Raw genomic sequence first — 115,343 nt, forward strand, 5'->3', positions numbered from 1 at the left:
TTTCTTCTTCAGAATTGGTAAAACTAGTTTTATTGTTATCAATAACTTCTTTTTTATTTAAAACTGATAAATTTTCTGCTTGATTATTGTAGCTTTTAATATTATTTTTTGCTCTAACCTCTATTGCATTCTTCAATTCTATGCCAACAATATATCCTAATATCCTTTTTGCACCATTTTCCATAATAAATTCTTCATACTTTTGACTTGGAAATAACCCCAATTTTAATTGATTTGAATATTTTGCATTATAAATAAGTTGCTTAGGAATTAATATGCTACCACCTGGTGTAATTGGACTAATTATATTTCTACAAGTTAACGTATAAAATTCAATTGATCTAATATAATTTTTGTTTAAATATACATAAACCAATTTTTCTTTATAAATATTAACACCACCAATCTAACAGTTTTGCCCTGAACAAGGTGCTAAACCTGTTAAACAACTAGTTATTTAACCAATTATTTAACTTATTACTTAACGTGTTAATAAACTAGTTAATTAACTTGTTGTTATTAATTAAAATTGCACAATGAAAAACATTTGTTGCATTTTTATTACCACAACAAATTAATATTTAGTTATTAACAAGCTTGCAATTTAACAAATAAAAAAGATTTACTTTTTCAGTAAATCCGTATCTTTGTTACTCACCCGCAAAAAGAAGGTATAAAAAATATGCAAAACGATATTCGTTATATATATGATGAAATGTGCGATAAGTGTAAAGTAACTTTTAAAAAAATTATTTTAGCAATTCGAAATGATCGCACAAAAGATGTTAATAATTTAGCACTATTTTTTTGCGAAGTAAATCCAAATACTGAAATCCAAGATGATCATGGTGTAATGCCAATTGCCTTAATTAATTGTGTTAATAATAAATATGCTTTTTTTTGAAAAACTAATTTATTAGATCATAAAGGAAACCCAAAGATTCCAATTATTGATCATACTGTTGAATTATCACAAGAGACAATTAATAAAATCCCTTTACGTAGTCGCCCTTCAACAACAAGCCTTCCTAGTGAGAACCCTGTAGTTCCTAATGAAGAACCAGTTAATGCTCCAGCACCGGTTGCCTCATCATTTATTCCATTTGAACAACAGAACAATATCCCAAATAATGGATTAGAGTACAACGAAACAGAACAATCATTTTCAGCTGAAATTGAAACACCAAATGATGATAATGGTAATGATAATAAAGATCGTAATAATTTAATTGTTGCAACTGAACCAGCAGGGGGTGAAACTGTTGCTTTAGTTAAACAAATGCAAAAAAATCAAATGATGACAATGCGAAAAATGGTTCATGTAATTAATCAAAAATTCCAATGAAAAATTTGAACATTAATTATTGTGTTAGTGCTTTCATTAACAGGATTTGGTATTGGGGCTTGACAACTATATCGTCATTTCAGAAACGGAGCAACAAGTACTGGTGATGGTAATATTGGTAATCGCGTTAATATTACCTTATTAGGTGGGGATTTAAGCCGCCAAGTTATTACAATTGAGGATCGCAATAGTCCTGGTGATTTGTATAGTGCTTTATTAACATTAGAAGTTGGTTCAAAAAATGATGGTAAGTTAGAACCGCAATTATTAGAAGCAATTAAAGATCCTAACACAACAATAAGTTTTAATTATGATCGTTTTCAAGAAGACTGAGAAGCTTATGCAGCCACAATTGTTATTAATGCTGATAAAGCATCAGGCTTTTATGGAATTACTAATATTGATGTGCAAGCAAAATCAAAACGAATTGATATTAATCGTTTATCAAAAAATTTAAGAGGAACAGAAATCGCAATTAATAGTAATAATTCACGAGAAATTTTAAGAGCCGTTTTAGCAAATGCTACCATTACTGGACAATTATCTGCAGCACAGAACAAATTATTAAAAGATGCTCAAGATTTAGCAAATCGTTTGCTATTACGAATTGATGGCAGTGTTAGTAAGGGTGGACCAGCAACAGATATTGATTTAATAGTTACAAGTAATGGTTCTAAGGATTATAAAAATACAGCAATCTTTAACTTAACAGTAAAATGATCATAACTAACAAAATATTAAAACTCATTTATTATGAGTTTTTTTATTTTAAGAAAGGATTTTTCTTATTAATAAAGTTAATTTAACATAGGAGATTATAATATTTATGATTTTATCTGTGGCACTATTTATCAATTTAATGATAATGTCCTTTGCTTAGAACAAAATAATTATGGATATGAAATTTATTTAGTTACAAACAAAAGAATTAGTTTTAAAAAGGCTGGTCAAATTAAAATGTATACTTTTTTAAAATATGATAATGATGCTTGTTTTCAGTGATTTGGGTTTTTAGATTTAGCAACGAAGAAAATTTTTGGTGATTTATTAACGATTCCAACAATTGGTGTCAAAACGGCAGTTAAAGTATTACAACAAATTAGTGTTGAAAATTTATTAATGTTTGTGCAACAAAATAATATTGCTGAAATCGAGAAATTACAAGGATTAAAAACCCATAGTGTTCGGCTATTATTACAAACTTTACAAAAGATTTATTTTAAAAAAAATTATAATAATCTTCAAAATAAAGTAATTAGTTGTTTAAAAGAATTGGGTTATTCGTTGGTGGTTATTTATTCTGCAATTAATAGTGTTAACCCAGTTCCGACTAAACTTGATCAATATTTAAAAATAGTTTTATTTAAAATTAGTCAGAATGACACCGTTTAATTTTCGTCCGGTTGATTTTGAAAGTTATATTGGTCAAGCAAATATAAAATGAATTTAAAAATCATGTTAGCAGCTAGTCAAAAGCAGCAACAACCATTAAAACATATGTTATTTGTTGGTAATAGTGGAATTGGAAAAACTAGTTTAGCCCATTTAATTAAAACTTTGTTACAGCAAAAACTATTACTTTTACATGGCCCAAATTTACAAAAAACAAGTGATTTAATTAGTTGCCTAATGCAAGTAAAAGCATTTAATTTAGTTTTCATTGATGAAATTCATGCAATTAGTCGTGAAGTTGGAGAAATTTTATATCCTGTTTTAGATGATAATTGTTTAAATTTACTGTTGGGAAAAAACTATAATACAAAACATGTTGTTTTACCGTTGCCATCTTTTACCTTGTTAGCAGCAACGACATTACTATATCAAGTACCACAGCCATTATTAAATCGTTTTTCAACAGTTTTTCATTTTAATTAATACACTAATGATGATATGCAACAAATTTTAAATAACTTGTTCTTAAAAGTAGAAATAAAATTATCATTAAAAGAATTAACTTTTTTAGCCAGCTATAGTAGTAATAATCCGCGCACAGCGGTAAAATTATTTCATCGAATTTATGACTATTTCTTAGCTACGCCACAACCAGTAAGTTTAAATTTTTTACAAGAAATTTTAACTAATTTGCAGATTTATCAAGATGGTTTAGAATGAGGGGAGGTAAATTACTTAAAACAAATTTATCTTCTCTTTCAAACCCAACCAGTTTGGTTAAATACCTTAAGCCAAGTTTTATCTGAACCATTATTAACAGTCACAAATAATTTTGAACCATTTTTGTTAAAAAAAGGTTACTTATTAAAAACATCTCGTGGTCGAGTTTTGACAAATAAAGCAGTAGAATTTTTAAAAAATATTACATAATTCTTTAATTTTGTCGAAAACTCTTGATATTTATAAAATATACCTAAAATTAGGTATATTTTTAATATATGGAGGTAAATAAATGATGAAAAAAATAATTACAGAATTAATAAATAGCTTAACAGATGATCAATTTTTAGAATTTTATGAAAAAATAAAACAACAAGCAGACTTAATTAAAAAACAAAAACGTTTAAATGAAATTGATCAAAAATTTAGAGATAAAGGCATTATATGTCCTAATTGCAAATCTTTTCATTGTGTTAAAAATGGTCATAATTCCGAAGGAAAACAAAAATATTTATGTAAAAAATGTCGTGCTAGTTTTGATGCATTTCGTCATCATTTTACTTATTGAAGTCATTTAAATTATGAACAGTGAAATTTATTAATTCAAATTTCATTGTTAGGACAATCTAGTAAAATAATTTCTCGTTTTATTAAAACAACCCCAAAAACCGCTTGATATAATCGACAAAAATTAATGCAATCAAAACAATTAGAAAATACACAGTTAAAATTTAAAAAATTAAATGGTCAAATCCAAATGGATGAAACATTTATTAAAGAAATTCATAAAGGCAATTTTAAAGATAAATTTGATAAACGAAAAAATCATCTCGATCCATTTTCAACTGATACCAAATGCTGTATTCAAATGGCAGTTGATAGCAATAATAATATTTTTGTTCAATCCACCAATACCAAAAGATTACAAAAACAATGGATTATTGAAAATATGAATAAGCAACTAATTAAAGAAAAATCAATAATTATTTCTGATATGCAACCACTATATTTATTAGTAGCAAAACAAACAAATTCTACTCTATATTCCACCAAAACTAGTACAAACCCTGATACTAGTTATCAAAAGTTAAATAAGATTAGTAAATTACAATCCAGTCTTAAAGAAGCCTTAATTCATTATCATGGTTTGGGTTTCACTAATATTCAAAATTATTTAAAGCTCTGAAAATGAAAATACCAACACAAAGGTTTAACACCAAACCAACAATCAACGGTATTATATTTTAACGTTTAAAAAATTTAAAGCAAAATCATAATCTTACACAAAATTAGTTTTCAAATTGTCATATTGATGATTTTTTTTATTTCATCAAGAGTTTTCGACAAAATTAAAGACATAATTTACTTAATTTTTTTGAGAAGTCGGTTATAATAATAATTGGAACTAAGGTAAGGTGTAAAAATGAGCCACAATCATAAAAAGGAACAAGAACAAATTATCAATTATGCCTGGAAAATGATTAGTTTAAAAGCGGTTGATTTAAAATTATCTAATCCAAATATTACAGAACAAGATGTTGCCGATTATTTAATAAAAATAATTTTAGTCGATAAGGCAATTGTTGATGTTAGTGAAATAGCTTATTATATTTTTAATATCAAGATTAATCGGATGATTGAATTTATGAATAATCAAAAAATTACTGCGACTGATTTATCCTTAGAAGATTTTAAAGATATGTTTATTAAATAATAAAATTAAACAATGAATAGTGTACAATTTATAGAGAAAAGTTTTAAAATAGAACAGTGGTGTAAAACGTGAAGAAAAACGAACAAGTGAAAACAATTAAAGAACCAAAAAACAAAAAGGCAATTAGTAAGTTAATTATTCGAATTGGAACTTTGTTAGTTTTAATTGTCGCAATGATTATTGGTGCTTATTTTTCAGCTGATAGTTTTCGTTATTCATATAAGACTGGAATTGCTTATTCGGGTGGATATCAAGTTCAAGTTAATGTATTAGATAAAAGTGACCCTAATTTTTCACAAGATACTCCAAATGGGGATAGTAAAAAAGGATTAGATTTATTACGTAATAAATTAGATCCATTATCAAATCAAAATTTGTATTTACAAACATTAGGTCGTAATGCTGTTGAAGTTGTTGTTGGAAAAAATATGTTTAAATCTTATAATGCCTTGAGTAAAACAATTCAACGTTTAGGAGCAATTTACTTAACAAATGGTAAAGGACAAGACTTACTAGTTAGTGATAATAATGGCACAAAAGAGCGAACACCGTTAAGTGATGTTATTTTAGGTTCAACAACAGGGGTTGACCAAAATCGTCGTCCAAGTATTACATTAAAAATTAAAGATCAAACAAAATGAGATAGTATTATTAATGGTTTAAAACCATCACAAGGTGGGGGTCAATCAGAACCGTTTTATATTTGAACGGATATTGGTCAATTTATTGATGATTTACGACATGATACTGATAATATTCAAACAATTGCAACTGTTTTTAATGCTGAAATTCGTAGTAAAGTGTCAGCGGGTGATTGAAGTAATATTTATCAAATTTTTAATGTTGAATATTATGATGCCGGAACCTCACAACTTCGTACTGGTAATTTATTAGATTTAGCATTAAGTTACCCAATTTCACAAGTTCGTACTTGAATGGAAGATTTGCGTTTTCGTTTTACCTCTGTCCCAACGGATAGATTATTAATTGATCCAAATGATAAAACAGCAACAACAAATCAATTTATTGATCCGTTACGCCCATATTTACAAACAATTATTGAGTATAATACTGCGTTAACAGATTTATATAAAGAACATATTATTAATTGAAATTCAATTAAACTGGGAACAGGTGCTGCTGAGAATTCAAATCAAATTACAATTTCAACGGAAACAGAAGCTCGCCAAATTAGTAATTTAATTAATGGGGGATTAAGTGGTTTAGAATTTGTTATTCGTGGTTATCGCGAAATTCCGCCTGTTGTTTCAGCTAATGTTTTTAAAATTTCGTTAATCATTTTAGGAGTATTAGTATTAGCAATTTTCATTGTTCTATTAGTTTATTATCGTTTATTTGGTTTTATCGCAATTTTAACATTATTATTTACAATAATTGCAACATTATATTTTTCTTCACTCTTGAAAGTACAAATTTCGCCAGAAAGTATTGCGGCATTATTGATTGCTTTTGGTTTAGCACTTGAAGGAAACTTGTTATTCTTTTCACGATATAAACGTGAGCGGTATGAAAATCAAATTCCCTTTGAACCAGCAATGAAAATTGCCAATAAACAAACAATAGCAGTCTTCATTGACGCATTAGTTGTTTTAATTATTTTGGGATTATCACTGTTCTGACAAGGAACAAATAATATTAAATCATTTGCTACAATTTTATTGGTGGGATTAATTATTTCCGTAGTAATGGTGTTTGCTGTTGCGCGTTTAATGTATTGAATTGTTATTAAGTTACGTTGACAAGAAAAACACCCTTGATTAGATGTTTCGCGTTTTTCAATAGGAAAACTATTTACGAAAAAAAGAGTTGTAACAACAACAGCATCAGAAGCATTAGCAGCTAGCGCTCAGTTACAAACAATAACAAAGAATGAACCTGCGATGGCAGACGGTGATAATGGCGGGATTGCACCAGCCAAAAAAGGAAAACAACATAAAATCGGAAAATGAACATTTTATAATATTACAAAATGAACCCCAATCGTTGGAATTATTTTGTTAATCGTTGCATTAGCAATTGCTTTTGCTGGAAAAGCAAATGTTGCTAATTCAATTAAGTCAGGGATTAATTTTACGATTAATCAAGATTTATGAGGAACTGATGACGATGAAACAGCAATTACAAAGTTATCAACGCAATTAGAAAGTATTCGTAATACAGCCCGTTATAACTTTAGTTATAATATTTATGTTCTTAAGCAACAAGAAAGTGGTGCTAATAACCGCATCTTAGTTGTTGGTACAAATATTACAAAAGGAACTTTTGAGCGAGAATTATTAACAGCCATTGCATCATTTTATAATGCAACCCCCGATGATCCTTCATTAGCATTGCAAAAAACTGATCCTGTTATGGAAGGATATATTTTAAAAATTGCGGCAATTAGTATTGGAATTGGATTAGTATGTATCTTTGTTTATACTTTATTCCGGTTAGATTGATCGCAATTTGTGGGAATGGTTTTAGCTAGTTTATTTACGCTAGTTACAACTATTGCGATTGCAATTATTACCCAATTATTAATTACATTTGAAATGTCAATCGCATTATTAGCAATTTTTGGTTTTGCGATTGCCTTTACAACAATGGTAATGGTTCGTGTAAAACAAAATAAAAAGGCGATTAATATTCGTGAATATGAAACATTCTTTACATATATGTCAGAGCATCGTTTCCAAATTAAGCGTTTACGTCGCGCACATAAAGTTTATTATCAAGAAGAATTAAAGAAATTAGCAATAAAACACCCGGAACTAAAATTACGAGAAATTAAAAAACAATATCATGACCAGTTAAAACGAACACAATTAGTGGCAAAAGATATTAAAAGCAAAAATCATAAAGTGATTCGTGAAGTTCGGAAAGACTTTAGAGTTTATAATTATGAACATAACTTTTTGCAAAAAGTTGCTAATATTACAATTAAACAAATGTTACAACATTGTTTAACATTGGGAATTATGTTTACAATTTTATTAATTACCTTAGCTGCTTTTTCGGGATTATGGTTTGGCTTTAATATTGTGATTTTAATTGGGTTAATTGTTGGAATGTTTGCAACCCTATTTGTTGGAATTCCAATTTGAGTGGTGTTAGAAAAATATCGGGCTTTAAATAAAATCCGTGTTAAAAATTATTTAGATTCACAACGAGTTGAAATTGATGAACAAATCGTAATTGGTATTAATGATTAATCATTAGCCAAGAAAGGGATTTTGCAAAAACGGAACTAAAAAACTTTATTGTTGATATTCCTAATTATCCAGAACCAGGAGTTATTTTTCGCGATATTACCCCAATTTTAAATAATTCATCTGCTTTTAAAATGGTTGTTGATCAGTTAGCAGCGTATGCAATTGCTCAACAAGCAAAGGTGATTATTGCCCCAGAAGCACGAGGATTCTTATTTGTACCAGCAGTTAGTTATGTGACGAACCTTCGTTTTGTTCCGGTTCGAAAACCAGGAAAATTACCACGGCAAGTTATTAGTGCAAAGTATAGTTATGAATATGCAACTAATCAGTTAGAAATGCATGTCGAAGATTTAAAACCACATGATCGTGTTTTAATTGTTGATGATGTTTTAGCAACGGGCGGAACAGCACAAGCAATTTGTGAACTTGTTAAAAAACAACAAGCAACGATTGTTGGTTTAGCATTCGTGGTGGACTTAACATATTTAAATGGTAAAAAGGATTTAACCGCATATCCAATTAAAACCCTGATTGAATATTCGGCATAATCGGTATATAATTAATAAATAGTACAAATAAAAGGGGTTGTTTATAATGGATCGGGATATTAAATACGAAGAGGTCTTAGCCCAAATTAAGTTGTACATCAAAGATGTGACAACGTTAAAAGAAATTTACAAAGCATATGAATATGCAGAAGAAAAACATCAAGGCCAAGTTCGTAATAGTGGAATTCCCTATATTAATCATCCATTATGAACAACCTTTTTTTTAGCCCAATGACGAATGGGACCTAAAACATTAATTGCCGGTTTACTGCATGATGTGTTAGAAGATACGCCCGCTACGTTTGAAGAATTACAAGAACGGTTTGGGATTGAAATCGCTAATTTAGTTGAAGGTGTAACAAAAGTTAGTTATTTTGCGAAAGAAAATCGAACTCAACTTAAAGCACAATATTTACGGAAATTATATTTATCAATGGCGAAAGATATTCGTGTTATTATTATTAAATTAGCCGATCGGTTACATAATTTAAAAACAATTGGTTATTTAAAACCAGAACGCCAACAAATTATTGCCCGAGAAAGTTTAGAAATTTATTCGGCAATTGCTCATCGGTTAGGTATGAAGGCGGTTAAACAAGAAATTGAAGATATTAGTTTTAAAATTATTAATCCTGTTCAATATAATAAAATTGTTTCGTTGTTAGAATCAAGTAATAAAGAACGCGAAAATGCAATTAATCAAAAAATTGAAGAATTAAAACAAGTCTTAATTATTGAAAAAGAAATGGCGGTCAAAGTATATGGCCGTAGTAAATCAATTTATTCAATTTATCGAAAAATGAATCAATTTGGTAAAAACTTTGATGATATTCATGATATTCTAGCAGTCCGCATTATTACAAATAGTGTTGATGAATGTTATAAAGTATTAGGCTTTGTGCACCAACATTATACGCCACTCAATAATCGTTTTAAAGATTATATTGCAACACCAAAACATAATTTATACCAATCATTACATACCACAATTGCAGCTGATGACGGTGTTATTTTTGAAGTGCAAATTCGAACTGAAGAAATGGATGAGTTAGCAGAACAAGGAGTTGCAGCGCACTGACGCTATAAAGAAGGCGAAAATTATGATATTGCTAAAAAACAAAAAGATATTGATGATCGCTTAGATATTTTTAAACGAATTTTAGACTTAGAAAATATTTCAGTGCAAGAACGAGATGAAATTCAACAAGAAGTTTATAAACCTGATCATTTAATGGAAGAGAGTATTCAAAATGATATTTTTTCGTCGTTAATTTATGTTTTAACGCCAAACGGAAAAGTAGTAACCTTGCCATTTGGTTCAACCGTCCTTGATTTTGCCTATAAAATTCATTCTGAAATTGGCGAAAAAACAATTGGGGCAAAAATCAATGGTTTATTTTCACCAATTTCAACAGTTTTAAAATCGGGTGATGTTATTGATATTAAAACAGCAGCAACGCAAAAACCAAATCATTCGTGGTTAGTGGTTGCTAAAACATCATCAGCATTACAAAAAATTAAAAAATATTTAAAAAAAGAATTAGCAGAAGCAACTAATGATACAAAATCAATTAATCTGGAAAAAATCAAGCAAACAAAAGGACAAATTGAAGAGTATATTGCAAAAAAAGATTTAAAATGAAAATTAGTTGATTCAGAAACACAACTAGAACGATTACATGCAATTAACTATAATAATATTGAAGATTTTTTATTAGATGTTGCTAATGATGAATACACCGTAGTAGAAGCAATTAATTTAATTTACTTAGATCGCGAAACAAGTCAGAATGAAAAAATTCTGAAAAAATTACAAGATAAACAATATAAAAAAGCACAATTAAAAGATGATATTATTGTGCAAGGAATTTCAAGTATTAAAGTTGTGATTTCACAATGTTGTTTACCATTACCATATGAAGAAATTACCGGATATGTTTCAAAAGCAGAAGGAATTAAAGTTCATTTGAAAACTTGCCGTAATTTACAAAGTAGTGATAAACAAGAACGTCAAGTGGAAGTTAGTTGAAATGAAGCGGTTTGTAAAAATAAGCAGTATGATTGTGCAATTCGAATTGAAGCAATTGACCGTCCCGCTTTGTTAGTTGATGTCACAAAAGTATTAAGTCATTTAAACGCTTCAGTGCAAATGATGACAGCTAATATTTCAAGTGATTTAATGAATATTACTATTAAAACAATTATTAAAATTAGTAACGCTGATCGGTTCCAACAAATTCTCTCGTCATTATTGGCAATTCCCGATATTAAAATTGTTGAGCGAGTTATGATGTAACAATAAGATTAGAAAATAAATTAATATATATTGTTATTGGTTTTCTTGGTATAATAAAAGTACTTAAGAAAATAGAAAATGGAGGCAGCTATGACAATAAAGTCTTGACTAAAATTTAGTAGCATATGATTTTTAGCAGGAATTGTAATTATTATGGCCGGAGCAGTTGTTCCAACTTTAAACCAACAAGTAGATGCGTTAAAAGAAGAAATTATTAAATCATTAAGTGTTAATGGTTTGACACCCAATCCGTTAGAAAGTTTACAAGGTGATAGTGCTTATAATATTTTAAATTTTTTATTATCATATGGATCATTTCAAGCAATTTTTAGTTTAAATGGTTTTAGTCTTTTTAAATTTTGAGTAATTGATTTATATATTTTTGTTCCTATTTTAAGTTTGTTTGCTGTTGGGATAGCAATTTTTGTTGTTGTTTTACTAACAAACGCAACCGCTGCGCATTGAAGATGAAATATTCGCTTATTAGTTGGAAAGATTTTATCAACAGGGGGCGGTATTCTGTTATATCTTGCCTTATTTTTGGGGTTATTTTTAGTTGCAATTATGGACAGTTCAAATTTTGTTAATGGCCAAGAAAAATATTGATATAATTTAACGAACGGTGGTTTAGTGACATGAACTAATAATGTTCAGTACCAACCAAATGTTTTTTCCGTGTTAGGGATAAATATTAATCAAACTGGTTTAGATAACTTTTTTGGCCAAGCACCAGGAGTTTTACAAGTTGGCGCAGTTTTTCTTATCTTTATTGCCCCAATTGCGGTTGCAATTTTAACGGTTGGATTAGGAATTCGAATTGCAATTGAATTATTGTTACCATCATCATCGGGTCATCGTGGTGGCATTGGTGCAAGTTTTAGCACTTGGTTAGGATATATAAATATTTCTTCTCGTCACGAATTACGCCAACGGTTAGGAAGCAACATTGGGATGATTTTATTAATGATTGGTTTTCTAATCGTAATGATTTTCCCAGCCTTTACTTCAACAACTCGCTATGTAACAGCCAATTGAGTTATTTTAGCAATTGCGACTGTGTTAATGATTGTTAGTTTTATTCCCCTTTATTTTATGTTCTTTTGTTTAGCGCGGTTGCAAGAATTTTCTTATAACTTATTAATGTTTGTGCAAATGTTGACATGATTAGTAATTGGTTTAATTTGACAAATTTTTATGTGAACTGAATTTAAACAATATTTCCAATATCCAGCGGTCGTACCAGTTATTATGATTCTCTTCTTTATTAACATCTTATTAAGTTCATTTTATTTACTACTTCGTGGTTATCGAAAATAGGAATTGGCTTTTAACTTCTTTGAAATAAAGAAGTTTTTTTGTTTTGGTATGCTATAATTCTATTGATTAATTATTAAAAAGAAGGGAAAGTTAGGATGACAAAACTTACAGCAAATGCAATTCGAAAAATGTGGTTAGATTTTTTTCGAAGTAAAAATCATTACGAATTGCCATCAGTATCGTTAATTCCCGTTGATGATCCATCATTATTATGAATTAATTCGGGGGTGGCAACATTAAAACCATATTTTGATGGTCGCAAAACACCACCAGCCCCACGGTTAACAAATTCCCAAAAATCAATTCGCACAAACGATATTGAGAATGTGGGACATACAGCTCGTCACCATACTTTATTTGAAATGTTAGGTAATTTTTCAATTGGTGATTATTTTAAAAAGGAAGCAATTGTTTATGCTTGAGAATTTTTAACTGATAAAAAATGAATTGGATTTGATCCCGCCAAATTATATGTTACTGTTTATAAAGATGACCAGGAGGCATATGATGTTTGACATAATGTGATTGGGTTAAGTCCCGAACGAATTATTAAGGGGGGTAAAGATACTAACTTCTGAGAAATTGGGGAAGGACCATGTGGACCAAATACCGAAATCTTTTATGATCGTGGTGAAAAATATGATTCTGAACATATGGGAATCAAGTTATTACAAGACGACTTAGAAAATGATCGCTATTTAGAGGTTTGAAATATTGTTTTTTCTCAATACAATAATAATGGGGATGGAACTTATACCGATTTACCACGTAAAAACATTGATACTGGTGCTGGGTTGGAACGAATTACTTCTATTATTCAAGAAACACCAACTAATTTTGAAACCGATTTATTTATGCCAATTATTAAAGCAGTTGAAAAATTAGTGCAGGGGAAATATCATTATGATCAAACGGCATTGTTTACCAATGATGCACAGCAAATTAAAATTAATACTGCTTTTAAAGTAATTGCTGATCATTTACGAGCAGTAACATTTGCGATTGCAGATGGGGCGTTTCCAGGAAACAAGGATCGTGGGTATGTTATTCGTCGGTTAATTCGTCGCGCTAGTTTATATGGTAAAAAATTAGGGTTAGAACAACCATTTTTATCCCAATTAGTGCAAACCGTAATTCAGATTATGAGTGAATATTATATTTATTTAATTGAAAAACAATCAATTATTGAACAAGCGGTATTAGATGAAGAAAATAAATTTTTAAAAACATTAGAACAAGGAAACAAATTATTTAATGAAGTTAAAGCAAAGTATGGCCTAATTTCCAAAGAACATGCTTTTCGCTTATTTGAAAGTTATGGTTTTCCAATTGAATTAATTGAAGAAGAAGCACGCGAAGCGGGAATAAAAGTTGATCGAATTGGTTTTGAAGAATTATTAGCAAATGCCAAAGAAATTTCACGAACTAATCGGAAAGATATTAAAGCAATTCAGTTGCAAAGTGAACTTTTTACGCAATTAGATGTTGTTAGCAAATTTGTTGGTTATGAACATGAACAAGTTAATAATACAGCAATTGTTTTTATGTTCGCAAATGATCACACAGTTTCTGAATTAACAAATACAACGGGATATCTTATTTTAGCAGAAACACCTTTTTATGCTGAAAAGGGTGGGCAAGCTGCTGATCATGGTTTAATCTTAAAGGATAATAATACAGCTTATGTTTTAGATGTTCAACAAGGACCAAATAAACAACACTTACATTATGTTAAAGTGGAAGGAACATTAAAAAAAGAGGATTTAGTAAATGCTTCAATTGATAGTGACCGTCGATTTTATACTCGTAAAAATCATTCCGGAACACATTTAATTCATGCAGCATTACGAGAAGTTTTAGGAACGCATGTTATGCAAACGGGGTCTTATAATGATGATGAACGATTACGAATTGATATTACACATAATCAGCCAATTACTACTGCCGAAATTATGGCTGTTGAAGCATCAGTTGTAAAAGCGATTCGCGCAGCAATTCCTTGTGAAGTAATTTATACTGATATGCAAACAGCACTAGACGTTCATCAAGCACTAGCTTTTTTTACTGAAAAGTATGATGAAGAAGTGCGAATTATTAAATTTGGAACTTATTCATGTGAACTTTGTGGGGGAACCCATGTTGCTAATTCACAAGATGTCGAAGATTTATTAGTAACGGGAATTGAATCAAAAGGAGCAGGAACATTTCGGATTCATGCTATTACATCAAATAAAACAATTGCTAGTTATTTAAATGAGCAGTTTCTAAAAGAAAAAACTGAAGCAGTTAATTACTTTGAGAAATATAATCAAGGGAAATTGGTTTTAACTGATCAACAGTTAGAACAAATTTGAGACCAAATTAGTAATTTAACTGTTTCAAAACAGAATTGAAAATTATTAAAACAATTAGTAAATCAATTTAAAGAGTGTTTTAAGCATTGACAAAAACAATATGATAATGCTATTATTCGGGATTTTGTGAAACAATATCATGCCTTACCAGTACAAGAAAACAACGGGATTCAAGTTTTAACTTATCAATTTTCAACAAAGGTTGATGTTAATGCTTTAAAAGTATTAATTGATGATTATAAAACACGGTATTCTAATATTTTAATTTTCTTTGTTGATATGACTGATTCAACCCAACAAAAATTAGTTATTGGGGTTAGTGATGCTTTACATAATCGTTATCAAGCTAATCGTATTATTCAACAATTAAACCCCTTACTTGATGGTAAAGGGGGCGGAAACAATAGTGTTGCTCAAACTGGATTTAAAAATAAAACTATTATTACAAAATTACTAGCAGACCCCCTTGCGTTTTTACAAAAACATGGCTAAATATTATTTAGGAGTTGATCTCGGAACTAAAACGTTGGGGCTTGCGACAAGTCACTGGATGATTGCGACAAGTTATGGGGTTTATCAGTTTCCTGATCACAATTTTTTAAATGCAGCACAATATTTAGCAACATTAATTGCAAATGAAAAGGTTAGTGATCTTGTTATTGGTTATCCCAAAAATATGAATAATACGATTGGACCACGGGCAATGATGGTTGATGATTTTATTGCATTATTAAAACCAATGCTAAGTCCTGTAATTGTAATTCACTTAGTTGATGAACGGTTGACAACCAGACAAGCACACCAAATTATGTTAGAAGCTAATTTATCGCGACAAAAACGGAAAAGTAAAAAAGATAGTTTAGCAGCACAATTAATTTTAGAAACATTTCTTCAACAAAAATAAAAGAGCAACCCTCTTTTATTTTTTTTAATTAATTATTATACAAGTATCGATAGGAAAAGCAAGAAAAAAATGATATAATTTTATGGAAAGCATTTTACTTAGGGATATGAATAAAATTGAGGTTAAGATGATGACTAAGAAAAAATTAAATGAAACAAAACAACTACAAGAAGTTAATAACAATTTAAAAATGAATGTTAACGAAGCGACTGTTATTAAAGCTTTAACAAAAGCTTGAAAAAAATCAGAACCATATTTAAAATTAATGACCGAATATCAAACATTAAATGCAACTGGTACAGTTGATTGAGATGAACGTTATGAAAAAGAGTACGAAAAATTTATTAAAGCAGTTCTTGGAGAAAATGTTAACTTTAAAAAAACAATAACTAAAAAATTATCAAAGTCAAAAACAAAAACTACAGCAAGTAAAAAAAGTAATATGGGAATGGGAATAAATCCCGGACAATTAGATCTGCTAGCAAAACGAAAATTATATCGTTCCGAAGATTTGTTTCCAGCACGCGTGGTGAGAGGATATCAAGAATCACAAGCAGAAATTGAATCAGAATTAGCTGCCCCACGCGAAAGTTTTTTAAATAATAATATTAATGTATTAGCAACTGATCAAAAACACAAACAAGTAGGACCAAATGAAACAATGAGTACTACTTTTGAAACAGATACGGACAATTTAACGGTTGAAACGAAACCAGAGGAATCATCACCAAAGGAAGTTGAAGATTTAATTAGCAAATTAAATCCAAATCAACAACGTTTAATTCGCCAACGGAATGAACAATATGGTCGTTTTCAAAGTAAGCGCGAGGAAATGATTAGGGTAAATGCTGATGAAGATGCAAGTGAAACCTTAAAAACTTTTAATAACCAAGTTAAAGAACATGCAAAAAGTTGAGGTTTAAATTCAAATCAAATTGAATTATTAGCCCGCCGTGATGTTACAAATCGCGATGTGCATCCGTACTTGAATCGAGCACGTGGTGTCTATCATCCTGAAGAAGATTATTCGCGCGTAAATAGTGACCTTAAACCACGCTCTCTTGATGAAATTAAGGACCAAATGAATTTAAATAAAAATCAATTAGAATTATTATCTCGTCGTGATTCTCATCCGTCAGAATGAAAACAATATATGAAAGAAATTACTTCGCCAAAAGATGACGAGAATGAAGAAAAAGTTATGATTGATCCAGAAAATGTTATTAAAAAACGAAATCAAATGGTTCAAGAAAGTTTAGCGCGTAGTTTAGGAAAAACAAAGAAACAAATTGGTGGTAAATATATTCGAAATTTCATTACTGAAGATCCGAAACGAAAACCAATTTTTAAAACAGATCTTTATTTAGATACAGCAATTACTAATCAAATTAGACCATTGTTTGTTAAATCAATTGCTAAACCAAAACCAAAGGTTTCACCAAAATTTGCTGCTGCGAAAGTAATGCCAAATTCGGTGATTGCTTCATTTTCAGCGCCAAGTAATCGAAACTGAGCAGAACCACAAATGAATGGAGTAGCAAAGGAAAGTACTGCAAGTAAGATAACACCTGTTTCTTCAGGACCAGTTGAATATAAATATGTTTCAACAGTTGACCATAAAAAACGACCTAATTTAAAAAAACTAAAATTTGGTAATAGTTATGAAGAAAAAAGAATCAAAAAATTAGATGTTACAATAATAAAACCAGAAGAAACGTTAGATAATGCTAAAATAAAAAAAGGGATAATTGAAAAGCAAGCTTGATTGATTTAACATTATATACTCAAAAAGAATGGTCGAATAAATTATTTTGGGGTCTTAAATTAATTATGCTGATCCAACTAAAACACCTGATTTAACAATAAATTTAGCAGAAAACCAATATACTTATGCCGGTTATCATCCACGAGAAATTCGTGAAATTGAACGACGACAAGTAGAACACAATCATGAACGATTAATAAAAGAAAAGTTAATTCAAAAAAATATTCGCAAAGAAACACGGTATCAAAAAAAACTACGTCAGCGAAAAAGTTAAACCAAAACCAATACCACAGATTTTAATTAATAAATATCTGGCAGAAGGAAAAAAGGTTATTAATGGTTTTTTAGTTGACTCAGGAGAAAACAAAACTGGTAAGGAACAGCAAAAGAAATAAACAAGTGGGGAATAACAATGAAAGCAACATTATCAACAGCAGACTTAATTCGAAAATATTTTGATGAAGTTGTTACTTCAAGTGGGATTGATCCTAAAAAACGACCAGATGTTGCGCTGCAATGAGCGCAAGAAAAAGAACTTTGAGCGCAAGAAGCGGATGCTGAAATACAACAACAATTATTACAAGTATTAAAAGTTAATCAAAACGTTCAAACCCAACAGTTGCACCACCAACAAGAATTAATTTTGCGTGACTTACAACAAGCACGGTTAATTGAACTACGAAAACGAGAAGAATATTTAGCAACATTAGCAAAACCAGTTAAGTTACCAAAAGTAAATAAAAAAATGCTTAATAGTGATGTTGAAACAAAGCATTCTTTTCCAAAATCCTTTTTTAAGAAAGATAACAAAATAGGACCTTCTTATGAAGAGGATAATTATGGCACAATCCTAATGCGTGAAATTGGACAAGCATTAGCTAATGAATATGAAATATATCATCCTGTCCAAATTGAAAAACCAATTAAGCAAGTAGTTGCTATGAAAAAACCAAAAAAGTACCGTTTAATTTACAAAAAAGGGCCAAAATCACGGTGATAGGGTCTAAAAAATAATAAAATAATATTATAAATATTTTTATAAAAAAAGCAAGGTTTTTTACGAAAACTATTTAAAAAACTGCAAAAATTTTATATAATATATGTATGTATTAAAATAATTAGAAAGTAAATAAAGAGGACTAGAAAAAATGGCAAAAGAAAAAGACACAGATACTGTTGTCGTTACTCGTGCTGATTATGGTAGCATTATTGATTCAGAACGAGATGCAACAGAACTAATGGATAAAAAACTAACTCCAGCAACAATTAAAATTTTATTAAGACAGTTAGATGAAAATAGCCCAGAGTATCAAGCATTAAAACAAAAATATTTAACCGAGGTAGTTGGGACTAAAAAGAAAGGTGTTATTCGTTTAAAAGATAAAGATAATGCTTGAGAAGAACAAAAAAATAAAAGTAAATTTATTGATTATAGTTATCGTGTTGACAAAGAAATTCCAGTTTTTGCAAGATTAAACAATCACAAAGCAAAACAAGCAGCTAGTAAAAAATCAGCAGCAAAAGTGAAACCGCCAGTTCAGGAAGACATTCTAATCTCAACACTATTAAATCAACCAAGAACTAATAAAACTATGAATGGAACAAAAAAGTCTGCTAAAAATGCCCCTCTGAAAACAACTAATTTAATTAAACCACCGTTAAAAGACAGTGAATTAATTAATGATGAGTTTAATACTTTCTCAAATTGGAATAGTTTAGATGTTGATCGTGTTAAAACAAAATTAGGGTCAACAGGATCAGAACCAGATGAAACTAGAACAATTATCCGTCGGAACGAAACAGAAGAAATAACAACAATTAGTCGTGATTTACGTCCGATTTTAGCCCAACAAATTTCGCAAATTAAACGAAATGGGTTATCAGTTGTTGACTTTGTTGTTGATTCTGATGATAAAATTGAAATTGAAAAAGGGGATGAAGAAATTCTTGTTCGTTTAATCAAACAAAATCAAGTTGAAATTAACTTAAATGAATTTGCGGCAAGAGATATTGTACCACCAAAACCAACACCAGTTAAAATTATTCGGACTGCTGAAGATCCATTATCAATGGAAGAACGATTAATTTTACGGTTAGAAAACAAGGCTCGTTTTTATAAATTAAATGTGGAAGAACAAACACAATTAGAACACTTAAAAGCAACCTTTGTTTTGAAAACAAAACAAAAAAATAATAAAAAAGAAACTGCAGCACAAAAAGCAAAGAACAAAAAAGGGCAAGATGCAACAATGGCCTTTGCGAATGAGCAAGCAGAATTGGAAAATGAGGATCGTTATAAAACAACAAATTATAATCATCAATATGATGAAAAGAAACGACCTAATGTTGATCAACGTTTAGTTTATGAACAAAAAATGCTACAGTATTTGTTGGAAGTTCGCCAACAATATGAACAAGGTTATAATCGTCAAATTTCCCAGGAATTAGCTGACTTTAACCGAGCAATAAATTTATCACGAACAATTAAAACAAAAGATGAAAAATTAAATGAGGAAATTTTACAAAATCGTAATAAATCAATAGCATTGTTACGAAAACATGTGATGTTATTAAACCAGAAGCAATATGCTGAAATCAAGTTGTTAGATAAACAAGTCCTTAAATATAAAAACACAAAAGGAAATATTGAAGAGTTTATTAAACGCCAAAAAGAATTTCAACGATTGTTACGAATTCGTGAAGAAGTAAAAGAAAATCGCCAAGCTTTAATTGAATCGCTACGAGTGCAAGCACAATTGATGCAAGAAGCACGCGATAAAAAATAACGTATTAATTATCAACTCGTTAACTATCAACCAAAATTAGCAATAAAAGAGAGATAGAATAGGAAACAGGAGGTAACGAGAAATGATAAGAGATATTAAAACCGGACATTTATATTTTTTGCATAATGGAAAAATTATTTGTATTGATCGAATGCATAAAAATCAAATGTTTTTTGCTGGTAATGAACAAGATTATAATCATTTTATTAGCTATAATGTTTATACTGAAGACAATGTGGCAAATTCCCAAACTAAAAATGATTTTATATTATTACGAAATGTTAAATTACATGGGAAATTATTATATTTATATCCAAAGGAAATTAGATTTTTAAAATTAGCAGAAATTAAAGCACCACTATTACTTAATGGTATTCATGTTCGTGTTCATGAAAAAACTTTTGATTATCAAGAAGCATTAACGCGCAAAGACAATGATTATTTAATTGAGCAGTTAATTGCTGAAGATGAAATCCAATATCGTTATCAACATCAAAAACGAACTAGTCATTTTTGACATCGTAAGAAACCATAGGTTTCTTTTTTACTTAATTTAAGAGAAAGGAGGGAAATAATGTTAAGTCATAAGAAGCAACAATATTTAACAAAAATTCGTCAGGAATTAGGATTACCAGCGTTAAATTGAAAACAAGAATTAAAATTGGAACAGTATCGGTATTTTGATAAAATTATTGAACGGTATGTTAAAACTGTTAGTTATATGTGATATTTTAAAAATGTTGCTTTTTATGATGATGTTAGTAAAATAACATATTATTTTCCTCGCTTAATTTTAACTCGTAAAAATCTTTATTTTTTAAAAATGCAAGCATTAATTGCTCCAGTTAAGACAACAATGGCTGCTTCGGTATGAGAACAAAACAATACTTTGATTACTTCTCCAATTGTTACACAACAATTTATGATTAATCGGATGATGAAAATGATTAATGTAAAACAGTTCTTACGAACAGCAACCATTAATTTAGTTGTTGTTAATAGCAAAGAACCATTTACACTAACAGATGCTACAAGTTATGATAATATTCAAATAATTAATCAACAACAATATCATTGAAGTGATATAATAAAACATATTGAAAAGAATGATGATTTAACAAACGATCTTTTAGCTGATGAAACAATTTTAATGTTACATCATTTATTTGGCGTTCATAGTCATCGTCATAATTCGCGGTTACAAAAACGAAGTTTATTTTGTTTATATCACTATATTTAAGAAGGAGTATGTCACGTGTCAAAACGCCAAGAACGGATTAATATTATCAATTTGTTATATCGTCATTTTATTTTGAAACATGATGTTTTAACAACAAAACAAGAGGCTTATGATTTTTCACAAGTTGTAACAACTAATGTTGAATCAGAACAAATTTATAATATTTTGAAAAATTTACCAACAATTATTGCTCTTATTAATCAGTATTTAAAACCAGGATGAAAGTTTGAACGACTAAGTAATTATCATAAAGCTGTTTTAGTGTATGGCGTTTATGCAATTCATTATCAAGGTTTAGCAAAAGCAATTGTGATTGATGAAAGTTTAGAAATTTTAAAACTTTATAGTGAAGATACTGATTTTAGTTATATCAATTCAATTCTAGATCAAATTTAGGGTTTTTATTTATTTATCAAAAAAGAACGAAAAAAAAGTAAGACAGTGATTTGTATCAAACTTTAAAACCACAATTAAAAGAGCATCATATAACTTATACAATTCAAGCAGTTGGTGAACCAACATTTATTAATAATGATAAAATGGTAAATTATTATTCAAAAGGATTATTAACACTTTATAAAAATGATGAAAAATTAGAATTAGGAATTATTTTATCAGCACAAAATTCAGATATTGCAAAAGCAGTTGGTAGTGCTTTAACTTATGGTGCTCGTTATTGATTGTGTAAGACATTTGGTATAGCAACTGATGAATTAGACCCTGATAGTACTGAAATAAGTAAAGAAAATAGTAATCAAGTTATTAAAGAAACTAATAAGCAACAAATTAATAATTTAAATCTAAATTGAATGAGGGAAGAGCATTTTAATAATATTAAAGATTTTATTACAAATACAAAAATAGAACAAGATATTATTTCAAAAGGTAAAAATTGAATAAAAGAAGAATTAAATGTTGAAAAATTATCACCAGTTATAATTAGAAAACAAAGCGAAGATTTTTATTATCAATTTAAAGAAAGATTTTTAAGATAATGATAAAAATAGGTATTGACCCATCAGGAACTGGTACTACTGCTATTGTTATATATGAAAATAATAAATTAATTAAACAAAATGAATTTACTAGTAAATATTGAAAAGAACATTATAAATTTATTGATGAATTTATAGATGAATATTTATATTCAGCTTAATAAATCATCTCTATCTTTACTAGCATTAGCAGATGTATATAAACAATCTTCAATATTTAATCCTTTTGGAAAAAGTTCACCTTTATTTTTTACATAATAAGATTACTGGGTGCGATTGAAAATACTTGAGTTAGTTATAATTGGGTATCACCTAAACATACTAAATCAGTTGTTAAAAATATGGAAAATTTAAGTAAATATAATGATAGTTGTATATGAAAATTTGATAAAGATACTAATTTAACTTATCAATATGGTAAAGGTTGAAAATATAATAATGATAAAATAAGTAATCATTTACGAGATGCAATTATTATTGCTAATTATGAAAGTTAATATTATGAAACATTCATATAATCAAAAAACAGGAAAGTATTATTCTTGCAAAATTAGGAATGTTAATATTTACTTAAATAAAAATGAAGAAAAAGTTTGAAATGAATTTAATAACTTTACTTATTCGCAACGAATTGAATATCTTATTAACTTTTATATAACACACAATAAAGGCAATGAGAAACATGAATAAATATATTTTATGTTATCGATCTGAACAAGGTAATCGCCATTGTAAAAACCCTCGTGGTGAATATATAATTGGGATTGATAAACAAGATGTAGATATCACAATTCAACCTGAGACTGAGAATATTTAATCAATAAATATGATGAAAAGAATTTAATTATCTTAAAAACAAATAAAAAATAACCTTAATTGGTTATTTTTTAAATACTATTTGTTAGTTGTCTAATAGCATCTTTTTGTGCTTGTTTTTTGTTGTTTACTTTAACTTGTTTTTTAACATTTTTAATTTGACCTGTTTTTAATGCTAATTCTGTTGCATAATCAGGTCCTCGTAAATGTTTTTCGTGGGCAATAACAGCAGTTCTTAATTCTCTAATTTCTGCTTTATATTTTTTAATTTTTTTAGCAGATAATCCAAGAATACCAAGACTACCCATTCCACCAGCACCCGCTAACACAAGTAAAGCAATTACTATTTCATTACTAATTTCCATTTCTTTATTTCCTTTCCTATCCTTACTCAAACAGTGGCCATCCATTCTTTCAGAACAAAATAATTTATAAATTAAACTATATAACCACCCAAAAATATCAACCGCCCCTATATATAGTTTATTTTAAATTTAATTCTTTGTTATTTTCTTCTTGTTTTTTAGTATATTCATCTTGCATATTTTTAAATATTTCTTCTGTTATACCATCCAAATTATTTCATTGTCTTGCTATTCTTGGTTGAACAACACGAGAATTAATTCGACAATCTAAGCAATGTCTTAAATGGTCTTTTTTTCATTTTGATTTATCAATTCAAATGATAATTAAAGAAATTATTAAAGTAATTAAAGGTAATATTGTAAATACTAATCCCAGTTTAGAAACTTTTAATCGTGGAATATCAATTTTCATATCTACTTTGGGTTTACTACTAGCAACAAATATACCCTGAATTCCGTGTGTAAATAAAGGTGTTAATAAAATAGCAATGCCATTACCTCAATATTGACCATAATTATATCAATTAATATTATCTTTTATTGCATTGATCATGCCATATTCTAATCAAAAATTTAATGCTAAAAATATCAATGTATAAAAACTAACTACTCAACTACGAATTTTATATTTTCTTTCTCATTCTCTAATATCTTTATGAGTTCAATTATAATTCGGAATAGGGTCTTTTTTAAATCAATTTCAAGGTAAGGCACCCTTTAATCAAGTTGTTTTATCTTGTTTCATTAATTAAAAATCCTTTCTAAATTACTTTTTTTCTTTCAATATACAACAATCCTTTAATTTTAACACTATTTGATATTGATGATAATTTAAACTCACCGTTGGAAAATAATTGAATGGTAATTCAACCACTTGGATTATTTCCATATGATATTACACTTGCTAATTTATCTTGTTTAAGAATAATATATTGTGAAGTTTTGACAATATATTTATTATTTTGCTTATCAATATAATTTTTATCTAAATCACTATCTTTAATAACATCTGATGGAATTTCACCACCTTGTTTTGCTTTTCAGACATTATTTTCATAATAAATCGTTTCATTATCAAACGGAACAATAAGTTTAATATATTCGTTATAATCAATTTTAGAAAAGTCATTAATAGTAGAAGAATAAATAATATTTATTTAATTATCAGTTTGTAATCGTTCTTTTAATCAAAATAATAATGTTGGATAAAAAGTTTTTTTACTAATATGCTTATATTCTTCTTCTCATGGATGAGCATAATTATCTAAACTATAATTATAAGGTCTAGATACTGTTTTACTAGATATAATATCAATAATTTCACCTGCTAATTTTAAAGCATTTTTTACATCACGAGTAATATTTTCATTTGCTTCGGGGTCATTAGTTTGTGAATATGCTACAACACCTTGTGAAAATGAAGCACTACCAGTTAAATCATTAACTCCTTTTGGTAAATATCAATTTATAACTGCTAATAAACAAGCAGATTGAATATAACTTAATCATTTATCATATTCAATTAAACCAGTATTATCTTTTTTTACTCAAGGAAACAAATCTTTTTTATTAATTTTATCTGAAATTGTTCCACCTGATAATCTATCCATTCATAAACTAGTTTTTAAAATATCATTATAAATTAAATTATCATTATAAGCAGATTGTTTACGATCATTAATAGGTTGTCAAAGTTTACTTTCTTTAACATCTTCAACTGTTATAAATAACAAATTACTTAAATTATTTTCCATATAAAACACCCCTTAATTGATTACGATATTTATTTTTTAAATTATTTTGTTTATAACTATTAACCTTTCTTTTGGTTTTATTAATTGCTTTAATAGTTTGATTAGCTTTGTAAAACATATTTTTAACTGGTGTTTTATATAAATTCTTAATATTTTTAACATCACTTCGGCGTTCACGATATCATTTTTTATTATTAATTTCACCAGCAAAATTAAAATTAAAATGTCCAATCTTTAAATTATTAATAAACTTTTTAATTTGTTGTAATTTTTGAACTGTTGGTAATGTTAATTTAGTAGTTCCTTTGGGATATTTTTCTTTTAATGCTTGTGGTAATTGTTTTTTAATATAATTTCTTAAATGACTAGGTAATCATTTTCTTAATCAATAACGCCAAAATAAAGTCCCTGCATTAGATACAGCATTACTTAATAATTTTCATATTTCAACTGGAACACTAGGATAAACATGAGGTCCATAAAACTTCGGATGTTTTGCTTTTTTTGTATATATTAAAATAGTTAAATTACCTGTTAAAGTTAACTTATTTGTAATATTAAACATACCACTATCAAGTCAACTACTATTTAAAGGTTGTCAATTAGTATTTAGATAATTTTCATTTTTAAATTGTTCTCTATTTTTAATATTATTATCTTTTTCTAATTGACTTAATATTTGTTGTATTTCTTTTTTATGACCTTTTTTAATTAAATATAAATAAGTAAATGGATTTAATCACTGATAAATATCTTCAACTTTACTTGTAATTTTATTATATTTATCAGTAATATAATTAATTGGTTTTAATACTTTATTTTGAACTTGATTAACTCTATTAATTAAATTTACAAATTTACTTATTAAAGGTTTATTTTCTAAATTAGATACTAATAAAGTTAAAACTCGTAAAATTAGTAAGTTCATTGTTTATTAAGAATTTTTAATTACTACCTCAATTGGATTTGTTTGACCAGTAGCATTGTTTTTACCCTCAATTTGAACTTCAACAGTTTTATCATTTGTAATATTAATTGGTCAATCTTCACCCTTAGCTTCAATAAAGTAATCATAATCATTCTCAGTTAAAGAACTATCTATGGCTTTAACTGCTTTTAAAACGACAGCTTTAAATTGTGGTTTTAATTGTTCGGCTGTTGTTTGAGTTGGATCGTCAACATGAATAGTTGGTTTATCTAATTTATTAATCCCACTAATATCAATTTTATTTGATGATGGAATTACATAATCAACAGAAACTCTAAATGTTTTATTAAGATTACTTTTAGCAGTATTAATTTCTGCTTGTGTAGGTGCTTTTTCTAAAATAATTTTACATGTTTTTGGATATAAAATAGTTGGTGTTGCATATTGTACTTTACCAATTCATTTATGGTTAGCAGTATCATTATCTAAAACTTGTTGAATAGCATCCATATTAATTGGATATGCTCATACTTGTTTATTAATAATTAAACCATTTACATTAGTAAAATTATAACCTTTATCACGATTAACTTGTCCTTTTGTATATGTTTTTTCTAAATGAAAACTTTTAGATACAGGAATACCCGTTGCAGTATTTTCATATAATTCACCATTAACCATTGCTTTTAATTGGGCTTGTGAACCAATTACTTTTAAATACGCAGGTGTTAATCCTAAATAGGCTCTACGACCTAAAACCATAAACATTTTATCTGTTGGTAATCCAAAATATAAATTACTAATTTGATTAGTTAATTCAATCAAAGTTTCATTTAATGTAAAGAATGCCTTATTTGCATCATCAGCATTTTCTGCTGTATAACTACGAAATGGAATTACTTCATATTGACCACCTGCTAAACAATAATCATAAATAGCCTGAATTAATTCACATTCTAAATTAACAAATTTATTTTGTACAACACTAGAAATAGCATCAGCAATAACACCATTTTTAATATTTTTTTCTATTAATGCTAAGTCAAAAGCCTCACTCATTAATTTTAAATTAAATCTCTTATCAATCGGAACTGGAATTCTTGTTAATCCCATTGTTTGAGTTGTTCCACCATTTGGTAATGAATAATCATCTTGTCATACCACACGATGAGTTAAATTATATAGTGCTTGTCCTGCATTAGGTAATCAAGCAACTTGTTCTGCGGTTGCAGTAGCATACTGCATAATACTTGCATATTCATTATATAAAGGTCCACGCAATAAAGCATTAACCATATCAACATAGGCTTTTTGACCTGTTGTGTTACCTTGTAATGTAAAAGGTACTTGTGGCAAATTAATTGTTGCCATAATTTCACCCCCCTATTATCTAAGGTTTTTAAGTGTATAATCAGTTAATTTTTTAATTTCTTCTGGAGTATATGCTCCTTTTTCTTTAATAATTTCAATTTCATTATTTTTATTTTCAACCGAATTTTCAATCATTTCTTTAATAAAATTAGTTGGTGAAACTGATGGTTGTTCTTCAACAAACAAATCAGGTTTTAATTCTTTTAAAGTTTGTATTTTTTTACTTAAAGAACTACCACTAACTTTATTTAAATTAGTTTTAATATCTTCAATTTTAGTCGATGGAACATTTTTAAATGCTTTTAATTCATCTAATTCATTAGATAATTTAATAAAGTCTTTTTTTGATATAACATCTTCGCGTTTTTGCACACTTTCTCTGATTTGCTTTGCTTCATTATTAAACTGATTTAAGATATTTTCAGCAATCTCTTCACTTAAACCTTGTTCGATTAATTGTTCTTTTGTAAGTGCCATTTTATAAACTCCTCTTTTTTTATTCTTGTTCGATTAACAAGTCAGCATAAACTCTTTTTTATGGAAAAAGATTAAAACGTAATTTAATTATATACCAATAGTTTATAAATACAATACTTTATGTATAAAAATACTAAACAAATAAAATAAAAAAATACCTAAGGTTACCCGCATTTACAATGCGATTAGGTCATCCGGATACCCGAAACCGTAATTACTTAGGACTTACATATAAATTATATCATTTATAAAGTCATTTATCTATATTTTAATAATATTTAATATAATATAAATATTAATATATATATATTTTTTTTTTAATAAACTTAATATATTTCATTGCTAATTTATCCCTTAAAACGCGTCATAAGAGCTATTTTTCAAGATAAATTTTTAAAATAATTCATAATATTTTGCTTGCTTATATATATATATATATATATAATTCAATTAGATCTTGATAAAAGGCTTCAAGATTAAGAAAAGGAGAAATACAAGTATGAAAACATTACAAAGTTTATTAAGTGTATTAACAATTAGCGGAACTGCTGTATCAACAACAATTGCTGATTGTCCTTATTATAATAATATTAAAGATTTATCTGAATTAAATTGAACAGGTTTAAATATGACCAAAAATAAAAGAAATACACAAAATAATCAAACTAAACATATATTTAAAACTAATGGAGCTGATAAGCCAACAGAACAACAAATCAAAGAAAAAATAAATGAATTAAATCCCCAAGTAAATATTAATAGTATTAATGTTATAAATATTAGTGAAAATAGTGCAGAAATCACTATAACTGGTTTTAGTGGTAAAAAAACAATTAATTTTACAGTTAATAAATCTATACCTTTAAACAAAGTTATTACAAATACTAATTTGGGAGAAATAGATTTTACAAAATATGGCTATAATGAAATACAAATAGTTAAAGACTTATTAAAACATTTTAATCCACAATTAGATATTTCAAAAGTTGATCTTAAAGGTTTTTCTATAAATAGGTCCACAATTAAATCAACCGATACAAGCATTTATACTGGTGAAATAGATGTTAATTATTCTCGGCCAGTAAAATCAGTTTTTAAAAACACTGAATTAGGATTAATTAGAATTAATGGTGTTGATAAACCAACAGAACAAGAAATTAAAAATAAAATAAAAGAATTAAATAAAGATTTAGAAAATAATATAAATGATTTTGAAGTTAGAGATATAACAACAACAAATGCAAAAATAAGTTATAAAAGACAAGATATTTTAAGTGGTGAAGTTATAGTTAAATTTATATCTAATATTAATTTAAATAAAATTATTAAAAATAATAATTTAGGTGAATTTAAAACTGAAAATTTATCTAATCCAACAAAAGAACAAATTAAAAATAAACTAAAAGAAATGTATACCGACTTAGATATTACAAAAATCAACGTTGAGAATATTACTAACAGTAGTGCAAAAATCACTTCCGCTGATGAAAATGTTTATACTAATAATGTAAATGTTAACTATACTGTTTCAGTAGAATCACTTAATTGATAATAAAAGAGGAAATAATCAAATGAAAAAAATATTAAGTCTTATAGGAACAATCACTTTAATAGGAACAAGTACAACAAGTTTAGTTGCTTGTAATAAAATACATGATCAATATACACCCGAAGAATTAAAAGAACTTAAAGAGAAAAACAAAATAAATACAAAAGATGAAACTATTAAAAACAACTTAGAATGAATAGCACCACAAGAAAAACCATTTAATGAGGTTGATAATAAATGATATTATGTATTATGACGTGGTGATAAAAATGATGATTGAAAAATTGTCAAATTTAAACATAAAGAAAATAAAGGTTTAATAGAAGATTATAATAATTTTATTATCTGTATAAATAAAGAAAAAGAATTATATATATTCAAAAAACAAGGAAAAATAGGTTTAAGCCAAAAATGAAATAAAAATGATGATTATTTTAAAGCAGTTTATCGTTGAAATTTAACTACACAAGAACCTAATTTAATTATTGATAATAAAGGTAATATAAAAGTTAATGGTGAATAGAAAAAGAAATTTAATTGACATTATCATATTAAATCTCTTTTTATTTTATCTTGGTTTAATTGTTATTTTAACAGGGTTATTACTATTATTTTTAATACCAAATACATTTTCATTGTTAATATCTATTACTAAAGCTTCATCATTACCAAAATAATTAAAAATTTTGTAATTTCCTAAACCTAAAATAAATTTACCTAATACTACTTTTGAAAATCTAATTTTTAATTTTAATTCATTAGTATAATATACCTGTAAATATAATTCTGTAATTTTATTGCTATCATTATCAGATAATTTTGTTATTTGCACTAATAATTTAAGAAAATTTTGTTGTAAATAATTATAAAGACTAAAATAATCTCTGCTTATTAAACCATTAGTTTTAAAAGTAGCAATCGTTTTAATATCATTAGTTATTTCTTTTGTGTCTATTGTAAAAGTATTTGGGAAATTAACATTATCTTGTTGTAATAGACCTTTTTGTTGTAATTTTAAATCTCTTGCTAAAGAAATGTACCCGCCCCTACAATCTCTATCACCAAATATTATATTAAAATATCTTTTTGAAATAAATTTTTCTATTTCTGGTGGTACACATTCAACTTGTAAATTATTAAGATTACTTATTTCAATAGTTTTATATGAACTAATAAATTTATCAATACTTTGAATTGTTGGATCAACTTGTCTTAAATCAATTTCTATTTCATAATAAGCATAATTAAATTTATCATCAAATAAATTAATAGTATCATTATTTTTATTCTTACATTGTGCTGGTGCTGTAATTTTAGTTATTAATGGCTGTGCTGTATTAGCATCTCAGATATCTTTGGTATAAGGTTCATAGTTAGGCATCGTGTAGGTGAAGTGCAACAAATCAACTCAGAAAGGAGTTGATTTTTTAATGGAAAGAAAACATTATTTTATTTTACGGTCCTTAGTAACTAAGTATGGAAAAGATAATGTTATTAATACGGTAAATAATATTGTAATTAATAATGAAAAAGAAGATGAATAAATTATCCGCGTAATTTATTAGAGGTAATTTATTCAATATAGTTTATTTTGAGCGTAGCGAACACGCGAAGCGTGCCGCGAAAATTAGATTTTTAGGAGGAATAAGTTATGCCAGTTTGATTAACGACAATTTTTAGTGTTGTTATTATATTAGGTATTTTTGCTTGAATTGGTTTATCAATTTATCAAAAAATTCGTCAAATTCAAGGAAAGAAAAAAGATAAAAAAGAAATTAAAAATAAGGAGGAAAATAAATAGTGTTATGTATGTATTTAACAACAGCAATTAATTTTTTAGCAGTTGGTGATAAGCCTACTATTTCAGATGGAATGGGTTCTATTTGAAGTGGTTTAGGACAAGCTATGATGAAAGTTAAAGAAGCAATTTATGCTGTATTACCACAATTAATGACCTTTTTAGGTGATGCGTGAATTATTTTAATTCCATTTGGTATTTTTGTTATCATTAAGATTTTAAACTTTTTCCGTGTTATGGTTAAAGGATTTTAATATTTATTATTATTGATCATATATCTTAGCTATGGCACACTAGCTTTTATGTGAGTTGATTAAATAATTTTGTTGTTTATTTTTGTATTACACACTGTCTATAAGTTATTATTGAAATTATTAGTAATGAAATAATTGTTTTAAAGTAGGATTTAATAAAAATAAGAATATTTTTATTAGGGGTCATATTAATAGTAGTTTTGGAATATAAATTTTTATAATATTCTTTATAAATATATCTACTTTCTTTTTAAAATTTGTAGGCAGTATGTAGTGCAAAAATATCAATTTAATTATAAATGATTAATTTTATATTTTAATAACTATTATCTTTAATTTTGTCGAAAACTCTTGATATTTATAAAATATACCTAAAATTAGGTATATTTTTAATATATAGAGGTAAATAAATGATGAAAAAAATAATTACAGAATTAATAAATAGCTTAACAGATGATCAATTTTTAGAATTTTATGAAAAAATAAAACAACAAGCAGACTTAATTAAAAAACAAAAACGTTTAAATGAAATTGATCAAAAATTTAGAGATAAAGGCATTATATGTCCTAATTGCAAATCTTTTCATTGTGTTAAAAATGGTCATAATTCCGAAGGAAAACAAAAATATTTATGTAAAAAATGTCGTGCTAGTTTTGATGCATTTCGTCATCATTTTACTTATTGAAGTCATTTAAATTATGAACAGTGAAATTTATTAATTCAAATTTCATTGTTAGGACAATCTAGTAAAATAATTTCTCGTTTTATTAAAACAACCCCAAAAACCGCTTGATATAATCGACAAAAATTAATGCAATCAAAACAATTAGAAAATACACAGTTAAAATTTAAAAAATTAAATGGTCAAATCCAAATGGATGAAACATTTATTAAAGAAATTCATAAAGGCAATTTTAAAGATAAATTTGATAAACGAAAAACTCATCTCGATCCATTTTCAACTGATACCAAATGCTGTATTCAAATGGCGGTTGATAGCAATAATAATATTTTTGTTCAATCCACCAATACCAAAAGATTACAAAAACAATGGATTATTGAAAATATGAATAAGCAACTAATTAAAGAAAAATCAATAATTATTTCTGATATGCAACCACTATATTTATTAGTAGCAAAACAAACAAATTCTACTCTATATTCCACCAAAACTAGTACAAACCCTGATACTAGTTATCAAAAGTTAAATAAGATTAGTAAATTACAATCCAGTCTTAAAGAAGCCTTAATTCATTATCATGGTTTGGGTTTCACTAATATTCAAAATTATTTAAAGCTCTGAAAATGAAAATACCAACACAAAGGTTTAACACCAAACCAACAATCAACGGTATTATATTTTAACGTTTAAAAAATTTAAAGCAAAATCATAATCTTACACAAAATTAGTTTTCAAATTGTCATATTGATGATTTTTTTTATTTCATCAAGAGTTTTCGACAAAATTAAAGACTATTATTAAAAATTAAATAGTATTTTTCAGTGTGTCAATTTTTATTATTTTATATATTTAACATTGTTAATAACATTGTTTATTAAACATTAAATAAACAATATATAGCATTATGTATAACATTGTTAATAATCAGTGTTTTTATCAATAAGTAAACAATATATAAACATTAAATATAACATTGTTTATTAAATAAATATTTAGTTAGGAGTTGATAAAATTGAGTAATTTTGTTAAGAAAAATCAAAATATAGAAAATTATTTTATTCGTAAAGAGTTGATAGTTTTTGAAACAGAAAAAGCAATTTTTATAAATTTACCTAATCATAATCGTCATATTGGTTTTTGGTTGAGTAATAAATTTATTTATCTGAGTGAAAAACACTCAGAACAAGTAGCAATCTGTTTTATTTATGATAATTCTTATCCTATTGTAAAATATGATGAAAATTTAAAACGTCATGTGTGAAAATATTTAACTGGAGCAGAACTAATCAATTTGTATAATCAATACAAATAAAATTATTTTACACAAATGAAAAAAGCAATATTTCCTGGTGAACCTCAAAAAGTAAAAACAACTAACAATAATTTAACAAATTGAAGTGATGAAAAAGTAGATAAATTAATTAATGACTTGAAGGACTTAAATTAATGGGTTTATATGATTATTGAGTTCAATTTGTTAGTTATATTATTGGTTCAAATGCTCATGAATTTTTATATGTCATATCATTTGTATTATTTATCGTTTTATTTTTGGGGATGTTTTTTAAACTTATTCAGAAAATGTGGAGTTTTTAAATATGCAAAATGATTGAGAAAAATTAAAAGAGTTTTTTATTTATGTATTTTTGTTTATAGATAAAACGAATGTTGAAATTATTACAACTTGAAATTTAAATCAAAATGAATATTTAACTCTTATGATTGGTATTTGAATTGTGATTTTATTTTTAACGTGGTTTTTATTGTGAATGGTTTTTAAAATAGTTGGGTATTTTAAGTAATGAAAAAATTTATATTTTTCTTAAAAAATTATTGTTATATTGGTGGTTCAATGATTTTGTTTAGTTTAATTGATTTATTACTTTGAATAATTTCATTAAATTATACCGGTTTAGTATTTTGATTATTGTTTGCTTTGCAATGTGTTTATTTTGTCTGATGAGTTTGAAAAAACATATTTTATCAGTTGAGTGCTTTTCGTTTAGTTAATTTTGTTTGAGATAATCCGTTATCAGTAATTATTGGTAAGTTAGGGACGGGAAAAACTTTACTTTTAACTTATTTATCACAAACTATGAAACTATTAACAGATAAGATTTATAGTAATTATCCGTTAGAAGATGATAAAGTTAAAGTTTTAACATTTAAAAATTTAGATTTTACAGATAGAACAAAACCAGTTCCCCCAGATGATAGTGTTATTTTATTTGATGAAAGTTATTTATATATTGATGGAACTAGTCCCCACGATGAGAAAAAAGTTCGTAGTGGTAAAATTCCGTGAATTGTATTAGCAAGACATTTTGGTAATCGTGCTTTATTTACTGCTCAGCGTGATGGTATGATTTGAAATAATATTCGACAATTAGCAAGTGGTATTATTATTCCAATTTCATTGAAAAAACCTATTGCTAAAAAAGGATTTAATTTTTTTAATCTTTTCTTTATTATGCGAATTGGTATTTTTCAAGATATTACAGATTATGAAATTTGAAAAACAAAATCAGTAGAACGAACAGCCGAAGGTAAACGAGCAAAACATAAGTCGGATGTTGGGTTAGGAATTCGGTTTTTTAAAATAATTATTCCATTAGAATTTGCACAGAAATATGATAGTAAATGATTAAAGTTTGTTCGTGATTTAAAAAATGATGAAATAGTTAATTATAAAGAATATTATTGGTCAGAAATTACTAAATTAAGTGTTAAAGAGCGTTTAGCATTGTTTGATATTGATATTTTGAAAAAAAATTTAAAACCTAAAAAAGAAAAAGGAAGTGATAAAGATGATTAATTTATTATCAGAAAGTAATAATTGAGATAAGATTTTTAGTTTGATTTTTGATGTATTTTTGTTTATTTTTGATGTAATTTGAAATACTAAATTACCAATGACAAATACAACTATTGCTTATTTTATTATCTTTTTTATGGTTGTTAAGTTATCAATTTATGCTATCCACGGAACAAGAACACAATATAATGAATTAGGTTCAACTGTTAAAAACAATACATCAAAATTGTATGCTTCAACAGTACGTGGTGTTAAAAAAGCACATAAGGCTAATAAAAATGGTCGGTGAAAGGAAACAGATTAATGATTAGATTAGTTTTATTAGTTGCTGCAATTGCTATTTTTGGTACTAGTTTTATTACGGTGATTATAAATCAATTAACATCAGCAAAAAATATCATTATGGATTTATATAACTCAGATACTTTTTTACTTTCTTTGTTTGGTAAAATGGCAATTTTGTTTAGTCATCCATTAATGTTAACAATATCAAGTTTATATATTGTTGGGTTTATTGTTTCAAAAACATTGTATAGTTGGGGGTTGAATTATAAATATGAAAAAATCATTATCTTTATTTGCCATATCTATTTTAGGTATTTTAGGTTTAATTATTCCATTTATTACTTTAACAGCATTTAAACCCTTAAATCAGCAGAATTATACTGTTAATTAACAAACAATGGGAATGAATGAAACTGATTTTATTAATACAATGTTTTTACGCAGTAGTTTTTTTGAAAACTGGTCTGAAACAAATTACTTTATTAATCCAACTCTAAAAACATCACAAACATTAACTTATAATGATAAATGATATTTAGACTTTTTAAAGGATAGTTATTCAACGGGAATTTCATTTGATAAGCCTAGTGATGAGTTTATGGATTTATATAAAAATTGAGATACTTATGCTAAACAATATAATATTGATAAATTCTATTATGTTGATAAAAAACAATTTTTAAAAGAATTAACTAATTTTTCTTATTCTTTTGCTAAGTATTTTAATACTGTGGAAGTTATTAATAAATTAGAAAGAGGTATTGATAATTTACAATTAGTTAAAATGATTAATGAGTTTTGAATACAAATTCCTAGAACACAGGCACCTAATAAAGAATTTTTAACTGCTACTAATAAATGATATTTTTATGGAGAAAAAAGAAATGGTCAATATTTGCTTACAAAATTTTATTTTGATAATAATTTTATTAAAAATCAAAACACTTGATGACAACACTTAAAAAATGATTCAGATTTTATTTGAAACTATAATTTAGTATATCGTTGAGATGGAAACGGTGAACCAGAATTACCAGTTGTTGATAATGATGGCAAATTAAAATTATATACTGAATATTATCAAAATGTTCGTTCTTTTTTGCTTAAATATATTGATGTTATTGTACAAGAAAATATCCGAATTCAGCAAGGTGGTAATCCAAACTATGATGACCCAAATTTGGGTAGTGAAAGAATAATTTTTGATTTTGAAATTATTAATAATATGGAAAAATTAGATTGAAAACCTGATGTTATTTTAACTAGAAAATCAATTTATCGGATGATTTTAACAATTGATGAAAATAAAAATATTATTGCTGGTAGTTTAGAATTAACACATTTTAAACAATATTGGGATGGTAATAATGCAAATAGTTATTGGTATACTGATGGATGATTTAGGTTTTTTATTTTCTTTCATAAAAGAAAAAGAAGACACTTTTAATTTTAGTGCTGAAACTTATAATTATTATCAAGGTAATTCTCCTAATATTGGTAAAATGGTTTTTGAACAGATGAAAGGTCAAATTGATATTAATAAATTTTTAAAAGCCTTTTTTACCCATGCTTTGGTACCTGTATTTCAAAATCGCAGTAATTTTATTGAAAGTGGTTATATTGATAATTTACAGTATGATACTGTTTTAATTAATTTTTTTGGTTTAAAATTGATTAATTTTAGAGATGTTTTAATTGATGAAACTAATACTAATAAAAATCAATTTGAAAAACTATTAAATAGTATGTTTACGGTTTCCCAAAATTTTTATAAAGATTATTTACGTACCATTTTTGATTTAGAAAATGATACTTATGTACAAGGATATAATAAAAAATATGGTTTATTAGCAAATAATGGTTTTAAAATTTATCCTCGTTATTTTTATTTTTCTGATAAATACAATCAATTAGACATTAAATTGTATTCAGCATTTAAAAATCGTTTTTATAATACTAATTATGGTAATGTATTTAATTATGATTTTTCAGTTGCAAATAATTATAATATTAATCAAAATGAAGGTTATATTTTTGAAGGTGCTTTAAAAGATAAATACGGTTTAAAATACAAAAAAATTGAAGAACAAAAAATCGGTTATAATGTTTTTGAATTACAAGCCCAAAAAGAAAATGATATGTACCGTTATTATGATTTTAATTTTGGAATTTATAACTGACAAGAAATAAATAATGGCGGGTTGTTTCCTGATGGACAATGATGACAAGCCCAATATGAAAGTTGTAGTTGATATAATTTAGCGTGTCATATAAAAAATGCTGCAATTTGAATTGTAAATAATATTCCCGGTGTTAAACAAGTAAACGAATTAGCAAGCGGTGTTGGTAAAATATTTCAAACAATATATAGTTTTTTTAGTCAAACATTTGAGGTATGAAAATTTAGTCCAGCATTATATAATACAATAACAAATATATTCCTATTAATTATCTTTATGAAGTTTGTTCGATTAATTTAAAAAAGGACTTGTTAGTCCTTTTATTCTTTTCAATCAATTATTAGTCCTGTGTCTTTATTAATTTCTGGTATTTGTGGTTCATTGTTTTTATTTCAACGATATACTAAATTATAGTTTCAAATAAAATCTGAATCATTTTTTAAGTGTTGTCATCAAGTGTTTTGATTATTAATAAAATTATTATCAAAATAAAATTTTGTCGTTATATAATTATTTTCATATTTATTTATATAAAAATATCATTTATTAGTAGCAGTTAAAAATTCTTTATTAGGCGCCTGTGTTCTAGGAATATTAGTTCATTTGCTATTTTCTGGTAGTTGTTGTGGTTATGGTGTAGGTTTATTACCCCCCCCGTTTTCATTATTATTTGGTTTTTCACAACTAATTAATGTTGTTGTACTTGTTGCTGTTAATCCGATTACTCCTAAAATACTTAGTAACTTTTTCATATTTTACTTCTCCTTTATTAAAATTACTTGAATGCTATAATTGATTTTATCATATATCAATAATGTATTAAATAATTTTAATATTAAATTTATAAATTAATGAAAGGTATATAAATGTTATGTATAGTCATTTAAGTTTTATCGATAAGGTTAAATTGGAAAAATTATTATTATCAAAATTATTTTTAAAAAAGAATGGTGAAATAAATATTTCACAAATTGCTAAATGTTTGAACAGAAATCGTAGTACTATTTTGCGAGAAATTAAGCGTTTTAAAACTATTGATGAATATAGTGCTTATAAGTCAGATAAAATGTATTATGAGAAAAGAAAAAAGAATAATAAAAGATATAAGTTTACATAAGAACAATTAAATTTTATTAATATAAGATTTAATGTTTATCGTGATTCTCCATCACAACTTATTCATCGTTATTTTCTAAAGTTTGGTATTAAATTTCCTGTTTGTGTTAAAACATTGTATAAATGAATTCGTTTGGGTTTTTATGTTTTTTTAAAACAGAATTTACGTCATCGTGGTAAAAAATATAAAACAAAAGGAAAATTTGATAATCGTGGTAAATTAATTAATTTTAAATCAATATGAGATATTGAGAATAAAGAGACTGATGTTGGTTGATTTGAAATGGATACCATAGTTGGAAAAGAGCATCAATCTAGTAATTTGGTTTTAGTTGAACAAAATAGTAAAAGTTATTTTGTTATGAAATTAAAAAATCATACTGCTAATGAAGTTGTGGAAAAGTTTAAAGATATTGTTATAAGTAATAATTTATTTGGGAAGATTAAAGGAATAATAACTGATAGAGGAAAAGAATTTAGTAAATGAAGAGAATTAGAAATATTTGCTGAAACACAAGTTTATTTTTGTGACCCTGGTAAACCACAACAAAAACCATTAATTGAATATATGAATTCTGAACTTAGACAATGATTTCCTAAGGGAACTGATTTTAATAATGTTAGTCAACAAAAAATAAATTGAGTAGTTAATGTTATAAATGATAAATTAAGGCCTGTTCTTAATTGAAAAACAGCAAAAGAGGTATTTTCAGATAATTTTAAATAGGTTTATTTGAAGTAATTTAATAAATTATTTTTTAGTGTGCTTAATTTTCCTTAAAATAAAATAAAAACTATAAATATTTTGATTTTTAAAAATTTATAATTGATTTTTTATGATTTTTATTGTATTATTTGACTAATAAGATTTGTTGCACTTCATTTTACATAATTCCTTATATGGTACTGGTGGAAGAACATATTGTGGGTAATTAAATGTTGGTATTTCATAATCATGTGGGAGTAAGAAACTAGTTTTATAATTAGTTGTCATATCGCGTAAATAATTATTTAATGTACTTTTTGTTTTACCACGAAAACTCCATACTGATAAGCGTAAATAATCTTCTTCATTATTTGTATATGGGTTATCAGCATAAAAGATAATTTCAAAATTACCTTTATATAATGCTTGAATTGAAAACATATCAATAATATAACTACAATTTGTTCCATCTGGTGTTTGTAAGAATTCGCAATCAGTATCTTTTTCACTATCACTAACTGGTATTTGCGCATCTACTGCTTTGGTTTGTTCATTAATTAAATAAACTCGTTTAGTTTTAGGATTTAATTGTTTTAAATTATAAGTTGAATAAATTAATTCTTCGGTTGGTTTACCATCCTTAGTTAAAACAGTACCTTTGCATTTATCAGTTAATAAAGTTGTAAAACCTAAACTAGTAGCATTAGCACCAAAAATAGCACCAACTTTATCATTACCTTGTTGTCTAAATATTTCAAAGGGTAAATAACCTTTACCTTTTGAGTTTTCAGACCAAAAAGCATCATTATAAAAACTATAAACATTAGAACTCATAAAACCATTAAGAAATTGAAAATTAGGTCAAGTTTTTTTATCTTGGTTAATAACTCATCCTCATGGAATACCAAACGAAATAAAGTTTAAGAATTTACCAACTCCACCTGGAATAGTAAAAGGATTAAATACTAATTTTTGTGTATAGTTTAAAGGTAGTACTGTTATTTGGCGATTAATAAAATTATTCATATTTAAAATATCTCAAACATTACAAGACCCCATTTTATTATATTCAAATTGAACTTGTCCAACTGTATTACCAAATTCATCTTTTCTTCTAAAATAAGATGATGCTTGGGTACTAATAATATTATTAAAATCTTCATTATTTACTTTTACTTTATCAGGTTGAGTAATCATTCAATTTTTAGACCAATAAAATTCAGAATTATTATCTTCTTCCTTAATAGTTGTGCCAACCGTAGGATTAGTTGCTGTTGAACTTGCTTTATCAGTTATAACAATTCCCTCACTATTTTTTTGATTTCAAAAGTCGTATCTACTTTCCATATCTTGCTTTCAATCTTCATAACCAGTTATCATAGTTGGTTGAATACCTTGAATGTTATATCAACTTACTTCGGGTGATGCATAAGTATTTATTTTATCAGGTGGAGCAGGATACATATTATACATTAATAGATCTCGTGAATTCATTACTTTTTTATTAAATTGACATTTAATAATTGGTCGGCCAATAACAGGCATATTAAAAAAGATAGGATTACCATAAAATTTAACTGCCATTGCTCTAACACCTGGGTCTTTTAATAAAACTTCATCTAATTCAATAGTGGATGTATTTGTTTTTTCATTATAAGTTATTTTAGGAAAACAATAACCCTCGCCCGGGGCCGCTGGTCTGAATAAATTGTCTTACTGATAAACCACTATTACTAATTTTGTCATTAATACTTGAAAAGGTAATTTCTTGTCATAAAAAACTACCATCATAAGGTGAATAATAATTAATAACATTTGATGGATATAATCATTGTCTATCTTGTGGTGCAGAATTAATATCACCACCACCAATATTTAAACCACGATCATTAAATACAGTATAAAAATTATAATAATCATTAATATTTAATTTATTTACATCTTCATCTAAAATTAATAAAGTATATTGTCTTTCAGTTGATTGTTGAGTAAATACTTGTTCAAATTTAGCCTCACCAAATTGAATTGAACTTCTATCATCAATCATATAAGCATCTCAATATTTACCAACCTTAACTTCTTTTGTATAAAAATTATCGGCTTTATTATCATTATTAATAAAATAACTTAATTTATATTGATTTAAGTATGCCAGCATTCTATTAATATCATAAATATTTTCACCATCAATTAATTTTCAATAAATATTATTATTTTCATCTTTTAATTTTATAGCAAAAGGTGTTTCATTATTTGCTCATATTGTTGAATTAACTGGTTGTTTATTAAAATCATCAATTGTTAAAATATTAATTTCTTCACCTTTATATTTTTGGACTATTTTTAAACTATCTTGTCATTGCGCAATAGTACTTTCCATATTATCAAATATTCGTGAATAACTACCATAATCACTGGGTTTAGCATTATTTGGTTTTCATCCCGTTTCTGTATCAGGAATATATGAACTATAAACATTAAACGGAAAGACCATTCAATGACGATTGTCTTTTATGTTTTCTCTGATATCTATTAAAGTATCATGGGCTTGTCTTCGTAATTCTTCGATAACCCCTGAGTTAATTCTACTCATTTTTTAATTCTCCTTAATTTCTGTTCTACCTTGTACGGCATTTTGATTATTACCAGTTTCATCATATTCTAGTAATTTATTATTATGTTCTATTTCTTTTGCTTGCATTTTATATTGTCATGCTTCTACTTTTTCAAAATATTTGGTTGCTTCTAATTCATCAATATTTTCATATTCAGTAATTGCTCTTATTGGTTCCATTGTGCCATTATCTAATCTAGCAGTAATTAATTCATTTTGTCGAATTTGATCAACCAAACTTGCACTAATAAAATCAAAACCATATTCTCGTTCACCAACACCATCTCATAAACCATAATATTTTAAAACAGTATCAAACATTTTAGTATAGTATTGCTTACGATATGCTTGTAAATATGCTTGTTTTTCTAAGTCTTTTGTTTTAGTTAATAATGACTGTGTTTTATTTTGGTCATTATCTGATTTATCACCAAAAGGACTAGAAAAATGACATGCTAAGTATACTTGTTCAATAATAGCTTTTTGGTCTTCGGTATATGTTTCTAAGGTTGGTGTACCTTGTACTACTTGTAAAGATTGGGATAATTGACCATCTACTGCTGATTGACCTGATTGAATAAAAATATCATCAAAAGCGTCTTGTAATACTTTTTTATTGCCTTTGTTATAAGCAGTCATTAAATCATCATCTAATATTCCATATCAATGAGTACGATTTGCTCATCTTTCTTTTGATTTAATATTAAAACTATCTTATAAATCAAATTGTAATTTATAACAATTTGCCATTGTAGGCCATGGGTTTAATGTAGTTGATGTAGATAAAAATAAAGGGTTGGGTTCATTAATCATTTCTCAAAAAGGGACAATACCTAATTTGTTTTTAAATTCTTGTACTAAAATAGGTTTAACATCATCTTTAATTTGTGTTTTACTTTGTCCAACAACTACTTCATTATTTTTAGGTCAACCTTTTATAACTATTTTATCTTTGGTACAAATTAAATTTAAAATAAAACCACTATCTGATTGATGATAATTTAATCAAATATCAGCACCTTGTTCAATTTCGTTTATTTTACTTACACGAGATGTAAAGTTAAAAGGGTTAATTCATAAATCAATATTGCCGTCATTAGTCTCTAATAAACCAAAGATAGTTTTACCCATTAAACTTGCTGTTAATTCATTTTTATCTAATTTTTCTTTTATTTTATAAGTTTCATATCATCAATTTAATTTTTCTAAAATGTCTTTACGATGAGACTTAAATAAAATATCTTTACCATTAACTAATCTCATTTGATGACTAGCAATAATATTGGCTAAATTAATAGTTCAATCATAATTATAAAATTTTAAAACACTATTAATATCATTTAAGTTTGGTAAACTATGGAAAGTATTATTAATTGTTATTTTGCTCCTTTAATTTTAAAATAAGTGCATAATTAATAATATTTACTGTTAATAAATTTGGTTCATTTGCTAAAACTTGTACACATACTTTAACTTTTTGATATTTATTAATATATTCGTTATATAAATTTAAATTACATATTGCGATATTATCTTTATTTAATTCTTGACAAAGTCTTTTTTTAACTTGTCCACAAACAGACATATATGGTCTTTTTGCATTTATTACACGTTCATCATGTATTACATAAATATCTTTTTTCATTAAGTTATTCACTCCCTTTGTTGTCATAATTTATAATCTGCTGAACTATTATGTTTAACCATTGGTACTAATTCAAAGTGTAAAGCATAAAAATCACTATCAAATGTGTCATCATATAAATCTAACATTCGTTCTTCTCTTGCATCGGGCTTATCTTCTCATTGAATTAATTCATATTGGGTTTTACTTACAGGACATTTTTCTCATAATCATTTTAATTGATTAGTATTTATTAACATTGTAAATGCCTCAATACGATGTTTTATTTTAAACTTCTGCTTTTGTGCTGGTTTAAAATTCATGTATTGACCAAAAGTATAATGGTAGTCGGAAAAAAGTTGAGGTTTTATAAAAATTATAAATAAAGTAATTAAATACAAATTAAAGTAATCGCTTATTAGAGCGATTTTTTTATTTGCATTATTCATCAGATAGTATCTTTAAAATTAAAAATTAACCTATTTTTTCCCTACAAATTAGTTAATTTTTACAATTTCCTTTCTGTGATTTATTATATTTTTTCGGTTTAACAACTAATAATATCATTTTTAATAAAGGTACTATCTGATGAATAATGCAATACTAAAACTTAATATTTTGATGCTTAAAGATGGATAACTCATCTATGGCACGAATCCTTAAAGAAATTGTGAAAGCGATTGGATTTATTCCTATTTATTTCTTTAATTCTCGGCAAGATTAATCACTTGCGAAATGTCAGAGCGCGTGTTTTTTGCTTGTTTTCATAAAAAGAGTGCTGTTAAACCGAAAAAAACAATATCGGACACTAAAAAAAACAAGAGGGTTGGAACTCCAAAAGGTTATTTTCTTTATATAAAGTTGTCTAGGGATGGATGAAGCGTAATTAATAACTGGGTAAATTTGTTTTACTTCCGTTGGGGGATAAACTCTGTCTAAATATAAAGTTTAGTATCGCCATCCACCTCACTTTGGGGGTGAGTGGTGGCGAATTAAGATAATTAAATCAAAATATAAATATACTTACTAAATATCAAAATATTAACCAACAAAGGTATTTTATGTTTATTTAACAAAATAAGAAGAAAGGAATAAAATATTATGCAAGAATATAAAAGTAAATATATTAATAAAACTTGAAGTGAAATAACAACTTCGTTTGATTGAGTTAATTGTCAACCTGTTAATTGTCGTATTTCGCATCACAAAAATCATTATGATTTACAATGTTTAGAATGAACAAAAATGTATTTAAACTTATTTGAAAATAAATGAGATGTTATTGCTTCTTATATGCAACATTACAAAATTAACGATATTTTGGATTTAGCTTCCGATGGATGAAAAATATTACAAATTGACCAAAAAATCAAAGAAATAAATTAAAATATATTATTGCAATTGACCCTGCTGGAATTGGACAAACTGGTATTATTATTTATAATGTTTTGCAAAAGAAAATAATTAATAATATTACTTTTAATTCTAACTATGAAGAAGAAGCAATAAATAACATATATCTAATATTAAATGATTTTAAAAATAAAATTTGTTCTTATTTAAATAAAGTTATTGTAATAATTGAAGATTATCAACTTCATAAAGGTTTAAAAATAACAAATCCATTATCTACTCCTAAATTCATTGGTTGTTTAAAAGTTTTATGTAAATATCACTTTAATTTAAATTATATTTTACAATCTCCAATTGTTAAGAAAAAATATCTTTATAAAGGAAATATTAAAATGACAGAACATGAACATGATGCTTGGAAACATTTACAATATTTTTTAACAAAAGGAGTTGATAAAAATGATACAAACAAAAAGTAATTTAACTAAAAAATCAATAACTAATAAACCTAAAACTTTAATTTTGTCGAAAACTCTTGATGAAATAAAAAAAATCATCAATATGACAATTTGAAAACTAATTTTGTGTAAGATTATGATTTTGCTTTAAATTTTTTAAACGTTAAAATATAATACCGTTGATTGTTGGTTTGGTGTTAAACCTTTGTGTTGGTATTTTCATTTTCAGAGCTTTAAATAATTTTGAATATTAGTGAAACCCAAACCATGATAATGAATTAAGGCTTCTTTAAGACTGGATTGTAATTTACTAATCTTATTTAACTTTTGATAACTAGTATCAGGGTTTGTACTAGTTTTGGTGGAATATAGAGTAGAATTTGTTTGTTTTGCTACTAATAAATATAGTGGTTGCATATCAGAAATAATTATTGATTTTTCTTTAATTAGTTGCTTATTCATATTTTCAATAATCCATTGTTTTTGTAATCTTTTGGTATTGGTGGATTGAACAAAAATATTATTATTGCTATCAACTGCCATTTGAATACAGCATTTGGTATCAGTTGAAAATGGATCGAGATGAGTTTTTCGTTTATCAAATTTATCTTTAAAATTGCCTTTATGAATTTCTTTAATAAATGTTTCATCCATTTGGATTTGACCATTTAATTTTTTAAATTTTAACTGTGTATTTTCTAATTGTTTTGATTGCATTAATTTTTGTCGATTATATCAAGCGGTTTTTGGGGTTGTTTTAATAAAACGAGAAATTATTTTACTAGATTGTCCTAACAATGAAATTTGAATTAATAAATTTCACTGTTCATAATTTAAATGACTTCAATAAGTAAAATGATGACGAAATGCATCAAAACTAGCACGACATTTTTTACATAAATATTTTTGTTTTCCTTCGGAATTATGACCATTTTTAACACAATGAAAAGATTTGCAATTAGGACATATAATGCCTTTATCTCTAAATTTTTGATCAATTTCATTTAAACGTTTTTGTTTTTTAATTAAGTCTGCTTGTTGTTTTATTTTTTCATAAAATTCTAAAAATTGATCATCTGTTAAGCTATTTATTAATTCTGTAATTATTTTTTTCATCATTTATTTACCTCTATATATTAAAAATATACCTAATTTTAGGTATATTTTATAAATATCAAGAGTTTTCGACAAAATTAAAGACCTAAAATAAAAAATAAAAAAATTAATAAGTTAGAATTAAATGTTAGACTACATGAAAACCCGATTAAAACTAAAATTAAAGCACTGGTTGCTGGTGGTGTTGAAGTTGATGCTTGTTCGGCTAAATGTCAATGAGACGGATTAAATTACTCAACATTATCAATATATAACCAATCTATTTTAACTGATTTTTTGAAATTAAAAAAAGATGATGAGATAAAAATTAAAGGCTCAGTATTTAATCAGTTAAATATAAAAACTAAACGATATTTTTTATCTTTTCGAGTAGATAGTTTTGAAATTATAAAAAAGGCTATTAGAAAAAGAATAAATACAAATATTAAAAAATAGGAGGAAAAAATGGCATTAAAAAATGTAAAATATGTTCTTGTTGCTGAAAACAATGAACCTATTAAAAGTGAAGATGGTAGTTTAGATATTAAAACTGCTGAAATTATTTTAGAAAATACTGCTGAAGTTGAAGAATTTAATGCAAGTAATTTAGAAAATAGTAATCAACAAATCAACGAACTACAAGCAAAAAATACTGAATTAACTTCACAAGTTGAACAACAAACACTTCAATTAAAACAAATTGAAATTAATAATTTTAATAATTCTTTAACTGATAACGAAGAATTTAAGAATGTTTTATTAAAGTCTTATGATATTACTGATGATATTGAAATCATTAAAACACACTTACAAAGTGTTTATGATGAATTAATTAAGGTACAAACAGTTAATACCGGCGGTGTACCAAAAGTAGAAAACAAAGAAAACAATATTTTAGATACAGATAATGTATTTAATAAATAGAAAGAAGGAAGTAAATTATGGCCCAAAACCCACAAAGAATTTTCGGAGATATTGCTAATCAAGCAACAAAACAAGACCGAGAAACATTTGAACAATGATATTTGCAAACTTATCAACAAAAATTTAGTTGATAAGCTTTATTTGCGTGAAAAGAAGCAAATAAATTTGGTTTAACATATAAAAGAAAGAAAAATATTAAATATAATGAAGGTCTAGGAAAAGATGGAAAAGTATTTAATACTGATGATAGTCTTTTAAACTACACTGAAGTAAAGTTTGAAGATGGAACAGTTGAATTAGATACAATTTTAACTTTTGCCCGTAAATTAGACCCTGTAGAAAGTGATTTTAATCCTAATCTTTGGGCTGCTGATATTGAGCAAGCAATGGATACTGAAGTTGCTTATAAACGCAATAAAATTTTAGAAATTATTAATAAAGGAATAGTTACAACTATTCAAGGACAAAAAGCAGATGATACAAATGCTTTACAAATCCACGATGAAATAATGGATAAAATATATGAAAACGGCTTTACCCCATCAGAAACAGTTGTATTGGGTTCGGCTGATTTTATTCGTGGAATTCGTAATAAATTACAGTTACAACTTGGAGCAAACGACCAAATAAATAGCGTAATTGAAACAAGTGGAGCAATGAAAACTGTTGAAGGAACAACATATTATATGGTTCCAAAAAAATTACCAATTATTAATAAAGATGGTTCAGAAGGAACAATTAGTTTATTACCAGAAGGTGTTAATGCAATTGCCTTTAAATTTAGCAAAAAATATGACCCTCTTATTTTACGCAAAAAAGACCATACTCCATTAAGGGTGGGTGCTGCTGCGTTAGGTACTGGAATGGGTAATACTTTGATTATGGAAAGAGTTTTATATTTAGGTGGAGCAGTAGTTGAACCTAAGGGAATTATTAAACATATTGTTTCAAAAATTGATATTAGTAAAATTAATAAATTAGATGTACCAACTATTCATGTTGCAGAACCAACACAAGCAACAGCTGAACAATTAAAACCACAATTTAAAAATGTTGTTTTAAAAGCAGTTAAAGCTGTAGATAGTTCTTTAACTGAAAGTGATTTTGATTACTTTGTTGAAAGTAAAGGTGAGGATTGACCAATTAATATTACAAATGATAAAATTGTTGAAGTTCAAATTGAAGGTAAAAACAACGCTATTGGTCAAACAAATTCGATTGATGTTAAAATTAAAAATTATTAATAGTACTAAAAAATAGTACTTTTTCGTTTTAAAAATGCCAATTGGAACAGGGAAAACAGCTCTTATTTATGCTGTTAAAAAAAATCCAACTAGATTGTCAATTCAACAAAAAGAAAAAAGTTTTGGGTTACAGTTATTGGAATTTTTAGGAATTCAAGTTTTAGCCCTTGGTTTATCAGTTTTGACTGGTGGTGTTGCATCTGCTATTGGGCTTGGTGCGGGATTATCTAATTTTGCCGCAGCATTTATCTCGTTTGGAGTAGAAACAGCAACCGATTTTGCCGTAAATCAAATATACGATAAATTAACATCAGAAGTGACAGTAAAAAGTACTGCCTTAAATTTGTTACCAGCAATTGGTGGAATTGGTAAATTAACGCGTGCTGCTCGCACAACTAAAATTTTAAAATTAGCAAAAGAAACTAAATTACTTGAAAAATTAGGTGTAATAACTGCTAATAACTTAGAAGATATTGTAAAACAAGTTACGGGTAAAAAGATTTTATCTGATAAATTAATATTTGATTTTACAAAACAGGCTAATAATGAAAATTTATTATATACAATTGGAAAATTAGTCCGAAATGATTTTTATAAGGGTTTTAAAGTTTCTAATTTAGAAATAATTAATAATTTATTAAAAATTGAGAAAAATATTCAAAAAATAAGTCCTAAATTAGTTCAAAAAATACCACGCGTAAATGAAAAAAATGCTAATAAATGATTGTCTGAATATGGATTAAATATTGATAAAATAAGCAAAATTAATACTAATGAGTGATATAACATTATGACTAATCTTCATAAAAAAGGTGTTGGTAAAAACCTACTATTAAATGCTAATTTAATGCGTGGTAGCAAAGTATACAATAATAAATTATTAAATATCTTGCACCAAACACCAATTAAATTAAATAAAATTTTGAATCATTTAAACCCAAATTTTTATATTCAAAAAGTAACTAAAAAATTATTAGCCCCAATTGAAAAACAAATAATTACTATTAAACAAAAAGTAATTAGTAAAATTACTGAGCAAACTAAAAAAATATTATCTAAATTTGAAACTAAGGCTATTAAAAAAGGCCAATTATTACCTTTTGCTTATGGTTCTGATGTTTTTTTAGCGGTTAAAATTGTTCCTTTATCAGTTGCAGGTGAAGTTGCTTTAACAATATATTATAAAAATCCTAAATATTCCCCTATTGTCGTTATGACAACTTTAATCAAAGCAAAACAATTTGTTTTAGCTCCTGAACCGTTTAAATTCTATATGAACAGTGAGTGGTTTATTGGTTGGGGATTTAATAAAACAAGTTTGTTTAATTTAGTTTCTTTTGCACCGGTTGCTTATCAACAAGTAGTAAAAGATAGTTTTAAAATATATCGGACAATTGCTAAGATATTAAAGTTACAAGAACAATTTAAAAATAACTTTAATAAAGATAAATTGTTAAATACGATAAAAGATAGTGCTGTTGCTAGTTTACTGGGCGGTGGCGTAGCATTTCAAACATACAAGCAACTAAGAACAAAACAAGATTTAAACAAAACAATTAAAACAAAAACACTATTAAGTAGTAAAAAGTTTATCTTAAATAAGATTAAATCAAAAAGAAAACAATGATAAGGAGATGATTAAATGTTAAATGAATTATGACAAAATGTTACTTTGGAAAATTATAATAATTTTATTCCAATGACAGGTAAAATTATACAAGTTCCAGTTCGTTATAATAAGTTCTTTAAAGGTGATGTAGAATTATGATTTAAAACATTTGCTTTAAGAGCCCAAAATATGATTAATTCATATTTAAACTATCCATTTTCAAAACTAAAATTTGAAACATTTAAAGACCCATTATTAAAGAAAATTTGTATTAATATGGTGTTTATTACTATTGAGCATTGAACATTTAACCGTATTCCGATTGAGTTTTTTACTTCGGCAAATATGAGTGTTGGTGATATTAATTATTCTTCACAAAATGACCCTATGGCAACATGACAAGGTCTATTGCCTACCTATGCAAAATCACTGGCTAATCTAACAACTTTAAAGAAAATGTTTCGAACTTTTCAAGAAGAAGGTATTGATTTAACAATGATAGATTTAGAAGCATATTATACGCAGTTAGAAGTTGATGCTTTAATAGAAAAAGAAAAAACTAAGATTGACAATAAAAGTATTATAAAAAATAACAATAATGAAATAAATGTTCCATTTGATAATGATACTATTTATTATGAAAATAATGTTTGAAAAACAAAACAAGGTGGCGATATCCCAACTGATGTTATTAAAGATAGTGATTTAAATAAAGATTATATTGATAAAGAAAATGGTAAATATATTGTTAAAACAGCAAAAGATTTATTAAGTAATTATTATGATGTAAATGCCATTGATAATTTTTTAATAAATAAACAAGATAAATTAATAAGTGGTACAAATATTAAAACTATTAATGGTAATTCATTATTAGGTAATGGTGATATATCTATTAATAATGGTAATGATTGAGAATTAGTTGATATAAGTGATTTTGTATCTTTTTCTGACAAAAAATATCAAATTAGAAATTATGATTCTACAAAATATAAATACAAATTATGAATTGGTACTTATGAAAATGACGGAGATACTATTAATATTATGTTTGAAACATATAAAAATAATTATGAATTTATTTTATTTGCTGGCCTTAATGGTATAAAACTTAATAAAAATGGCGCAATAAGTTCTGAAAATAATAAATTAATGTCATTACATGTTGAAAGAAAAAAGGTAAATTAGAAAGGAGATGTTTTTATGCCAAAAGTAACTATTAAAGATTTAATTATGTTTTTGAAAATCTTTGGAGTTTCATCATTGTTTTTTATAGCAGGAATCATTATTTGTTTTATAGGACCAACTAAATTAGGAATTGGTTGACCTGCATATGTAATTATTGGTGCAATGCTTAATGGTTTTGGAGTTGTTATTTTAATTATTGAAACTATTAGATTTATCAAAACTCATAACAAACAACAAAGACAAGATAGCATTGAAGATGTTATTAAAAAAGAAGAAACAAAATAAAGAGGTGTTATAAATGGGGTTGTTACCTGCCAAAAAGAAATTAAAGAAAAGCTATGATATTGATAGTTATTATCTTAATTTAGCATCAACGATTACTAATCGTAAAAATGTTACTGTGCAAAAACATAATGAGATTTTAGAAAAAAGAATTTGTGAAGATAATGCTAATTTTTTAAATCCACGAAATTTAGAAATTAGCATTTATAATCCAATTATTAATCAACAATTAGATACTAAATTAATTAATAACTTTTTAAAAATGCAGGACTTTACTAATAAAAATTGATATAACGAATATAAAATCAATAAATATGGTAAAGGTGCCTATTTTATTTTTGCCAATAATTCAAAACTTAATTTTATTACTATTAATTTTTACAATGACCAATATGATGAATTGGGTAATTTAGTATCTTGTACTTTTGATTATGACCCTTATATTAAAAATGACCAGAGTGTTTTTATTACTGAAAAATTAGAAATTGATTATGTAACTAAACAAGTAAAAGTTATTAGAAAGTTAAAAACACGATTATACAGTACTATTACCGACTTATATATTGATGATGCTAAATGAAATAATTATACAGCTTTGCAAAGAGAAGAAATATTACCAATTGATTTTATACCAATTGAAATTATTCCTAATAACGCTAATTTTGAACCTTCTGCTCGTTATGGTAAACAATTTGCTAGTATTTTAGACATTATTGCTGAAAAAATAATGTTAGACCCATTATTAAATAGTGGTAAATTTACTATTAATACTAATGGGGTTACTGGTGTGGTTGACCAAGAAATTAGTAAAATGTTGGCTTCATTTGTTGAAAATGACTTGTTATTAGTTGAAGGAGACCCTGATAGTAATTTTCAACCAGTAGACTATATCGCTGGTAATTTTAAAGGTGAACAATTAACCAAAATATATGATTGATTATTAACTAATTATTATAAAATAAATCGCCATCATGTTCCCGCGATTGCTAAGGGGGCTCAACAAACCCAAGCGGAAGTTGCTGGTGTAAATATTCAAACAAACGCCTCTTATGAACAAATGATATACATTAGAGAAATTAAATTAACTGAATTTATTATTAAGTTAATTAAATATGATAATGTGATTTTAAACAGTAGAACATTTAATATTAAAAATATTGATGAGTTAATTGTTAATGTTCGATTACCAGTAAATGCTACTTTAAACAGACAACTAAAAAATAACGAAACTATTATCAATATAACTAATGAAGAAGGAGAACAAGAATAATGTTAAAACCATCAGAAAAAATGTTAGCACAATTAGCGGAAAATGATGAACCAATTGATTATTCAATTGATAGTATTCCGTTAGATTTTGCTAATCAATCACAATATAGCGATCCCGATTTAGAACAATTATTTACAGAAGACCGCGCTAGAACCTTATATATTTATAAAATTAATAATCTTGTTAAGACAAAACAAAAACCAACCTTAAACTATTCTCAAAATAGCGTTAAAATAGGTTTTATTGACAAAGATGAATATATTAAAATAACTGGTTATGAAATTAGTGACTTTAATTTTAAATTACAAATTCAACAAAACACCACAGTACAAGATAATAGTACAAGTTATGTAATGATTGATGAAAAAGATATTTTAATTAATGATATTTCAAAACAAGACAAAGTATTTTTAGAATCATACGACTTAAAAATAGTATCTATTAATGAACCAATTAGTGAAGACAACAAAAATGAATGTTATATCATTGAAGAATATAAACGCCCTTATTCACCTGATGGTGTTAATATTATTAAATCTACGCATTTAGTTAAAATAACTGACTTTAAATGAAAAAATCAAAATAGTATTCATTTAGTATTACAAAAATCATTACCCGAAGATACAATATTTACTGGGATTGAAATTAAATATCCAAAATCTATGTTATTTGGCAATATTAAGTGTTGAGGCAATATAAATGGTGTTTATTCTTATCCAGCATCAATCGTTGAAAATGCTAGTTTAGTTCCTTTACTATCAATGCCAATAGAAACAGAACCTAATTTAAGAGTATTTCAATATTGATTTACAGGAAGTTTTTTACCCTGAAGTATTGCCAAAAAATATCAAGGAAAAGATATTTTAGATTTAGTAAATAAAAATGGTTTAGAAAAAGTTTTATTAAATTATTTAACATATCGTTATAATTATGATAGAAAATTTCAAGGGGCAAAATATGACGAAAAAGGTAATCCTAGCAATAAATCTGCTGAATTACGCCAAAAATTCGAAGGACAAAAACCCGAAGATGTCATTGATGGTTTATTTGAAAACTGAAAATTAGATAATCCAATTCTTATTAATGATGATATTGTCAAAAGATTTAAACAAATTATCTATATGTTATCAAATTATACATATAGCAAATACAGTATTAATAAAGGTTATAATGATGATGTTAAGTTATTTGCTCCCTATTATTTTGAATTAGTTTCTAATCCAAGAGAACAAGAAACAGGATATTGAGTATTTGAAAATTGTAAAGTTGGATTAAATTCATTATATTTTAATTTTAATAGTAGTGGTCCTGTTCCTCCAGAACCAATTAATTACTGAATGGAAGTTTATGCAAATGATAGACCATTTATTATTGTTGATAATAAATATTATTTTGTTGTATGACGAGGTAATGAAAATAATGATTGACGCATTGTTAAATTTAAACATTTTGAACAAAAAGAAAAAATTTTAGATAAGTATGATAAATATAAACTTAAAACATCACATTTTGGTGGTGATTTATTTATTTATAAAAATGGGTTTGTAAGTTATGATTGAAATAAAGATAATGGAACTTATTTTAAATCAGTTTATCGTTGAAATAGTGACAATGAGCCCAATTTACCAATTATTAATTTAAAAACAGGACAAATTACAGACTGAAATTTAAAAAATAAAAATAATATCAGCAACAATGATGATAAGATTAAAGTAGCTGTTAAAAACAAAGATATCTCCGAAAATCCTATTTATCAATTAGAAGCCAATTATTTTAATTGATTACCAATAACAAATGAATTAGAAACAAACAATATCCCTTCTCTTATTCCAGCAGAAATTAAATTATCAGATGGAGAATATGATAAGTATTTAACTAATTTAATTATTTCTAATAACAAAATAGAAGACTATTTAAACTATTTTTCGCAATGATATAGATTACTTTATTCTAAGGCAGTTTGAACAAGTATGACCAAAGATTTGGTTGAAGATAGTATTGAAATAACTTTTCAAAAGCATGAAAAATTATTTAATTTAAATCAAATTGAAATATCTGGAATATGAAATTATGGAAACTATGATATCAGAATTTTTATTGAAAAACCAAATGAAAAAATTATTAAAGGAAAAGATATAAACTTAGAACTAATTCAAAATACTCCGATCGGAACTAAAGTCAGCGGAAAAGATAGAAATACATACTTGCAATTAATAGAATTTGATACCTGATATCTTTGAAAAAATGGTTTTGAAAATAAAAAATCATATTCAAATATTGCAGTTGTTAATTTTTTAAAACAATCAAATAGTGTGATATTTTCTTATCCACCTGTAAAAGAACAAATTAATATTAATAATTTACAACTTTTTCACAAGAAAAATGAAAAATTATCTTTAATTGCATTAGAAGTATAAAAAGTTATTTAGATTTATAAATCTAAATAACTTTTTAATTGATTTTTGACATCTGTATTTGGTTCATTGTCACTATTTCAACGATAAACTGATTTAAAATAAGTTCCATTATCTTTATTTCAATCATAACTTACAAACCCATTTTTATAAATAAATAAATCACCACCAAAATGTGATGTTTTAAGTTCATATTTATCATACTTATCTAAAATTTTTTCTTTTTGTTCAAAATGTTTAAATTTAACAATGCGTCAATCATTATTTTCATTACCTCGTCATACAACAAAATAATATTTATTATCAACAATAATAAATGGTTTTTCTTGCGCTGCTATTCATTCTAAAACACCATCTTTTGTATTTATATTATTTTTTTCTTTTAAATCTGCTAATTCTTTTTCAGTATAAGTATATTGTGATGTGTTACAAGCAACTAAACTTGTTGTACTTGTTTCTATTAAAGTGATTGAACTTAAAATGCATAATATTTTTTTCATTTTTATTTAATTTATAAATTTATTAACATTTAAACATATTATAAAATCCATATCCTGGAATTAAATTTTTTCAAGTAATATGATTAGCAACATATTTTTTAAAACTACATGGTTCTTCTACTGTAAAATAAACCCTTTTATAATCTTTATATTTATTTGAATTATAACTATCGCTATAGCTAGTAAAACCATTTATATCAGCTGACGTATCTGTAATTCTACTAACACTAATATCACTTGTATCTAAGCTTACATTAAGTCTTTTAACACTACTTAAAATAGTTTGTAAATTATTGTCATCTAAACTTCCTAATTGTGTATTTGTAATAACGTTACTTATTGGTTGTCTAACTGTAAAATAAACCCTTTTATAATCTTTATATTTATTTGAATTATAACTATCGCTATAGCTAGTAAAACCATTTATATCAGCTGACGTATCTGTAATTCTACTAACACTAATATCACTTGTATCTAAGCTTACATTAAGTCTTTTAACACTACTTAAAATAGTTTGTAAATTATTGTCATCTAAACTTCCTAATTGTGTATTTGTAATAACGTTACTTATTGGTTGTCTAACTGTAAAATAAACCCTTTTATAATCTTTATATTTATTTGAATTATAACTATCGCTATAGCTAGTAAAACCATTTATATCAGCTGACGTATCTGTAATTCTACTAACACTAATATCACTTGTATCTAAGCTTACATTAAGTCTTTTAACAGCATTAAGAATAGTACTATCTTGATTATTATTTAATGAACCTAAATCTGCATTTTTAATTACATTACGCAAATCTTTTTTTACAGCCCCCACATCCATTTGTTCATAATTTCAACTTTGATTTCCTCCTGTATAAGATATTAAATATCCTCTCGGAGTAGTTTGATTATCAGGGTTTATTGTTCTAAATCCCGGAGTTAAGTATGTTACTAAATTACTAGAATTAAATTCACTATATTGTCCTGTTCCTGGATTCATATATGTATAAATAGGATTAGTAGGTCCATTTCGTACACCAGTAATTAAAATAAAATGACTGTGATCAGATTCATTAATATTATTAGAGCCATGATAAGCAAAGGCAACAGGAGTATTATTTTCTAAACTATAAGAAACAATATTATAAAACGCATTACTAGTATGATAATCAAAATATCCTATTCCTGTTGTTGAATATAATCTACCATTATTTAAATTATATATATTAATAAGTTGATTTATTCCATTTGTTCAATTTTGAGGTGATGTTCCTCCAAAAAAGTCAGTATTCATTCAACTAGATAAGCTACCTTGAAATTGTTCATGTGTTTGATCTAAATTTGGAAAATCAGGGTGAGTATAATATTGACTATGAACTGACCTTAATCCTAAATATCTTAATATTGCTTCGCCAATAGTTGGACCACATCAATATGGTTGCGTTTGTCTAATAGCTGGAACATTGGAAATATTAATATTATTTAAACTTCTTTTAACTCTATTTAATATTTCTTCTTTTTGATAAGGACTAGCGGCAATTGTTGTTGGTACAGCAGTTCCACTAATTGTTAATACACTTAATAAACTAAGTAATTTTTTCATTTTGTATAATTTCCTTTCTTTTATCTTGAAACTTTTTATCAAGATCTATTGACATTATATATATATATATATATATATATGCAAGTCAAGCATTTTTAAATCTATTTTAGAAAGGAGATTATTTATAATGATTATTATTGTGATTATATTTTAGTTTTTAGTACTAATCTGGGCTCGCGGTGATTTTCATAAGTTTGTGAAAAATGCCTTAAAGTTTAAAAAAACTTTTGCCGCGCTTTTCAAAATACTTGGGAAAAATTCTAAGCGTTAAGCGAAGAATTTTATAAAGATTCCCAAATTTGTTTGAAAGAACCTCAAAATCTTTTTTAACTTGTAAGTCATTTTATCACAAAAATTTAAGAAAATCAACCGCTCGCCCAAAAACAAGATTAGTTATAATCCCATTTTAAAACGATATGGATAAGAACAATAAAACAAAGCGTCATATGGGTCATGGTACATTTTACTATCGTGTGTGTTTGTTTTGGTGTCACTAAATCTTAGTTCACTAATGCATTTATCTAAAAATGGAAAGTTATCTAATATGCCATATATTTTGCCTTGAACAAACATTTTTCTTATTCATGTTACACGATTAATTATACCTGCTTCTTTATTCAATGAAGTTTGATGTTTTTTAGCTTTAAACATTTTAATTTTATAACCCAAATAAGGATAAATATCTTCTTGTAATTTTTGCATAAAGTCATGGGCATTAATATCATAATGAAATGTTGCATATTCAAAACCATCAAATTTATCAAAAGTATTGATTATTCATTGTCCATAATGTTCAACTATTTCATTTAAATTCATCGCATTTTTTGGTGTAACAACATTTTCTTCAATTAAATATTTATCATATTCATTATTTTCATTAATTTTATAGCCACTAAATAAAAATACTGTATGGTCTTCACTACCATTAGCATAATCGACACCAATTGAATAACTATCAAATTGATATTGTTTTGTATTGGTATTATAAAAATCTTGTAGATTATACTCTTTAATATATTTACGATAATTTCGTAAAACATAAATGCTGGGGTCATTATCGTTATATTCAAAACCGTAATATTCAAGTTTAAATAAATCGGGTCGTTCTTCTTTATTTGCTAAAACAAGTTTTTTGGTAATATCAGGTATTTTATTTAAAACAGCACCCATAGTTAAACGCAAATTAAAAACACCCAAACCTTTAAATACTTGTTTATTTTCTGAATATATTTGATTGTGTTCTTTTAAAATGTTTTTAATTCTTTCATTTAAAGGTAAAAATGGCGTTACAAATTTTTCATAAAAGACATGGTATTTATCAAAAGGGTTAAAAGTAAATTGATTAGAATATGTTTTATGAAAATATGTTGTTACTGTTATGTATTGTTTTGCTATGTTGTCTCATTCTTGAAATGTCCAAGATAATTCTTTTACTGGAATAGGATTATCTAAATTATATTGTTCATTAACATCATCATCAGTATATTTTTCATAAGATACTTTTAAACTTTTTGAACGAAACATTGAAACTCTTAAATTATTATATCTTTTATCTAGTTCTTTATCAGTTAAGATTTATTTTTCTTCAGAATGTATCATTTCATCTGTTCAGGCTGATATAATACCGCTTCCTTTACCAACTTTCCCCATAATTTTATTACCATTAGCATAACCCGCAAAAGCAATACGAACACCACTAGGAAAAACAATCTCTCCACCTTCTTTAACATTTTTAGGTCAAACAATACCATTTTCATTGTCGGGTCCTATATCAATCCCATATTTATCATATAGATAATTACAGACATTAATTGTATCGCCAAATGTAGTATCTTCGTGGGTGTTGGCATATCTTCGTAAAATATTAGATGAAGCATCCGTAAAGTTACAAGCAAAAAATAATTTTTCGGCTAAATGATTTCATGTTTTATTAGTACCACGCCCTGCTGAAACAAACTTAAAAAAAGTTGGCGAAGTAAAATATCGGGCATAACTATCACCAACAAAGTCTTTAAATACTTCTCAATCAAAACCAAAATTATAGTCACTAAAATTCAAATCATATTTTTTATTTAAATGTTCATAACTAGTAATTCGTTTTTTGTTATTAATTTTGGTAAAATCTTGCATTTTTAATTAGCCTCCTTTTTTTGATAAAATTATTTGAAGTATTAAATATAATAATTTAAAAAATTGTTTAATTACGAAAGGAAATTATAAAATGGAATTAAAACAAAATTTATTAGGAAATTATAAAGAAAATAAAAAAATACAAACAAAAAATGAAATTAATAATTTCTTAATTGAAAGAGATAATGAGATATTTAAATTATATCAACAAGGAAAAATATTACAAGGATATAAGGTTGTATCAAAAATACCAAAAACATTTAAAACAGAATATGGGGATAACACTGTAAAAAGACGAAGATATGTTAAATATGATGAAGAAAATAAAAAATATATAAATCGTTATCCTTTAGATGAAGAATTAGGGTTAAAAAAATACGAAAGAATTGAAAAAAATTTAAAAGATAAATATATGTCTTTTATGGGCGATGGGAAAAGATATAAAGATATTTTGCATACAACAGAAAATGCTAACATTAGTGAAAGAACAATATCTAATATTTTTAAAAATGCCGATTTAGAAGAAACCGATTACATTAGTAATAAAAATAACAATAAAATTAAAATCCCAAATAATGTTTTATATATTCAAATTGATGGTGCTTTTGAACCTATGAGAGAAAATAAAAAAAGAGTTGAAAATAAAATATTTCTTGCTACTATGCATGTTGGTGTTGATGAAGAAAAGTCAACAAAAACCAGAATAAAAATGAAAAAGAAAAAAGGCGTTTTTCAAATGATGAATAAAAATGATAAGAATAAAAATGATAAATCTAATATTGATAATTTTATTGATAAAATTTTTAAATCAATGGATACTTATGATATTAATGAAGATACTAAAATATTAATATTAAGTGATGGTGAAAAACAAATTAAAAAAATTTACAAAGCAGTAAAATCAAAATATAAAAATAATACTGTATCATATAGTTTAGATAAATTTCATTTAGTAAAAAGATTTAAAGAATTATTCCCAAATCGTAAGAAAAACCGAATTCATAGATTAAAATATAAATTATCAAAAATATATTTTTTTACTGGAAATTATGAAGAATTATTAGATTTTTTAATGTGTCATTTACCCTATGTTATTGATAATAAAAAGAAATTTTTATTAGAAACTATTGAATTAATTAAAAATAATAAAGAAGGAATTGAAAATCAAGCATTAGAATATAATATTGGTTGTCACATGGAAGGTGATATATCACACTACATTAAGGCAGTTAAGGGACGTGGCGCTAAAATATATTGTAAAGAAACATTTATCAATATGTTAATTGCTTCAATGTTAAGACTTAATAGTAAAACAAATGAAGAAAAAATTAATAAAACTAATAAAAATAAAGAAAAAATTGAATTTAATATATTTAATTTAAATCAATCTAAAAAGCAATTTTTATCTTTATAAAAAATAAAAAACCTTTTAAAATTAGTAATAACTTTAAAAAGTATTTTTTAGTGTGTCAAAATTCATAAATTATTTATTCAAATAAAAATTATGTTTTTAAAAAGTTGAATTTTTCTTTAATTTTGTCGAAAACTCTTGATATTTATAAAATATACCTAAAATTAGGTATATTTTTAATATATAGAGGTAAATAAATGATGAAAAAAATAATTACAGAATTAATAAATAGCTTAACAGATGATCAATTTTTAGAATTTTATGAAAAAATAAAACAACAAGCAGACTTAATTAAAAAACAAAAACGTTTAAATGAAATTGATCAAAAATTTAGAGATAAAGGCATTATATGTCCTAATTGCAAATCTTTTCATTGTGTTAAAAATGGTCATAATTCCGAAGGAAAACAAAAATATTTATGTAAAAAATGTCGTGCTAGTTTTGATGCATTTCGTCATCATTTTACTTATTGAAGTCATTTAAATTATGAACAGTGAAATTTATTAATTCAAATTTCATTGTTAGGACAATCTAGTAAAATAATTTCTCGTTTTATTAAAACAACCCCAAAAACCGCTTGATATAATCGACAAAAATTAATGCAATCAAAACAATTAGAAAATACACAGTTAAAATTTAAAAAATTAAATGGTCAAATCCAAATGGATGAAACATTTATTAAAGAAATTCATAAAGGCAATTTTAAAGATAAATTTGATAAACGAAAAACTCATCTCGATCCATTTTCAACTGATACCAAATGCTGTATTCAAATGGCAGTTGATAGCAATAATAATATTTTTGTTCAATCCACCAATACCAAAAGATTACAAAAACAATGGATTATTGAAAATATGAATAAGCAACTAATTAAAGAAAAATCAATAATTATTTCTGATATGCAACCACTATATTTATTAGTAGCAAAACAAACAAATTCTACTCTATATTCCACCAAAACTAGTACAAACCCTGATACTAGTTATCAAAAGTTAAATAAGATTAGTAAATTACAATCCAGTCTTAAAGAAGCCTTAATTCATTATCATGGTTTGGGTTTCACTAATATTCAAAATTATTTAAAGCTCTGAAAATGAAAATACCAACACAAAGGTTTAACACCAAACCAACAATCAACGGTATTATATTTTAACGTTTAAAAAATTTAAAGCAAAATCATAATCTTACACAAAATTAGTTTTCAAATTGTCATATTGATGATTTTTTTTATTTCATCAAGAGTTTTCGACAAAATTAAAGGAATTTTTTATAAATTTTGTTATCATTTAATTATAAGCGAAACTTAATTTGTTTCTAATTACTTAATTTTATTAAAAACCTCAAAATAATGTATACTACCAGTATAATTATATTTCTCTCGGTTTAAACTTTCTAATGTTGCATAAGCACTATCATCAACATTAATTGATATTCCTTGTTGTATTAAATTAAAGTATTGGTTTAATTGATTGTTGTAAAACTATAAAATATCTTTAACTTGTTCTAATGGTCCTTTAAATTGTTGCGTAGCATTTGAGTGTGCATATTCTGCTACTTTATAGGCTTTTTTATCAAATGAATTATATATTCAAAAACTCGCTGCTGTTGTATGCCCTTTGGGGCTAGTAGAGTTTGCTAAGTCAACACCACCTAATAATTTAGTTGGTTGAATAATATCTGTTGCTTGCATAATATCAATATATCTTGCAAAAATTGAACCACTAGTATTACCAGGCAATCCTCAACTCCATACTCTTGCTCTTTCAATATCTAATTGTTCTAATCTTAATTGTTCATTAACTTTATTTTGTGGTAATTCATAATTAAGTCTTCAACTAGAATAATGAATAATAATTTTCATATTTCATTTTTCGATATAATTAATTTGTTCATATTTACTACGCATTATTTCTTCATTAAAAGGCATTAATTCATTACAATAACCAACAATATATCTTTTTAAACTTTCAGGGTTACATGTATTAATTGTTATTTTATTTTGATACCCACGAATAGCAAATTCTAAATCACTTAAATCTTTTTGTTGAAATTGGTCACATTCTTCTCTTCAATCAATTACTAATTTATATTTATTCAAATCAGCAAAAGCTTTTAATTTTTCTTTCCGGCTTGGTGAATGTAAACCTTTACAATATATTTTGCTACCATTTGATAAAGTAAAAGTAAAATTTGATAAGTTAATAGTATAAGGAATATGATTTTCATCTAACATATTTCAGATATTTTGAAATACACTATCTTTTAAATCCTTACTTCAATACATACTAGCAATGATACAAATTGGTTCTTTAATTAATAAACTAATTTTTAATAATTCACAAAACATTTTAATATTTGAAATAGTCTTACCACTATATCGTGTTCCAATTTGATTAATTTCATTAACTAATTCATATTTTTTAGCAAAGGGATATTTATTACCAATACTACTATTTTGTAATAATCAATAAGGAGTTTCTAACAAATAAGTAAAATGATTAAGCATTATTATCACTTTCTTTTTTAATATCTCTAATATCCGTTTGTAAATTAACAATTATTGGTTGTTGATTATTTAAGTTTAATTCTTGTTCTAACTGTTTTTCTTGCAGTGAATATTTATAATTAAATGCTCGTTGTCAATATAATTTAGCACCATCATGTGATTTCATCATAAAGTTAATTATTTCACTTTCAATTCTATCAACTTGTTTTTCAAGTAAAGGAACTATCTTTTCGCTCTTGTAAGTTTCGTGCTTTCATCTGTTAGAAAGATTGAATTCATTGGTTAAATCATTCAAAGTATATGGTTTATTGGGTGATTTATTTTCTCAAAATTGCTCTATTTTACGATAAAAAGTTGCCAAACTTGCTTTATTTGGATTAAATTCTTTCATTTTTTACTCCTTTTTGCATATTAAAATTGCTATTATTTAATGAATATGATTAAATAAAAGAGTAAATAAAAACTATGAAAGAACCATCGCGGTTCTTTTTATTATTTATATTTTACATCAAAATAAAAAAAAGTAAATTACTTTACTTTTTATTTTAGTATACAAGCATATAGAGATAAATTGGAGCTTGTTACAATATAATTATATAATTAATAATATATTTGTCAATAATTTCTTTAATTTTGTCGAAAACTCTTGATGAAATAAAAAAAATCATCAATATGACAATTTGAAAACTAATTTTGTGTAAGATTATGATTTTGCTTTAAATTTTTTAAACGTTAAAATATAATACCGTTGATTGTTGGTTTGGTGTTAAACCTTTGTGTTGGTATTTTCATTTTCAGAGCTTTAAATAATTTTGAATATTAGTGAAACCCAAACCATGATAATGAATTAAGGCTTCTTTAAGACTGGATTGTAATTTACTAATCTTATTTAACTTTTGATAACTAGTATCAGGGTTTGTACTAGTTTTGGTGGAATATAGAGTAGAATTTGTTTGTTTTGCTACTAATAAATATAGTGGTTGCATATCAGAAATAATTATTGATTTTTCTTTAATTAGTTGCTTATTCATATTTTCAATAATCCATTGTTTTTGTAATCTTTTGGTATTGGTGGATTGAACAAAAATATTATTATTGCTATCAACCGCCATTTGAATACAGCATTTGGTATCAGTTGAAAATGGATCGAGATGAGTTTTTCGTTTATCAAATTTATCTTTAAAATTGCCTTTATGAATTTCTTTAATAAATGTTTCATCCATTTGGATTTGACCATTTAATTTTTTAAATTTTAACTGTGTATTTTCTAATTGTTTTGATTGCATTAATTTTTGTCGATTATATCAAGCGGTTTTTGGGGTTGTTTTAATAAAACGAGAAATTATTTTACTAGATTGTCCTAACAATGAAATTTGAATTAATAAATTTCACTGTTCATAATTTAAATGACTTCAATAAGTAAAATGATGACGAAATGCATCAAAACTAGCACGACATTTTTTACATAAATATTTTTGTTTTCCTTCGGAATTATGACCATTTTTAACACAATGAAAAGATTTGCAATTAGGACATATAATGCCTTTATCTCTAAATTTTTGATCAATTTCATTTAAACGTTTTTGTTTTTTAATTAAGTCTGCTTGTTGTTTTATTTTTTCATAAAATTCTAAAAATTGATCATCTGTTAAGCTATTTATTAATTCTGTAATTATTTTTTTCATCATTTATTTACCTCTATATATTAAAAATATACCTAATTTTAGGTATATTTTATAAATATCAAGAGTTTTCGACAAAATTAAAGTTTTTCAGTGTGTTTAAATATGCCAAAAATAGGGTAAATTTAAAAATAATTTATTTTTTTAAAAAAATAGTTGCACTTCTTTTAAAAATTGTTATTATTAAAATAACAAGAGATAAATTTGGAGCTTAGATTTACATAATACGAATAATTAATAATTTTGCTTATATATATATATATATATATATATATATATATATAATGCAGGTAGATCTTGATGAAAAGTTTCAAGATTAAGAAAAGGAGAAAAACAAGTATGAAAAAGTTACTTAGTTTATTAAGTGTATTAACAATTAGTGGAACTACTATACCAACCACAATTGCCGCTAGCCCTTATCAAAAACAAGAACATAATACAGAAACTGATAGTGGTGTTAGTGTTTTCTATTGAATTATAGAAAATGGTAAACGTAAATCAATTATTGAAAAAATATATGGAGTTAATGAAAGTTATATTAGATTTTTGGGTTTTGATAATAGAAATAATAAATATTATATAAATGATAAAAATATTTACTTTGTAAATAATAATAATAATAATAATGCTATATCGATCAAATTACTAAGCTTTAAACCAATATCAGTTATTGATTTTAGTAGTACTGATAATTTTGTTAGGTTTAATTGAAAAGATTTAAATAACACTATTCATGTTTATAGAATAAAAATTATAGATTTAGAAAATAACAATTTAAATAAAATAAATGAATTATCTAAAATTATTTCAAATCCTATTTTAGGAACAGTTAAAATTAATAATGAAAAAGGATTACTAACCGAACAACAAATTAAAGATTTTTTAAAAGATAAAAATCCTCAATTAGATATAACTAAGATAGGAATTAAAAATATTATTGATGATTTATACAATAATAATGAAAAAAGGATTACAGTATTTTCAAGTGACTCAACAATTTATACTGGTGAAGCAACTGTTTTTTTAGATATTGAAAAATAGTTAAGATTTAAAATAAATGAAAAAAATATTAAGTCTTTTATCAACAATAACCTTAATTGGAACAAGTACAACCAGTTTAGTTGCTTGTAATAAACAATATAGCGAGGATGAATTAAAAGAACAAAAAGAAAAACATAAAATAAATACTACTAACCAAGAAATAAGAAACAATTTAGAATGAATAGCACCACAAACAATGGTGTGGGTGATAGTTCAGTAACAAAGCTATATACTGAAAGTCGTACTAATCAAATTAATGTTAATGATCAATTTTATGATGATCATTACAATCCAAAACAGTTTTATAGTATTGATAATAAACAAGAAAACATCGCCTATAGCGGGTTAGGATTATCAGATAATTTAAAACCAGTTAGTCATAAATATCATATTGAATGAACTAATGTTGGTAATTTAGAACAACCAATGTGAATTATTACTAAAATTGATAGTTATGTTCGTTCAGGTGAAGTTACGAATGGAATCAGTTCGACGCAAAGTGGAGCTTGAAAACAAATTTATTTCTTATATTAATTGATCAAAAATATGAAAGGGTTTTATAAATGTTTAAAAAAATTTCAATGTCATTAATTTTAGTCTTAACGATTTTTACTGCTGTAGTGACAATTGTTTTATTTGCGAAAAAAGATAGTTTTATGCGAAGTGTATGATTGGATGGTTGTGAACCAACAACACAAATCCAAAGCAAAGATAAAACACCTTATGCTCATACCTTTTTTGGGAGCCAACATGATAATTATGCTTTGTACCAACCAAATGAGGTAAGCAACGATTTAAAAGATGCACAATTTTATGGTAATTTAGAAAACTATAATAATTGTATTAATCCGAATGTTAATTTACAATTATGAAAACAAGACTTTATTAATACACAATTAATTGTAAAAACAAATAACTATGATATTACTAATTTAACAGCAACCGTTACTAATGCTGGTGCATTAGAAAAAAATAATCTGACCGTCCAGATTGGTTTTAATCGTTTTATTTATGCATCATATTCGTTAACAAATCAAAAAATCCCAAATCCATACGGAATTAATGAAAAATTATTAGTTCCTGATGCAATTACTACAAATTCAGTTGAAAAAACTGCTTATAAAAATAAAGTCTATGTTTTATGAATTAAAATTATGAGTTTCAAAGATAAAATTGTGGCTAATCCAGGAAATTATCCGGTTAAGGTTCAGTTAACGGGGGATGTTCCCGGCACAAAACAAACTAATGTTATTTTAAGTGAAAATGAAATTCAAGTTAAAGTTAATGATTTACTATTACCAGCAGAGCAAAAGAAATCTGATTTTAATATTTATTCCTTTTTTGGTTGAAGTGCTGCTTACTATAACAATTATCAAGTTCCAAATAGTATTAAAAACAAATATGATAATATTGAATACATTGATTATAATTGAGAACATTATTGAGAACCAGAGCACAAATATTTACATAATGTGTTGGGGATGGATTATTTTCAAAGTTCAATTTCACTAAATGAGCGAAAAAATACCGAATGACATAATAATTGATTAGATGGAAATAAAGTTCAGACCTTTTTGCTATGACGTTATAATCAGCAAAAGGGGTTGTACATCGCCGATGAAGATTGAAAAGCATGAGATCATTATATGAACAAAATGGCCGAAGTAGGTTATACAAAAGCACTTCTAAGTGGATGACAAGCAGCTTGAAATAAAACTTATAAAACTAATAATGTTTGAGATGAAGATAAACAAGACTATATGCAAATTAGTATGAACATGTATGTTGAAGATGGGGTTAGAAATAATGAATGGTTTTTACAACAATTGTTAAACCATATTAAAACAGGTAAACAGAAATGAACGCAAACTGTTACACCATATCTTTATATTGATGAATTACCTTGTTCAGCAATTGGAAAATATTTAGCATTAATTCAAAAATATGATCCTAACCGAAAATATATTAAGTTAGCGGCTTGTGATTGAGAACGTGACATTGATTATAAAGACCCAGCAACATATGAAGTTGATATTTTACATATTTATTTTTTAGATATTTATAATGAACAAAATATTAAGTTTATGAACTTAGTAAAACAACGTAATGAAAAAGGATATATTACTGGCCAGTATTCATTAGATGCTGATAATACCTTTAATTTAATTCGTTCTGAACCAGGAGTAAGTTCTTACATTCAATTAGCTTTATTAAAAGAAAATGCCCCACATTATATGCGTTATCTTTTAAATGGATGAACAAAAACAGCATACTGATCAGCTGATTATGATGAACATACTGGTTTAATTTATATTGCTGGTGATACAATGTTTGCTTATCCTTCGATTGCTAATCCTGATCCAAACAATAATAATAATAAAGCTGCTTTTAATCCCTCAACACGATTAGATGCAATTGCTTATGGAATTAATATGAATAATAAAATTATGTACTTAAAAAAACTAAACTTATTATTAAATTATACAACAATGATGTCATATGTTAATAGTAATGTTAAATTAAGTAAACCAACGAGTCGTACTAAGTTTGATTTTAATTACAATGGGTTAACAGCAGAAAGTGATATTAAAATTTCAAATTCATTCTTGTATCGTTTTTTAACACGGAATAATATTGATGAAGTAATGGTTGTTAAAACATTTGAAAACATTATTAATAAAGTTGTAACGACATATTTATGGGGTTAAGATGGTTCCGTTTTATTTAGTTATTCTTGAAATTTTTATTTATTTATCGGTTGCAATTTGATTTATTGGAATGATATATTTAATTTATGGTTATTTTCAAAGTTTTCTTCGTAAAGAGCGAGTAATTTCATGAATCTTTTTTGGAGTTAATGTTGGAACAACATTAATATTATTGATTTTAGTAATTTTATCCCTCTTAGCAATTTTTCAGCCAATTATTTTTGGTAATAGTGATATTTCTAATGAATCAACATTATTAAATATCGCTTATTTTGGAATAAGTACTTTGATTTTAGCAATATTATGAATTGTTTATTTAAGTAGTTGTTCAATCTACTTTACAATCTTTTGAAAAAATGACCGTCTTTATTTTTTTGGTAGTTATTTTGATCAAACTAAAAATAAAAAAATTATTGTAAACAAACATGTTTTAATTTATCGGAATAAAATTTTTTTTACAATTATTTTTCGTTTTTCTAAAACTTATCAATATTTAACTACTAAGGAAAATTAAAAAGCATTATTATTTTTAACGAAAGAGGTCAGAAAAATGTGATTATTGTTAAAACAAGGAATTTTAAATACTTTTAAAAATAAGACACAAGTTTTTATTTTTGTGATTTTAATTGTTTTAACTGCACTTTTTTCCACTGTTTGTTGAACTTCTTTTGACCGCTTACAAAAAGCAAACAAAACAATGGGGTATGGAACATTAAATATTAATTATAATTATATTTCAACTAATTATGAAGCAAATAATCAACAAACAATTACGCCATGGTTTGCTTTTGATGTTGATTATGCTGGAATTGGAACTGGTTTTTTTGAAAAGAATTATGGAACCTTGACCATTGGTGGTTCAAATGATTTTTTAAAACCGTTTGATTTAGGAACTGGCTTAAAAGGAGAAAAATATCAGTTTAAAATTGAAGGAAACCGCTTACAAATTGCCAAGAGTGGGCGTTGAGTACCATTTGAAAATGTTTTATTAGATTATAATGCAATTAATATTACTGATAATAATGTTTTAACAGGAGAATTTTCACAGTTATATCGGTTTAATTTTAATGCCTATTCATTTCAAAAATCATTATTAGGGCAATTATATAATCGTTTTATTTTTAATAATGCTGTTGATCCAACTCTTAAAACACAGGCAATTAATTTAGTAAAACGTTATATCCATTTTATCTTAGAGTCGCGGTTAACTTATTTGGTTGTAAATTGTAAATGCCAAATCATAAAAAGTTAACTATTAATTTAGTTAACTTTTTTAAGTTAATTATAGGAGGTTGAAATTATGCAAACAAAGCAATATTTAATTTTGCGGTCATTAGTGAAAAAGTATGGTAAAGATATTGTTATTAATACTGTCAATAAGATTGTAAAAGATATTGAAATTAAAAAGTAAAAGAATAAATTATTCCGCGTAATTTATTAGCGGATAATTTATTCAATAATGTTTTTTAAGTGGAGCAAAGCGACAACGAGCGGAGCGAGTTTGCAAATTTCAATTTTTTAATTTATTGAAAGGAGATATATTATGCCAGTTTGATTAACGACAATATTTAGTGTTGTTATTATATTAGGTATTTTTGCGTGAATTGGTTTATCAATTTATCAGAAAATTCGCCAAATTCGAGGTAAGAAAAAAGATAAAAAATAAATTGAAAACAAGGAGGATAAAAAATAATGTTAGGGATGTATTTAACAACAGCAATTAATTTTTTAGCAGCAGATACGCCACCTACTATTTCAGATGGAATGGGTTCTATTTGAAGTGGTTTAGGGCAAGCGATGATGAAAGTTAAAGAAGCAATTTATGATGTATTACCACAATTAATGACTTTTTTAGGTGATGCGTGAATTATTTTAATTCCATTTGGTATTTTTGTTATTGTTAAAATATTAAACTTTTTCCGTGTTATGGTCAAAGGATTTTAGTAATAAGAAACTAAGGCACACTAGTTTATTTATTTTTTATTAATTTATTTTGTATAACTATTATTTTAAAACTTAATAGTATTTTTCAGTGTGCCAATTTTTATTATTTTTATATTTAACAATGTTTATTAAACAATAGATAAACAATATTTTAACATTATTTATAACATTGTTAATTAAAAAAAATGTTTATTAAGGAGTTGATAAAATTGAGTAATTTTGTTAAGAAAAATCAAAATATAGAGAATTATTTTATTCGTAAAGAATTCATAGTTTTTCAGACTGATAAAGCTTCATTTATAAATTTACCTAATCATAATCGCCATATTGGTTTTTGATTAAGTAATAAATTTATTTATCCGAGTGAAAAACATTCAGAACAAGTAGCAATTGGTTTGATTTATGATAATTCTTATCCTATTGTAAAATATGATGAAAATTTAAAACGTCATATTTGAAAGTATTTAACTGGAACAGAATTAATTAATTTGTATAATCAATATAAACAAAATTATTTTAATCGTATGCACAAAGCATTATTTTCAAATGAACCTAAAAAAGTAAAAGTAAATAATAACAATAATAATTTAACAAATTGAAGTGTTGAAAAAGAGCAAGAATTAATTAATGATTTAGAAAGTTTAAATTAAATGAGTTTATATGACTATTGAGTTCAATTTGTTAGTTATATTTTTGGTTCAAATGCCCCTGAATTTTTATATGTTATATCGTTTGTATTATTTATCGTTTTATTTTTTGGGATGTTTTTTAAACTTATTCAAAAAATGTGGAGTTTTTAAAAATGCAAAATGATTGAGAAAAATTAAAAGAGTTTTTTATTCATGTCTTTTTGTTTATAAATAAAACAAATGTTGAAAGTATTACAACTTGGACTTTGACACAGAATGAATATTTAACTTTGATGGTTGGTGTTTGAATTGTTATTTTATTTTTAACTTGGTTTTTGTTATGAATGATTTTTAAAATAGTTGGGTATTTTAAATAATGAAAAAGTTTGTATTTTTCTTAAAAAATTATTGTTATATTAGTAGTTCAATGATTTTGTTTAGTTTAATTGATTTGTTATTTTGAATAATTTCATTAAATTATACTGGTTTAGTATTTTGATTATTATTTGCTTTGCAATGTGTTTATTTTGTATGATGAGTTTGAAAAAACATATTTTATCAGTTAAATTCTTTTCGGTTAGTAAGTTTTGTTTGAGATAATCCGTTATCAGTTATTATTGGTAAATTAGGAACCGGAAAAACTTTACTTTTAACTTATTTATCACAAACTATGAAATTATTAACAGATAAAATTTATAGTAATTATCCGTTAGAAGATGAGAAAGTTAAAGTTTTAACATTTAAAAATTTAGATTTTACAGATAGAACAAAACCAGTTCCCCCTGATGATAGTGTTATTTTATTTGATGAAAGTTATTTATATATTGATGGAACTAGTCCTCACGATGAGAAAAAAGTCCATAGTGGTAAAATTCCGTGAATTGTTTTAGCAAGACATTTTGGTAATCGTGCTTTGTTTACAGCACAGCGTGAGGGTATGATTTGAAATAATATCCGACAATTAGCAAGTGGTATTATTATTCCAATTTCACTTAAAAAACCGATTGCTAAAAAAGGATTTAATTTTTTTAATCGTTTCTTTATTATGCGAATTGGTATTTTTCAAGATATTACGGATTATGAAATTTGAAAAACAAAATCAGTAGAACGAACAGCAGAAGGTAAACGAGTAAAACATAAGTCAGATGTTGGTTTAGGAATTCGGTTTTTTAAAATAATTATTCCGTTAGAATTTGCACAGAAATATGATAGTCAATGATTAAAGTTTGTTCGTGATTTAAAAAATGATGAAATAATTAATAACAAAGAATACTATTGGTCAGAAATTACTAAATTGAGTGTTAAAGAGCGGTTAGAATTGTTTGATATTGATATTTTGAAAAAGAATTTAAAACCTAAAAAAGAAAAAGGAAGTGATAAAAATGATTAATTTGTTGTCAGAAAGTAGTAATTGAGATAAGATTTTTAGTTTTATTTTTGATGTTTTTTTGTTTATTTTTGATGTAATTTGAAATACTAAATTACCAATGACAAATACAACAATTGCTTATTTTATTATTTTTTTTTATGGTTGTTAAGTTATCAATTTATGCAATTCACGGCACAAGAACACAATATAACGAATTAGGTTCAATAGTACAAACGGGGGTATCAAATATTTATTCTGCGACTGCTCGTGGAGTTTCAGATACTAAACAAGGTATGCAAAAACATATTACAGAGCGTAAACAGTTTAAAATTAATCGTAATAAACAACAATTATCAAGTTTAGCAAAACAAGCAAAAACAAGAGAACAAGGATATCGGAGAGTGCATAAATAATGATTAGACTAGTTTTATTGGTTGCGGCAATTGCTATATTTGGTACTGGTTTTATTACAGTTATTATTAATCAATTAACATCAGCAAAAAATATTATTATGGATTTATATAACTCAGATACTTTTTTACTTTCTTTATTTGGTAAGATGGCAATTTTGTTTAGTCATCCGTTAATGTTAACAATATCAAGTTTATATATTGTTGGGTTTATTGTTTCAAAAACATTATATAGTTAGGAGTTATTTATGAAAAAATTATTTTCTTTATTTTCAATAGGACTTTTAGGGCTTTTAGGTTTAATTATTCCTTTTATTACTTTAACAGCATTTAAACCGTTAAATCAACAAAATTATACTGTTAATCAACAAACAACAGGAATGAATGAAACTGATTTTATTAATACAATGTTTTTACGCAGTAGTTTTTTTGAAAATTGGTCTGAAACCAATTATTTTATTAATCCAACTTTAAAAACATCGCAATCATTAACTTATAATGATAAATGATATTTAGATTTTTTAAAGGATAGTTATTCAACGGGGATTTCATTTGATAAACCCAGTAATGAATTTATGGATTTATACAAAAATTGAGATAGTTATGTTAAACAATATAACATTGATAAATTTTATGATGTTGATAAAAAACAATTTCTAAAAGAATTAACAAATTTTTCTTATTCTTTTGCTAAGTATTTTAATACTGTTGAAATAATTAATAAATTAGAAAAAAGTATTGACAATTTGCAACAAGTTAATTTAAAATTTCAGAATTGAAAATGATATTCAGGAGATGAATTGAACCATGGACCAACTAATAAATGATATATATTAATATCTAAATCAACTAATTCAACTGATGCAGTATATGCAATAGATTTAATTCATTTTACAACAAGTACAAGTATTAAAACAACATATCCATTTTTAAAGTCAATATACAGATGAGAAAATACAAGTATTCCAACTGATAAACAAGTTCCTGAAATAGATAATCACTTTAATTTTGTCGAAAACTCTTGATATTTATAAAATATACCTAAAATTAGGTATATTTTTAATATATAGAGGTAAATAAATGATGAAAAAAATAATTACAGAATTAATAAATAGCTTAACAGATGATCAATTTTTAGAATTTTATGAAAAAATAAAACAACAAGCAGACTTAATTAAAAAACAAAAACGTTTAAATGAAATTGATCAAAAATTTAGAGATAAAGGCATTATATGTCCTAATTGCAAATCTTTTCATTGTGTTAAAAATGGTCATAATTCCGAAGGAAAACAAAAATATTTATGTAAAAAATGTCGTGCTAGTTTTGATGCATTTCGTCATCATTTTACTTATTGAAGTCATTTAAATTATGAACAGTGAAATTTATTAATTCAAATTTCATTGTTAGGACAATCTAGTAAAATAATTTCTCGTTTTATTAAAACAACCCCAAAAACCGCTTGATATAATCGACAAAAATTAATGCAATCAAAACAATTAGAAAATACACAGTTAAAATTTAAAAAATTAAATGGTCAAATCCAAATGGATGAAACATTTATTAAAGAAATTCATAAAGGCAATTTTAAAGATAAATTTGATAAACGAAAAACTCATCTCGATCCATTTTCAACTGATACCAAATGCTGTATTCAAATGGCAGTTGATAGCAATAATAATATTTTTGTTCAATCCACCAATACCAAAAGATTACAAAAACAATGGATTATTGAAAATATGAATAAGCAACTAATTAAAGAAAAATCAATAATTATTTCTGATATGCAACCACTATATTTATTAGTAGCAAAACAAACAAATTCTACTCTATATTCCACCAAAACTAGTACAAACCCTGATACTAGTTATCAAAAGTTAAATAAGATTAGTAAATTACAATCCAGTCTTAAAGAAGCCTTAATTCATTATCATGGTTTGGGTTTCACTAATATTCAAAATTATTTAAAGCTCTGAAAATGAAAATACCAACACAAAGGTTTAACACCAAACCAACAATCAACGGTATTATATTTTAACGTTTAAAAAATTTAAAGCAAAATCATAATCTTACACAAAATTAGTTTTCAAATTGTCATATTGATGATTTTTTTTATTTCATCAAGAGTTTTCGACAAAATTAAAGCTTTTTTATTGTATTTCATGATTAATATGTTAATATAATTATAACTTTTTATGATTTAGTTTTACAGTATACAGGTATATAAAAACATTGAAGTTTATGCCTTAAAAAATAACACAACAGATGTTAATCTGCTAAATCAATTTATTAATGGTGTGAACTTAGGTGAACATTGGCAAACAAAGAATTTAGGAATTAATAATCCTGGTAAAAATGTTGCTCGTGCCGATCGAATTTTTTTAACACCAACAGCAGCAACTGATAAATATTGGGGAATGCAGGGAACATTAGGTTTTCCAATTTATGATTCAAATAATACTTTGGGGTTAAAAGAACTTGATTGTCAAAATAGTACTGGTTGTACTGGTGTCAAAAATTATCGTTATTTTTTAACTGATGCTAAAAATGATAATATTATCCAACTTTTAAATGATAAAAACGATCATAGTAATGTTACTAAAAACTTTTTACTAAACGGTAGTTATAAAGTTCGTAATTTAAGTACATATGACTTTTTTGGCCAGTATGATTATAATAATAAATTTATTAATAATGATTTTTTAACAACTTATCAAGATATGTTGGGAATGGTTAGTAATTTTGAAGTTATTAATCGAAACCAGGCAATTGCTTGAACAACTGATGGTAAAAAGTATAAATTTATTGACTGAACACAACCCTATAATTCGGGGCAGTTAAAAATCTTACAGAAATCAAAATGATTTGATCGTGGTTTAAATGAAATGGTTGATACAGCAATTGTTTTACCACAGTATTTTAAAGCAAATCACTTACGTTTTGATGATACAATTTTAGTTAATCAATTAAAGCTTTATATTGAAGCTGTTGGGGGTGATACTCAAAATATTTATCCAACAATTTATGATACTGATTTTTTACCTGATGCAAGTAATGAATCAATTATTTATGTCCACCCGCAAATGTTTAATCGTTTATTTGGTTACAATAACGAAGGATTTACTAGTCAACAGTATCAAGATGTCAGTACCGTTCAACTAACATATCATGGTGCTAATCAAAATAATATGGAACCTGATTTAAATTATTATCGGGTTTATTTAGCTGATAATATTAATCGTTTGGGAAAAACAGTTGAAGCAATCTTTCAAAATAAAACTGATGTTATTAATAATGTTAGTTTTAGTAAGTTTAATGCAAACCAATTAGTCAATAATCGTTATCAATTGTTAAATAATGCGATTAAAATTTATCATTTAGTCACAATTGGGATTGTAATCTTTTTTGCTGTTATTGTTATGATTATTTTGTTTATTCAATTAAAGAGTATGATTGAAAAACAACGTAGCCAAATTGGTATCTTAAAAGCAAATGGTTATAATAATTTTAAAATTGCATTGTCCTATGTGATGTATTTCTTAACTGCTTTAGCTATTGCAACACCAATTGGATGATTACTTGGTTTAGGACTCCAGGTGCCAATTATTAACTTATTTGGACAATATTTTGTGTTACCAAGTACTTTTATTGTTAATTGACAAATATTATTATTTTTCCTTTTGGCAGGAAGTATTATTTTTGTTCTTGTTGTTATTGAATGTAGTATTATATTGGGACAGGAGGTATTAGCACTAATAAATCCAAATCGTGATTTTAAACCAAACAAATTAATTAGTCGGTTATCATTATATTTTACTAATCGTTCATTTAAAACGCGCTTTCGGTTAGTGTTATTAGGGGCAAGTTGAAAAGCAGTTACTATGTTCCTAATAACAACTTTTATTGCTACTGGAAAGATTACATTAGCAGCTTTGGTTCCAAATAGTATTAAAACCTTAAGTAAACAATATTATCAAAATTTAAATTATGCCAATGAATTGAACTATCAAAATGTTATTTATAATAATCCATTAAGTCGGTATGAACTTTATGATAGTCCTAGTGAAGATGTTCCTGATTATCGCGGGGTTAATGACCCAATTTATCAAAAGTTAGAAAATGTGCCAATTGCCCCATATGTTTATGCCCGTGGGGCAGATAATACAACAAAATGAATTACTTTACAAGAATTAGCAACTAATCCTAATTACAGTACATCTTATCCTTCGTTTGTTGTTAATATGTTAGTACAAAACATGATGGTGTTTAAAGGAAGCAATATTTCAGTTTGGTTATTACGTTATTTATATGATTTACCAACTGATATTAATATTAAGACGCGACTGGATAATCAATTATCATTAGTAACATGTACTTTTTTACCACAATTATTTGGTCAATCACCATTTTCAAATTCAGAAGCAGCCGGGACAACATGACATAAATGATCATATTGTATTGAACAAGCAACTAATACAATTTTACCAACGGTTATTAAGGAAAAATGAGCAGCAAATGAAAAATATCAGTTACGTTTTAATTTTGGGTTCAACTCAATGGCTTATGATAAAAAAACAGATAGTTTATTCACTGGTTTTGATACAAAAATTGCTGCTGTTAACGGGATTATTCGTGATAGTGCAAAAAATCAAATTTCATCATATGGTCTTGATGTTAATGATAACCAAGTTGTTTTTACAAATAAATTAAAGACAAAACTACAAGAACCTCCTTCAAATCAAGGCAAAACAATTCCAATTGCAATTAATGATTCAGCAGCAACAAAATATAATTTAAGAACAAATGATATTATTAATTTTTATACAAATCAACAACGATTACAATATTTAGGCAAAGATCAACAATATTATGATATTAAACCATAGTGGTGAACTTATCAAAATGGTAATGTTACAAATGACCCTTGAACTTTGAATTTATCGCATTTAACAAACGCCTTATTAACAGGAACCAATAATGACCAGTGAGGAACAAATGTTAATCAACCATATGCTTCAATTAGTGGATTAAAATTAAATTTACCAGTTAATATGATTGATGCCTATGTTTGAAGTCAGGACAAAATTGATATTAATCCAGGAAGTGGTCCCACTAAAATTGATTTGTTGAATAATAAAGTTACTAAAATTGAACAAAATAACTATATTATTGGGGCATATGATTTAAACTTTGACCATCATTTAAAATCATTAATTGATTTAGTAAATGGTGGCTTTGGTAAAAATTGGTATGGTCAAGCCTTGAAATTAGGGTTATTGCGAGTAACTACATCTAACTTTAATGTTTTATCTGATTATCAATTTAAAGTTGTTGGAATTCAACATTCTTATGATCAAGCACGGATTTTTTTAGATCAAAAATGAGGAAATCAAGTCCTTGGTTATCAAGACAGTCCGCAATGATTTAATGGTAAATATACGAAAGCAATTCAACCAGCTGATAAATTTCAACGTTATGTCTTATCTTCTATTAGTGCCGATAACGCGTTGAGTGGTGGTTTAACTTTTTTTAGTTCAGCCGTTGGGAAAGTTGATTATTTGCATAATAAAAAGCAAGTTGTTAATCAATTAAGCTATTTTACGACTGTATTAGCAGGAGCATTAGTATCAATTATTATTTTCTTGGTGACAGATGTTTTTATGGAACGATATACTAAGTTTATTGCTTTAATGCGGGTTTTTGGTTACCGGCGCGGAGAAATTAATAGTATGACCTTGGCAATTTTTATTCCTTTTGCAATTTTAGGGTGATTATTAGGTTTTTTCCTCGTTTGAACAAGTGTTTATTTTGCGGTTAAAATCGACTTACAAGCGATTAATTTACCATTAAGTTTACCAATGCCATGGCTATTATTTATTATTATTTTTGGAATAATTAGTTTTATTTTTACTTTAACTTTTGTTTTATCAACAAGAAAAATTAACCAGTTACCAATTCAAACAATCGTTACCTTAAGTGATGAATAGGAGATAGGATTAATGAAAAAAATATGAACAATTTTAACAGTTGGAACATTAATGTTGGGATTACCTTCAACATTAATAAGTTGTGCAACAAATGATAATTTATATCCGGTTCAAAAAGATACCTTAGCATTAGCGATTCAAAAGATTACAAATACAGTTGAGACATATCAAGAAATTGAAACTGATAATAACAAAGTAACCTTGTCGGAAGGTAAAACTTATGCTGTAAATACTATTTATCAAGCATTGGGTGGCGATAATAATATTTATGGTGTTACACCCAGTAATATTAAAATTACAAGTGTTTTAAATCGGGATGGACAAATTCTTGATGATCATAATTTTTCAGTTGGAATAATTTTTGAAGTAAAATATGATATTAATAATAGTTTTGAGTTTTTAACTAAGCAATCATTTTGATTATTTTTAAAATATTTAGCTCCTGATGAAATCATTAAACCTAATTTAGTTTTTACCACAAGTAGTGCTTTTCAAATTACTAATAATAGTGTATTAGGTCTTGGTAGTCAGGGGGCCGTTGCAATTGAAAAAACAACAACAGGTTATCAAACAACGGATCAGTAATTATTACAGTGAGATTGTGATACACTTAATCATCAAAATTTATTACAACTTGGTCGTATGATGTGACCAAAAAACATTAACAAAATTCCAAATAATACAATGCGAATTAATGTTGTGCAACATTTTCCAAATAAGAAGCAATTATATATGGCAATCCAAAATGTTAATAATGGTCAATTAACCTCACCATAATATAAAGTAATTAAAGTGCAAGGGCATGATCAATGAAATTTATTAACCGTTGCGTTAATTCAAGTCATTGAAATTCGTAATAAACTATATGCTGCTGTTATTAATCCAGCAACAGAAAATTTAGATCCAATTTTATTTCAGTTACAATATGATGGTTCTGATTGAATTTTAGATTTAACAACGCCAATTTTTCTTAATTTAAAACAAGGATTTATTCCTGGCGAAGAATATTTAACAACAAATTCATTATTTACCGCAAAAGGTGTAACATATCTTATGAAAACACTCGGGAATTTATACCAAATCGATTACTTAAACCAAACTTTTTTATTAAAAAAAATTATTAATGAAAAAGAAACAACAAATAATATTCGTAGTTATCTTATTGATGAACAAAATAATAAAATGTTTCGAATCAATCATTATCAGTTAGAAGAAGTTAATAATATTTATTAAAATTAGTTTAAAAATAAACTAATTTTTATTCTTTTCAATGATATTATTTAATTGGAAGACAATGGCTTGTGGAGGAGTTTTATGAGTAAAAATATTTATACGGTTAGTGAAGTTAATGCTTATTTAAAAACATCAATTGAACAAAATCCTAATTTTATTAATATTTCTTTACAAGGTGAAATTTCTAATATTACAAACCATTCATCAGGACATATTTATTTTACGATTAAAGATGATAAAGCACAAATTCGAGCAATTATGTTTGCATTTAATGCTAAAAATTTACAGTTTAAATTAAAAGAAGGGTTAAAAATTGTTGCGACTGGTTCAATTAAAGTATATGAGCCGCAGGGAACATATAGTTTACAAGTTGTTACTTTATCTTTGCATGGGGTAGGGTACTTGTTCTTAAAATATGAAGCGTTAAAACAAGAATTAAGCAAAAAAGGATGATTTGATCAGTCATTAAAAAAACCAATTCCTCAGTTTCCAACTAATATTGGGGTTATTACCGCTCCAACTGGAGCTGCCATTCGTGATATTATTACTACGATTCATCGACGTTACCCTCAAGCTAACATTTATTTATTTCCAAGCTTAGTGCAAGGAGAAGATGCAAAACACGATATTCGCAAAAACATTAAAGCAGCTTTAGCTTTTAAACCTAAAATTGATACTTTGATTGTTGGCCGTGGTGGTGGTAGTATTGAAGATTTGTGAGCTTTTAATGAATTGGAAGTTGTTGAAGCAATTTTTCAAGCAACAATTCCTGTTATTTCAGCGGTTGGTCATGAAATTGACTTTACCTTAGCAGATTTTGTTAGTGATTTACGAGCACCAACACCAACCGCAGCGGCAGAACTAGCAACACCAGATCAAAAAGAATTAATGAATTTTTTAAAACAACAACAACGTATTCTAATAACAACGATTAAAACAAAAGTTGATAAATTAGCAGATAAAGTAGCAGAACTAAGGAATGGTTATGTTTTAACAAAACCGCAAGCATTGTATGCACAACAAGAACATTATTATCAATTATTAGTAAAACAGTTTAATGTTTGTCAAGAAACTTTTTTCTTAGCAAACAAGAATGTTATTCAAACCTATTATCAAAGGTTAATTACATTAATGCAACAACAAATGGTAGCAATTGAATATAAAAAAAATAATTTATTAAGTAAATTAGATTTATTAAGTCCGTTAAAAACACTAACGCGAGGATATAGTATTACTTATAATAACAATAAAAATGTGTTAACATCAATTCAACAAGTAACGAATAATGATATAATTATGACACGTGTGCAAGATGGAATTATTCAGTCAGTTGTACAAACAATTAAGAAGGATGGTGAAGAAAATGGCAGATAATAAATCATTTGAACAAGTTTTAGAACAATTAAAACAAATTGTTAATGATTTAGAAAATAATCAGTTACCATTAGATCAAGCTATTGATGCTTTTGAAACAGGAATTAAATTAACTAAATTAGCAGAAACTAAATTACAAGATATTAAAGATAAAGTCACTAAAATTGTGAAAAATAATAATCCGACTGATTTTAAAGTTGATGAAGAATAATTTATTATGGCAGGACAAATTTTTGAACGAAGTGGCTGAGTTAAAAAAAATAATAATAAAATTAGAAAAAAATTATTTAAATTGAAATTAAGTTCAGTTGTTTTAAAAGACTTTAAAACATTTGATGAAAAAGATATTTTAATTAAGAATTTTGTTTATTTATTACGATTAAATAACTTTGATGAACAAGAATATTTTGATAGTATTATTTTAATTAAGTTAGTTTTAATTTATTATCATATGCAATATGTTCGACATCCGGGAGTAAAACGAGAAGAAATTCAGATTTTAAAAGTTATTAAAGAATTGGAACAAAAAATTTTAGTTAATAAAATTGATACTAATCATGAAAAAGAAATTTTTGCGAATGTTAAAATTGATGATCAAAGTATTGCAAAATACTATCGTTTTGATTTGCTATATAATTTTATTGCCAATATTTTTTATCAACCTTTTATGAAAAAACGTAATGCTAAATTGTACTTTGATTATGGATATTATCTTGTTTTTTTAATTAATTTAACAGTAATGAAAAAACTATTTAAAGATAGTGCGAATGTTGAAATTTATAAAATTAAATTAGATGTAACAGCTAATTGTCATTATTTAATTGGTGAAATTACGCCATTATATTTCAACAATTTTGTACAGCAAATTAATTATTTTTTACAAAAATATTAAGTGAGGTTAGAAGATGAAGTTAAGAGATTATCAGAGTCATTATGATCTAAAGGATTTGAAAACAAAAGCATTAATTGAATTAGCTAATGATGTTCGCCAGCTGATTATTGAAACAGTAACTAAAAATGGGGGTCATTTAGCTAGTAATTTAGGAACAGTTGAATTAACAATTAGTTTATTAAAGACATTTGATATTGACAACAATGACATTATTATTTTTGATACTGGTCATCAAACTTATGCTTACAAAATTTTAACTGATCGAAAAACCCATTTTTCAACAATTCGGTTACCTGATGGTTTAGCAGCATTTCAACACGTTAATGAAAGTAAATATGATTATATTTCAAATGGCCATGCTGGAACGGGTTTATCAACGGCAATTGCTTATAGTTATAATCCAAAATATAATAATATTATTTGTATAATTGGTGATGCATCGTTTACAAATGGTTTAACGTTAGAAGCTTTGACTCATTTAGGATTAATTTCAAATAAAATTATTGTTGTTTTAAATGATAATGGAATGAGTATTTCAAAAAATGTTAATATTTTACATACAACAGTTAGTAAAGTTCGAACAGGATGGTTATATCGTAGTGCTAGTAAGATTTCAAAAGTATTACGCTACATTCCACCATTAACATTACTATGGTTAGCGCATTTATTAGTGGAAAAAATTATTCGTAGTTTTGCAATCCCAGGATTATTTGCTGGATTTAACTTAGATTATATTGGCACTGTTGATGGCCATCACTTTCGGAAACTAAGCAAAAGTTTTCGCCAAGCAAAAAAAGTTCAAGTAGTGTTATTGTTCATGTCAAAACGAAAAAAGGTTATGGTTATGGTTTAACCCAAGCAGAACAAGAAAAGTATCATTCATATAGTTTAAAAGATACCAAAAATAGTGAATGAAGTTATCATATTGCCCAAACAGTTGAAAAAGTTTTTCAAACTGTTCCGGAGAAATTTTATTTTATTTCAGCAGCAATGCAAGCTTCGATTTACTTAGAAGAGTTTATGATAAAAAATGCACCATATTGTATTGATGTTGGTTTAGCAGAAGAATATGCAATTACATTAGCATCTGGTTTTGCGTTAGATAATCACCAAGTTGTTGTTAATATGTATGCTAGTTTTTTGCAGCGAACTTATGATCAAATTTTATATGATGTTGTTCGTAACCGGTTACCTGTTATTTTTTTAATTGATCGTGCTGGTTTATCACCTGGTGATGGTGATAGTCATCATGGTATTTATGATGTTGGTTTTTTAAATAGTATGGGTGATATTCCAATTATTAGTCAACCAGCAACAACTGGTGAATTTGATCACTTGTTTAAATTAGCTCTTGCAAACAAACAAAACCCATTTTTTATTCGCTATCCAAAAAGTGGGATTGTTACACAACCTTTAATAAAAGAATTTAACCTTGGTGATTGAGAATATGTTATTAATAATAGCGATGCATCAATCTTATTAATAACTTATGGTAATAATGTCTTAAAAGCACAAAACATTATTACTAAATTAGCAACTAATAAAATTAACCTTGTTAATGCAAGATTTATTAATCCCGTCGATAAAACAATGTTAGGACAAATTAGTGCAGATAATTATCAACAAATTATTGTTTTTGAAGAAGTTATTAACCAGACAGGACTATATGCAAAAATTATTGATTTTTTACCACGGCATAAAACAACCATTACTCATTTTATGGTTATCAAAACGGCTTAGGTAAAAATAACAGTAATCTTCTGGAAGAAATTTTACAAAATTTAATTAACTAAATAAAAAAACCTTGTATTCTAGGACAATAAGGGTTAAATTTATATATATGAAAAAGGAGAGGGAATATGAAAGAATATGTTAAATTCAAATTAAATAAACAAGCACAACTAGAGCAATACTTAAAAAAACATCAAGTTGATGGGATCTTGTTTCATTCAACAGTTAATCGTTTTTGATTTTCTGAGTTTGAATCATCAGAAGGATATCTGTTATTTACAAAAAATGAATCAATTTTGTATTTAGATGGTAGATATATTACGGCCGGAAAAAAACAAGCAAAAAATGTAACTAATGTTCAGGAAATGACAACAAATAATGCTGGTGGTTTTTTTGGAATGTTACAAAATGATTTAACGAAAAACAAAGTCAAAGTATTAGCTTTTGAAAGTGATTATTTAACATATTTAACTTATCAAATTTTAGCAGTAAGTTTAGCAACGATTGAATTAAAACCAGTTGATTTTTCTGAGTTACGAACAATTAAATCAAACCAGGAAATTAATGCGTTAAAACAAGCCTGCGCAATCGGTGATATTGCTATTAATAATGTAATTAAAAATATTAAACCAGGAATGACGGAACGGCAAGTTGAACAAATTATTATTAATAGTTTTATTGAGGAAGGAGCCGATAAACCAAGTTTTGACACAATCGTTGCTTCGGGCTGACGGGGAGCATTACCACATGGTCGTGCAACAGATAAAGTGATTGAAAATAACGAATTAATTACAATTGATTTTGGTTGTATTTATAATGGTTATTGTTCTGATACTACTCGTACGATTGTGTTAGGAAAACCCTCACCACAAATGTTAGAAATCTTTGATGTTGTTTATCAAGCACAAAAACAAGGGATTGAAGCAATCAAACCAGGTGTTAGCACTGCAACAATTGATAAAATTTGTCGTGACTATATTACAAGTAAAGGCTATGGTCAATACTTTACCCATTCAACTGGGCATGGGGTTGGGATTGAAATTCATGAGTTTCCACGAGTATCACCATTTTGTAATGTTCCTTTAGAACCGGGGATGATCATTACTGTTGAACCCGGGATTTATATTCCTGATGTCGGTGGTGTTCGCATTGAAGATGATATTTTAGTAACAGAAAATGGTTATGAACTTTTAACAGAAGCAAAGCGTGATTTAATTTTAATTTAATGAAACTGACAAAAACACAAATTACTTTTCTTATCTTTTTTATTTTCATGCTTTTGTTTCTATTATTATCAATCATTTTAATTGTCATTGCTGGAAATCAAATCCATCGATTACTTGTTAATAACCAAACCCTTGTTTTATCAGGAACTAATGCCTATGGTAAAGCAACTATTGTTGTTGCAGATTTTCCATCAGCTTTTTGGTTAATCCAATATGGTATTAATTTTATTTTCTCAATGAAAATTATTAACCAAAATAATATGGAAATATTAACAACTAATTTTGTAACTTTATACCAAGTTGGTTATTCTTTCTTAATAATCCTTGTTCCTGTCTGTGGATTTAGTTTTTTAATTACAATTATAGTATGCTTATTAACTTGGCAAAAAGCAACAAAATCACTGCCACCAACACCGCCAATAGTTAAAAACGAAGATAATCAATTATTAAATGATTTAAAAACTAATATGAACCAAGTGCAAGATTATTTAATTAAATTACATAATGATGTAAAGGCTTTAAAAAAATTTACGGTATTAATTACCCCAAAAGCAAAGGTTTCTTCAAACCAAGTTAGCGAAGAACAAATTGAACGGTTTGGTCATAATTTAAATGTAATTCAAGAAAAATTAGGACAGCAGCAGCAACGCGTTGAGATGTTAAAAACAGTTGATCGTGATGAGTTTGAACGAACAAACAGTGGGATTGAACGACCAATTAGTTTGGTTAAACCAACCGAATATATTATGCCAAAACGTGATACAAATTTTGTTAATGATTTTCCAACGCAACAATTTCTATCAACAAAAATGTTAACAGAAACAAAAAGTGAGAAAAAACTCTCTTTAAGTTCAATTTTTGATCGAAAAAAAATTAAAGAAGAGTTAGAAGCAGAACCTGATTTAGAATTAGATGATAATCAAACCGAAAATGAAGAAGCTTTTAAAGCTTTTCCATTAGAATTTAATGACCCAACAGTTATTGAGGATAAAGCCTTTCGTGAAAAAGTTGGTTTTAATTTAAATGATTATGATTATACCACTGACAATGGGAAGAATCTGGTTGAGTTTCAAACGGTGTATCAAGTTGGTGATCTAATGATTGATAATGGTGTTGAATATGAGATTATGTTAGTTGTACCACGAAACGTTAATGATACGATAATGTATGAATTAACCTTAAAGTCAACTGTTGATGAAACAGTTAAATCAGTTATGAAAAAATAAGAAGGGTTTTTTTCTTCTTATTTTTTTATTTTTTTGTAGTTTATTTAGAAAATAATAGATAGTTCCTATTCTTTATAAATAGTATTATCTTTATGTCAATATTTATATTTTTTAGATTTGTTAATGTTAGAAGTTCTAACTTTTGCTACAATTCATAAAACACCATCAATATTAATAAATAAAACTGTTCTTTTACCATTATTTCATTCAAACATGTTATATGTTTTATTTTGTTTGTTTCAAATGAATGATAAAATTTTATAAATGACATGATCAACGAGATAAGCTACCCCTTTAAAGCATATTAATAAAACAATTAAACTAAACATTAAATCTGTTAAATAATGTGTTCTTGAAATAATTTGCATAAATCCCATCATCGCAACATCGGCAATAAAGAAGCCAAATATTAATCATTTTCATCAAACAATATTTTGTTTACGTTTTTCATTCATGAAATATAGTAAGAATCCATAAACGGGCATTGATGATGAATTCATATGGCCAGATGGAAATGCCTTGTCACTTCAAAAATGATTTCCTTCGCCACTTTTACCCAATAAGAAATCTCAGTATTCAGCTTTAAATCCTTGAATTTGTCATCAATCTAAATATTGTGCATTAACTATATTAGTTGGTTTGTTTGTTCAATTGCTTGGTAAGTTATCAATAACATATTGATAATCAACATGAACTCAATAGGGTCTTCCAAAAAAAGTTTTTAAAATTGGGTCAAAAGTAACACCAAAAAGACCGAATACGACAAATATTTTTAGGGCATCAATTCAATAATTATTAGTTAACAAATCATCTCTTTTTGAAAATTTAACTCTTAAGAATCAAGCAGTCCCACACATTAATATAACTTCAATACTAAGTTGAATCGTCATTACTATGATCGTATTTGTTCCATCAAGACCAAATCAATATTCTCTCCCTTTACCACCAAAAGCATCAAGGGTTGCTTGTTGATAGATCATTCTACTAATAATTAATGTAAATAAAATTATAAATAGGGCATAAACTATTATGATAATAATATTTAAAAATTTAAATTTTGCTTTATATTTTATATTTAAACTTTCTAACAAGATTCCAGCTCTTGCAAACATAAATGGGACTGTCATTGTATAAGCTAGTTTATCTCAAAATAAACTCAACCAACTGACAGGGCCATTATCATTTAAATCACCAATCGCTTTTGCAATTGGTTTATCTCAAATACTTCCTACGATAAAAAGGGTAATAACAACAGTTAATGCAATAATTTTTAATATTTTAAAAATAATTTTGTGTTTACTATTTTTATTAATAAATGCAGAACCGTTAGCATAAAACTCTTTCTTTGGTTTTCTCTTAAAATTTAACATATTCATAAAAGTATTATATCATAGTAAAAAAAGACCAATTTATGTTTCTTAATATTTTCGCTACTTTTTATAATAAATAAATCAAAAAAATGTGGAATATTAATGATATTTAATAGAGGCATATCTCCACCACGATGTGTTTGACAAAATGACATAGTATAATCTTTAACACTAAGCATATTTGCTTCTTGTATTTTTTTATATAATTATTTTCACACCCGATAGAAAAATATTAGGAGAAAAAATATGAAAAAATTATAACTTTAGTAGGAATTGCTAATTTAAGTGGGGTATTTGGAACAGCTCTTGTTGGATGTACCGTCAACCCTGAAACAATAGTCGATGATGATACGGGAAGTTTTAAGGATATTGAAATCTTAGACAAAATTTCAAAACAAGCAAGTGATGCTTTTTTAGAATTTTCACAAAATAGTTCAACCCTTGATAATAATGATCATTCTGATGTTGATTTTGATAAATTATATGCGTTGGTTACTAAAGAGTTATCAACTGCAATCTTAAATAAAAACAATCCTGATGTTACTCCTGTTTTAAATATTTTAGATAGTAAATTTAATATTGCCTTTAATAACATTAATAATGTTATTACAAATGAGTATTCAAATTATTATGTTGATTCAAAACCACTAAAATTATTAAATAGTTCAAGGTATACTTTACATTATATTGACCTTGTAACATTAGGAAAAATTAATGGTGAAAAAGACTTAAGTAATTTAAAAGCCGGGCGAATTGATTTTAAGTTTCGCTTTCAAGTTCAGTTTAAAACATATGTGATGACTTCTGATTATGTCATTCAATATACCATTTCAAATGACACTGCTAAAATAAAAAAATTACAAAGTGGAATTGTCTCAAAATTATCAAAAGTTGTTGTTCGTTTTTTTAATGAGAAAGGAAAAATTATTTTAGATAAAACACCTGGATTTAGAACTTTATATGATAATTTTTATATTAATTATTCAAAACGTCATATTGATTTGGATAATATTATTCAACAACAGTTAACAACCTTAATTAATAGTGATCCTGAACTAGCAGAGATTAAAGAATATGTAACATGAAACGCTGACCAAGAATTGTTGTTATTACAAATGGGAGCTTTAAATGATGTTACAAAGTGGGGTTGCTGTTCCTTCCCGGCCAGAAAATACAGCTTATGTTTGAGCAGGAGAGGGACCTTTTGATATTAGTAAGATGACTGCTGATACCTTTTATCAATTTTTGATGAAACTATTAAATGTTTTTAACATTAGTGGGAGTGACTTACAATTAGCTAGTTTTACTGTTAATTTTGATAAATTAACAGTTGCTGGGTTAACATTAAATGGTGTAATTGAAAATAATACTGGAAATGCTTTAGCAGTTATTATTGCAATTTCAAAAGAGGGTTTAAAAACAAAGTTGATGGATTACAGTCAAATTGTTGTGAAATTTTTTGAAACATATCGTGTCGAATCATATCTTCGTTATCAACAATTAGTTGTACCAAGTAATGTTTTTGATCAAATGAAAGCCGCAAGGAACTACATAAACTTGTTAAAACCATTAGTAAAAGATTTTATTAATCGTCCTGAAATTAGTACATTACCAGGAATTAATTTATTCAATATTGATGATGCAGTTGGTAGATTAAAACAAAAGTATCCAACATGAAGGGTAAAAGATGATGATACTTTACAAATTAATGCTAGAGGAAAAGGGTATAGTTTTAGTTTTATGCTTGGGGATAAATCTTTCTATGGTTTAATAGCTTATTCACCTTGATCAGCTGTTTATTTTGGTAATTTTTATCTTAAAAAAGGTTAAATTTAATAAATTAAAAAACATCTTTATTTGAATAAAGATGTTTTTATTTTGTTGATAAAATTAAATTATTATTTATTGTTTTGGTTTTAGTTTTGTTTTAATGCTTGGTTTTATCAAAACAAAACAACAACCTAACATTATCATAGCAATAATAACACTGTAAATAATGATATAAGTTAACATTATTGTATGAAAATTAATAATAATTGGAATAATGATAATAGCTAACAATAGACTAAAAATAGCATGACCAAAAACATGTTCAAACATTAAAGCTAATGTTAGATGTTCAGTTCCAACTAAACTAATAATGTTATTTTTTTGAATGCGGCTTAAATGCCCTAAACAAAGGCCAAGTAAAATTTGACTACCCCCCAACCCAAGCGTTAGATATAAAAGGTGGTTTAATTGTGTTTGTTGCATCAAATAAGTGATTGTTAATCCTAATAATAGAGCAACAGCAATAATAGCAATAATAGTATTATAACAAACATCGCGTTTAATAGTATTGGTTTTAATCAAATATCCAAGTAAGTAACTTAGTTTTCGAATAACATATAAAACTCCAATCGCAATGATCATTAATGTTGTATCTTTAAAAATTAAAACTGGTAATAAGTAACCAAATACTTCATTAATACCATATAAAAAACTTGATGAGTATAAATAACTTCAAAATTGTCGATTTGTTTTTAATGTTTTCCAACTCGTTGGATTAATTTTAAAGGTAACTTCTTCTGTTTTTAAATCATGATTAAAAAAGATTAAACTAAAATTAATTAAAGTAATCAACGTGAAATATGTTTGTAAAGCAATATTAGTTCCTAAATCATTTAAGAAATATTGAAATAAAAAGGGAATAATAATGGTAACAACACTACCCAAGGTAAAATAAAGACTTGGATTTGTTTTTAATTGATGTTGACGGGCATAACTCCGAATGATTTCCGTTGTAAAAGGAACCATTCCCGCAACAAAAACGCCAGTTGCGAAGAGTAAAAGCGGATAAAAATAAATGATTAAATTATTATCAAAGAAATTAATCATCATTAGTAAAGAAACAAAAACAAAAAGAAAAAAACTATTAATTTGTAAGATAAAGATGTTATCTTTTTTCTTTTTTATTTTTGCTCATAACGGAGTAAAGAAGAACATTGCAGTTGGGAATAATAGAAAAAATCAAATTTTTGTGAGTCCAAATTTTTGATAAATTTCAAAAGGCAAAAAGGAAAATAAAGCTCCCATTAAAATTCCTTGTATAATTAGTACTGTTTTTCAACTACGTAATTTAGTTGTCATTTTTGTTATCACATCCTTTGCTTTCTTGTTTTGTTTGTGGTGTTATCTTATATAAATTAATTTTACTATTATTTAAGAAATAATTATTGAACAAAGTAATAAATTTAAAATATGAAGTAATAATAGTAATTTTAAGAATTAATTTGTGAACTAACTGATAATAAAGTTGTTTTTCAACTCTTTTTTGCATCATCAAAATGTTTTTATTTTTTACCATCAAAAATAGAATTTGAGATTATCAACCAAAAAGAAGAGTGAATAGTTCCAAATATAATATTATTTAACATCTTTTGCATATAAAAGTTCTCCATTCATTATTATATATTTAAAATGTGTTCTTTTGGCAAAGCTAAATGACATCATCACGACTCTTGAACAAATATTTGACCACTACCATAACTCTTTTTCTATTTTTAAATATAAACTTTTTCTTATTATAAATTAATAATCAAAAAAAGTAAGATTTAAGCAATTATTTTGTAAATTATAAATATCTTTCTTTTAATTCGTTGTACAATGTTAATATGAATATTAATTAAACAGTGTATAAAAAGGAGAATACAGAATGAAAAAATCAATTAATGCAATTAGAATGTTAGGAATTGAAGCAGTTAATAAAGCTAATTCAGGACACCCAGGTATTGTTCTTGGTGCGGCGCCAATGGCTTACACTTTATTTACTAAACATTTAAATGTTAATCCGCAAGTTGATAAATGAACTAACCGTGATCGGTTTGTTTTAGCAGCAGGACATGGAAGTGCTTTATTATATTCTTTATTACATTTATCAGGATTTGACCTTAACATTGAAGATTTACGTAATTTTCGCCAAGTTGATTCAATTACTCCTGGTCATCCGGAGTCATATTTGACACCCGGAGTTGATGTTACTACTGGCCCATTAGGACAAGGAATTGCAACAGCAGTTGGCTTAGCATTAGCAGAGTCTCATTTAGCAGCCAAGTATAATACAAAAAAATATTCACTTTTTGATCATTATACTTATGTTTTATGTGGTGATGGTGATTTACAAGAAGGGGTAACTCAAGAAGCAATTTCTTTAGCTGGACATTGAAAATTAAATAAATTAATTGTCCTATTTGATTCAAATGATGTTCAATTAGATAATGTGGTTAATGTTGCGCAAAGTGAGAAAATTGGTGATCGTTTTCAAGCAGCAAATTGAAATTATCTTTTTATTAAAGATGGGAATGATGTTGAAGCAATTAACGAAGCTATTATTAAAGCAAAAAAAAGTGATAAACCAACGTTAATTGAAGTTAAAACAGTAATTGGATTCGGGGCAACGAAACAAGGCACACCAGCAGTTCATGGCGCACCATTGGGAACAGATATTGAAACTGTTCGTAATTTATTAGGATGAACTGAAAAACCATTTGAAATTCCTGGTGAAGTTTATGATGATTTTGAAGTTAATGTTAAAAACCGTGGAATTAAAAAGTATGAACAATGATTAAAAATGTATGAAGCATTTTGTCAGGAAAATCCAGCATTGGGGAAAGAAGTAGATGAAGCAATTCATGGGAACTTTACTTTTAATCCAGAACAATTTCTTGATTTAAAACCAACTAAACCGCAAGCAACACGAATTAGTAGCGGTGCTATTATTGACCGAATTTCAAGTATTATTCCAAATTGAATTGGTGGTAGTGCTGATTTAAGTGGTAGTACAAAAGCAAAAGGTGCTGATGGTGTTTATGGCGCTGAAAATCGAATAGGACGTAATCTAGCTTATGGGGTTCGTGAGTTCGCAATGACCGCTATTAATAATGGAATTTGTTTACATCGTGGTTTATTACCATTTGCTAGTGGCTTTTTTGTTTTTTCTGATTATATGAAACCAGCAATTAGATTAAGTTCATTAATGGAAATTCCAGTTGTTTATGTCTTATCACATGATTCAATTTCCGTTGGTGAAGATGGACCAACACACCAACCAATTGAACAGTTAGCAATGTTACGAAGTCAACCAAATTTAAATGTCTTTCGCCCGGCTGATTTTAATGAAACATTAGGAGCTTATCATCTTGCCTTGCAATCTCGTCATACCCCAAGTGCTATTTTAATTACGCGACAAGATTTACCAGAACTAGAACATTCTAGCGTTGAAATGGTTAAAAAAGGGGCATATCAAGTTTATGGTTCAGAACATCATAATGATGTTGTTTTAGTTGCAACAGGTAGTGAAGTAAGTATGGCAATTGTGGTTGCGAAAAAATTAGAACATGATAAGAAAATTAATGTAAAAGTAATCTCAATGCCATCGTGGGAATTATTTGATAAACAAGATATTACTTATAAAACAAAATTATTAGAGCCAACAGCGTTGATTGCTTCAATTGAATTAGGAACAACCTTTGGTTGAGAACGTTATACTTCAAATACAGGATTAAACTTTGGAATCGACACTTTTGGACAATCAGGACCATTCCATGATGTATTAGAATATTTTGGTTTTAATGTTGAAAATATTGTTAATACAATTAGTAAAAAAATGCAATTATCAAAATAATGGCAATTGCATTTTTTATTTATAATTGAATTAGAAATAGGAGTAACAAATGATTTTATTTGAAACAGCACGATTAATAATCCGAATGTGTAAGCAAACTGATTTAGCAGCATTTCAAGCACTAAATGCTGATCAAACGGTAATGGAATATTTTCCAAATGTATTATCAGCCGCAGAAACAAATGATTTTTATATTAACATTCAAACTAATTTTAAAACTAATGGTTATGGGTTATATGTTGTTGAACTAAAAGCAACGTATGAATTCCTTGGTTTTTGTGGTTTTAATAATGTTACTTTTCAGGCTGATTTTACTCCTTGTATTGAAATTGGATGAAGGTTAAAACAATCAGCTTGGGGACAAGGGTTTGCAACTGAAGTCGCACAGAGGTGTTTAAATTATGCTAAAAATAATTTAAATTTTCAAACAGTTTATAGTTTTACCAGTATTTTTAATCAGCGGTCAGAAAATGTTATGAAGAAACTTGGAATGTCAAAAACAAAAGAGTTTAATCATCCAAACCTAACAAAAACTAATTGGTTATCAAAACATGTTTTATATCAATTAAGCTGATAATAAGATAAAATATTAAAGACATCGAAAAAACTAAAGGGGGAGTTTATTAAATGGTTATTTTTTCATGGGTTTTAGCAATTATTTTATCTATTTTGTTATGAACAACATTATGGATTTTTCCAAATTTTTATGCAAAAACAACGAAGTATTGTTATTTACGCGTTGGAATTGCAATTTGATTAGTTATTGTTGAAGCAGATCGAATGTGAGAAATGTTAAGTCATGTTGGATGACAACATTTTTCAAATTATTTTACGTTATATTCTTGTACAATTGTTGCTTGGGCATCGTGTAAGTGAAGTGCAACAAATCAACTCAGAAAGGAGTTTATTTTTTAATGGAAAGAAAACATTATTTTATTTTACGGTCCTTAGTAACTAAGTATGGAAAAGATAATGTTATTAATACGGTAAATAATATTGTAATTAATAATGAAAAAGAAGATGAATAAATTATCCGCGTAATTTATTAGCGGTAATTTATTCAATATAGTTTATTTTGAGCGTAGCGAACACGCGAAGCGTGCCGCGAAAATTAGATTTTTAGGAGGAATAAGTTATGCCAGTTTGATTAACGACAATATTTAGTGTTGTTATTATATTAGGTATTTTTGCGTGAATTGGTTTATCAATTTATCAAAAAATTCGCCAAATTCGAGGAAAGAAAAAAGATAAAAAAGAAATTGAAAATAGGGAGGATAAGAAATAATGTTAGGTATGTATTTAACAACAGCAATTAATTTTTTAGCAGTTGGTGATAAACCTACTATTTCAGATGGAATGGGTTCTATTTGAAGTGGTTTAGGGCAAGCAATGATGGAAGTTAAAGAAGCAATTTATGATGTATTACCACAATTAATGACCTTTTTAGGTGATGCGTGAATTATTTTAATTCCATTTGGTATTTTTGTTATCATTAAGATTTTAAACTTTTTCCGTGTTATGGTTAAAGGATTTTAATATTTATTATTACTTATCATATATCTTAGCTATGGCACACTAGCTTTTATGTGAGTTGATTAAATAATTTTGTTGTTTATTTTTGTATTACACAATGTCTATAAGTTATTATTGAAATTATTAGTAATGAAATAATTGTTTTAAAGTAGGATTTAATAAAAATAAGAATATTTTTATTAAGGGTCATATTAATAGTAGTTTTGGAATATAAATTTTTATAATATTCTTTATAAATATATCTACTTTCTTTTTAAAATTTGTAGGCAGTATGTAGTGCAAAAATATCAATTTAATTATAAATGATTAATTTTATATTTTAATAACTATTATCTTTAATTTTGTCGAAAACTCTTGATGAAATAAAAAAAATCATCAATATGACAATTTGAAAACTAATTTTGTGTAAGATTATGATTTTGCTTTAAATTTTTTAAACGTTAAAATATAATACCGTTGATTGTTGGTTTGGTGTTAAACCTTTGTGTTGGTATTTTCATTTTCAGAGCTTTAAATAATTTTGAATATTAGTGAAACCCAAACCATGATAATGAATTAAGGCTTCTTTAAGACTGGATTGTAATTTACTAATCTTATTTAACTTTTGATAACTAGTATCAGGGTTTGTACTAGTTTTGGTGGAATATAGAGTAGAATTTGTTTGTTTTGCTACTAATAAATATAGTGGTTGCATATCAGAAATAATTATTGATTTTTCTTTAATTAGTTGCTTATTCATATTTTCAATAATCCATTGTTTTTGTAATCTTTTGGTATTGGTGGATTGAACAAAAATATTATTATTGCTATCAACTGCCATTTGAATACAGCATTTGGTATCAGTTGAAAATGGATCGAGATGAGTTTTTCGTTTATCAAATTTATCTTTAAAATTGCCTTTATGAATTTCTTTAATAAATGTTTCATCCATTTGGATTTGACCATTTAATTTTTTAAATTTTAACTGTGTATTTTCTAATTGTTTTGATTGCATTAATTTTTGTCGATTATATCAAGCGGTTTTTGGGGTTGTTTTAATAAAACGAGAAATTATTTTACTAGATTGTCCTAACAATGAAATTTGAATTAATAAATTTCACTGTTCATAATTTAAATGACTTCAATAAGTAAAATGATGACGAAATGCATCAAAACTAGCACGACATTTTTTACATAAATATTTTTGTTTTCCTTCGGAATTATGACCATTTTTAACACAATGAAAAGATTTGCAATTAGGACATATAATGCCTTTATCTCTAAATTTTTGATCAATTTCATTTAAACGTTTTTGTTTTTTAATTAAGTCTGCTTGTTGTTTTATTTTTTCATAAAATTCTAAAAATTGATCATCTGTTAAGCTATTTATTAATTCTGTAATTATTTTTTTCATCATTTATTTACCTCTATATATTAAAAATATACCTAATTTTAGGTATATTTTATAAATATCAAGAGTTTTCGACAAAATTAAAGAATTACTTCAAATAAACCTATTTAAAATTATCTGAAAATACCTCTTTTGCTGTTTTTCAATTAAGAACAGGCCTTAATTTATCATTTATAACATTAACTACTCAATTTATTTTTTGTTGACTAACATTATTAAAATCAGTTCCCTTAGGAAATCATTGTCTAAGTTCAGAATTCATATATTCAATTAATGGTTTTTGTTGTGGTTTACCAGGGTCACAAAAATAAACTTGTGTTTCAGCAAATATTTCTAATTCTCTTCATTTACTAAATTCTTTTCCTCTATCAGTTATTATTCCTTTAATTTTCCCAAATAAATTATTACTTATAACAATATCTTTAAACTTTTCCACAACTTCATTAGCAGTATGATTTTTTAATTTCATAACAAAATAACTTTTACTATTTTGTTCAACTAAAACCAAATTACTAGATTGATGCTCTTTTCCAACTATGGTATCCATTTCAAATCAACCAACAGCAGTCTCTTTATTCTCAATATCTCATATTGATTTAAAATTAATTAATTTACCACGATTATCAAATTTTCCTTTTGTTTTATATTTTTTACCACGATGACGTAAATTCTGTTTTAAAAAACCATAAAAACCCAAACGAATTCATTTATACAATGTTTTAACACAAACAGGAAATTTAATACCAAACTTTAGAAAATAACGATTAATAAGTTGTGATGGAGAATCACGATAAACATTAAATCTTATATTAATAAAATTTAATTGTTCTTCTGTAAACTTATATCTTTTATTATTCTTTTTTCTTTTCTCACAATACATTTTATCTGACTTATAAGCACTATATTCATCAATAGTTTTAAAACGCTTAATTTCTCGCAAAATAGTACTACGATTTCTGTTCAAACATTTAGCAATTTGTGAAATATTTATTTCACCATTCTTTTTTAAAAATAATTTTGATAATAATAATTTTTCCAATTTAACCTTATCAATAAAACTTAAATGACTATACATAACATTTATATACCTTTCATTAATTTATAAATTTAATATTAAAATTATTTAATACATTATTGATATATGATAAAATTAATTATAGCATTCAAGTAATTTTAATAAAGGAGAAGTAAAATATGAAAAAGTTACTAAGTATTTTAGGAGTAATCGGATTAACAGCAACAAGTACAACAACATTAATTAGTTGTGAAAAACCAAATAATAATGAAAACGGGGGGGGGTAATAAACCTACACCAGAACCACAACAACTACCAGAAAATAGCAAATGAACTAATATTCCTAGAACACAGGCGCCTAATAAAGAATTTTTAACTGCTACTAATAAATGATATTTTTATATAAATAAATATGAAAATAATTATATAACGACAAAATTTTATTTTGATAATAATTTTATTAATAATCAAAACACTTGATGACAACACTTAAAAAATGATTCAGATTTTATTTGAAACTATAATTTAGTATATCGTTGAAATAAAAACAATGAACCACAAATACCAGAAATTAATAAAGACACATGACTAATAATTGATTGAAAAGAATAAAAGGACTAACAAGTCCTTTTTTAAATTAATCGAACAAACTTCATAAAGATAATTAATAGGAATATATTTGTTATTGTATTATATAATGCTGGACTAAATTTTCATACCTCAAATGTTTGACTAAAAAAACTATATATTGTTTGAAATATTTTACCAACACCGCTTGCTAATTCGTTTACTTGTTTAACACCGGGAATATTATTTACAATTCAAATTGCAGCATTTTTTATATGACACGCTAAATTATATCAACTACAACTTTCATATTGGGCTTGTCATCATTGTCCATCAGGAAACAACCCGCCATTATTTATTTCTTGTCAGTTATAAATTCCAAAATTAAAATCATAATAACGGTACATATCATTTTCTTTTTGGGCTTGTAATTCAAAAACATTATAACCGATTTTTTGTTCTTCAATTTTTTTGTATTTTAAACCGTATTTATCTTTTAAAGCACCTTCAAAAATATAACCTTCATTTTGATTAATATTATAATTATTTGCAACTGAAAAATCATAATTAAATACATTACCATAATTAGTATTATAAAAACGATTTTTAAATGCTGAATACAATTTAATGTCTAATTGATTGTATTTATCAGAAAAATAAAAATAACGGGGATAAATTTTAAAACCATTATTTGCTAATAAACCATATTTTTTATTATATCCTTGTACATAAGTATCATTTTCTAAATCAAAAATGGTACGTAAATAATCTTTATAAAAATTTTGGGAAACCGTAAACATACTATTTAATAGTTTTTCAAATTGATTTTTATTAGTATTAGTTTCATCAATTAAAACATCTCTAAAATTAATCAATTTTAAACCAAAAAAATTAATTAAAACAGTATCATACTGTAAATTATCAATATAACCACTTTCAATAAAATTACTGCGATTTTGAAATAAAGGTACCAAAGCATGGGTAAAAAAGGCTTTTAAAAATTTATTAATATCAATTTGACCTTTCATCTGTTCAAAAACCATTTTACCAATATTAGGAGAATTACCTTGATAATAATTATAAGTTTCAGCACTAAAATTAAAAGTATCTTCTTTTTCTTTTATGAAAGAAAATAAAAAACCTAAATCATCAGTATACCAATAACTATTTGCATTATTACCATCCCAATATTGTTTAAAATGTGTTAATTCTAAACTACCAGCAATAATATTTTTATTTTCATCAATTGTTAAAATCATCCGATAAATTGATTTTCTAGTTAAAATAACATCAGGTTTTCAATCTAATTTTTCCATATTATTAATAATTTCAAAATCAAAAATTATTCTTTCACTACCCAAATTTGGGTCATCATAGTTTGGATTACCACCTTGCTGAATTCGGATATTTTCTTGTACAATAACATCAATATATTTAAGCAAAAAAGAACGAACATTTTGATAATATTCAGTATATAATTTTAATTTGCCATCATTATCAACAACGGGTAATTCTGGTTCACCGTTTCCATCTCAACGATATACTAAATTTGAGATATTGAGAATAAAGAGACTGCTGTTGGTTGATTTGAAATGGATACCGTAGTTGGAAAAGAGCATCAATCTAGTAATTTGGTTTTAGTTGAACAAAATAGTAAAAGTTATTTTGTTATGAAATTAAAAAATCATACTGCTAATGAAGTTGTGGAAAAGTTTAAAAATATTGTTATAAGTAATAATTTATTTGGGAAAATTAAAGGAATAATAACTGATAGAGGAAAAGAATTTAGTAAATGAAGAGAATTATAAATATTTGCTGAAACACAAGTTTATTTTTGTGACCCTGGTAAACCACAACAAAAACCATTAATTGAATATATGAATTCTGAACTTAGACAATGATTTCCTAGGGGAACTGATTTTAATAATGTTAGTCAACAAAAAATAAATTGAGTAGTTAATGTTATAAATGATAAATTAAGGCCTGTTCTTAATTGAAAAACAGCAAAAGAGGTATTTTCAGATAATTTTAAATAGGTTTATTTGAAGTAATTTAATAAATTATTTTTTAGTGTGCTTAATTTTCCTTAAAATAAAATAAAAACTATAAATATTTTGATTTTTAAAAATTTATAATTGATTTTTTATGATTTTTATTGTATTATTTGACTAATAAGATTTTTTGCACTTCATTTTACATAATTCCTTGAGTAGCATTAATAATGTTATTTTATCCAAATAAAATCTTTTTAGATTGTTTTTTTTCCATTAGGAATTATGGGACCAATTTTAACATTAATTTTTCCAAGTAAACAACCAACATTGTTAGAATGAAGTTATTATGTTTTTTATTTTGGTCATACTTTTACTTTATTTGGTTTTATGTATGTTTATTTATATGGATTAACAAATTATCAGTTTTCACGAAAAGCAATTCAAACTAGTTTTATCACCGGAATTATTGTTATTGTTACTGTTGAATTATTTAACCAATATTTTGGTGAAAATTATATTGTTGGTGATATTGCATGAGCATTAGGATTAAAAGATTTAGCACGACAATGACAGTTCTTAATTAGTTTTATTTTAGGAATCCCAATCATTAGATTAGGACTATTACTAATTTATTTATTTAAACCAATTTATCACCACCAAACAAAAATTAGGGTACATGATACATGATGAGAATTATTATTAAAAAAATAAAACTGCATCATAACAAAAAAACCAGGGAAGAAAACACCTAGTTTTTATTAAAGGTTTTAACCTTCATATTTTAAATAACGTTGTCAAAAGACGGGAGCTAAGCTCCGTAATGCAAGTGGAATGACAATTTGCATAATTGGATAAGTAAAAATAAAACTATGAATAAAGTTATAAACAATTGAATATAATCAATTTGTATAATCAGGTCAAACCGAATCAGGGAATAACGTTGTTCAAATTAAAGCTCCCACTAAAACTTGTGAGACATAAATCAAACTAATAATGCTAAAACAAATAATAATATAATTGATATATGTAATATATTTTTTATCATTATTAACTTTAAAACGCATAAATCCAGCAATCATTGGCACAATCATTGGAATGAAATAATCTAGTAAATATGATCAGGGTGAAACAATAAATCCTGATGGAATAAATAACAAGGACATTAATGCGCTAATTGCTCCCGTAATAAATCCAGCTAAAGCTGAATGAATAAAAGCAATGATTGTTAGGGGAATATATTTTAATGCAATACTGCCACCATGTGGTAAATTTGGAAGCATAGTTTCTAAAAACGCTAAGACAAGGGTTACAGCAGCAAACATTGCAATAATCACAAAATCAAATGTTTTTCATTTTCAAATTCCTAAATTAATTAAAAATCGTTTTTTCTTGCTTGCTTTTGCAAAAAGAACATCACTAATCTTAACTTCATAACTATAAATAATAATATTACTAATTAAATTAATAATATTAAGACTAATAAAATTTAAAATAATAAATTGCATTTTATAATTAATATATTCCTCATAGGTTGTTAATCAAGTACTAATCGTATATATAATACTAAACATTAAACCAAAGACACAAATTGCAATAAAAAAAACTCATAGACTTTTAAAGTTTTGATCATGTTCTAAATGCAAAATTGTGCTTAATGTTGTTAGTGGTAAAACACTGAGCGTGATTAAAAAACCTAAATATAAACCAATTGGAATAAAAATTGTTAACTTATTGTATCATAAAACAATTCGTTGTTGTTTTACAGTACATTTAAAAATTGGTTTTTGCTCCATATATAAAAAAATCTCCTTACACAAATAACTTTATAATTAACATCTGTGAAAATGAGGATCAAACTAAATTTATTAAATTAATAAATAATGAATTTGAACTCCCTCCGCTAGTTTTAACTAGATCAGGTTCTAAGAGTATTTCTCAAACTTATTAGAAATAATAAGCTACCTCTGTCAATTATATTATTATCATAACATTGTGAGAAAAAACTGCAAGAAATTTTGGAATTTATTATATAATATATAGTAGAAGTTAGAGGAAGAGATATGTTTAAGTGATTTAAAAGAAAGAAAAAACAGGATATAATCGTTAATTTAGCTGCAGCTAGTAGTTTTGATGATGACATTGAAGCAGCAAGCGGCATTGATTTTAGAGAAAGCTTTGTTGCATCAACACCAACCGCGGTAGTGATGGAAGATAATTTAGAACCCAGCATCAAACCAAATGTTGATCAAAAAAATGTTAAAAATATTCATAATCTTGTTCAAAATGCACGTAGTCAAATAAATAAATATAAAGAAGAAAACAATGTTAATGAACATGAAAACTTATTAGAACGATTAGAACGTTTAAAAAACCTTCGTGATAGTTCACAATCAAAACCAAGTGAATTTCAACAAATGTTAAATCAAATTAAAGAACGTAATTTTAATGACCGGATGGCTTATATTATGGATCGAATTAAAGTTTCACATCGAGATGATAATAAATTGGAATTAAATCAGAATGGTGAACCAAAAGAAAAAACAAGATCAAAGCAAGCAAAAAAAGATAATATTGCAATTACTGGTAATAAAAAAGAAATTACTAAAATTAAACAAAAATTAGCCCAAGAAGATTATGCTGTTGTAAAGCAAAATAATGATTTTACGATTACATTATCCGTTGAACAATTTCAACATATTGTTCGTGATACTGTTGAAGATGTTTTGGTTGATTTAGGAATTAAAAATAAAGATGAATAATTATTCTTTCTTTTTCATTTTGGGTAAAGTTAACAAAAAAATAAGTGATGGGGGCAACGATAATGAAAATAGCGTTATTTGGGGGTAGTTTTGATCCATTTCATACCGATCATTTGGCTATGATTAAATTAGTTAAAGCTAAAACAGACATTGATCAAGTGTGAATTATTCCAACAAATCAAAATCCTTTTAAAACACGAAAATTATCTCCTGTTAGCGACCGATTAGCAGTGATTAAATTAGTAGTTAGCAAACTATCATATGTTAAAATTAATTTAATTGAATTAGAAAATACAAAACCTAGTACAACTTATAATACTGTTTTAAAGTTACACCAGCAATTTCCAACGTATCAGTTTTATTTTATGATTGGTTCAGATCAATTACAAACGTTAGGAAAATGGAATAATATTGCTGAATTAATAAAAATGCAAACATTTATCATTTTTCAACGAAATGAGCAAATTAAACAAACTATTTTACAACAATATCAAGCACTTTTGATTCCTTTTACTAATAATTTGCATTTATCTTCAACAATGTTACGGGAAGGAGAAAAGGTTGCTTTACAGTTACCAGCAATTACAAATTATATTAATAATAATTTATTATATTTGCCAGAACGATTAGGACAAAAGATGGATCCTGAACGTTATCAACATTGTTTAAATGTTGGTAAAAAAGCACAAGAATTAGCATTACGATATGGGTTAGATCCTCACAAAGCGTTAATTGCCGGAACTTATCATGACATTACAAAACAGTGACCAAAAGAGAAACAAGAAGCTTATTTAGAAAAATATTTACCAAGTTTTTTAACAGAACCAGTTCCAACTTGACATTCGTATACAGGATATTGTTATTTAAAATATGATCTTCTTTTTACCGATAAAGAAATTTTGTCCGCAATAAAATGACATACCGTTGGTCATCCTCAAATGACTTTATTTGAAATGATAATTTTTATTGCGGATAAAATTAGTGCGGAACGAAATTATCCTGGTGTTGAAAGTTATCGCGCTTTAGCACAACAAGACTTAACAAAAGCATTTCAAGCATTATTAACAATGCAATTTGACCGTGCCGTAATGCAAACTGGTCTTGCTCATTTAGGAAGAAAACTTAAATTAACTTATCAAGAATGAAAGCGAGGAAAATAATCTAATGAATTTAGTTATTAGTGCGATGGAAGCTGAATTAGTTTCAACAATAACAGCCTTACAGCCAACTGAAATTATTAAATATGATAATATTAAATTGTATCAAAAAGGAACATGGTTATTTGCAATTAGTAAAATTGGCTTAGTTAATGCGGCGATGAGTTTAACAACCTTAATTAATGATTATGCTATTAAAACAATTTATAATGTTGGTACGGTGGGGAGCTTAAAAAAAACAATGCCACTGTTAACGATTTTGTTGATTTCCGAAGCATATTATACTTTTGCTGATACACAAGCATTTGGATATGCAATTGGTCAAATTCCTGGTGAAGTAAGTAGTTATCAAAGTGATCAAACGTTATTAACGTTAGCTAAAACAAAAATATTAGATCCTCAGCAAGCTGTTTTGGGAAGCAGTGATATTTTTATCGATAAAGCAGAATATTTTAACCATATTAAAACAAAATTTAAAGACAAAATTGATGTTGTTGATATGGAAGGGGTTGCTTTTTTTCAAGTTGCAGCAAAGCATCATTTACCAATGATTAGCATTAAAATTGTTAGTGATTATTTGGAATTAAATGGCGATAGTGCAAATAGCCAATTTGAAAAAAATTTACCCCATGCTAGTCTGTTAATTCGTGATGTAATTATGAAATTTTTAAAAGATTAAACAATAGTAAGAAAAAGAGTTGTTTTTGATAAAAATGTCAAACAAAAGAAGACCTTCTGAAAAGATGTCATAGATATATAATTCTTAACAATAACCTATAAATGGAAAAATTTTTAATTTTTTATGGAAAAATATTTGAATTATATTTTTTATTAATATAATTAAACTATGGTTTTAATAATTTACTTCTTCCTTAGGGGTCTTATATATTCTCGATATTAAAAGGGTGGGTGGAGTAAAAGGAAGTATCAAAAAATATGAAATCACTATTAATTATTTTATCATCTTTAACAATTGGGACATCAGGAATATTAGCAACTGTACAATCTGGCACAGAAAATAAAAGCCATGAAGTACAAAAAACAAAGCTTGATCTTTCAACTGTTGATTGAAATAGCGTTAAAAATTATTTTACTTCAAAAGATTCAAGTTCATATAGTCAACTTAGTCTAAAAAATAATTCAACAAATAACTCAGAAGAAATGCTTAAAAAAGCACAAGAAAAGTCAATTGAATTTATTGATATTATTAAAGGTAAAAACCTAACATTTGATCAATTCCTTCAGGAAATTGATAAAAAAGCACAAGCTTTTGGTGAAAAAGATAATTATAAAACTCCAAGTAATATAAATGTTACATCATAATTTAACAACACTTTATTAAATAGAAATAATTATTTTTATAGTAATTCTAATAATAATCAGAAAATTAATAATCTAAATGATGCTAAAAAAGCTTTAGATCAATTTGACAAAGATTTAATGATTTCACAAAATACTTTATCAACGCTTGCTGTAATTGCTGGTGCTGCTGCCGCTGGTTTTTGAGCTGCGGCATGATGGTTCGGAATTAGCATTCCTTGAGCTATTGCTGCTACTGTTATTTCAGCTAGTTTAGGTGTTGCTGCTGCTGGAATTGGATTTTACCGTAGTAAAACAAATTTAAATCCAGGAATACTTTCTTCTGCGGGTTGAGTATGAAATATTCGAACACTTGCATCATCTTTCAAAGAAATTGTGTATCCAGTTTTAATTGCATCAGAAACAACAGTAACAGCATAATCACGAGCTGTCCCAGCTGCTTTGGCAGCGATAGGAGATAGGAGCTATTGCTGTTATCTATGCATGAGTATCAGGATTTATTAACCTGTAATAAATTTAAAAACAATTAACTATAAATTAAATATTCTAAACTAAAACTAAATTGCCTGTAAAATAATTTACAGGCAATTTTAATTGGATTTAATCTAACAGTAAGGTTTAGAAATTTTTTACGAAATCAGGAATTTAAAATTTTATCTTAACAAAATAAGGTTTTCACTTGCTTTTTTTACAATTTACATAATAAAAAAGAAAAAGTATATTACTTTTTGGAGGAAATAATTGTTAATTTAAGTGGGACTTTTGGGGCAACTCTTGTTAGCTGTGCTAATCATGAAATCCCACCCGATGACAATAACGGGAGCTTTAAGGATATTGAAATTTTAGATCAAATTTCAAAACGGGCAAATGATGCTTTTTTAGAATATTAACAAAACAGTTCAATGCTTGATACTAATGATTACTCTGAAGTTGATTTTGATAAATTATATCCATTAGTTAGTGAAGATTCACCAGCAAAAATTTTAGACAAAAACACCCCAGATGTTACACCTGTCTTAAATATTTTAGATACAAAGTTTAATGCTATTTTTAATAACATTAATAATGCTATTATTAATGATTACTTAAACTATTATGTTGATTCAAAACCATTAACATTATTAGATGATTCAAGTTATACTTTAAATTATATTGACCTTGCAACATTAGGAAAAATTAATGGTGAAACTGATTTAGATGGTTTAAAAGCAGGCCGAATTGACTTTAAGTTTCGCTTTCAAGTACAGTTTAAAACATATGTGATGACGTCTGATTATGTTATTCAATATACCATTTCCAATGATATTGCTAAAATAAAAAAATTACAAAGTGGAATTGTCTCAAAATTATTAAAAGTTATTGTTCGTTTTTTTAATGAAAAAGGAAAAATTATTTTAGATAAAACCCCAGAATTTACTAGTTTATATGATAATTTTTATATTAATTATTCAAAACGTCATGATGATTTAGACAATATTGTGCAAAGAGAGTTAACAACCTTAATTAATAATGACCCTGAATTAGCAAATATTAAAAAATATGTTACATGAAATACAGACCAAGAATTATTGTTATTACAAACGGGAGCTTTAAATGATGTTACAAGTGGGGTTGCTGTTCCTTCCCGACCAGAAAACACAGCTTATGTTTGAGCGGGAGAGGGACCTTTTAATGCAAGTAAAGTTACCGCTGATACCTTTTATCAATTTTTGATGAAATTATTAAATGTCTTTAATATTAGTGGTAATGATTTACAATTAGCTAGTTTTACTGTTAATTTATCAAAAATAACAGTTGCTGGTTTAACGTTAAATGGTGTAATTGAAGGTGGTGCTGGAAAACCACTGGAAGTTCTTGTTGCAATTTCAAAAGAAGGCTTAAAAACAAAATTAATGAATTATAGTCAAATTGTTGTGAAATTTTTTGAAACATATCAGATTGAAGTATATTCTGATCATCAAATTATTCATATCCCAAGTAGTGTTTTTGATCAAATGAAACGGTTTAAATAATTTTCAAGTCCCAAAAAGTTTATTTACGCTTTTTAGTAATGCGGATAATGCAAGAATAATCCCTGATTTTAGTTTATTTTCTTTTAAACAAGAAGCAGGATGATATAATAGCAATTGAGATTATAATGGTAGTGATAAAATTAATGCTAATGGAGGAGGCTATGATGGAACTTTTATTTTTGGTAAAGCAAGATTCCATTATACACCATTTTATCATTATGGGGATAAAACTTCTACTTTAATTTTGTCGAAAACTCTTGATGAAATAAAAAAAATCATCAATATGACAATTTGAAAACTAATTTTGTGTAAGATTATGATTTTGCTTTAAATTTTTTAAACGTTAAAATATAATACCGTTGATTGTTGGTTTGGTGTTAAACCTTTGTGTTGGTATTTTCATTTTCAGAGCTTTAAATAATTTTGAATATTAGTGAAACCCAAACCATGATAATGAATTAAGGCTTCTTTAAGACTGGATTGTAATTTACTAATCTTATTTAACTTTTGATAACTAGTATCAGGGTTTGTACTAGTTTTGGTGGAATATAGAGTAGAATTTGTTTGTTTTGCTACTAATAAATATAGTGGTTGCATATCAGAAATAATTATTGATTTTTCTTTAATTAGTTGCTTATTCATATTTTCAATAATCCATTGTTTTTGTAATCTTTTGGTATTGGTGGATTGAACAAAAATATTATTATTGCTATCAACTGCCATTTGAATACAGCATTTGGTATCAGTTGAAAATGGATCGAGATGAGTTTTTCGTTTATCAAATTTATCTTTAAAATTGCCTTTATGAATTTCTTTAATAAATGTTTCATCCATTTGGATTTGACCATTTAATTTTTTAAATTTTAACTGTGTATTTTCTAATTGTTTTGATTGCATTAATTTTTGTCGATTATATCAAGCGGTTTTTGGGGTTGTTTTAATAAAACGAGAAATTATTTTACTAGATTGTCCTAACAATGAAATTTGAATTAATAAATTTCACTGTTCATAATTTAAATGACTTCAATAAGTAAAATGATGACGAAATGCATCAAAACTAGCACGACATTTTTTACATAAATATTTTTGTTTTCCTTCGGAATTATGACCATTTTTAACACAATGAAAAGATTTGCAATTAGGACATATAATGCCTTTATCTCTAAATTTTTGATCAATTTCATTTAAACGTTTTTGTTTTTTAATTAAGTCTGCTTGTTGTTTTATTTTTTCATAAAATTCTAAAAATTGATCATCTGTTAAGCTATTTATTAATTCTGTAATTATTTTTTTCATCATTTATTTACCTCTATATATTAAAAATATACCTAATTTTAGGTATATTTTATAAATATCAAGAGTTTTCGACAAAATTAAAGAACTTCTATTCAAAAAAAATAATTAATATAAATTATTAATTATTTTTTTTAACCGCATTATTTTTAGGATTGGTTGTAATATTTCCGGTTGCTAAATCAGATTTTCCTTTAAAATCATAAGGTTTTTCAGTTCCTTTAAATAAACGAACAATATTTTGATGGTGTTTAAAAATTAAGAAAATCGCACTTAAAGTAATAACAATATTAATTAATGCTAAACTATCATAATAATTATTATAATTAACATAATGTAAGTAATTCATTCAAACAACATGTGAGTTTTGTAGTAAATCACCATTAAAATTAATAACATTAATTCCGCTTAATTGAGGAATTCAACATAAAGCACCGGTAAATAAAGCCGCTAAAATTGAAGAAACAGAAACACATTTTCAAATAAAGATTGTAGTTCATCAGACGATAGTTGCAATTAAAAAATAGTAGGGATTAGCCATCCATAATAGTCCTAAAAAAGAAGAAACTGTTTTTCCCCCTTTAAACTTATAATAAATTGGATAAGAATGTCCAATTAAGACAAAGAAAGCTGGAAAATAATAACTAGTTGAACCAAAATTAACACCGTTAATATTAATACAACTAATCCCAAACGCAATAAACATTGTTATTGTTACTTTTAGCATGTCCAAAAACATAATACCAAAACTTCATTTTTTCCCTAAGACACGACCAGTATTTGTGGCTCCAGCATTTTTTGAATGATATTCTCGAACGTCAATTTTATAAAGGGTTTTACTAATAAAAATGGATCAACTAAAAGACCCAATTAAGTACCCAATGATTGCAGCAATTACTGTTCCTACATATCCGTATAATGTCATTTCGTCACCCCTCTTTTACTATTATATAGTATATTAGAAATAATTTTGTAAATAATTGTAAATAAAACTAGTATAATATATAATAGTTATAGTGAAAAATTAGAATTAAAAGGAATGATTAAAATATGAGTACAGAAAATAAAACTTTAAAATATGATGAATCATCAATTCAAATTCTAGAAGGATTAGATGCAGTTCGTAAGCGTCCGGGAATGTATATTGGGTCAACTGATGTGCGGGGGTTACATCATTTAGTTTGAGAAATTGTTGATAACTCAATTGATGAAGCATTAGCAGGGTATTGTACCGAAATTAATGTTACTATTCATAAAAATAATGCCGTTACCGTTCATGATAATGGGCGTGGTGTGCCAACAGGAAAACATACTTCGGGAAAATCAACCCCAGAAATTATTTTTTCAGTTCTGCATGCTGGAGGAAAATTTGGTGGTGATGGGTATAAAACATCGGGAGGATTACATGGTGTTGGTTCTTCTGTTGTTAATGCCTTATCATCAGTTTTTGATGTTAAAATTTATCGTGATAAAAAAATTTGACACATTAAATTTGGTAATGGTGGGCAAGTAAAACAACCATTAACAGAAATTGGAACAACAAATGAAACAGGAACAACTATCACTTTTTTACCTGATTCAAAAATTTTTAAAGTAATTGATTTTTCATTTACAACCATTTCAGAACGAATTCGTGAATCAGCATTTTTAAATAGTGGTGTTAAAATTACATTAACAGATGAACGTGCTGATAAAACAGTTGAGTATCTATTTAATAATGGGTTAGAAGAATTTATTACTTATATGAATGAGGGGAAAAAAAGCATTACCCCAATTGTAATGATGAAAGGCCTTGAAAAAGAAATTGAAGTTGAAGTTGCTTTACAATATTCAACTGAATTTAATGAAAATTTACTTAGTTTTGCTAACAATGTTAAAACAAGTGAAGGAGGAAGCCATGTTGTTGGGTTCCGTAGTGGTTTAACAAAGGTTATTAATGATTATGCGCGAAAAGAAGGATTATTAAAAGAAAATGATAAAAACTTAGATTCAACTGATACGCGAGAAGGTTTAACAGCAATTATTTCGGTAAAAGTTCCAGAAAGTTTAATTCAATATGAAGGACAAACAAAAGGGAAATTAGGGACTTATGGTGCTCGAGCAGCAGTAGAAATAATTGTCACAAAACAATTTGGGTTTTGATTAACAGAAAATAAAACAAGTGCTTATGCTATTATTGAAAAAGCGTTATTAGCACGGAATGTTCGTGAAGAAGCTCGTAAAGCCAGGGAAGCGGCACGAAATAATAAAAAACGAGGAAATAGTGACCGATTATTAACTGGAAAATTAACACCAGCCCAAAACCGCAATAAATTAAATAATGAAATCTTTTTAGTGGAAGGGGACTCAGCGGGAGGAAGTGCTAAATTAGGGCGTGACCGTCGCTTTCAAGCAATTTTACCATTACGTGGAAAAGTAATTAATGCTGAAAAAGCAAAATTACAAGACTTAATGAATAATGAAGAAATTAATGTAATGATTAATGCAATTGGTGCTGGAGTTGGAAATGCCTTTGACATTGAAGATGCCAATTATGGAAAAGTAATTATTATGACTGATGCTGATACTGATGGAGCGCATATTCAAACCTTATTATTAACATTCTTTTATCGCTATATGCGCCCATTAATTGAAAATCATCGGGTTTATATTGCGTTGCCACCACTATTTAAAATCTTAAATACTAAGAATAAAAGAATTGATTATGCTTGAGATGAAAATGAACTAAGAATAAAATTAAACACCTTAAAAGATAAGTTTGAATTACAACGCTACAAGGGCTTAGGGGAAATGAATGCTGAGCAATTGTGAGAAACAACAATGGACCCTGAAACACGCCAATTAATTTTAGTAACAATTGATGATGCTCTTATGGCAGAACGACGAATTGTAACTTTAATGGGTGATGATGCTAGAAAACGAAAAAACTGAATTGATGAAAATGTTAAGTTTACGTTAGAAGATGATTTTCAAACAATTATTAATCAATAAAGGTTATGATGTTACTACCGGCAATTAAAACATTAATTACTGATTTAAATTAAACGAATGTAAAACTTAGCCAATATCAAAATTTTCAGTTATTAATTATTAACCTTAAAGAAAAAGAAGATATTATCACATTAGAATTATTAACATCAAATAATAGTGGTGATAGCGATTATCAAGTTGTTAATGCAATTGACATCGCATCTGATGATCACGACACGTTAACTTGATGTTATGCAAGCTTAGATTTAACAAAACAACAAACAATAACAAAAGAAGCCTTTTGAACTAAAGTTACTGAACAACAACAAAAACTTTATGTGTTAGAGGAAAGTAGTGGCATCTATGTCTTAACAAAGAAAGGCGTTAATTTTTTTAAAGATACTACGATTGAAGAGGAATTAAATTACTATAATTATAATATTTTAACAATCTTAATATCATTACGAAAGATTAATGATGCTCCTAATTTAGAACCAAGAAAAGAGTATGGGCAAATAAACTTTATTGCAGAAATTAAGAAGAATTTAATAATAATGAAAACAACAAGTTATAAATTAATGTTAATTGAGGGTTGCCTTGTTTATCAATGTGAAGTTGATTGGACAGCACAAAAGGGTAATTATTTAATTAAAACAAATGCTACCATTTATGATCAAACTAACTTTGTAATGACAAACAATGAAAAAATGCTATCCCAATTGTTCGATTTAACGAGGTTAATGAATATGGTTAATGAACGAACATTAGAATATTATCGAACATTATTATTGTTGAAACATCAACAACAACTATTTGTTTATGATAAACAATCAGATTGTTGAACCTTAACAATCCTAGGGCAGAAATTATTTTATCAAATTGATTATCCAAAATTTGTCATTAATCCCAATATGATGAAATTTAAGTTAGAGAAAGGAATATAAAAATGAGCAATAGCGAAAAAACAAATGAATTAATTTATACCTTAAATGATATTTTGGCTGAACGTTTTGGCCGTTATGCAAAATATATCATTCAGGATCGTGCTTTGCCTGATGTTCGTGATGGTTTAAAACCGGTGCAACGGCGAATTTTATTTGCAATGAATGAATTACGGTTAACTTTTAATAGTAGTTATAAAAAATCAGCACGGATTGTTGGGGAAGTAATTGGGAAGTATCATCCACATGGTGATACTTCAGTTTATGATGCTATGGTCCGCTTATCACAGAATTGAAAAGTTCGTTATCCCTTAATTGATATGCATGGTAATAACGGTTCAATCGATGGTGACCCGGCGGCGGCAATGCGTTATACGGAAACACGATTAAGTGAAATTTCATCATTTTTATTACAAGATCTTGATAAAAAAACAGTTGCTTTTGCTCCCAATTTTGATGATTCTGAACAAGAACCAGTTGTATTACCAGCATTATTCCCAAATTTATTAGTTAATGGTTCAACGGGGATTGCCGCTGGATATGCGACAAATATTCCACCACATAATTTACATGAGATCATTGATGCAACAATTCATTTTATTAAAAAACCAAAAAGTAAAATTACTGAGTTAATTAAATATGTTAAAGGACCAGATTTTCCAACCGGAGGAATTATTCAAGGTAAAAATGGGATTTTAGAAGCTTATCAAACCGGAAAAGGTAAAATTATTATTCGAAGTAAAATTAAAAATGAAAACAATGCCTTAGTTATTACTGAAATTCCATATGAAGTTGTTAAACAAGACTTAGTTAAAAAAATTGATGATATTAAATATAATGAACCGGGGTTAAATATTAAAGAAGTTCGTGATGAAACTGATCGTGAAGGATTACGAATTGTGGTTGAACTAGGTAAACAAGCTAATTTTGAAATTGTTCGTAAATTTTTATTAAAAAATACTAATTTACAAGTATCATATAATTTTAATGTTGTTGGAATTGCTAAAAAACAACCATTACAATTAGGATTAAAAGAGATTTTAACTTATTATGTTGAACATCAGCACGAAGTTGTCACTAATCGTTCCCAATTTGAATTAGCTCGTGCGGAAAAACGATCAGAAATTGTCGCGGGATTAATTAAAACCATTAGTATTTTAGATGCAGTTATTGCCACAATTCGCCATTCAAAAGACCGTACTGATGCGATAAATAACTTAGTTGCTAAGTTTGTCTTTAGTAAATTGCAAGCAGAAGCAATTGTACAATTACGTTTATACCGTTTAACTTCAACTGATATTTTACAATTAGAAGCAGAACAAAAAGAATTAATTGCGACAATTGCTGATTTAAAAGCAATTTTAAGTGATATTAATAAATTAAACTATGTTATTATTCGGCAATTAGAATTAATTAAAAAAAGATTTCATAGTCCTCGTCGTAGCATTATTGAAGATGAAATCGAAGCAATTAAAATTGAAAAAACCGAAACAATTATTGAAAAAAATTTAAATATTTGAATTTCACGGGATGGTTATTTAAAAGCCTTAGAAAATAACCAACTGGTAAAATTAGCAACAGAAGAATTTAAACGTAAACCAGGTGATTTATGAATTGCTGATTTTCAAGCTAATAGCTTAGATAAAATTTTATTAATTACTTCAAAAGGGAATTATGTTATTATTCCTGTTTATAAAATTAAATCCGTTCGAATTAAAGATATTGGTGAACATGTTAACACGATTTCCGAATTACCAGGAGAAGAAAAGATTATTAGTGCCTTTTTACTAAATGATTTTAATAAACCAGAACAATATATTATGTTAGCAACAAAAAATGGGATGATTAAAAAAACAGCAGTAAAAGATTTTGAAGCAACAAGAATTAGTAAAGCAATTAAAGCGATTAATTTAAAAGGCGATGATGAAGTTGTTGCCAGTCAATTAGTTTATGAACATTTATATGTTTTTGTAACAACAGCGAATGGGTTTATTGTGAAATATAAAGCA

At 26.3% G+C, this 115,343-nt stretch carries 120 protein-coding genes, 8 pseudogenes and 1 riboswitch (2 of these 129 running past the window's edge); of the genes and pseudogenes, 96 read left to right on the plus strand and 32 right to left on the minus strand.

What is annotated here, in order from left to right; genetic code table 4:
• Positions 1–184 carry the 5' portion of a hypothetical protein gene (locus ACOBME_RS10260; protein ID WP_338966130.1) on the minus strand. 41 nt of this gene lie to the left of the window's left edge, so only the first 184 of its 225 coding nucleotides appear in the window; it begins with the start codon at positions 182–184; its stop codon lies off the left edge, out of view.
• 498 nt (positions 185–682) lie between these two features.
• On the opposite strand from ACOBME_RS10260, the gene ACOBME_RS10265 reads away from it, so the two are divergent.
• The 23 genes from ACOBME_RS10265 to ACOBME_RS10375 all read left to right on the plus strand — a co-directional run bounded on the left by ACOBME_RS10265 (position 683) and on the right by ACOBME_RS10375 (position 23,408).
• The gene (locus ACOBME_RS10265) at positions 683–2,071 is read left to right on the plus strand and encodes a hypothetical protein (protein ID WP_419335185.1); all 1,389 of its coding nucleotides are present in this window, start codon (positions 683–685) and stop codon (positions 2,069–2,071) included.
• Positions 2,072–2,302: 231 nt separating this feature from the next.
• Positions 2,303–2,737 (plus strand): Holliday junction ATP-dependent DNA helicase RuvA, encoded by a 435-nt coding sequence (locus ACOBME_RS10270; protein ID WP_338966135.1) that lies wholly within the window; start codon positions 2,303–2,305, stop codon positions 2,735–2,737.
• A 48-nt stretch (positions 2,738–2,785) separates the two neighbouring features.
• Positions 2,786–3,220, plus strand: coding sequence for an AAA family ATPase (locus tag ACOBME_RS10275; protein WP_338966136.1), 435 nt, complete (start codon positions 2,786–2,788; stop codon positions 3,218–3,220).
• 15 nt (positions 3,221–3,235) lie between these two features.
• Positions 3,236–3,667, plus strand: a complete 432-nt coding sequence (locus ACOBME_RS10280; protein WP_419335188.1) for a Holliday junction DNA helicase RuvB C-terminal domain-containing protein — start codon at positions 3,236–3,238, stop codon at positions 3,665–3,667.
• An 82-nt stretch (positions 3,668–3,749) separates the two neighbouring features.
• Entirely contained in the window at positions 3,750–4,712 is a 963-nt protein-coding gene (locus ACOBME_RS10285; RefSeq protein WP_419335050.1) for a transposase, read from the plus strand.
• Positions 4,713–4,880: 168 nt separating this feature from the next.
• Positions 4,881–5,171 (plus strand): hypothetical protein, encoded by a 291-nt coding sequence (locus ACOBME_RS10290; protein ID WP_338966139.1) that lies wholly within the window; start codon positions 4,881–4,883, stop codon positions 5,169–5,171.
• Between the two features lie 86 nt (positions 5,172–5,257).
• A complete protein-coding gene (locus tag ACOBME_RS10295) occupies positions 5,258–8,386 on the plus strand; it encodes a protein translocase SecDF, variant type (protein ID WP_419335190.1) in 3,129 nt (1,042 codons plus the stop codon).
• A 2-nt stretch (positions 8,387–8,388) separates the two neighbouring features.
• A complete protein-coding gene (locus ACOBME_RS10300) occupies positions 8,389–8,934 on the plus strand; it encodes an adenine phosphoribosyltransferase (RefSeq protein ID WP_338966605.1) in 546 nt (181 codons plus the stop codon).
• Between the two features lie 46 nt (positions 8,935–8,980).
• Positions 8,981–11,230, plus strand: coding sequence for a RelA/SpoT family protein (locus tag ACOBME_RS10305; protein ID WP_338966145.1), 2,250 nt, complete (start codon positions 8,981–8,983; stop codon positions 11,228–11,230).
• 90 nt (positions 11,231–11,320) lie between these two features.
• Positions 11,321–12,547 carry a motility-associated protein Scm1 gene (gene scm1, locus ACOBME_RS10310; RefSeq protein ID WP_419335192.1) on the plus strand — a complete coding sequence of 409 codons (1,227 nt, stop codon included), beginning with the start codon at positions 11,321–11,323 and terminating at the stop codon, positions 12,545–12,547.
• Positions 12,548–12,642: 95 nt separating this feature from the next.
• Entirely contained in the window at positions 12,643–15,393 is a 2,751-nt protein-coding gene (gene alaS, locus ACOBME_RS10315) for an alanine--tRNA ligase (protein WP_338966150.1), read from the plus strand.
• Entirely contained in the window at positions 15,386–15,805 is a 420-nt protein-coding gene (ruvX, locus tag ACOBME_RS10320; RefSeq protein WP_338966153.1) for a Holliday junction resolvase RuvX, read from the plus strand. Before alaS ends, ruvX begins: the two co-directional genes overlap by 8 nt.
• Positions 15,806–15,911: 106 nt before the next feature.
• The gene (locus tag ACOBME_RS10325; protein WP_338966156.1) at positions 15,912–17,579 is read left to right on the plus strand and encodes a hypothetical protein; all 1,668 of its coding nucleotides are present in this window, start codon (positions 15,912–15,914) and stop codon (positions 17,577–17,579) included.
• A gap of 403 nt (positions 17,580–17,982) precedes the next feature.
• Positions 17,983–18,570 carry a hypothetical protein gene (locus ACOBME_RS10330; protein ID WP_338966159.1) on the plus strand — a complete coding sequence of 196 codons (588 nt, stop codon included), beginning with the start codon at positions 17,983–17,985 and terminating at the stop codon, positions 18,568–18,570.
• A gap of 148 nt (positions 18,571–18,718) precedes the next feature.
• The gene (locus ACOBME_RS10335; protein WP_338966162.1) at positions 18,719–20,356 is read left to right on the plus strand and encodes a hypothetical protein; all 1,638 of its coding nucleotides are present in this window, start codon (positions 18,719–18,721) and stop codon (positions 20,354–20,356) included.
• An 82-nt stretch (positions 20,357–20,438) separates the two neighbouring features.
• Complete coding sequence (locus tag ACOBME_RS10340; protein ID WP_338966165.1) at positions 20,439–20,891, plus strand: hypothetical protein; 453 nt, start codon at positions 20,439–20,441, stop codon at positions 20,889–20,891.
• 39 nt (positions 20,892–20,930) lie between these two features.
• Positions 20,931–21,596, plus strand: a complete 666-nt coding sequence (locus tag ACOBME_RS10345; protein ID WP_338966168.1) for a hypothetical protein — start codon at positions 20,931–20,933, stop codon at positions 21,594–21,596.
• Between the two features lie 15 nt (positions 21,597–21,611).
• A complete protein-coding gene (locus ACOBME_RS10350) occupies positions 21,612–21,992 on the plus strand; it encodes a transcription antitermination factor NusB (RefSeq protein ID WP_338966171.1) in 381 nt (126 codons plus the stop codon).
• Positions 21,993–22,042: 50 nt separating this feature from the next.
• Complete coding sequence (locus ACOBME_RS10355; RefSeq protein ID WP_338966173.1) at positions 22,043–22,591, plus strand: ERF family protein; 549 nt, start codon at positions 22,043–22,045, stop codon at positions 22,589–22,591.
• Positions 22,591–22,752, plus strand: coding sequence for a hypothetical protein (locus ACOBME_RS10360; RefSeq protein WP_338966176.1), 162 nt, complete (start codon positions 22,591–22,593; stop codon positions 22,750–22,752). The genes ACOBME_RS10355 and ACOBME_RS10360 overlap by 1 nt, the downstream gene beginning before the upstream one ends.
• 180 nt (positions 22,753–22,932) lie before the next feature.
• A complete protein-coding gene (locus tag ACOBME_RS10365) occupies positions 22,933–23,088 on the plus strand; it encodes a hypothetical protein (RefSeq protein ID WP_338966178.1) in 156 nt (51 codons plus the stop codon).
• The gene (locus tag ACOBME_RS10370; protein ID WP_419335198.1) at positions 23,078–23,281 is read left to right on the plus strand and encodes a hypothetical protein; all 204 of its coding nucleotides are present in this window, start codon (positions 23,078–23,080) and stop codon (positions 23,279–23,281) included. Before ACOBME_RS10365 ends, ACOBME_RS10370 begins: the two co-directional genes overlap by 11 nt.
• Complete coding sequence (locus ACOBME_RS10375; RefSeq protein ID WP_338966180.1) at positions 23,274–23,408, plus strand: hypothetical protein; 135 nt, start codon at positions 23,274–23,276, stop codon at positions 23,406–23,408. Before ACOBME_RS10370 ends, ACOBME_RS10375 begins: the two co-directional genes overlap by 8 nt.
• A gap of 70 nt (positions 23,409–23,478) precedes the next feature.
• On the opposite strand, the gene ACOBME_RS10380 is transcribed toward ACOBME_RS10375, so the two are convergent.
• The 6 genes from ACOBME_RS10380 to ACOBME_RS10405 form a co-directional block, all read right to left on the minus strand.
• Complete coding sequence (locus ACOBME_RS10380) at positions 23,479–23,817, minus strand: hypothetical protein (protein ID WP_419335200.1); 339 nt, start codon at positions 23,815–23,817, stop codon at positions 23,479–23,481.
• A gap of 73 nt (positions 23,818–23,890) precedes the next feature.
• Entirely contained in the window at positions 23,891–24,517 is a 627-nt protein-coding gene (locus ACOBME_RS10385) for a hypothetical protein (protein WP_338966186.1), read from the minus strand.
• A 412-nt stretch (positions 24,518–24,929) separates the two neighbouring features.
• Positions 24,930–25,526, minus strand: coding sequence for a hypothetical protein (locus tag ACOBME_RS10390; RefSeq protein ID WP_419335202.1), 597 nt, complete (start codon positions 25,524–25,526; stop codon positions 24,930–24,932).
• Positions 25,516–26,454: a hypothetical protein gene (locus tag ACOBME_RS10395; RefSeq protein ID WP_338966192.1), complete on the minus strand. Its 939-nt coding sequence runs from the start codon at positions 26,452–26,454 to the stop codon at positions 25,516–25,518. The genes ACOBME_RS10390 and ACOBME_RS10395 overlap by 11 nt, the downstream gene beginning before the upstream one ends.
• Before the next feature lie 6 nt (positions 26,455–26,460).
• On the minus strand, positions 26,461–27,825 hold the full coding sequence (locus tag ACOBME_RS10400; protein WP_419335204.1) for a hypothetical protein: 1,365 nt from the start codon (positions 27,823–27,825) through the stop codon (positions 26,461–26,463).
• Between the two features lie 15 nt (positions 27,826–27,840).
• Complete coding sequence (locus ACOBME_RS10405) at positions 27,841–28,302, minus strand: hypothetical protein (RefSeq protein WP_419335206.1); 462 nt, start codon at positions 28,300–28,302, stop codon at positions 27,841–27,843.
• Between the two features lie 499 nt (positions 28,303–28,801).
• Between ACOBME_RS10405 and ACOBME_RS10410 the strand changes: the two genes are divergently transcribed.
• On the plus strand, positions 28,802–29,854 hold the full coding sequence (locus ACOBME_RS10410; protein ID WP_338966200.1) for a hypothetical protein: 1,053 nt from the start codon (positions 28,802–28,804) through the stop codon (positions 29,852–29,854).
• A 19-nt stretch (positions 29,855–29,873) separates the two neighbouring features.
• Positions 29,874–30,374 carry a lipoprotein gene (locus ACOBME_RS10415; RefSeq protein ID WP_338966202.1) on the plus strand — a complete coding sequence of 167 codons (501 nt, stop codon included), beginning with the start codon at positions 29,874–29,876 and terminating at the stop codon, positions 30,372–30,374.
• A 45-nt stretch (positions 30,375–30,419) separates the two neighbouring features.
• Here the strand turns inward: ACOBME_RS10415 and ACOBME_RS10420 are convergent, their stop codons facing one another.
• A complete protein-coding gene (locus tag ACOBME_RS10420) occupies positions 30,420–31,232 on the minus strand; it encodes a hypothetical protein (protein ID WP_338966204.1) in 813 nt (270 codons plus the stop codon).
• Between the two features lie 7 nt (positions 31,233–31,239).
• Between ACOBME_RS10420 and ACOBME_RS10425 the strand changes: the two genes are divergently transcribed.
• The 10 genes and pseudogenes from ACOBME_RS10425 to ACOBME_RS10470 all read left to right on the plus strand — a co-directional run bounded on the left by ACOBME_RS10425 (position 31,240) and on the right by ACOBME_RS10470 (position 38,166).
• Positions 31,240–31,395 (plus strand): hypothetical protein, encoded by a 156-nt coding sequence (locus ACOBME_RS10425; protein ID WP_338966611.1) that lies wholly within the window; start codon positions 31,240–31,242, stop codon positions 31,393–31,395.
• 107 nt (positions 31,396–31,502) lie between these two features.
• Entirely contained in the window at positions 31,503–31,652 is a 150-nt protein-coding gene (locus ACOBME_RS10430) for a hypothetical protein (RefSeq protein ID WP_338963269.1), read from the plus strand.
• Complete coding sequence (locus ACOBME_RS10435) at positions 31,652–31,903, plus strand: hypothetical protein (protein WP_338963270.1); 252 nt, start codon at positions 31,652–31,654, stop codon at positions 31,901–31,903. Before ACOBME_RS10430 ends, ACOBME_RS10435 begins: the two co-directional genes overlap by 1 nt.
• 410 nt (positions 31,904–32,313) lie before the next feature.
• The gene (locus ACOBME_RS10440) at positions 32,314–33,276 is read left to right on the plus strand and encodes an IS1/IS1595 family N-terminal zinc-binding domain-containing protein (RefSeq protein WP_338963247.1); all 963 of its coding nucleotides are present in this window, start codon (positions 32,314–32,316) and stop codon (positions 33,274–33,276) included.
• A 322-nt stretch (positions 33,277–33,598) separates the two neighbouring features.
• Positions 33,599–34,033 (plus strand): annotated as a pseudogene (locus ACOBME_RS10445) (DUF3627 domain-containing protein).
• A 151-nt stretch (positions 34,034–34,184) separates the two neighbouring features.
• Positions 34,185–34,388, plus strand: a complete 204-nt coding sequence (locus ACOBME_RS10450; RefSeq protein ID WP_338964616.1) for a DUF2649 family protein — start codon at positions 34,185–34,187, stop codon at positions 34,386–34,388.
• Positions 34,388–35,401, plus strand: coding sequence for a hypothetical protein (locus ACOBME_RS10455; RefSeq protein ID WP_419335208.1), 1,014 nt, complete (start codon positions 34,388–34,390; stop codon positions 35,399–35,401). Before ACOBME_RS10450 ends, ACOBME_RS10455 begins: the two co-directional genes overlap by 1 nt.
• Positions 35,394–35,654, plus strand: a pseudogene (locus tag ACOBME_RS10460) (hypothetical protein); the annotation flags it as partial. The gene ACOBME_RS10455 and the pseudogene ACOBME_RS10460, both read left to right, overlap by 8 nt.
• Positions 35,655–35,704: 50 nt before the next feature.
• Positions 35,705–36,043: a hypothetical protein gene (locus tag ACOBME_RS10465; protein WP_338964619.1), complete on the plus strand. Its 339-nt coding sequence runs from the start codon at positions 35,705–35,707 to the stop codon at positions 36,041–36,043.
• Positions 35,958–38,166, plus strand: a pseudogene (locus tag ACOBME_RS10470) (spiroplasma phage ORF1-like family protein). The gene ACOBME_RS10465 and the pseudogene ACOBME_RS10470 overlap by 86 nt, the downstream one beginning before the upstream one ends.
• A gap of 329 nt (positions 38,167–38,495) precedes the next feature.
• On the opposite strand, the gene ACOBME_RS10475 reads toward ACOBME_RS10470, so the two are convergent.
• Positions 38,496–38,618 carry a lipoprotein gene (locus ACOBME_RS10475; RefSeq protein ID WP_338964746.1) on the minus strand — a complete coding sequence of 41 codons (123 nt, stop codon included), beginning with the start codon at positions 38,616–38,618 and terminating at the stop codon, positions 38,496–38,498.
• Positions 38,619–38,737: 119 nt separating this feature from the next.
• Between ACOBME_RS10475 and ACOBME_RS10480 the strand changes: the two are divergent.
• Positions 38,738–39,709: pseudogene (locus ACOBME_RS10480) on the plus strand (IS30 family transposase).
• Between the two features lie 132 nt (positions 39,710–39,841).
• Here the strand turns inward: ACOBME_RS10480 and ACOBME_RS10485 are convergent.
• From ACOBME_RS10485 to ACOBME_RS10510, 6 genes are all read right to left on the minus strand, one after another.
• Positions 39,842–41,272, minus strand: coding sequence for a hypothetical protein (locus ACOBME_RS10485; protein WP_419335210.1), 1,431 nt, complete (start codon positions 41,270–41,272; stop codon positions 39,842–39,844).
• 79 nt (positions 41,273–41,351) lie between these two features.
• Positions 41,352–42,281, minus strand: a complete 930-nt coding sequence (locus ACOBME_RS10490) for a hypothetical protein (protein ID WP_338966215.1) — start codon at positions 42,279–42,281, stop codon at positions 41,352–41,354.
• Positions 42,282–42,284: 3 nt separating this feature from the next.
• Entirely contained in the window at positions 42,285–42,941 is a 657-nt protein-coding gene (locus ACOBME_RS10495) for a hypothetical protein (protein ID WP_338966217.1), read from the minus strand.
• A gap of 75 nt (positions 42,942–43,016) precedes the next feature.
• On the minus strand, positions 43,017–43,565 hold the full coding sequence (locus ACOBME_RS10500) for a hypothetical protein (protein WP_338966220.1): 549 nt from the start codon (positions 43,563–43,565) through the stop codon (positions 43,017–43,019).
• 106 nt (positions 43,566–43,671) lie between these two features.
• Positions 43,672–43,947, minus strand: coding sequence for a hypothetical protein (locus ACOBME_RS10505; RefSeq protein WP_338966223.1), 276 nt, complete (start codon positions 43,945–43,947; stop codon positions 43,672–43,674).
• Positions 43,947–44,249, minus strand: a complete 303-nt coding sequence (locus tag ACOBME_RS10510) for a hypothetical protein (protein ID WP_338966226.1) — start codon at positions 44,247–44,249, stop codon at positions 43,947–43,949. The genes ACOBME_RS10505 and ACOBME_RS10510 overlap by 1 nt, the downstream gene beginning before the upstream one ends.
• A gap of 778 nt (positions 44,250–45,027) precedes the next feature.
• Here ACOBME_RS10510 and ACOBME_RS10515 point away from each other — a divergent pair.
• From ACOBME_RS10515 to ACOBME_RS10525, 3 genes are read left to right on the plus strand one after another with little or no spacing between them, the layout of a single operon-like run.
• Positions 45,028–45,312, plus strand: coding sequence for a hypothetical protein (locus ACOBME_RS10515; RefSeq protein ID WP_338966229.1), 285 nt, complete (start codon positions 45,028–45,030; stop codon positions 45,310–45,312).
• The gene (locus ACOBME_RS10520) at positions 45,267–45,758 is read left to right on the plus strand and encodes a hypothetical protein (RefSeq protein WP_338966231.1); all 492 of its coding nucleotides are present in this window, start codon (positions 45,267–45,269) and stop codon (positions 45,756–45,758) included. Before ACOBME_RS10515 ends, ACOBME_RS10520 begins: the two co-directional genes overlap by 46 nt.
• Positions 45,739–45,888 carry a hypothetical protein gene (locus tag ACOBME_RS10525; protein ID WP_419335214.1) on the plus strand — a complete coding sequence of 50 codons (150 nt, stop codon included), beginning with the start codon at positions 45,739–45,741 and terminating at the stop codon, positions 45,886–45,888. Before ACOBME_RS10520 ends, ACOBME_RS10525 begins: the two co-directional genes overlap by 20 nt.
• A 5-nt stretch (positions 45,889–45,893) precedes the next feature.
• Here the strand turns inward: ACOBME_RS10525 and ACOBME_RS10530 are convergent, their stop codons facing one another.
• Complete coding sequence (locus ACOBME_RS10530; RefSeq protein ID WP_338963247.1) at positions 45,894–46,856, minus strand: IS1/IS1595 family N-terminal zinc-binding domain-containing protein; 963 nt, start codon at positions 46,854–46,856, stop codon at positions 45,894–45,896.
• Positions 46,857–47,297: 441 nt separating this feature from the next.
• Here ACOBME_RS10530 and ACOBME_RS10535 point away from each other — a divergent pair, with 441 nt between their 5' ends.
• The 7 genes from ACOBME_RS10535 (at position 47,298) to ACOBME_RS10565 (ending at position 55,766) form a co-directional block, all read left to right on the plus strand.
• Positions 47,298–47,756: a hypothetical protein gene (locus tag ACOBME_RS10535; protein ID WP_338966233.1), complete on the plus strand. Its 459-nt coding sequence runs from the start codon at positions 47,298–47,300 to the stop codon at positions 47,754–47,756.
• A 386-nt stretch (positions 47,757–48,142) separates the two neighbouring features.
• A complete protein-coding gene (locus tag ACOBME_RS10540; protein WP_419335216.1) occupies positions 48,143–49,000 on the plus strand; it encodes a hypothetical protein in 858 nt (285 codons plus the stop codon).
• 34 nt (positions 49,001–49,034) lie between these two features.
• Complete coding sequence (locus ACOBME_RS10545; RefSeq protein ID WP_419335218.1) at positions 49,035–50,630, plus strand: hypothetical protein; 1,596 nt, start codon at positions 49,035–49,037, stop codon at positions 50,628–50,630.
• Between the two features lie 12 nt (positions 50,631–50,642).
• A complete protein-coding gene (locus ACOBME_RS10550) occupies positions 50,643–51,797 on the plus strand; it encodes a hypothetical protein (RefSeq protein WP_419335220.1) in 1,155 nt (384 codons plus the stop codon).
• A 15-nt stretch (positions 51,798–51,812) separates the two neighbouring features.
• On the plus strand, positions 51,813–52,082 hold the full coding sequence (locus tag ACOBME_RS10555) for a hypothetical protein (protein ID WP_338966242.1): 270 nt from the start codon (positions 51,813–51,815) through the stop codon (positions 52,080–52,082).
• 13 nt (positions 52,083–52,095) lie between these two features.
• Entirely contained in the window at positions 52,096–53,349 is a 1,254-nt protein-coding gene (locus ACOBME_RS10560; protein WP_338966244.1) for a hypothetical protein, read from the plus strand.
• Positions 53,349–55,766, plus strand: coding sequence for a hypothetical protein (locus ACOBME_RS10565; protein WP_419335222.1), 2,418 nt, complete (start codon positions 53,349–53,351; stop codon positions 55,764–55,766). Before ACOBME_RS10560 ends, ACOBME_RS10565 begins: the two co-directional genes overlap by 1 nt.
• Before the next feature lie 14 nt (positions 55,767–55,780).
• Here the strand turns inward: ACOBME_RS10565 and ACOBME_RS10570 are convergent, their stop codons facing one another.
• From ACOBME_RS10570 to ACOBME_RS10585, 4 genes are all read right to left on the minus strand, one after another.
• Complete coding sequence (locus tag ACOBME_RS10570; protein ID WP_419335224.1) at positions 55,781–56,263, minus strand: lipoprotein; 483 nt, start codon at positions 56,261–56,263, stop codon at positions 55,781–55,783.
• A gap of 22 nt (positions 56,264–56,285) precedes the next feature.
• Positions 56,286–57,854: a hypothetical protein gene (locus tag ACOBME_RS10575; RefSeq protein ID WP_419335225.1), complete on the minus strand. Its 1,569-nt coding sequence runs from the start codon at positions 57,852–57,854 to the stop codon at positions 56,286–56,288.
• Between the two features lie 393 nt (positions 57,855–58,247).
• The gene (locus ACOBME_RS10580; RefSeq protein ID WP_419335227.1) at positions 58,248–59,378 is read right to left on the minus strand and encodes a hypothetical protein; all 1,131 of its coding nucleotides are present in this window, start codon (positions 59,376–59,378) and stop codon (positions 58,248–58,250) included.
• A gap of 51 nt (positions 59,379–59,429) precedes the next feature.
• Positions 59,430–59,984: a hypothetical protein gene (locus tag ACOBME_RS10585; protein ID WP_419335229.1), complete on the minus strand. Its 555-nt coding sequence runs from the start codon at positions 59,982–59,984 to the stop codon at positions 59,430–59,432.
• Between the two features lie 91 nt (positions 59,985–60,075).
• Between ACOBME_RS10585 and ACOBME_RS10590 the strand changes: the two genes are divergently transcribed.
• Together ACOBME_RS10590 and ACOBME_RS10595 are read left to right on the plus strand one after the other, a co-directional pair.
• On the plus strand, positions 60,076–61,398 hold the full coding sequence (locus ACOBME_RS10590; protein ID WP_419335230.1) for an Mbov_0401 family ICE element transposase-like protein: 1,323 nt from the start codon (positions 60,076–60,078) through the stop codon (positions 61,396–61,398).
• 194 nt (positions 61,399–61,592) lie between these two features.
• On the plus strand, positions 61,593–62,555 hold the full coding sequence (locus ACOBME_RS10595) for an IS1/IS1595 family N-terminal zinc-binding domain-containing protein (RefSeq protein WP_338963247.1): 963 nt from the start codon (positions 61,593–61,595) through the stop codon (positions 62,553–62,555).
• Positions 62,556–62,875: 320 nt separating this feature from the next.
• On the opposite strand, the gene ACOBME_RS10600 is transcribed toward ACOBME_RS10595, so the two are convergent.
• The 3 genes from ACOBME_RS10600 to ACOBME_RS10610 form a co-directional block, all read right to left on the minus strand.
• Positions 62,876–63,901, minus strand: coding sequence for a PBSX family phage terminase large subunit (locus tag ACOBME_RS10600; protein WP_338966316.1), 1,026 nt, complete (start codon positions 63,899–63,901; stop codon positions 62,876–62,878).
• Entirely contained in the window at positions 63,894–64,292 is a 399-nt protein-coding gene (locus ACOBME_RS10605; protein WP_338965659.1) for a hypothetical protein, read from the minus strand. Before ACOBME_RS10605 ends, ACOBME_RS10600 begins: the two co-directional genes overlap by 8 nt.
• A 334-nt stretch (positions 64,293–64,626) precedes the next feature.
• Positions 64,627–65,589: an IS1/IS1595 family N-terminal zinc-binding domain-containing protein gene (locus tag ACOBME_RS10610; RefSeq protein WP_338963247.1), complete on the minus strand. Its 963-nt coding sequence runs from the start codon at positions 65,587–65,589 to the stop codon at positions 64,627–64,629.
• A gap of 333 nt (positions 65,590–65,922) precedes the next feature.
• Here ACOBME_RS10610 and ACOBME_RS10615 point away from each other — a divergent pair, with 333 nt between their 5' ends.
• The 27 genes and pseudogenes from ACOBME_RS10615 to ACOBME_RS10745 all read left to right on the plus strand — a co-directional run bounded on the left by ACOBME_RS10615 (position 65,923) and on the right by ACOBME_RS10745 (position 87,351).
• Entirely contained in the window at positions 65,923–66,624 is a 702-nt protein-coding gene (locus ACOBME_RS10615) for a hypothetical protein (protein WP_419335232.1), read from the plus strand.
• A gap of 16 nt (positions 66,625–66,640) precedes the next feature.
• On the plus strand, positions 66,641–66,844 hold the full coding sequence (locus tag ACOBME_RS10620) for a lipoprotein (RefSeq protein ID WP_338966327.1): 204 nt from the start codon (positions 66,641–66,643) through the stop codon (positions 66,842–66,844).
• On the plus strand, positions 66,802–67,158 hold the full coding sequence (locus ACOBME_RS10625) for a hypothetical protein (protein WP_338966330.1): 357 nt from the start codon (positions 66,802–66,804) through the stop codon (positions 67,156–67,158). The genes ACOBME_RS10620 and ACOBME_RS10625 overlap by 43 nt, the downstream gene beginning before the upstream one ends.
• A 29-nt stretch (positions 67,159–67,187) precedes the next feature.
• Entirely contained in the window at positions 67,188–69,332 is a 2,145-nt protein-coding gene (locus ACOBME_RS10630; protein WP_419335234.1) for a hypothetical protein, read from the plus strand.
• Position 69,333: 1 nt separating this feature from the next.
• Positions 69,334–69,846: a hypothetical protein gene (locus ACOBME_RS10635; RefSeq protein WP_338966335.1), complete on the plus strand. Its 513-nt coding sequence runs from the start codon at positions 69,334–69,336 to the stop codon at positions 69,844–69,846.
• A gap of 36 nt (positions 69,847–69,882) precedes the next feature.
• Positions 69,883–70,584: a hypothetical protein gene (locus tag ACOBME_RS10640; protein ID WP_338966338.1), complete on the plus strand. Its 702-nt coding sequence runs from the start codon at positions 69,883–69,885 to the stop codon at positions 70,582–70,584.
• 291 nt (positions 70,585–70,875) lie between these two features.
• Positions 70,876–70,998: a hypothetical protein gene (locus ACOBME_RS10645; protein WP_419335236.1), complete on the plus strand. Its 123-nt coding sequence runs from the start codon at positions 70,876–70,878 to the stop codon at positions 70,996–70,998.
• Positions 70,999–71,024: 26 nt separating this feature from the next.
• Complete coding sequence (locus ACOBME_RS10650) at positions 71,025–71,276, plus strand: hypothetical protein (protein WP_419335237.1); 252 nt, start codon at positions 71,025–71,027, stop codon at positions 71,274–71,276.
• Between the two features lie 209 nt (positions 71,277–71,485).
• Positions 71,486–71,926 carry a DUF3627 domain-containing protein gene (locus tag ACOBME_RS10655; RefSeq protein ID WP_338963574.1) on the plus strand — a complete coding sequence of 147 codons (441 nt, stop codon included), beginning with the start codon at positions 71,486–71,488 and terminating at the stop codon, positions 71,924–71,926.
• A 152-nt stretch (positions 71,927–72,078) separates the two neighbouring features.
• A complete protein-coding gene (locus tag ACOBME_RS10660) occupies positions 72,079–72,282 on the plus strand; it encodes a DUF2649 family protein (RefSeq protein WP_126821076.1) in 204 nt (67 codons plus the stop codon).
• Positions 72,282–73,295: a hypothetical protein gene (locus tag ACOBME_RS10665; RefSeq protein ID WP_419335239.1), complete on the plus strand. Its 1,014-nt coding sequence runs from the start codon at positions 72,282–72,284 to the stop codon at positions 73,293–73,295. The genes ACOBME_RS10660 and ACOBME_RS10665 overlap by 1 nt, the downstream gene beginning before the upstream one ends.
• A pseudogene (locus tag ACOBME_RS10670) lies at positions 73,288–73,687 on the plus strand (hypothetical protein). The gene ACOBME_RS10665 and the pseudogene ACOBME_RS10670 overlap by 8 nt, the downstream one beginning before the upstream one ends.
• Positions 73,687–73,923, plus strand: a complete 237-nt coding sequence (locus tag ACOBME_RS10675) for a hypothetical protein (protein WP_004027616.1) — start codon at positions 73,687–73,689, stop codon at positions 73,921–73,923. Before ACOBME_RS10670 ends, ACOBME_RS10675 begins: the two are co-directional and overlap by 1 nt.
• Before the next feature lie 9 nt (positions 73,924–73,932).
• Positions 73,933–74,541: pseudogene (locus ACOBME_RS10680) on the plus strand (spiroplasma phage ORF1-like family protein); the annotation flags it as partial.
• A gap of 223 nt (positions 74,542–74,764) precedes the next feature.
• Positions 74,765–75,727, plus strand: coding sequence for an IS1/IS1595 family N-terminal zinc-binding domain-containing protein (locus ACOBME_RS10685; protein ID WP_338963247.1), 963 nt, complete (start codon positions 74,765–74,767; stop codon positions 75,725–75,727).
• 252 nt (positions 75,728–75,979) lie between these two features.
• On the plus strand, positions 75,980–78,568 hold the full coding sequence (locus ACOBME_RS10690; RefSeq protein ID WP_338966397.1) for an ABC transporter permease: 2,589 nt from the start codon (positions 75,980–75,982) through the stop codon (positions 78,566–78,568).
• Between the two features lie 45 nt (positions 78,569–78,613).
• On the plus strand, positions 78,614–79,669 hold the full coding sequence (locus ACOBME_RS10695) for an FtsX-like permease family protein (protein WP_419335241.1): 1,056 nt from the start codon (positions 78,614–78,616) through the stop codon (positions 79,667–79,669).
• Positions 79,670–79,681: 12 nt separating this feature from the next.
• Entirely contained in the window at positions 79,682–80,254 is a 573-nt protein-coding gene (locus ACOBME_RS10700; protein WP_419335243.1) for a hypothetical protein, read from the plus strand.
• A gap of 57 nt (positions 80,255–80,311) precedes the next feature.
• Positions 80,312–80,446, plus strand: coding sequence for a hypothetical protein (locus tag ACOBME_RS10705; RefSeq protein WP_419335245.1), 135 nt, complete (start codon positions 80,312–80,314; stop codon positions 80,444–80,446).
• 15 nt (positions 80,447–80,461) lie between these two features.
• On the plus strand, positions 80,462–80,902 hold the full coding sequence (locus ACOBME_RS10710; protein ID WP_338966403.1) for a hypothetical protein: 441 nt from the start codon (positions 80,462–80,464) through the stop codon (positions 80,900–80,902).
• A gap of 81 nt (positions 80,903–80,983) precedes the next feature.
• Entirely contained in the window at positions 80,984–82,276 is a 1,293-nt protein-coding gene (gene xseA, locus ACOBME_RS10715) for an exodeoxyribonuclease VII large subunit (RefSeq protein ID WP_338966405.1), read from the plus strand.
• The gene (gene xseB, locus ACOBME_RS10720; RefSeq protein ID WP_040093613.1) at positions 82,266–82,487 is read left to right on the plus strand and encodes an exodeoxyribonuclease VII small subunit; all 222 of its coding nucleotides are present in this window, start codon (positions 82,266–82,268) and stop codon (positions 82,485–82,487) included. Before xseA ends, xseB begins: the two co-directional genes overlap by 11 nt.
• A 6-nt stretch (positions 82,488–82,493) precedes the next feature.
• Positions 82,494–83,168 (plus strand): hypothetical protein, encoded by a 675-nt coding sequence (locus ACOBME_RS10725; RefSeq protein ID WP_338966407.1) that lies wholly within the window; start codon positions 82,494–82,496, stop codon positions 83,166–83,168.
• 13 nt (positions 83,169–83,181) lie between these two features.
• A complete protein-coding gene (locus ACOBME_RS10730; RefSeq protein WP_338966408.1) occupies positions 83,182–84,021 on the plus strand; it encodes a 1-deoxy-D-xylulose-5-phosphate synthase N-terminal domain-containing protein in 840 nt (279 codons plus the stop codon).
• Between the two features lie 167 nt (positions 84,022–84,188).
• Positions 84,189–84,908, plus strand: coding sequence for a transketolase C-terminal domain-containing protein (locus ACOBME_RS10735; protein WP_419335248.1), 720 nt, complete (start codon positions 84,189–84,191; stop codon positions 84,906–84,908).
• A gap of 119 nt (positions 84,909–85,027) precedes the next feature.
• Positions 85,028–86,125 (plus strand): aminopeptidase P family protein, encoded by a 1,098-nt coding sequence (locus tag ACOBME_RS10740; protein WP_338966410.1) that lies wholly within the window; start codon positions 85,028–85,030, stop codon positions 86,123–86,125.
• Positions 86,126–86,172: 47 nt separating this feature from the next.
• The gene (locus ACOBME_RS10745) at positions 86,173–87,351 is read left to right on the plus strand and encodes a hypothetical protein (protein ID WP_419335250.1); all 1,179 of its coding nucleotides are present in this window, start codon (positions 86,173–86,175) and stop codon (positions 87,349–87,351) included.
• A 65-nt stretch (positions 87,352–87,416) separates the two neighbouring features.
• On the opposite strand, the gene ACOBME_RS10750 is transcribed toward ACOBME_RS10745, so the two are convergent.
• Positions 87,417–88,721: a phosphatase PAP2 family protein gene (locus ACOBME_RS10750; protein WP_419335252.1), complete on the minus strand. Its 1,305-nt coding sequence runs from the start codon at positions 88,719–88,721 to the stop codon at positions 87,417–87,419.
• A 488-nt stretch (positions 88,722–89,209) separates the two neighbouring features.
• Between ACOBME_RS10750 and ACOBME_RS10755 the strand changes: the two genes are divergently transcribed.
• Entirely contained in the window at positions 89,210–89,935 is a 726-nt protein-coding gene (locus tag ACOBME_RS10755) for a hypothetical protein (protein ID WP_338966413.1), read from the plus strand.
• Entirely contained in the window at positions 89,850–90,551 is a 702-nt protein-coding gene (locus tag ACOBME_RS10760; RefSeq protein WP_338966415.1) for a hypothetical protein, read from the plus strand. Before ACOBME_RS10755 ends, ACOBME_RS10760 begins: the two co-directional genes overlap by 86 nt.
• A gap of 72 nt (positions 90,552–90,623) precedes the next feature.
• Here the strand turns inward: ACOBME_RS10760 and ACOBME_RS10765 are convergent, their stop codons facing one another.
• Together ACOBME_RS10765 and ACOBME_RS10770 are read right to left on the minus strand one after the other, a co-directional pair.
• Positions 90,624–91,850, minus strand: coding sequence for a hypothetical protein (locus tag ACOBME_RS10765; RefSeq protein ID WP_338966416.1), 1,227 nt, complete (start codon positions 91,848–91,850; stop codon positions 90,624–90,626).
• Positions 91,840–92,040 (minus strand): hypothetical protein, encoded by a 201-nt coding sequence (locus tag ACOBME_RS10770; protein WP_419335255.1) that lies wholly within the window; start codon positions 92,038–92,040, stop codon positions 91,840–91,842. Before ACOBME_RS10770 ends, ACOBME_RS10765 begins: the two co-directional genes overlap by 11 nt.
• Positions 92,041–92,415: 375 nt before the next feature.
• Here ACOBME_RS10770 and tkt point away from each other — a divergent pair, with 375 nt between their 5' ends.
• From tkt to ACOBME_RS10795, 5 genes are all read left to right on the plus strand, one after another.
• Positions 92,416–94,383 carry a transketolase gene (gene tkt / locus ACOBME_RS10775; RefSeq protein WP_338966418.1) on the plus strand — a complete coding sequence of 656 codons (1,968 nt, stop codon included), beginning with the start codon at positions 92,416–92,418 and terminating at the stop codon, positions 94,381–94,383.
• A gap of 49 nt (positions 94,384–94,432) precedes the next feature.
• Positions 94,433–94,960 carry a GNAT family N-acetyltransferase gene (locus ACOBME_RS10780; RefSeq protein WP_338966419.1) on the plus strand — a complete coding sequence of 176 codons (528 nt, stop codon included), beginning with the start codon at positions 94,433–94,435 and terminating at the stop codon, positions 94,958–94,960.
• A 50-nt stretch (positions 94,961–95,010) separates the two neighbouring features.
• Entirely contained in the window at positions 95,011–95,298 is a 288-nt protein-coding gene (locus ACOBME_RS10785; RefSeq protein ID WP_419335257.1) for a hypothetical protein, read from the plus strand.
• 220 nt (positions 95,299–95,518) lie between these two features.
• A complete protein-coding gene (locus tag ACOBME_RS10790; RefSeq protein WP_338966423.1) occupies positions 95,519–95,668 on the plus strand; it encodes a hypothetical protein in 150 nt (49 codons plus the stop codon).
• Positions 95,668–95,919: a hypothetical protein gene (locus ACOBME_RS10795; RefSeq protein ID WP_338966424.1), complete on the plus strand. Its 252-nt coding sequence runs from the start codon at positions 95,668–95,670 to the stop codon at positions 95,917–95,919. Before ACOBME_RS10790 ends, ACOBME_RS10795 begins: the two co-directional genes overlap by 1 nt.
• A 430-nt stretch (positions 95,920–96,349) precedes the next feature.
• Here ACOBME_RS10795 and ACOBME_RS10800 read toward each other — a convergent pair whose 3' ends face one another.
• Both ACOBME_RS10800 and ACOBME_RS10805 read right to left on the minus strand, forming a co-directional pair.
• On the minus strand, positions 96,350–97,312 hold the full coding sequence (locus tag ACOBME_RS10800) for an IS1/IS1595 family N-terminal zinc-binding domain-containing protein (RefSeq protein WP_338963247.1): 963 nt from the start codon (positions 97,310–97,312) through the stop codon (positions 96,350–96,352).
• Positions 97,313–97,409: 97 nt separating this feature from the next.
• Entirely contained in the window at positions 97,410–98,381 is a 972-nt protein-coding gene (locus ACOBME_RS10805; protein ID WP_419335259.1) for an IS30 family transposase, read from the minus strand.
• Between the two features lie 119 nt (positions 98,382–98,500).
• Between ACOBME_RS10805 and ACOBME_RS10810 the strand changes: the two genes are divergently transcribed.
• Positions 98,501–98,608, plus strand: coding sequence for a lipoprotein (locus ACOBME_RS10810; protein WP_338963303.1), 108 nt, complete (start codon positions 98,501–98,503; stop codon positions 98,606–98,608).
• Entirely contained in the window at positions 98,589–98,933 is a 345-nt protein-coding gene (locus tag ACOBME_RS10815; protein ID WP_419335261.1) for a hypothetical protein, read from the plus strand. The genes ACOBME_RS10810 and ACOBME_RS10815 overlap by 20 nt, the downstream gene beginning before the upstream one ends.
• Before the next feature lie 20 nt (positions 98,934–98,953).
• On the opposite strand, the pseudogene ACOBME_RS10820 reads toward ACOBME_RS10815, so the two are convergent.
• A pseudogene (locus ACOBME_RS10820) lies at positions 98,954–100,432 on the minus strand (spiroplasma phage ORF1-like family protein); the annotation flags it as partial.
• Positions 100,433–100,441: 9 nt separating this feature from the next.
• Between ACOBME_RS10820 and ACOBME_RS10825 the strand changes: the two are divergent.
• Both ACOBME_RS10825 and ACOBME_RS10830 read left to right on the plus strand, forming a co-directional pair.
• Positions 100,442–100,924 (plus strand): annotated as a pseudogene (locus ACOBME_RS10825) (IS30 family transposase); the annotation flags it as partial.
• 240 nt (positions 100,925–101,164) lie between these two features.
• On the plus strand, positions 101,165–101,593 hold the full coding sequence (locus ACOBME_RS10830) for a TMEM164 family acyltransferase (RefSeq protein ID WP_338966427.1): 429 nt from the start codon (positions 101,165–101,167) through the stop codon (positions 101,591–101,593).
• A gap of 56 nt (positions 101,594–101,649) precedes the next feature.
• Here ACOBME_RS10830 and ACOBME_RS10835 read toward each other — a convergent pair whose 3' ends face one another.
• Positions 101,650–102,675: an energy-coupled thiamine transporter ThiT gene (locus ACOBME_RS10835; protein WP_338966429.1), complete on the minus strand. Its 1,026-nt coding sequence runs from the start codon at positions 102,673–102,675 to the stop codon at positions 101,650–101,652.
• An 82-nt stretch (positions 102,676–102,757) separates the two neighbouring features.
• Positions 102,758–102,858, minus strand: a riboswitch (TPP riboswitch).
• A gap of 84 nt (positions 102,859–102,942) precedes the next feature.
• On the opposite strand from ACOBME_RS10835, the gene ACOBME_RS10840 reads away from it, so the two are divergent.
• The 7 genes from ACOBME_RS10840 (at position 102,943) to ACOBME_RS10870 (ending at position 108,461) form a co-directional block, all read left to right on the plus strand.
• A complete protein-coding gene (locus ACOBME_RS10840) occupies positions 102,943–103,641 on the plus strand; it encodes a hypothetical protein (RefSeq protein ID WP_338966431.1) in 699 nt (232 codons plus the stop codon).
• 62 nt (positions 103,642–103,703) lie between these two features.
• Positions 103,704–104,801: a nicotinate-nucleotide adenylyltransferase gene (locus tag ACOBME_RS10845; RefSeq protein ID WP_338966433.1), complete on the plus strand. Its 1,098-nt coding sequence runs from the start codon at positions 103,704–103,706 to the stop codon at positions 104,799–104,801.
• Between the two features lie 4 nt (positions 104,802–104,805).
• Positions 104,806–105,477 carry a 5'-methylthioadenosine/S-adenosylhomocysteine nucleosidase gene (gene mtnN, locus ACOBME_RS10850; protein WP_338966435.1) on the plus strand — a complete coding sequence of 224 codons (672 nt, stop codon included), beginning with the start codon at positions 104,806–104,808 and terminating at the stop codon, positions 105,475–105,477.
• A 257-nt stretch (positions 105,478–105,734) separates the two neighbouring features.
• Positions 105,735–106,121, plus strand: a complete 387-nt coding sequence (locus ACOBME_RS10855; protein ID WP_338966437.1) for a hypothetical protein — start codon at positions 105,735–105,737, stop codon at positions 106,119–106,121.
• Between the two features lie 117 nt (positions 106,122–106,238).
• Positions 106,239–106,538: a hypothetical protein gene (locus ACOBME_RS10860; protein WP_338966438.1), complete on the plus strand. Its 300-nt coding sequence runs from the start codon at positions 106,239–106,241 to the stop codon at positions 106,536–106,538.
• A 482-nt stretch (positions 106,539–107,020) separates the two neighbouring features.
• A complete protein-coding gene (locus ACOBME_RS10865; protein WP_419335264.1) occupies positions 107,021–108,130 on the plus strand; it encodes a hypothetical protein in 1,110 nt (369 codons plus the stop codon).
• Complete coding sequence (locus ACOBME_RS10870) at positions 108,105–108,461, plus strand: hypothetical protein (RefSeq protein ID WP_419335266.1); 357 nt, start codon at positions 108,105–108,107, stop codon at positions 108,459–108,461. Before ACOBME_RS10865 ends, ACOBME_RS10870 begins: the two co-directional genes overlap by 26 nt.
• Before the next feature lie 5 nt (positions 108,462–108,466).
• On the opposite strand, the gene ACOBME_RS10875 is transcribed toward ACOBME_RS10870, so the two are convergent.
• The gene (locus ACOBME_RS10875) at positions 108,467–109,429 is read right to left on the minus strand and encodes an IS1/IS1595 family N-terminal zinc-binding domain-containing protein (protein WP_338963247.1); all 963 of its coding nucleotides are present in this window, start codon (positions 109,427–109,429) and stop codon (positions 108,467–108,469) included.
• Between the two features lie 115 nt (positions 109,430–109,544).
• On the minus strand, positions 109,545–110,348 hold the full coding sequence (gene plsY / locus ACOBME_RS10880) for a glycerol-3-phosphate 1-O-acyltransferase PlsY (RefSeq protein WP_338966443.1): 804 nt from the start codon (positions 110,346–110,348) through the stop codon (positions 109,545–109,547).
• A 125-nt stretch (positions 110,349–110,473) separates the two neighbouring features.
• Between plsY and parE the strand changes: the two genes are divergently transcribed.
• From parE to parC, 3 genes are all read left to right on the plus strand, one after another.
• Positions 110,474–112,414 (plus strand): DNA topoisomerase IV subunit B, encoded by a 1,941-nt coding sequence (gene parE, locus ACOBME_RS10885; RefSeq protein WP_338966444.1) that lies wholly within the window; start codon positions 110,474–110,476, stop codon positions 112,412–112,414.
• A 317-nt stretch (positions 112,415–112,731) separates the two neighbouring features.
• The gene (locus ACOBME_RS10890; RefSeq protein ID WP_338966446.1) at positions 112,732–113,337 is read left to right on the plus strand and encodes a hypothetical protein; all 606 of its coding nucleotides are present in this window, start codon (positions 112,732–112,734) and stop codon (positions 113,335–113,337) included.
• Between the two features lie 2 nt (positions 113,338–113,339).
• A protein-coding gene (parC, locus tag ACOBME_RS10895; protein ID WP_419335268.1) for a DNA topoisomerase IV subunit A crosses the window boundary here: on the plus strand, positions 113,340–115,343 show its 5' portion. It continues 834 nt past the right edge of the window; 2,004 of the gene's 2,838 nt are visible here — the first part of the coding sequence; its start codon is at positions 113,340–113,342; its stop codon lies off the right edge, out of view.

Origin of the sequence: Spiroplasma endosymbiont of Sarcophaga variegata, assembly GCF_965178695.1 — a bacterium.
Taxonomy (GTDB): domain Bacteria; phylum Bacillota_I; class Bacilli_A; order Mycoplasmatales; family Mycoplasmataceae; genus Spiroplasma; species Spiroplasma poulsonii.